This is a genomic window from Nevskia sp. (assembly GCF_021732705.1).
Classification (GTDB): Bacteria; Pseudomonadota; Gammaproteobacteria; order Nevskiales; family Nevskiaceae; genus Nevskia.
The window spans coordinates 111888-225008 of the sequence record NZ_JAKFUM010000010.1; the positions used below are offsets into that span (position 1 = coordinate 111888).

General features: G+C 66.5%; 100 protein-coding genes (2 of these 100 running past the window's edge). 52 read left to right on the plus strand and 48 right to left on the minus strand.

All coding sequences use genetic code 11. From position 1 onward, the window contains the following. The 8 genes from QZ951_RS11880 to QZ951_RS11915 form a co-directional block, all read left to right on the plus strand. Positions 1–212, plus strand: the final stretch of a protein-coding gene (locus tag QZ951_RS11880) for an FAD-dependent oxidoreductase (RefSeq protein ID WP_293000860.1). Its footprint begins 1051 nt before the window's first position; only the last 212 of its 1263 coding nucleotides appear in the window; its start codon lies off the left edge, out of view; the stop codon is at positions 210–212. Between the two features lie 133 nt (positions 213–345). Next, entirely contained in the window at positions 346–1335 is a 990-nt protein-coding gene (gene tauA, locus QZ951_RS11885; RefSeq protein ID WP_366943911.1) for a taurine ABC transporter substrate-binding protein, read from the plus strand. 54 nt (positions 1336–1389) lie between these two features. Next, complete coding sequence (locus QZ951_RS11890; RefSeq protein WP_293000862.1) at positions 1390–2175, plus strand: ATP-binding cassette domain-containing protein; 786 nt, start codon at positions 1390–1392, stop codon at positions 2173–2175. Next, positions 2172–2954, plus strand: a complete 783-nt coding sequence (locus tag QZ951_RS11895; protein ID WP_293000864.1) for an ABC transporter permease subunit — start codon at positions 2172–2174, stop codon at positions 2952–2954. Before QZ951_RS11890 ends, QZ951_RS11895 begins: the two co-directional genes overlap by 4 nt. Positions 2955–3027: 73 nt before the next feature. Further along, the gene (tauD, locus tag QZ951_RS11900; protein ID WP_293000866.1) at positions 3028–3879 is read left to right on the plus strand and encodes a taurine dioxygenase; all 852 of its coding nucleotides are present in this window, start codon (positions 3028–3030) and stop codon (positions 3877–3879) included. 149 nt (positions 3880–4028) lie between these two features. Next, positions 4029–5126: an OmpA family protein gene (locus QZ951_RS11905; protein ID WP_293000868.1), complete on the plus strand. Its 1098-nt coding sequence runs from the start codon at positions 4029–4031 to the stop codon at positions 5124–5126. Between the two features lie 355 nt (positions 5127–5481). Continuing rightward, positions 5482–6549 carry an OmpA family protein gene (locus QZ951_RS11910; RefSeq protein WP_293000870.1) on the plus strand — a complete coding sequence of 356 codons (1068 nt, stop codon included), beginning with the start codon at positions 5482–5484 and terminating at the stop codon, positions 6547–6549. 58 nt (positions 6550–6607) lie between these two features. Continuing rightward, a complete protein-coding gene (locus QZ951_RS11915; protein WP_293000872.1) occupies positions 6608–7351 on the plus strand; it encodes a hypothetical protein in 744 nt (247 codons plus the stop codon). 95 nt (positions 7352–7446) lie between these two features. On the opposite strand, the gene rmuC is transcribed toward QZ951_RS11915, so the two are convergent. From rmuC to QZ951_RS11930, 3 genes are all read right to left on the minus strand, one after another. Further along, positions 7447–8889 (minus strand): DNA recombination protein RmuC, encoded by a 1443-nt coding sequence (gene rmuC / locus QZ951_RS11920; RefSeq protein ID WP_293000874.1) that lies wholly within the window; start codon positions 8887–8889, stop codon positions 7447–7449. Between the two features lie 77 nt (positions 8890–8966). Next, entirely contained in the window at positions 8967–9521 is a 555-nt protein-coding gene (locus tag QZ951_RS11925) for an HNH endonuclease (RefSeq protein WP_293000876.1), read from the minus strand. A 121-nt stretch (positions 9522–9642) separates the two neighbouring features. Beyond that, the gene (locus tag QZ951_RS11930; RefSeq protein WP_293000878.1) at positions 9643–10656 is read right to left on the minus strand and encodes an NAD(P)-dependent alcohol dehydrogenase; all 1014 of its coding nucleotides are present in this window, start codon (positions 10654–10656) and stop codon (positions 9643–9645) included. Between the two features lie 203 nt (positions 10657–10859). Between QZ951_RS11930 and gloA the strand changes: the two genes are divergently transcribed. The 4 genes from gloA to QZ951_RS11950 all read left to right on the plus strand — a co-directional run bounded on the left by gloA (position 10860) and on the right by QZ951_RS11950 (position 13414). Further along, positions 10860–11288: a lactoylglutathione lyase gene (gloA, locus tag QZ951_RS11935; RefSeq protein WP_293000880.1), complete on the plus strand. Its 429-nt coding sequence runs from the start codon at positions 10860–10862 to the stop codon at positions 11286–11288. 184 nt (positions 11289–11472) lie between these two features. Beyond that, positions 11473–12102 carry a peptide-methionine (S)-S-oxide reductase MsrA gene (gene msrA / locus QZ951_RS11940; protein ID WP_293000882.1) on the plus strand — a complete coding sequence of 210 codons (630 nt, stop codon included), beginning with the start codon at positions 11473–11475 and terminating at the stop codon, positions 12100–12102. A gap of 23 nt (positions 12103–12125) precedes the next feature. Next, positions 12126–12632 carry a peptide-methionine (R)-S-oxide reductase MsrB gene (gene msrB, locus QZ951_RS11945; protein WP_293000884.1) on the plus strand — a complete coding sequence of 169 codons (507 nt, stop codon included), beginning with the start codon at positions 12126–12128 and terminating at the stop codon, positions 12630–12632. Positions 12633–12814: 182 nt separating this feature from the next. Further along, positions 12815–13414, plus strand: a complete 600-nt coding sequence (locus QZ951_RS11950; RefSeq protein ID WP_293000886.1) for a cysteine hydrolase family protein — start codon at positions 12815–12817, stop codon at positions 13412–13414. Positions 13415–13580: 166 nt separating this feature from the next. Here QZ951_RS11950 and QZ951_RS11955 read toward each other — a convergent pair whose 3' ends face one another. The 6 genes from QZ951_RS11955 to QZ951_RS11980 form a co-directional block, all read right to left on the minus strand. Then, a complete protein-coding gene (locus QZ951_RS11955) occupies positions 13581–14237 on the minus strand; it encodes a 2OG-Fe dioxygenase family protein (RefSeq protein ID WP_366943912.1) in 657 nt (218 codons plus the stop codon). Between the two features lie 176 nt (positions 14238–14413). Continuing rightward, positions 14414–16825: an MMPL family transporter gene (locus QZ951_RS11960; RefSeq protein ID WP_293000890.1), complete on the minus strand. Its 2412-nt coding sequence runs from the start codon at positions 16823–16825 to the stop codon at positions 14414–14416. After that, positions 16822–17859, minus strand: a complete 1038-nt coding sequence (locus tag QZ951_RS11965; protein ID WP_293000892.1) for a YCF48-related protein — start codon at positions 17857–17859, stop codon at positions 16822–16824. Before QZ951_RS11965 ends, QZ951_RS11960 begins: the two co-directional genes overlap by 4 nt. Positions 17860–17983: 124 nt before the next feature. After that, on the minus strand, positions 17984–19333 hold the full coding sequence (locus QZ951_RS11970) for a DUF1329 domain-containing protein (protein WP_293000893.1): 1350 nt from the start codon (positions 19331–19333) through the stop codon (positions 17984–17986). A gap of 26 nt (positions 19334–19359) precedes the next feature. Beyond that, complete coding sequence (locus QZ951_RS11975) at positions 19360–21339, minus strand: DUF1302 domain-containing protein (RefSeq protein WP_293000894.1); 1980 nt, start codon at positions 21337–21339, stop codon at positions 19360–19362. Between the two features lie 413 nt (positions 21340–21752). Continuing rightward, positions 21753–22925, minus strand: coding sequence for an SMP-30/gluconolactonase/LRE family protein (locus QZ951_RS11980; RefSeq protein WP_293000895.1), 1173 nt, complete (start codon positions 22923–22925; stop codon positions 21753–21755). Positions 22926–23188: 263 nt separating this feature from the next. Between QZ951_RS11980 and QZ951_RS11985 the strand changes: the two genes are divergently transcribed. Both QZ951_RS11985 and QZ951_RS11990 read left to right on the plus strand, forming a co-directional pair. Beyond that, entirely contained in the window at positions 23189–24847 is a 1659-nt protein-coding gene (locus QZ951_RS11985; protein WP_293000896.1) for an AMP-binding protein, read from the plus strand. A 196-nt stretch (positions 24848–25043) separates the two neighbouring features. Then, positions 25044–27383, plus strand: a complete 2340-nt coding sequence (locus QZ951_RS11990) for a patatin-like phospholipase family protein (protein WP_293000897.1) — start codon at positions 25044–25046, stop codon at positions 27381–27383. A gap of 4 nt (positions 27384–27387) precedes the next feature. Here the strand turns inward: QZ951_RS11990 and QZ951_RS11995 are convergent, their stop codons facing one another. From QZ951_RS11995 to QZ951_RS12025, 7 genes are all read right to left on the minus strand, one after another. Continuing rightward, entirely contained in the window at positions 27388–27921 is a 534-nt protein-coding gene (locus tag QZ951_RS11995; RefSeq protein ID WP_293000898.1) for a DUF4442 domain-containing protein, read from the minus strand. 11 nt (positions 27922–27932) lie between these two features. Then, a complete protein-coding gene (gene purU / locus QZ951_RS12000; RefSeq protein ID WP_293000899.1) occupies positions 27933–28799 on the minus strand; it encodes a formyltetrahydrofolate deformylase in 867 nt (288 codons plus the stop codon). A 145-nt stretch (positions 28800–28944) separates the two neighbouring features. Continuing rightward, positions 28945–30309 carry a thioredoxin family protein gene (locus QZ951_RS12005; protein ID WP_293000900.1) on the minus strand — a complete coding sequence of 455 codons (1365 nt, stop codon included), beginning with the start codon at positions 30307–30309 and terminating at the stop codon, positions 28945–28947. Beyond that, a complete protein-coding gene (locus QZ951_RS12010) occupies positions 30278–31018 on the minus strand; it encodes a hypothetical protein (protein WP_293000901.1) in 741 nt (246 codons plus the stop codon). Before QZ951_RS12010 ends, QZ951_RS12005 begins: the two co-directional genes overlap by 32 nt. Beyond that, positions 31015–32097 carry an MBL fold metallo-hydrolase gene (locus tag QZ951_RS12015; protein ID WP_293000902.1) on the minus strand — a complete coding sequence of 361 codons (1083 nt, stop codon included), beginning with the start codon at positions 32095–32097 and terminating at the stop codon, positions 31015–31017. The genes QZ951_RS12010 and QZ951_RS12015 overlap by 4 nt, the downstream gene beginning before the upstream one ends. Continuing rightward, positions 32094–33158, minus strand: coding sequence for a cyclopropane-fatty-acyl-phospholipid synthase family protein (locus QZ951_RS12020; protein ID WP_293000903.1), 1065 nt, complete (start codon positions 33156–33158; stop codon positions 32094–32096). Before QZ951_RS12020 ends, QZ951_RS12015 begins: the two co-directional genes overlap by 4 nt. 79 nt (positions 33159–33237) lie before the next feature. Beyond that, positions 33238–34017: a DUF1295 domain-containing protein gene (locus tag QZ951_RS12025; protein ID WP_293000904.1), complete on the minus strand. Its 780-nt coding sequence runs from the start codon at positions 34015–34017 to the stop codon at positions 33238–33240. Positions 34018–34153: 136 nt separating this feature from the next. Between QZ951_RS12025 and QZ951_RS12030 the strand changes: the two genes are divergently transcribed. Genes QZ951_RS12030 through QZ951_RS12040 form a run of 3 tightly spaced genes read left to right on the plus strand, consistent with a single transcriptional unit; the run spans position 34154 to position 35371 of the window. Beyond that, positions 34154–34564 carry a DUF4398 domain-containing protein gene (locus QZ951_RS12030; protein ID WP_293000905.1) on the plus strand — a complete coding sequence of 137 codons (411 nt, stop codon included), beginning with the start codon at positions 34154–34156 and terminating at the stop codon, positions 34562–34564. A gap of 47 nt (positions 34565–34611) precedes the next feature. Beyond that, positions 34612–35001 carry a hypothetical protein gene (locus tag QZ951_RS12035; protein WP_293000906.1) on the plus strand — a complete coding sequence of 130 codons (390 nt, stop codon included), beginning with the start codon at positions 34612–34614 and terminating at the stop codon, positions 34999–35001. Positions 35002–35041: 40 nt separating this feature from the next. After that, a complete protein-coding gene (locus QZ951_RS12040) occupies positions 35042–35371 on the plus strand; it encodes a barstar family protein (protein WP_293000907.1) in 330 nt (109 codons plus the stop codon). A gap of 43 nt (positions 35372–35414) precedes the next feature. Here the strand turns inward: QZ951_RS12040 and QZ951_RS12045 are convergent, their stop codons facing one another. After that, entirely contained in the window at positions 35415–38177 is a 2763-nt protein-coding gene (locus QZ951_RS12045) for a winged helix-turn-helix domain-containing protein (RefSeq protein ID WP_293000908.1), read from the minus strand. A 324-nt stretch (positions 38178–38501) separates the two neighbouring features. Between QZ951_RS12045 and QZ951_RS12050 the strand changes: the two genes are divergently transcribed. Next, on the plus strand, positions 38502–42323 hold the full coding sequence (locus tag QZ951_RS12050; protein WP_293000909.1) for a choice-of-anchor tandem repeat GloVer-containing protein: 3822 nt from the start codon (positions 38502–38504) through the stop codon (positions 42321–42323). A 62-nt stretch (positions 42324–42385) separates the two neighbouring features. After that, positions 42386–42673, plus strand: coding sequence for a hypothetical protein (locus QZ951_RS12055; RefSeq protein WP_293000910.1), 288 nt, complete (start codon positions 42386–42388; stop codon positions 42671–42673). Positions 42674–42783: 110 nt separating this feature from the next. Here QZ951_RS12055 and QZ951_RS12060 read toward each other — a convergent pair whose 3' ends face one another. From QZ951_RS12060 to gatC, 5 genes are all read right to left on the minus strand, one after another. Then, the gene (locus QZ951_RS12060; protein WP_293000911.1) at positions 42784–43257 is read right to left on the minus strand and encodes an SET domain-containing protein; all 474 of its coding nucleotides are present in this window, start codon (positions 43255–43257) and stop codon (positions 42784–42786) included. A 25-nt stretch (positions 43258–43282) separates the two neighbouring features. After that, entirely contained in the window at positions 43283–44161 is an 879-nt protein-coding gene (locus QZ951_RS12065) for an Hsp33 family molecular chaperone HslO (RefSeq protein ID WP_293000912.1), read from the minus strand. A 62-nt stretch (positions 44162–44223) separates the two neighbouring features. Further along, entirely contained in the window at positions 44224–45675 is a 1452-nt protein-coding gene (gene gatB / locus QZ951_RS12070; RefSeq protein WP_293000913.1) for an Asp-tRNA(Asn)/Glu-tRNA(Gln) amidotransferase subunit GatB, read from the minus strand. Further along, positions 45672–47132 (minus strand): Asp-tRNA(Asn)/Glu-tRNA(Gln) amidotransferase subunit GatA, encoded by a 1461-nt coding sequence (gene gatA / locus QZ951_RS12075; protein WP_293000914.1) that lies wholly within the window; start codon positions 47130–47132, stop codon positions 45672–45674. Before gatA ends, gatB begins: the two co-directional genes overlap by 4 nt. Before the next feature lie 105 nt (positions 47133–47237). Then, positions 47238–47525 (minus strand): Asp-tRNA(Asn)/Glu-tRNA(Gln) amidotransferase subunit GatC, encoded by a 288-nt coding sequence (gene gatC / locus QZ951_RS12080; RefSeq protein WP_293000915.1) that lies wholly within the window; start codon positions 47523–47525, stop codon positions 47238–47240. Between the two features lie 305 nt (positions 47526–47830). Here gatC and QZ951_RS12085 point away from each other — a divergent pair, with 305 nt between their 5' ends. From QZ951_RS12085 to QZ951_RS12180, 20 genes are all read left to right on the plus strand, one after another. Beyond that, positions 47831–48868: a rod shape-determining protein gene (locus QZ951_RS12085; RefSeq protein ID WP_293000916.1), complete on the plus strand. Its 1038-nt coding sequence runs from the start codon at positions 47831–47833 to the stop codon at positions 48866–48868. Positions 48869–49340: 472 nt separating this feature from the next. Beyond that, complete coding sequence (gene mreC, locus QZ951_RS12090) at positions 49341–50423, plus strand: rod shape-determining protein MreC (protein WP_293000917.1); 1083 nt, start codon at positions 49341–49343, stop codon at positions 50421–50423. Next, complete coding sequence (mreD, locus tag QZ951_RS12095) at positions 50420–50914, plus strand: rod shape-determining protein MreD (protein ID WP_293000918.1); 495 nt, start codon at positions 50420–50422, stop codon at positions 50912–50914. Before mreC ends, mreD begins: the two co-directional genes overlap by 4 nt. 58 nt (positions 50915–50972) lie before the next feature. After that, on the plus strand, positions 50973–52997 hold the full coding sequence (gene mrdA, locus QZ951_RS12100; protein ID WP_293000919.1) for a penicillin-binding protein 2: 2025 nt from the start codon (positions 50973–50975) through the stop codon (positions 52995–52997). 46 nt (positions 52998–53043) lie between these two features. Next, positions 53044–54174, plus strand: coding sequence for a rod shape-determining protein RodA (rodA, locus tag QZ951_RS12105; RefSeq protein ID WP_293000920.1), 1131 nt, complete (start codon positions 53044–53046; stop codon positions 54172–54174). A gap of 20 nt (positions 54175–54194) precedes the next feature. Beyond that, positions 54195–55298: a lytic murein transglycosylase gene (locus QZ951_RS12110; protein WP_293000922.1), complete on the plus strand. Its 1104-nt coding sequence runs from the start codon at positions 54195–54197 to the stop codon at positions 55296–55298. Then, on the plus strand, positions 55295–56272 hold the full coding sequence (locus QZ951_RS12115; RefSeq protein WP_293000924.1) for a septal ring lytic transglycosylase RlpA family protein: 978 nt from the start codon (positions 55295–55297) through the stop codon (positions 56270–56272). The genes QZ951_RS12110 and QZ951_RS12115 overlap by 4 nt, the downstream gene beginning before the upstream one ends. A 180-nt stretch (positions 56273–56452) precedes the next feature. Beyond that, on the plus strand, positions 56453–57646 hold the full coding sequence (locus tag QZ951_RS12120; protein ID WP_293000926.1) for a D-alanyl-D-alanine carboxypeptidase family protein: 1194 nt from the start codon (positions 56453–56455) through the stop codon (positions 57644–57646). Between the two features lie 68 nt (positions 57647–57714). Continuing rightward, a complete protein-coding gene (locus QZ951_RS12125) occupies positions 57715–58008 on the plus strand; it encodes a DUF493 domain-containing protein (RefSeq protein WP_293000928.1) in 294 nt (97 codons plus the stop codon). A gap of 24 nt (positions 58009–58032) precedes the next feature. Next, entirely contained in the window at positions 58033–58308 is a 276-nt protein-coding gene (locus tag QZ951_RS12130; RefSeq protein WP_293000929.1) for a hypothetical protein, read from the plus strand. A 33-nt stretch (positions 58309–58341) separates the two neighbouring features. Continuing rightward, positions 58342–58500: a hypothetical protein gene (locus QZ951_RS12135; protein ID WP_293000930.1), complete on the plus strand. Its 159-nt coding sequence runs from the start codon at positions 58342–58344 to the stop codon at positions 58498–58500. A 93-nt stretch (positions 58501–58593) separates the two neighbouring features. Then, positions 58594–59982: a hypothetical protein gene (locus tag QZ951_RS12140; protein WP_293000931.1), complete on the plus strand. Its 1389-nt coding sequence runs from the start codon at positions 58594–58596 to the stop codon at positions 59980–59982. A gap of 50 nt (positions 59983–60032) precedes the next feature. Continuing rightward, on the plus strand, positions 60033–60701 hold the full coding sequence (lipB, locus tag QZ951_RS12145; RefSeq protein ID WP_366943891.1) for a lipoyl(octanoyl) transferase LipB: 669 nt from the start codon (positions 60033–60035) through the stop codon (positions 60699–60701). A gap of 130 nt (positions 60702–60831) precedes the next feature. Further along, positions 60832–61650, plus strand: a complete 819-nt coding sequence (locus QZ951_RS12150; protein WP_293000932.1) for an ABC transporter ATP-binding protein — start codon at positions 60832–60834, stop codon at positions 61648–61650. After that, a complete protein-coding gene (mlaE, locus tag QZ951_RS12155; protein WP_293000933.1) occupies positions 61647–62411 on the plus strand; it encodes a lipid asymmetry maintenance ABC transporter permease subunit MlaE in 765 nt (254 codons plus the stop codon). Before QZ951_RS12150 ends, mlaE begins: the two co-directional genes overlap by 4 nt. A 27-nt stretch (positions 62412–62438) precedes the next feature. After that, positions 62439–62957, plus strand: a complete 519-nt coding sequence (mlaD, locus tag QZ951_RS12160; protein WP_293000934.1) for an outer membrane lipid asymmetry maintenance protein MlaD — start codon at positions 62439–62441, stop codon at positions 62955–62957. Between the two features lie 61 nt (positions 62958–63018). Beyond that, positions 63019–63645, plus strand: coding sequence for a phospholipid-binding protein MlaC (locus QZ951_RS12165; RefSeq protein ID WP_293000935.1), 627 nt, complete (start codon positions 63019–63021; stop codon positions 63643–63645). A 5-nt stretch (positions 63646–63650) separates the two neighbouring features. Beyond that, entirely contained in the window at positions 63651–63917 is a 267-nt protein-coding gene (locus QZ951_RS12170; RefSeq protein ID WP_293000936.1) for an STAS domain-containing protein, read from the plus strand. A 116-nt stretch (positions 63918–64033) separates the two neighbouring features. Further along, complete coding sequence (locus QZ951_RS12175; protein WP_293000937.1) at positions 64034–64825, plus strand: VacJ family lipoprotein; 792 nt, start codon at positions 64034–64036, stop codon at positions 64823–64825. A 260-nt stretch (positions 64826–65085) separates the two neighbouring features. Further along, positions 65086–66678, plus strand: coding sequence for a choice-of-anchor tandem repeat GloVer-containing protein (locus tag QZ951_RS12180; protein ID WP_293000938.1), 1593 nt, complete (start codon positions 65086–65088; stop codon positions 66676–66678). 84 nt (positions 66679–66762) lie between these two features. Here the strand turns inward: QZ951_RS12180 and QZ951_RS12185 are convergent, their stop codons facing one another. Further along, positions 66763–67914 carry an oxygenase MpaB family protein gene (locus tag QZ951_RS12185; protein WP_293000939.1) on the minus strand — a complete coding sequence of 384 codons (1152 nt, stop codon included), beginning with the start codon at positions 67912–67914 and terminating at the stop codon, positions 66763–66765. A gap of 460 nt (positions 67915–68374) precedes the next feature. Between QZ951_RS12185 and QZ951_RS12190 the strand changes: the two genes are divergently transcribed. After that, positions 68375–69166 carry a hypothetical protein gene (locus QZ951_RS12190; protein WP_293000940.1) on the plus strand — a complete coding sequence of 264 codons (792 nt, stop codon included), beginning with the start codon at positions 68375–68377 and terminating at the stop codon, positions 69164–69166. Between the two features lie 111 nt (positions 69167–69277). On the opposite strand, the gene QZ951_RS12195 is transcribed toward QZ951_RS12190, so the two are convergent. Both QZ951_RS12195 and lldD read right to left on the minus strand, forming a co-directional pair. Next, complete coding sequence (locus tag QZ951_RS12195; protein ID WP_293000941.1) at positions 69278–69973, minus strand: penicillin-insensitive murein endopeptidase; 696 nt, start codon at positions 69971–69973, stop codon at positions 69278–69280. Between the two features lie 33 nt (positions 69974–70006). Further along, complete coding sequence (gene lldD, locus QZ951_RS12200; protein WP_293000942.1) at positions 70007–71158, minus strand: FMN-dependent L-lactate dehydrogenase LldD; 1152 nt, start codon at positions 71156–71158, stop codon at positions 70007–70009. A 544-nt stretch (positions 71159–71702) separates the two neighbouring features. Here lldD and QZ951_RS12205 point away from each other — a divergent pair. After that, complete coding sequence (locus QZ951_RS12205) at positions 71703–71981, plus strand: hypothetical protein (protein ID WP_293000943.1); 279 nt, start codon at positions 71703–71705, stop codon at positions 71979–71981. A gap of 314 nt (positions 71982–72295) precedes the next feature. On the opposite strand, the gene QZ951_RS12210 is transcribed toward QZ951_RS12205, so the two are convergent. The 6 genes from QZ951_RS12210 to QZ951_RS12235 all read right to left on the minus strand — a co-directional run bounded on the left by QZ951_RS12210 (position 72296) and on the right by QZ951_RS12235 (position 80988). Beyond that, complete coding sequence (locus QZ951_RS12210) at positions 72296–72694, minus strand: hypothetical protein (protein WP_293000944.1); 399 nt, start codon at positions 72692–72694, stop codon at positions 72296–72298. A gap of 312 nt (positions 72695–73006) precedes the next feature. Continuing rightward, positions 73007–74281, minus strand: a complete 1275-nt coding sequence (locus QZ951_RS12215; RefSeq protein ID WP_293000945.1) for a hypothetical protein — start codon at positions 74279–74281, stop codon at positions 73007–73009. A 231-nt stretch (positions 74282–74512) separates the two neighbouring features. Continuing rightward, positions 74513–78379 carry a phosphoribosylformylglycinamidine synthase gene (gene purL, locus QZ951_RS12220; RefSeq protein ID WP_366943913.1) on the minus strand — a complete coding sequence of 1289 codons (3867 nt, stop codon included), beginning with the start codon at positions 78377–78379 and terminating at the stop codon, positions 74513–74515. A gap of 13 nt (positions 78380–78392) precedes the next feature. Continuing rightward, entirely contained in the window at positions 78393–79154 is a 762-nt protein-coding gene (locus tag QZ951_RS12225; RefSeq protein WP_293000947.1) for an MBL fold metallo-hydrolase, read from the minus strand. A 24-nt stretch (positions 79155–79178) separates the two neighbouring features. Continuing rightward, positions 79179–79511, minus strand: coding sequence for a DUF1820 family protein (locus QZ951_RS12230; RefSeq protein ID WP_293000948.1), 333 nt, complete (start codon positions 79509–79511; stop codon positions 79179–79181). A gap of 73 nt (positions 79512–79584) precedes the next feature. Beyond that, entirely contained in the window at positions 79585–80988 is a 1404-nt protein-coding gene (locus tag QZ951_RS12235) for an O-antigen ligase family protein (protein WP_293000949.1), read from the minus strand. Positions 80989–81130: 142 nt separating this feature from the next. Between QZ951_RS12235 and QZ951_RS12240 the strand changes: the two genes are divergently transcribed. From QZ951_RS12240 to QZ951_RS12250, 3 genes are all read left to right on the plus strand, one after another. After that, the gene (locus QZ951_RS12240) at positions 81131–81469 is read left to right on the plus strand and encodes a hypothetical protein (RefSeq protein ID WP_293000950.1); all 339 of its coding nucleotides are present in this window, start codon (positions 81131–81133) and stop codon (positions 81467–81469) included. Then, positions 81466–81681: a hypothetical protein gene (locus QZ951_RS12245; protein WP_293000951.1), complete on the plus strand. Its 216-nt coding sequence runs from the start codon at positions 81466–81468 to the stop codon at positions 81679–81681. Before QZ951_RS12240 ends, QZ951_RS12245 begins: the two co-directional genes overlap by 4 nt. Positions 81682–82219: 538 nt before the next feature. Continuing rightward, complete coding sequence (locus tag QZ951_RS12250) at positions 82220–83416, plus strand: RtcB family protein (protein WP_293000952.1); 1197 nt, start codon at positions 82220–82222, stop codon at positions 83414–83416. A gap of 99 nt (positions 83417–83515) precedes the next feature. Here the strand turns inward: QZ951_RS12250 and QZ951_RS12255 are convergent, their stop codons facing one another. From QZ951_RS12255 to QZ951_RS12265, 3 genes are all read right to left on the minus strand, one after another. Beyond that, positions 83516–85669, minus strand: coding sequence for a reprolysin-like metallopeptidase (locus tag QZ951_RS12255; RefSeq protein ID WP_293000953.1), 2154 nt, complete (start codon positions 85667–85669; stop codon positions 83516–83518). A gap of 77 nt (positions 85670–85746) precedes the next feature. Next, positions 85747–87351 (minus strand): amidase family protein, encoded by a 1605-nt coding sequence (locus QZ951_RS12260; protein WP_293000954.1) that lies wholly within the window; start codon positions 87349–87351, stop codon positions 85747–85749. A gap of 177 nt (positions 87352–87528) precedes the next feature. Then, positions 87529–88500, minus strand: a complete 972-nt coding sequence (locus QZ951_RS12265; protein WP_293000955.1) for an aldo/keto reductase — start codon at positions 88498–88500, stop codon at positions 87529–87531. A 56-nt stretch (positions 88501–88556) separates the two neighbouring features. On the opposite strand from QZ951_RS12265, the gene QZ951_RS12270 reads away from it, so the two are divergent. Genes QZ951_RS12270 through QZ951_RS12280 form a run of 3 tightly spaced genes read left to right on the plus strand, consistent with a single transcriptional unit; the run spans position 88557 to position 94372 of the window. After that, positions 88557–91613, plus strand: coding sequence for a type VI secretion system Vgr family protein (locus QZ951_RS12270; RefSeq protein ID WP_293000956.1), 3057 nt, complete (start codon positions 88557–88559; stop codon positions 91611–91613). 3 nt (positions 91614–91616) lie between these two features. Then, positions 91617–93206: a hypothetical protein gene (locus tag QZ951_RS12275; RefSeq protein WP_293000957.1), complete on the plus strand. Its 1590-nt coding sequence runs from the start codon at positions 91617–91619 to the stop codon at positions 93204–93206. A gap of 17 nt (positions 93207–93223) precedes the next feature. Beyond that, a complete protein-coding gene (locus QZ951_RS12280; RefSeq protein ID WP_293000958.1) occupies positions 93224–94372 on the plus strand; it encodes a hypothetical protein in 1149 nt (382 codons plus the stop codon). A gap of 142 nt (positions 94373–94514) precedes the next feature. Here QZ951_RS12280 and thiC read toward each other — a convergent pair whose 3' ends face one another. After that, complete coding sequence (gene thiC, locus QZ951_RS12285; RefSeq protein WP_293000960.1) at positions 94515–96425, minus strand: phosphomethylpyrimidine synthase ThiC; 1911 nt, start codon at positions 96423–96425, stop codon at positions 94515–94517. A 251-nt stretch (positions 96426–96676) separates the two neighbouring features. Here thiC and QZ951_RS12290 point away from each other — a divergent pair, with 251 nt between their 5' ends. Together QZ951_RS12290 and QZ951_RS12295 are read left to right on the plus strand one after the other, a co-directional pair. Next, on the plus strand, positions 96677–97249 hold the full coding sequence (locus QZ951_RS12290) for a Crp/Fnr family transcriptional regulator (protein ID WP_293000961.1): 573 nt from the start codon (positions 96677–96679) through the stop codon (positions 97247–97249). Between the two features lie 81 nt (positions 97250–97330). Continuing rightward, complete coding sequence (locus QZ951_RS12295) at positions 97331–97900, plus strand: cytochrome P460 family protein (RefSeq protein WP_293000962.1); 570 nt, start codon at positions 97331–97333, stop codon at positions 97898–97900. 94 nt (positions 97901–97994) lie between these two features. On the opposite strand, the gene QZ951_RS12300 is transcribed toward QZ951_RS12295, so the two are convergent. Beyond that, on the minus strand, positions 97995–98372 hold the full coding sequence (locus tag QZ951_RS12300; protein WP_293000963.1) for a hypothetical protein: 378 nt from the start codon (positions 98370–98372) through the stop codon (positions 97995–97997). Between the two features lie 249 nt (positions 98373–98621). On the opposite strand from QZ951_RS12300, the gene QZ951_RS12305 reads away from it, so the two are divergent. Both QZ951_RS12305 and QZ951_RS12310 read left to right on the plus strand, forming a co-directional pair. Further along, positions 98622–99932 carry an ammonium transporter gene (locus QZ951_RS12305; protein WP_293000964.1) on the plus strand — a complete coding sequence of 437 codons (1311 nt, stop codon included), beginning with the start codon at positions 98622–98624 and terminating at the stop codon, positions 99930–99932. Between the two features lie 2 nt (positions 99933–99934). Continuing rightward, entirely contained in the window at positions 99935–100615 is a 681-nt protein-coding gene (locus tag QZ951_RS12310; RefSeq protein ID WP_293000965.1) for a hypothetical protein, read from the plus strand. Between the two features lie 21 nt (positions 100616–100636). Here QZ951_RS12310 and QZ951_RS12315 read toward each other — a convergent pair whose 3' ends face one another. The 5 genes from QZ951_RS12315 to rlmJ all read right to left on the minus strand — a co-directional run bounded on the left by QZ951_RS12315 (position 100637) and on the right by rlmJ (position 105386). Continuing rightward, entirely contained in the window at positions 100637–101170 is a 534-nt protein-coding gene (locus QZ951_RS12315; protein WP_293000966.1) for an NUDIX hydrolase, read from the minus strand. A 97-nt stretch (positions 101171–101267) separates the two neighbouring features. After that, positions 101268–102065, minus strand: coding sequence for a hypothetical protein (locus tag QZ951_RS12320; RefSeq protein ID WP_293000967.1), 798 nt, complete (start codon positions 102063–102065; stop codon positions 101268–101270). 85 nt (positions 102066–102150) lie between these two features. Continuing rightward, positions 102151–103737, minus strand: coding sequence for an AMP-binding protein (locus QZ951_RS12325; protein WP_293000968.1), 1587 nt, complete (start codon positions 103735–103737; stop codon positions 102151–102153). Positions 103738–103879: 142 nt separating this feature from the next. After that, a complete protein-coding gene (locus QZ951_RS12330; RefSeq protein ID WP_293000969.1) occupies positions 103880–104329 on the minus strand; it encodes a hypothetical protein in 450 nt (149 codons plus the stop codon). 196 nt (positions 104330–104525) lie between these two features. Then, positions 104526–105386 (minus strand): 23S rRNA (adenine(2030)-N(6))-methyltransferase RlmJ, encoded by an 861-nt coding sequence (gene rlmJ, locus QZ951_RS12335; RefSeq protein ID WP_293000970.1) that lies wholly within the window; start codon positions 105384–105386, stop codon positions 104526–104528. 551 nt (positions 105387–105937) lie between these two features. Here rlmJ and QZ951_RS12340 point away from each other — a divergent pair. Next, entirely contained in the window at positions 105938–106066 is a 129-nt protein-coding gene (locus tag QZ951_RS12340) for a hypothetical protein (protein WP_293000971.1), read from the plus strand. A 46-nt stretch (positions 106067–106112) separates the two neighbouring features. Here QZ951_RS12340 and QZ951_RS12345 read toward each other — a convergent pair whose 3' ends face one another. The 7 genes from QZ951_RS12345 to QZ951_RS12375 form a co-directional block, all read right to left on the minus strand. Then, positions 106113–106652 carry a hypothetical protein gene (locus QZ951_RS12345; RefSeq protein WP_293000972.1) on the minus strand — a complete coding sequence of 180 codons (540 nt, stop codon included), beginning with the start codon at positions 106650–106652 and terminating at the stop codon, positions 106113–106115. 30 nt (positions 106653–106682) lie between these two features. After that, complete coding sequence (locus QZ951_RS12350; protein ID WP_293000973.1) at positions 106683–109328, minus strand: protein kinase; 2646 nt, start codon at positions 109326–109328, stop codon at positions 106683–106685. Positions 109329–109892: 564 nt separating this feature from the next. Beyond that, the gene (locus QZ951_RS12355; protein ID WP_293000974.1) at positions 109893–110405 is read right to left on the minus strand and encodes a hypothetical protein; all 513 of its coding nucleotides are present in this window, start codon (positions 110403–110405) and stop codon (positions 109893–109895) included. A gap of 71 nt (positions 110406–110476) precedes the next feature. Further along, positions 110477–111577 carry a hypothetical protein gene (locus QZ951_RS12360; protein ID WP_293000975.1) on the minus strand — a complete coding sequence of 367 codons (1101 nt, stop codon included), beginning with the start codon at positions 111575–111577 and terminating at the stop codon, positions 110477–110479. Positions 111578–111620: 43 nt separating this feature from the next. Further along, the gene (locus QZ951_RS12365) at positions 111621–112136 is read right to left on the minus strand and encodes a hypothetical protein (RefSeq protein WP_293000976.1); all 516 of its coding nucleotides are present in this window, start codon (positions 112134–112136) and stop codon (positions 111621–111623) included. Next, positions 112123–112638 (minus strand): hypothetical protein, encoded by a 516-nt coding sequence (locus QZ951_RS12370; RefSeq protein WP_293000977.1) that lies wholly within the window; start codon positions 112636–112638, stop codon positions 112123–112125. Before QZ951_RS12370 ends, QZ951_RS12365 begins: the two co-directional genes overlap by 14 nt. A 318-nt stretch (positions 112639–112956) precedes the next feature. Next, positions 112957–113121 carry the end of a YHS domain-containing (seleno)protein gene (locus tag QZ951_RS12375; protein WP_293000978.1) on the minus strand. Its footprint extends 300 nt past the window's final position, so 165 of the gene's 465 nt are visible here — the last part of the coding sequence; its start codon lies beyond the right edge, outside the window; its stop codon occupies positions 112957–112959.

Genomic DNA, 113121 nt, shown 5'->3' on the forward strand with positions numbered 1-113121 from the left:
TCGAAGAGGAGTGGTACGGCTGGCGGCCGATGACGCCGGATGACCTGCCGATCCTCGGTCGCTCCTCGAGCCTTGCCAACCTGACCTTGGCGACCGGCCACGGCATGCTCGGCGTCAGCCTGTCGGCGATCACCGGCCAGCTGATCGCCGAACAGATGACCGGCCGCGCGCCATCGCTGGATCTGGCGCCGTATTCGCCCGAACGCTTCTGAGGTCAGCACCAGACGGTCTTGCCGACGAACGGCGCGACCGCTTTCCGGGACTTTGCGGCATTGACGCCGAAGCGCCCGGTCGCGCCAACTACGCGCCTTGTCCGCCCCGCCCCTTCGCCTGCCGCCGATGAAGATGCCGACCCTCGCCACCCGCCTGCTGACCGCGCTGTCGCTGGCCCTTGCGCCCTGGCTGCCGGCCGCCGCGGCCGACAAGCCGCTGACGATCGCGTGGCAGACCACGGTCGAACCGTCGAAGCTGCCGCAGGCCGACGGCGCGTTTGACCGTGCGATGGGCCCGATCCAGTGGCGCAAGTTCGATTCCGGTGCCGACGTCATTGCCGCGATGGCCTCCGGCGACGTGCAGATCGGCTATGTCGGCTCCAGCCCGCTGGCCGCCGCCGCCGCCCGCAAGCTGCCGGTGCAGGCCTTCTACATCGTCGGCCTGATCGGCGAAGCCGAGGCGCTGGTGGTGAAGAAGGACGGCCCGATCGCCAAGCCGGCCGACCTCGTCGGCCGGAAGATCGCGGTGCCGTACGTCTCGACCACGCACTACAGCCTGCTGGCGGCGCTGAAGCACTGGGGCATCGACCCGAAGACCGTGCAGGTGCTGAACCTGCGGCCGCCGGAAATCGCCGCCGCCTGGGCCCGGGGTGACATCGACGGCGCCTACATCTGGGACCCGGCGCTCGGCAAGATCAAGCCGACGGCACGCGTCCTGGCGACCTCGGTCGACGTCGCCGGCTGGGGCGCGCCGACCTTCGATGCCTGGATCGTCCGCCGCGATTTCGCCGAGGCCCATCCGGAACTCGTCACCGCATTCGCGAAGGTCGCGGGCGCGGCCTATGCCGGCTACCGCCGTGCGCCGACCGTGTGGACCGCCGCCGCCGCGCCGAAGATCGCCAAGCTGACCGGCGCGCCGGCGGCCGACGTCGGCGCGCTGCTCGCCGGCTATACCCTGCCGGTGCTCGGCGAACAGGCCGGCGCGGCGCTGCTCGGCGGCGGCACGGCGAAGGCGGTGGCCGACACCGCTGCGTTCCTGAAGGCGCAAGGCAAGGTGCCGGCCGTGCCGGCCGATGTCACGCCGTTCGTCACCACGCGCTTCGTGGTCGACGCGGCCCGATGATGTCCCGTGATACCTGATGACGCCCGGCGTGATCGTTCCGGATCGCCGCACGGCATGAACCGCCGCATCCGCCTGCACAGGGTCGCGCTGCGCTACGGCGCCACGCCGATTCTCGATGGCGTCGACCTCGACGTGGCGTCGGGCGAGTTCGTCGTCGTCGTCGGTGCCAGCGGCTCGGGCAAGACCTCGCTGCTGCGCCTTGCCGCCGGCTTCGTCGCCGCCGATGCCGGCGATGTGCGGCTCGATGACGCGCCGATCACCGGCCCGGGCGCCGAGCGCGCCGTCGTGTTCCAGGACGATGCGCTGTTTCCGTGGCTCGATGTCCGCGACAACGTCGCGTTTCCGCTGCGACTGCGCGGCGATGCCCGCGACGCGCGCCGTGCCGCGGCCGATGCCCAGCTGAGCGCCGTCGGCCTCGACGGCTACGGCTCGCGCAGGCTCTGGCAACTGAGCGGCGGCCAGCGCCAGCGCGTCGGCCTCGCCCGCGCGCTGATCGTGAAGCCGGCGTTCGTGCTGATGGACGAGCCGTTCGCCGCACTGGATGCGCTGACCCGCGCGCAGATGCAGGTCGCGCTGCTGCAGGTCTGGTCGCAGCATCGGCAGGGCGTGCTGTTCATCACCCATGACATCGACGAAGCGCTGCTGCTGGCCACGAAGCTGGTCGTGCTGGCCGGCAAGCCGTCGCGCGTTTCGGAAACGATCGAACTGGATTACGCCCGCCGCGTGCTGGCCGGCACGCCGGTGCGCGACGTGCGCGCCGATCCGGCGTTCCAGCAGCTGCGCGAGCGCGTGCTCGACCGACTGTTCGACGCCGCCGCCAGCCCGGGAGCCGCCCCGTGAGCGGCAGCGCCAAGCCCCGGCTGACCTTGGCGATTTCAGCGGCGACCGTCGCGCTGGTCGTGCTCGGCTGGTGGGCCGTGACCGGCGTCGGCGGCATCGATCCCCTGTTCCTGCCAAGCCCGGCGGCCGTCGTCGCGAAGTTTTTCGAAGCCGCGACCGAGGGCTATGCCGACGCCACGCTGTGGCAGCACCTTGGTGCGAGCCTCGGTCGGGTCTTCGCGGCACTCGCCGTCGCGGTTGCGCTCGGCGTGCCGGCGGGGCTGGCGATCGGCACCTCGCCGATCGGCCGCGGCATCCTCGATCCGCTGGTCGAAACCCTGCGCCCGATTCCGCCGCTGGCCTATCTGCCGCTGGTCGTGATCTGGCTCGGCATCGGCGAAACCTCGAAGGTCGTGGTCATCGCCATCGCGATGTTCGCGCCGATCGTCATCGCCACCGCGTCCGGCGTGGCGCATGTCGCGGCCAACCGGCTCGACGCGGCGCGGGCCTTCGGCGCGCGTGGCTGGCAGGTGCTGCTGCTGGTGCGGCTGCCGAGTGCGCTGCCGGACATCCTGACCGGCGTCCGGATCGCGCTCGGCGCCGGCTGGACCACGCTGGTCGCGGCTGAACTCGTCGCGGCAACGCGCGGTCTGGGTTTCATGATCCAGTCGGCGGCGCAGTTCCTGGTCACCGACGTCGTGATCATGGGCATCGTCGTCATCGCCCTGATCGCGTTCCTGTTCGAAGCCGGCGTGCGCGCGCTGGAGCGCTGGCTGACGCCGTGGCGCGGCAAGCTGTGAAACACGCGCCTTCCGCCCAAATGAATGTGTATCTGACCCCCATTGTTTGCCGCAGCGATTCGAAGGACCCGAGATGAACGCAAAGACCGATACCCTGAGCATCAAGCCGCTGTCGCCGGCGATCGGCGCGATCGTCGGCGGGCTCGACCTGTCGCAGCCGCTGTCGGCATTCGCGGCGGAGCGCGTGACCCAGGCGCTGGTCACCCATCACGTGCTGTTCTTCGAAGGCCAGGACGTGTCGCCGGCGCAACTGCGCGATCTGGCGAAGAATTTCGGCGATCTGCACATCCACCCGATCTACCCGCATGTCAGCGATGTGCCGGAAATCATTGTGCTGGATACCGGCACGCACAACCTGCCGGACAACGACAACTGGCATACCGACGTCACCTTCATCCAGACGCCGCCGCTCGGCGCGATCCTCGCCGCGCGCGAGCTGCCGCCGTTCGGCGGCGATACCAGCTGGGCATCGACGATCGCCGCGTACGAGGCGCTGTCGGCGCCGATGCAGCAGTTCCTCGCCGGGCTCACCGCCGAGCACGATTTCGTCAAGTCGTTCCCGCTGGAACGCTGGGGTTCGGGCGATGCCGACGCCGAGGCGCGCTGGCACGAGGCGCGGGCGAAGAATCCGCCGGTGCATCACCCGGTGGTGCGCACGCATCCGGTGTCCGGCCGGCGCGGCCTGTTCGTCAACGAGGGTTTCACCACGCGCATCGACGGGCTTAAAGCCAACGAGTCCGACGCGCTGCTGCGCCTGCTGTTCGCCCACGTGTCGCGACCGGAGTTCACCGTTCGCTGGCGCTGGAAGCTCGGCGATGTCGCGTTCTGGGACAACCGCCTGACCCAGCATTACGCGCTGGCCGACTATCTGCCGGCGCGGCGCGTGATGCATCGCGCGACGATTCTCGGCGACCGGCCGCACTGATCGTTCGCCCGACTCATGCTGTTGCCGTAACGGCGTTCCGGAAACTTCGGCAGGCCGTGCTTTTGACGCGCCGCACTGCATTGCACAAAAATGCCGACAGAGCGCGAACCGGACCCGGATTCGCCCGCCATTTCGTTCAGGAAAATTACATGCTCAGGAAACTGTCGTCCGCCGCCCTGCTGGTCTCGGCGTTGGCTCCCTCGGCACCGGCGCTGGCCGCCGATGGCGCGGTCACCACCGATCGCGTCACCTACACCTCGAACGACTACGTCGGCTTCCTCGGCGGCGTGGCGCTGCCGGACACCAGCCGCGGCGTCGACAATGTCGGCTCGCAGTTCCGCTTCATCTACGGCAACCAGATCAGCCCGCACTTCGCGATCGAAGGCAACATCGGCGCGGCGATCCTCGAGACCGGCCGCGGTCGTGGCAGCGATTTCTACCAGTTCGGCGGCGGCATCGATGTCGTCGCCAGCCTGTATGACCGGCGCGAAGCCGCGTTCACGCCGTACGCGCTGATCGGCATCACCACGATCCGCGACGACGCGGTGCCGGACAGCCGCGACGACGCCAGCATCGGCGGCAACGCCGGCATCGGCTTCGTCACCAAGCCGCTGCTCGGCAACCTGCGGCTGCGCGGCGAAGGCCGCTATGTCTACAGCACCTACGAACGCGACTACCACGATTTCAGCGTCGGTCTCGGCTTCGAGATCGCGCTCGGCCGCGTGCGCCAGAAGCTGACGGTGGTGCCGGCCGCCGCCGTGACCAAGGTCGTCGAAGTGGTCAAGGAGGTGCCGCGCCCGTTCGTCGATACCGACCACGACACCGTGTCGGACGATCTCGACGCCTGCCCGGACACGCCGCGCGGCCTGAAGGTCGACAGCACCGGCTGCATCATCGCCGGCCAGCAGCTGGAACTGCGCGGCGTGACCTTCGAGTTCAACGAAGCCAGACTGCGGCCGAACGCGCAGTCCGTGCTCGATGTCGTTGCCCGCGGCATGGTCGGCCAGCGCTCGCTCAGCGTCGAGATCGCCGGCCACACCGACAGCAAGGGTTCCGACAAGTACAACAAGGATCTGTCGCAGCGTCGCGCCGAAGCAGTGCGCGAATATCTGATCGACAAGGGCGTGAAGGGCGAGTCGCTGAAGGCTGTCGGTTACGGCGAGTCCGAGCCGAAAATCAAGCCGGAAAAGACCGACGACGATCGCGCGATCAACCGTCGCGTCGAGTTCCGGGTGCTCGGCCAGTAGGCCCGGCGCAGCAGGTTCGACACCCTCCATTTCGGCGACTTCGGTCGCCGAAATGCTGTCCGGGGCGGGCTTTTCCGGCCAGCCACGCGGGGCGGGAAATCCGGACGGCCGCTCCCGGATGCCGGTGCGGGCGATGGCGCGCCCCGCGGCACGGCCTCGCGCCGACCGGCGACGCCACCGGCATGTCTCGGCAAACTATTGATTAACAAACGTTAACTGACAGCCGGACCATCTGTGCCGATGCTGTCAAATTATTGACTTTGGCCCTTCCGATCATCATCCTGCATCGCAACAAGGCTCGGCACGCACAGCGGCGCCCAAAGTCCCCGTCCGGTCACATCACTCAGGAAAAATCATGCGCAAAGCATTGATCGCCGTTGCGGTAGCCACATCCGGCGCCGCATTCGCCCACGATGGCGGCGTCGAGGGCGCCCACGAATACATCAGCATCCTGCCGACCTACGAAATCCCGGACGAAGGCCGCACCGGCAAGCGCAACGGTGAAGGCATCTCGGTGATCTACGGTCACGGCATCAGCGACCATTTCGGCATCGAAATCAATGCCAAGGCCTCGCTGTTCGAAACCGGCCCGGGTCGCGGCACCGATTTCTACAACTACGGCGGCACCGTCGATCTCGTCTACACCTTCAATGACCGCAACGGCGCGGCGCTGATCCACCCGTTCATCCTCGGCGGTGTCGGCGGCGTCTACAACGACCTCGTGCCGGATCGCCTCGACAGCGGCAGCCTCGTCTATGGCGGCGGTGTCGGCTTCGTCACCAAGGGCCTGTATCACGGCATTCGCCTGCGCCTGGAAGGGCGCTACCTGAAGGATGAACTCGGCCCGGGCTACGAAGATGTCCGCGCCTCGTTCGGCATCGAGATTCCGCTCGGCCGCGTGGTCGAGCGCACGATCGTCGCGCCGGCCGCCACCGAGACCAAGGTGGTCGAAGTGATCAAGGAAGTGCCGCGTCCGTTCGTCGATACCGATGGCGACACCGTGTCGGACGATCTCGACAAGTGCCCGGACACGCCGAAGGGCCTGAAGGTCGATGCCGAAGGCTGCGTCATTCCGGACCAGATCATCGAACTGAAGGGCGTGACCTTCGAGTTCAACAAGTCGCGCCTGACGCCGAACGCCGAAACCGTGCTCGACACGGTGGTCAAGGCCTTCATCGGCCAGCCGTCGCTGAAGGTCGAGATTGGCGGCCACACCGACACCAAGGGCAGCGATGCCTACAACCTGAAGCTGTCGAACGCGCGTGCCGCGTCGGTCCGCAGCTATCTGGTGTCGCAGGGTGCGAAGCCGGAGCAACTGACGGCGGTCGGTTACGGCGAGTCGAAGCTGCTGATCAATCCGGAAACCAGCGACGACGATCGCGAGCTGAACCGGCGCGTCGAGTTCAAGGTCATCGGCCGCTGAAGCGAATCAATCGCCCGGCGCCAGACCGGGCAAACACTCAGGGTATGGAGAAAATAAAATGATCACGATCAACAAGAAGCAGCTTGTGGCATTGACGGCGGCTGTGCTGGTCGCCGGCGGCCTCACCGGCTGTGCCGACGACGCCAGCGGTCTCGGCGGGACCACCGGCGGAACGTCCGGTGGCACCACGACCGGTACCACCGGTGGCGGCTCGACCACCGGCACGACCGGCGGCGGCTCGACGGGTGGCACCACCGGCGGCAGCACGGGTGGCATCGTCTGCAACCCGACGTCGAACCTGCTGCGTCCGATCCAGAATCCGCCGGGCGCCACGGCCACCGGATCGACCAACCCGCTGTGCATCGGCTGCTCGGTGCTGAACCCGGGCAATGCGATCGACGCCGACGCGACGAACTTCGCGACGCTGAACACGCCGATCGGCCTGCTTGGCGGCTCGTCGGCGCTGAACATCGTCGACACCACGACCACCTACCCGGCCGGTCGTCGCGCCGGCTTCGTGATCTTCGACCCGGCCGGTCCGCTGCTGACGGCGACGCTGCTGCAGACGGTGTCGGTCAGCGCGCTGAACAATGGCCAGGTTCAGGAAACGGCCGATTCGACCGTGCTGACGCTCGATCTGCTCGGCACGCCGATCATCGGCACGACGCAGCCGCAGTTCCTGAGCTTCGTCGCAACCCAGCCGTTCAACGAACTGCGGATCAGCTTCGGCTCGACCGCCAACGCGCTGGCGAACCTGAACGTGGTGCAGGCCTGCGTGTCGCCGACCGCCGCAACACCGTAAGCATCGCTCGCGTCTGACAAAGCCGGCCCGCAGAGATGCGGGCCGGCTTTTTTGTGCCCGCTATCCAGCGCCGGGCACGCCGAACGGCCGGGTCGTCAGTCCGGCGTTTCGGCGTCGTCCAGATCGAGCATCGGTGCGACCACCGTGCCCGGCAGCGATTCGACGTTCTTCAGCTTGCGGCTGATCGCGCGGCTGCGCGTCTCGACGGCGCCCATCGAGTTCTGCACTGTTTCCAGCTGCTTCTTGGCGCGGGCCAGCACGTCGCCGAACTTGTCGAACTCGGCCTTGACCGTGCCGAGCAGGCCCCAGACTTCGCTCGACCGCTGCTGGATCGCCAAGGTCCGGAAGCCCATCTGCAGGCTGTTCAGCAGCGCCATCAGCGTCGTCGGGCCCGCCACCGTCACGCGGCACTCGCGCTGCAGCCATTCGCTGAGGCCCGGCCGGCGGATCACTTCGGCGTACAGGCCTTCCGTCGGCAGGAACATCAGCGCGAAATCGGTGGTGTGCGGCGGCTCGACGTACTTGTCGCGGATGGTCTTCGCTTCCAGCCGGATCCGCGCTTCGAGCTGCTTGCCGGCCTCGTCGACGGTGGCGACATCGCCGCGCTCCTGGGCGTCGAGCAGGCGCTCGTAGTCCTCGCGCGGGAACTTGGCGTCGATCGGCAGCCACACCGGCTGGTCGTTGGCATCGCGGCCCGGCAGACGGATCGCGTATTCGACCGGATCGCGCGAGCCCGGCCGCGTGACCTTGTTCTGCTCGTACTGCTCGGCCACCAGCACCTGCTCCAGCAGGCTGCCGAGCTGCACCTCGCCCCAGGTGCCGCGGGTCTTGACGTTGGTCAGCACCCGCTTGAGCCCGCCGACATCCGCCGCCAGCGACTGCATCTCGCCGAGACCGCGCTGCACCTGCTCCAGCCGCTCGGCCACGCGCGAGAACGATTCGCCGAGGCGCTTCTGCAGGGTGTCGTTGAGCTTTTCGTCGACCGTGCGCCGCATCTCGTCGAGCTTGGCGGTGTTGTCGGCCTGGATCGCCGCCAGCCGCGCCTCGACCGTGCCGCGCAGCTCCTGCATCCGCTGCGCGCTGGTCTCGCTCAGGGCATGGAACTGCGACGACAGCAGTTCGCCGAAACGGGCCAGGCTCTGCGCCTGTCCTTGGGCCTGCGCCTCGCGTGCGGCGCGCGCCTCGGCCTGTGCCGCCTGCTGGCGCTCGTCGAACAGCCGGGTCTGCGATTCCAGCTGCCGGGCGAAGGCTTCGAGCTGGCCGGCCAGCTGACGGCCGAGCAGATCGGCCTGCAGCACCTGGGCATCGCCGAAGCGCCCGAGCGCAGCCGCCAGTTCATCGCGGCCGCGCGCTGCAAGATCGGCCGATTCGCGCCGGGAATTCGCCGCCTCCTCGCGCACGGCGGCCTCGATGCGTGCGGCATCGCGTTCGCTCCGCAGCAGTTGCGCACCGACCGCGCGGGCCGACCACCAGGCCAGCAGCGCGGCGATGGCGGCGATCAGGGACAGGACAACGGCGGCGAGTTCGAAGGAATTCATCCACCGATTGTACGAGCGAAGCCGCCAGCGCCGGCGGCCGAATCCGGCCGCGCGGCGAGGCGCCGTTCAGTCCAGCGTCAGGCGACCTTCTTGCGGGCGTAGGCCAGCAGGAATTCCATCTGGTCCGCGAGGATCTTGCGGTTCGACAGGATCAGGTACTGCGCCAGATTCGGGATGTACGGCACCGCCAGCAGCTTCATGCCGGCTTCGTCGGGCGTACGGTCATCCTTGTGCTGGTTGCAGACGCGACACGCGGTCACGCAGTTCTCCCAGACGGTCAATCCGCCGCGGGAGGCCGGGATGATGTGGTCGCGGGTCAGGTCGTTCGGCGAAAACTGCCGGCCGCAGTACAGGCACAGGTTGCGATCGCGCTGGAACAAGGTGCGGTTGGTCAACAGCGGCGCATTGCCGCCGTTGTGCCGTCGGGACCGATCCGCGACCGCGATGATCGAGCCGATCTGCAGCTCGGATGCGCGGCCGGTGCGGGCGTTGATGCCGCCCCGGATGGTGAAGCGCTCGGCCCCGGTTTCCCAGCGCACGCAGTCGCGTGCGTACAGCGTCGCGGCAGTTTGCCAACGAATCCAGCCGACCGGCATACCACCAATATCGAGCTTCAGGATCGAGGGCATCATGGTCTTGACTTTAGCCGACTTCGCTGGGCTATGCGCAAGCCGCGATCATGTTCGTGCGAGGTTGCAGCACGAAGTCAAGGCCGCGACGCCGCCCGAGCGCCGGCCGCCGGCACCTCGCGACTCAATCGCGCGTCAGGATCACCCGATAACGCGCCTTGCCGGCCCGCAGGTGATCGATCGCCGCGTTGACCTCGGACATCGGGAACAGCTCGACCTGCGGCTTGATGCCGTGCCGCGCCGCGAAGCGCAGCATGGTCGCCGTCGTCGCCGGACTGCCGAGCGGCGAGCCGGACATCGATTTCTGGTTCGCCAGCAGCAACTGCGGCCGGGCGGCGATCGGCGCCAGCACCGCGCCGACGAAATGGATGCGGCCACGCGGCGCCAGGGTGGCGAGATAGGCCGCCCAGTCCTGCTCGGCGTTGATCGTCACCAGAATGAATTCGAAGCTGTTCGCACGCGTGGCCAGCGCGGCCGGATCGCCGGTGGCGATGACGTGGTGGGCGCCGAGCCGCATCGCTTCGTCGCGCTTCGCCTCGCTGGTGGTGAACGCGGTGACTTCGCAGCCCCAGGCGCGCAGGAACTGGATCGCGAGATGGCCGAGGCCGCCGATGCCGACCACGCCGACGCGGTCCGTCGGCTGGATGCCGAACTGCACGATCGGGTTGAACACGGTGATGCCGCCGCAGAACAGCGGCCCGGCGCTGGTGGCGTCGATGCCGTCCGGCAGCGGCACGGCCCAGACCCAGTTCGCCCGAACGCGATCGGCAAAGCCGCCGTGGCGTCCGACGATCGTCGGCTGGGCCGTGGCGCAGAAGTTGTGGTCGCCCGACAGGCAGTTGTGGCAGTGCAGGCAACTGCCGGCGAGCCAGCCGAGGCCGACCCGCTGGCCGAGGCTGAGGCCCTTCACCGCATCCCCCATCGCGGCGATGGTGCCGACGACCTCGTGCCCGGGCACGATCGGAAAGCGGCTGCGGCCCCACTCGTTGTCGATCATCGACAGATCCGAGTGGCAGATGCCGCAATGCTCGACCGCGATCTCGACCTGTTCGGCGCCCAGCGGGCCGGGGTCGTACTCGAACGGGATCAGCGGGGCGCCGGCAGCGGTGGCGGCGTAGGCACGAATCGGTGCGGACATGCAGGTCTCCGGAATGCGGGAACGGGGTTGCAGGTGGCTGCGGCGCGGGCGGCAGCGCTGGTTGAACCGGCCGCCGCCAGCCCCATCTACGATGCAGCCGCCGCGACGCCACCGCGATACCCGGACGGTACCATGACGCCCTGCCCGGTCCACCGGCCGCCCGGCGCGGCCTCGGCGAACCCCCACCTTTCGGAGCTGTCCCGATGAAAATCCTGCACACGATGCTGCGCGTCACCCAGCTCGATCGTTCGATCCAGTTCTACACCGACGTGCTCGGCCTGAAGCTCGTGTCCCGCCGCGACTATCCGGAAGGCCGCTTCACGCTGGCCTTTCTCGGCGCCGAGGACCGCGTCGACGGCGAACAGCTCGGTGCCGAGCTGGAACTGACCCACAACTGGGATACCGCGAGCTACGAGCTGGGCACAGCCTATGGCCATGTCGCGCTCGAAGTCCCGGACGCCTACAAGGCCTGCGAGCTGGTCAAGGCGCGCGGCGGCAAGGTCACGCGCGAAGCCGGGCCGATGAAGCACGGCACCACGGTGATCGCGTTCGTCGAGGACCCGGATGGCTACAAGATCGAATTCATCCAGCGCAAGTCGGGCCACGACGCCGGCAGCGCGAAGGCGGCCTGAATCGCGGCGCCTCGTCGGGTGGCTCCGAGCAGGCCCATGATGGATCGGTCATAAAAAGGGAACGGGTCGATACAGACGCTTGCCGGACCGCTGCCCGATCCTTGCGGCCATGTTCAGGCCCCTCCAGTCGCTGTTCGCACGCCCCCTCCGTGCCGCTCCACCGCCCCCCGTCAGCGAGGCAAGAATGAACATCACCTGCGACCTTCCGACCGCCAGTCGCAATCACGATCACTCCGGATTCCCCGATCCGGAACTGGAACTCCCCGTCACCGACACCGGCCTGCAGGAAGCGGTGTTCGCCGCCGGCTGCTTCTGGTGCGTGGAAGCGGTGTTCGAGCGCCTGGACGGCGTGCTCGACGTGATTTCCGGCTATGCCGGCGGCACCGCCGACACCGCGAACTACGAGGCGGTCTGCACCGGCTGCACCAACCACGCGGAGGTCGTCAAGATCGTCTACGACCCGGCCGTCATCGGCTACTCGCGCTTGCTGAAGGTGCTGTTCTCGGTCGCCCACGACCCGACGACGCTCGATCGGCAGGGCAATGACCGCGGCCGCCAGTACCGGTCCGCGATCTTCTATCGCAGCGAGGAAGAACGGCAGGTGGCGGCCCACTACATCGCCCTGCTCGATGCCGCGAAGGTGTTCCGCAGCCCGATCGTGACCGCGCTGAACCCGCTCGACGTGTTCTACCCGGCCGAGAAGTACCATCAGGATTACGCCATCCGCAATCCCGGCCAGCCGTACATTGCCGGGGTCGCGTTGCCGAAAGTCGAGAAACTCGAGGTCAAGTTTGCGGAGTACGTGCGCAAATGAACCTCTTCACCCGGAGCCAACCCATGAACAAGCCCGTCAGCAAGTCCGACGTGATCGAAGTCAGCACTGCTGCCGCCGAATCCCGCAGCGGCTACGACATCCGCCCGATCAGCGACGCGCTGAAGAAGGAACTGGCGCAGAGTCTGAGCACCGAAGAACGCCGCGTGTTGCTGGATCACGGCACCGAGCGCGCGTTCTGCGGCCACTTCCTCGACAACAAGAAGACCGGCACCTATGCCTGCCGCCTGTGCGGCCTGCCGCTGTTCCGCTCGACCGCGAAGTTCGATTCCGGCACCGGCTGGCCGAGCTTCTTCGAAGCCGCCGACCCGGACCACATCCGCAATATCTCGGACTACAGCTACGGCATGATCCGGACCGAGATCCGCTGCAAGCGCTGCGACGGCCATCTCGGCCACGTGTTCAACGATGGCCCGCGTCCCAGCGGCCTGCGCTACTGCCTGAATTCGGTCTCGATGACGTTCTTCGACGAAGGCCTGGCCATCCCGCAGTTCACCGACGCGGACGCCTGACGAAAACCCTGACCGAGGGCCGCCCGTTTCCCCAGCGGGCCTGCACTCCGAAGGACTCCCGGCTGTTCGACGGCAACCCCGTCGAACAGCCGTTTTTTTATTCGGCGCGCAGCCCGGCCGCCGCCGATCATGCAGACTCATCGCACGTCGTCCGTCTGATCATCCGAGGAGAATCCAAAACCATGACCGCACCGCTCACGCTGGGCCAGATTGCTGGCGCCCCGAACACCCCGTCGCCGTGGGACAAGTCCGCACTGCTGGTGATCGATCTGCAGAACGAATATCAGACCGGCGCGCTGCCGCTGGCCGAGCTTGACCGTGCGCTGACGCACACCAAGGCCCTGCTCGCGAAGGCCCGCGCCAGCGGCGTGCCGGTCTTCCACTTCCAGCACAAGACCGGCCCCGGCGCCCCGATCTTCGATCCGACCAGCAAGGCCTTCGCACTGATCGACGACGTTGCGCCGATTCCCGGCGAAACCGTGATCGAGAAGAGCTATCCGAACTGCTTCACCGCCACCGGGCTCGAAGACGCGCTGAAGGCGACCGGCCGTACCGAAGTGATCCTCGCCGGCGCGATGACCCACATGTGCATCTCGTCGACCGCGCGCTCGGCGTTCGATCGTGGCTTCCGGCCGACCGTCGTTGCCGATGCCTGCGCCACGCGCGACCTGCCCGGCCCGAACGGCGAAACGATTCCCGCCGCGCAGGTGCACGCCAACGCGCTGGCCCAGATCGCCGACGGCTTCATGGTCGTGGTCAAGGACGAAACGGCTTGGGCATGATCCTTTCGAGCATCGCTCGAAAGGATCATGCGACCGGCCATGGAGGGCCGTGCCGGTAGTCGCCGAACGCGGAAACCATCTCGCCATGGATGGCAGGGCGCTCTTTCAGCACGAAGTCCTGCTCGACACCGTTATGCGACCGGCCATGGAGGGCCAGTCGCAGCGCTCACGTCGTCGGTAATACCTTGAACGTCACCACCAGCACATCGCGGTAGGCCGGCTGGGTCGGATCGAGCGCTTCGACCGGCGTCACGCCGTGCCGCACCCGGCTGTCATCGACCAGCGCGGCATCGAACGGCTGAGCGAGGGTGAAACTGCCGAGCAGGCGGCCGTCGTCGTCGTGAATCGTGGTGGTGCCCTGCGCGATGTTGTGACGGCGGATCATCAGCACCAGCACGTGATCGACACCATCGCGATGCGCGCCTTCCGGCGTCGGCTGGCCGACCATGTCCGGCCCGGCCTCGATCCGGAACTGGTGGACCTCGACCTTCCAGCGCACGGCCTGCGGTGACAGGCGTCCGAACAGGGCGGCGCACCAGCGCAGGATCGTGGTCAGGCTGTCGCCGGTGGCGACCGCATCCAGCACCGGTTCGAACCAGCGTGCCACGCCGCCGTTCAGCGGGTTGTACTCCAGCCCCTGAAAGTGCGGCTGATGCGGCTCGCGCGTGATCGCCCCGCCCGCCGTGACCGTGAACACGGCATGGCGGCGGCGGCGATAGCGGCCACCATCGGCCATCCACTGATCGAGCGCCAGATCGTTCCAGCTGTCGGCAAACGTCGGCCAATCGGTCAGGCAGCCACCGGTGACGAACGCGCGCTGCATGCGCTCGCCGGGGACCAGGACAAAGCCCTGATCCCGCAGGATGGCAGCAAAACCGGAGGTGTCAGGCATCGTCGGCAACCAGAGCGCGGGCCGGGATTATCCGCCAACGCGCCGGATCGTGACGGCCATCGCCATCGAATCTCCGGACCCGGCCGCAGCCGGGCCCGGAGCGATGCTCATGCCGGCTTCTTCACCTTCAGGAAGAACGCCAGCAGCGATGGCAGCAGGATCAGCGCACCGAGCATGTTGACCAGGAACATGAAGCTCAGCAGCAGGCCCATGTCGGCCTGGAACTTCAGCGCCGAGAACGCCCACGTGGCCACGCCGAGGCTCATCGTCACGGCGGTGAAGGCAGCCGCCGTGCCGCGTTCCTTCAGCGCGATGAAGAACGACTCGACCAGCGACTTGCCGTGGTGCAGGTGCACCTCGATGCGGTCGTACAGGTAGATGCCGTAGTCGACACCGACGCCGACGCCGAGCGCGATCACCGGCAGGGTCGACACCTTCAGCCCGATGCCGAGCACCGCCATCAGCGCGTTGTTCAGCAGCGACACCAGCGCCAGCGGCAGGATGATGCACAGGGTGGCGCCGAACGAGCGGAAGGTCAGCAGGCACATCAGGGTGATGGCGCCGAAGATCGCCGCCAGTTCCTGCTTGTCGGCCTCTTCCACCGCTTCGTTGGTCGCCGCCATGACACCGGCATTGCCCGACGCGAGCTTGAACTCGACGTTCGGCGCGATTTCCTTGAACTCGCTGTCCGGGGCGTGGAACTCGGTGTTCCAGTCCTTCACCGACTGGACGATGTGGGCCAGCGTCTCGCCCTGATGATCGCTGGTGAAGAACAGCATCTGCATCGCCGAGCAGTCGGAATTCAGCAGGCCGGTGCCGGTATCGATCGGCGTCACCGCCTGCGCCAGCACGTCGCGATTGCGCGCCAGCACGCGCCAGCGCAGGTTGCCTTCGTTGAAGCCGGCATTGACCACCTTGGCCAGCCCCGGCAGCGAGATCGCGCTGCCGATGCCGTCGACGTTCTTCATCCGCCATTCGAAGGCATCCATCGCGTCCATCACGCGGTGGTCGGTGCAGGCGCCGTCGATGTCCTTGGTCTGCACGACGATCGAGATGATGTCGACGCCGATCTTGAAGTTGTCGGTGATCACCGCGTTGTCGCGGTTGTAGCGCGAATCCGGCAGCAGTTCCGGCAGGCCGGAACCGAGATCACCGACCTTCTGCCCGCGCGCCAGACCGGCACCGATGATCAGCAGCACCACGGCACCGGCAATCGCCCAGATGCCGACCCGACGCTCGGCGAACTTCGAGCAGGCGCGCCAGATCGGCTCGAACCCCTGCTCCTGCTTCTGCTTCGCGGCGATGGTTTCCGGGGTGATCCGCAGGTAGGTCAGCAGGATCGGCAGCACCATCTTGTTGGTGACGATCATCAGCGTCACGCCGAGTGTGGCGGTGATGCCGAGCTCGCGGACGATGTCGATCTCGATCAGCATGATCACGAGGAAGCCGAGCGCGTTGGTCACCAGCGCCAGCGTTCCGGGAATGAACAGCTGCGCGAATGCCGAGCGCGAGGCATCGACCGGGTTCAGGCCATCGGCAATCGCGTCCTTCCAGGCATTGGTCATCTGCACTGCATGACTGCAGCCGATCGAGAAGATCAGGAACGGCACGAGGATCGACAGCGGATCAATGCCGTAACCGGCCAGCGGCAGGCTGCCGAGCAGCCACAGCACCGGCAGCAGCGCACAGACCAGCGCGACACCGGTCAGCTTCGCGGACTTCGTGTACCAGAGCAGCAGCAGGGCCGTGATCACGAACGCGATGCCGAAGAACGCGATCACGCCCTTGGCGCCGGCGGAGATGTCACCGACCGCTTTCGCGAAGCCGATGATGTGGACGGTGACGCCGTCCTTCTGGTACTTCTCGCGCAGTGCTTCGAGATCCGCCGCGACTCGTGGATAGTCGAGCTTGGCGCCGGTTTCCGGATCGATGTCGAGCAGGTCGGTGCGGATCAGCGCACCACGCAGATCGTTCGAGACCAGACGGCCGACGAGGCCGGCCTTCTGCACGTTGCGGCGCACCGTTTCCAGATCTTCCGGCGAGCCCTGGAACGTCGCCGGGATGACGTTGCCGCCGGCGAAGCCCTGCTCGGTGACTTCGATGAAGCGCACGTTCGGCGTGAACAGCGACTGCACCGTCGGGCGGTCGACGCCCTTGATGTAGAACAGATCGTCGGTCGCGGCCTTGAGCTTGGCCATGAACGCCTGATCGAAGATCGTGTTGTCGGCCCCGGCCGCGCCAGGCTCCCGCATCAGCGCCACGATCACGCGATTGGCGCCGCCGAACGTCGCCTCGTAATCGGTGAACGTCTTCATGTACGGGTGGGTCAGCGGGATCATCTTCTTGAACCCGGCATCGACCTTGAGCCCGCTCGCCGACCAGGCCAGAAACACGGTGGTCAGCGCGAACAGCACCAGCATCAGCGGCCGGTTGTTGAACAGCAGGTTCGACAGCGCTTCGATGAAGCCGCCGAGCGGCCCGGCAATGCGCGGTACCTTCGGGTTGCGGATCTCGCTCATGGCTGTGCTCCGTTCGCGGCCGGGGCCAGGGTCAGGACGCGGGGACCGGCTTCGCCGACGACCAGCGCGCGGCCGGCGTCGAGCAGCAGCGCGGTGGAGAAGGCCGACGGGTTGTCGGCGACCTTCGCCTCGAACGTGCGTCCGCCGTCATGGCTGACGCGAACGCTGCCGGCCGCACCGACCAGCAGCACCGTGCCGTCGTCCTGCGCGCTGCCGCCGAGCAAGGTCACCGGTCCGGCGCCTGCCGCAGCCGTCCACGTAGCCCCGCCGTCTTCGGATCGGAACGCCTGACCGCGCAGGCCATACAGCAGCATGGCCTGACCTTGAAGCGCGATGACGCCGAAGTACGAGCCCTGGTACGGCGCGGTGGGTGCGGTCCATGTGGCGCCGCCGTCGGTGGAGGTCAGCACGGTGCCGGCCTCGCCCGCGATCACCAGACGATCGCCGCCGACGGCGGCAATCGCGTTCAGGTGGCGATCGGCGCCGTCGTCCCCGAGCAGGTCGAGCAGGATTTCGCGCTCGTTCCAGTGCTTGCCGCCATCCGCAGTCTCCAGATACAGGCCGTAGGCGCCGACGGCGATGCCGGTCATCGCATCCTTGAACCAGATGCCGAGCAGCGGCTTCTCGTCGTCCGGGGCGAACCGCTGTTCGGCCCAGGTGCTGCCGCCGTCGCTCGTCGCGAGGATCAGGCCGTCATGGCCCACGATCCAGCCGTGCATGGCATCGACGAAACGGACGCTGGTCAGCATCGTCCGGCGCGGGTTCGCGGCGCGGATCCAGTTCTGGCCGCTGTCATCGGAATAGACGATGTAGCCCTGTTCGCCAACGGCGACGAGCCGCTGTCCAGCGCGTGCGACATCGGTCAGCAACAGGCGCGACATCGTCTTCGACGAGACCGGGCCAGCGACGGATGCCGCCGCGGCAGGGACCGATTCGGCGGCCGTGGCCGCATTGCCGTTCAGCAGCGGCACCAGCAGCAGCGCGGCGGCGAGACGCCAGCGCAAGGGATTCAGCAAGGGGGCGGCAGATCGCATCGAGGCGGTCTCCAGTTCGGTTTGGAAGGCTTCAAAAAAGAAAGACGAGGGTCGACCGATGTCGACCCCCGTCTTCCGGATCACGCAACCGCTTCGCGTCAGGCGCTTGTTTCAGGCGCTGGCGTCAGCGGACGCCGGCTTCGCGCAGGCTTGCGGGGGTGAAGTCGGCCGCCGTGAGCTTGGCCGGTTCGTGCATCTTGTCATCGCCGGAACGCACGCTCAGCGCCAGATAACGGCCCGACTGCAGGTCGTAATGCAGCTCGACGGTGCCGAAGAACATCGGCACGTCGTACAGCGTGATCGAGTGCTGTTCGGCGGTGCGGTACAGCTCGCCGCGACCGTCGTACTTGTCGATCAGCAGCGCCGCCCAGGAATCCTCGTCGAGGTAGAAGGTGCGGCGGGCGTAGAGGTGCGACGTGCCCTTCTTCAGCTTCGCATCGACCACCCAGACGCGGTGCAGTTCGTAGCGCGCGAAGTCCTGATTGATGTGGCCCGGCTTGATCAGGTCGGTCAGGTTGACGCCGCTCGACAGCTTGTAGCTGTTGTACGGCACGAAGATTTCCTTCTTGCCGACCAGCGTGAAGTCGTAGCGATCGGTCGCGCCGTTGTAGAGACCGAAGTCGTCGTTGGTGCGCAGGCCATCGGCCGCCGTGCCCGGGTTGTCATAGGCGACGTTCGGCGCCTGACGCACGCGACGCTGGCCCGGGTTGTAGGTCCAGGCCGAACGCGGCACCTTGGTCTGATCCAGCGGCTCGTGCACCAGCAGCACCTGACCGGCCAGACGCGCCGGCGCGACGATGCGCTGCACGAAATAGAACAGCAGGTTGTCGGTGCGCTCGGCCGGCTTCTTGTTCAGCGAAGCGAACTGGAAATCCACTTCGTTCTGGAAGCGCACCGGCGTGTAGTCGCCGGTCCGGGTGACGGCGACCTGCACGTTGTCGGTGCGATAGGTCTCGCCCCGGTAGCGGGTCAGCTGGTTCCAGATCGCTTCGAGGCCGTTCGCCGGAATCGGGAACGGCAGGCCACCGGTGGTGCCGATGACGCCATTGCCGCCGGGCGACAGCTTCGCCTTGCCCGGATTGGCCAGCGTTTCGTCGTAGTAGCCCTTCGGAAACACCGCCGAACGATGCGTCGGGTAGACGTTCAGCTTGTAGTCCGGAAATTTCTTGAACATCGCGACCTGACCGGGCGTCAGGTTGTCCTTGTACTTCTCGACGTCGGCCGCGGTGACCGTGAACAGCGGCTTGTCGCCGGCAAACGGGTCCGGATACAGGATGCCCGGCTTGAAACCGGCAGGCTTGGCCGGCACCGCGCCATCCCATGCCGGGATCGTGCCTGCCGAGTTGGCGGCCTTCTCGGCACCGAGCGGCGTCAGCGATTTGCCGAGCTGCGAAGCATCCTGCGCCGTGGCTGCCAGCGAGGTCAGCGCACCGAACGTGAAAGCGATGACAGACGTAGTGATTCGATGATTCATGTAGATCTCCAGACCGAGGGCGGTCTTCAGAACGCGTAGCTCAGGGACAGGGCGACGAAGTCGCGGTCCTTGTTCGGGTTGGCGGACGTGCAGTAGTCGGCACGCTGACCGGCTGCGAGGCCGTTGGTTCCGGCGAGTGCCGGGTTCGTCCGGTTGTCGGCACCGCAGTAATCGCGGCCGCCGAAGAACGAGGTGTAGCTCAGGTCGACCTGCGTGTTCTGCTGGTAATTGAAGTTGATGCCGAACGACAGCGCCTGCACCCCTTCGTTGAAGTTCGGACCGACACCCTTCACGTCATGCGAGAACGCCAGACGCGGCGAGATGTTGATCGAGTTGATCACGCTCAGGTAGTCGACGCGGGCCAGCGTGCGGTAACCCCAGGAGTGCTTCGTGGCATAGCCGCCCGGCTGGGTCGAGCCGCCCGAGGCCGATGCCGCCGCCGCGAGTGCCGGCAGCGAGGTCCCCGGCGCTTCGAACAGGATGTTCGACGGCAGTTCGAGGAAGTTGTAGCCGACCTCGCCGAGCAGCACCAGTTGGTCGCCCCCGAGGAACTGCGGCACCACCGTCGAGGCCGTGGTCTGGAACTGGTGCGCCTTGACCCGCCGGAAGCCGCGGATCTCGGACCCGGCCGCGATGCCCGCCGGGTTCGGCGAGAAGTTCGACGGCAGGTTCAGCGCGGCCAGCACCAGTTCGGTCGCGGCACGCTGCACCGGCAGGTCCGGACGGTAGGTGTACTCGCCCTGGAACGCGATGCCGGCCGGGCCCTGCGTGTTGAACGACAGGCCGATCAGGTCGATGTTCTTCGGGTATTCGATGAAGTAGCGGGCGCTGCCGTTCTGGCCGATGGCCGGGCCGATCGGCGTCGGCGTCAGGCCACTGGTCGTGCCCGAGCCATTGGTCGGGAACGTGGTCTTGAGCGCGGACACCAGCGGCAGACGGCTGTGGTAACGGATGTAGTACGCGCCGAATTCGGTCGAGCCGAGCCAGTTCGCGAGATAGCGGGTGGCAAGGCCGAACTGGCCGGCGCCGTTCGGGCTGCGGTCCGGGTTGCGCGGCACGTAGACGCTGGCGGCCGGATCGAACGGACCGAGCAGCGCCTGCGCGCCCTGGCCGGCCGCGCCCGGCGTGCCCGGCGGCGAGCCCGGAGGGGCACCGGTGGTGATCGGAATCGGGTTGGTCAGCGGCGCGCGGTCATCCGAGCGGCGACCGAACGACACGACGGCGCGGTCACCGTCATCGCTGGCGATGTCGGAAGTCGAGAAGAACGAGCCGCGCGGGTCGATCAGGATGTTGTCGAAGCGGGCCTGGACATAACCCTCGAACGACAGCGAATCGGTCAGTTCCTGCGAGATCTGGAACACCGGGCTCGGAATCAGCGCTTCGCGCAGTTCGGCGTTCGGCGAACGCAGCTTCGACACGTCCACCGGATTGATGATGTTGATGCCGTTCTGGATGAACGTCGACTCGCCCCAGTTGATGACCTGGAAACCGACGCGGACGCCGGTGCTGCGATTGCCGAAAACGTTGAACCGTCCGGAAACGAAGGCGTCGAGGAATTCGTAGTTGGTCTGCAGGCGGTCACGGCCACGCGGACCGAAGTTTTCCAGCTCGTGCGCGACCTGGAGATCGAAGAACTCGGTGCCACGAACGAACACGCCGAAGTTCTGCCAGTTCAGTTCCAGATCATGCGTGGCCTTGAACGTCGAGAACACCAAGTCGCCGGCCTTGTAGTTCAGATTGCCGTCATCGCCGTTGACCGTGCGGGCCCGGCCGCCGTTGGCGATGCCGATCAGCTTTTCATTCGGGTTCTCGGCACGGAACAGCGCACCGTACGACAGCGTCGTGTCGAAGTTGCCCTTGACCTCGCCGATCTCGAACTGTGCGGCTTGCGCCGGAGCGGCGGCCATCAGGGCAATGGCGGCGGCGAACGCGGCGACCGGCGCACGACGGGCCAGAAACGCGGGACGAACGGAAATGCCTCCCGGACCGGGATGATTCTTCTGCATGATCCCCTCCTATCGCATTCGACAGCCGATTGCAGTGCGGTTGTCGTTCGGCTTTTTTGCCGTGTGTTTATCGGTCAGCGCGTGCCGGCGGGTCGCCGGGGCATCGCGCCGATGCCGCTTGCTGCCTGTGGAACTGCGTCAAACCTCGTTGCCGGGGTCCTACGGCGCCAAATATACGGACCTGTCCGGACAATTGCAATGCTGCGCTGCGATGTGTGAGCGCAATGTGCAGCAGCGGCTCGAAACGGCGGACGCGCAGTCTGCCGAAGTGCAGCGCGCGTCCGGCCCTGCGCCTACGAACGGTGTCATCGGCCCGATGATGCAATCGATGAACAGGAAAGCCGATCGTCGCGCCGTGCGCGGGCCTGCGGCGACCGCCGGGTGCGGGCGCCGCAGGCTGCGTCCCGCCCGACTCAGTTCGCGCGTTCGACGCGCATCGGCACGCCCGGTGCCTGTTCCCAGCCCGCCGGTGGTGCATCCGCCGTCGGGATCACGCGGTTCAGCGGCAGGCGGCCGATTGCCGGTTCGCTCAGCGAGCCGAAGTAAAGCCAGGGGCCGTGCTCTTCCACGCTCATGATCGGCGCGAAGGCGTCGGCGGCACCGTACTGAAGGTTCGCGATCAGCTTGCCGTCGAGATCGAAGCCGAGCACGAAGCCGCGCTTCGGTGGCGTGTTCTGGATCTTCCCCTGCAGCCGTCCGGGCAGCCGCGCCATGATCTTGCGCAGCAACGGCTGCTGCGCGAGGCCGTCGAGCCGCGCATCGCGGACACCGGGCAGCGCGACCCAGATGCGATCGCGACCATTGAAGCTCAGGTTGTCCGGAAAGCCCGGCAGGTTGTCGGCGAACACTTCGCGGGTGCCGGCCTTGTCGCCTTTGAGCCAGATCCTCGTGATGCGATAGGCGGAGGTCTCGGCCACCAGCAGCCAGTCGCCGTTCGGGCCGACCGCGACGCCATTGGCGAAGTAAAGGTCCTTGGCGACGACGGTCGACGCGTTGGTCGCCGCATCGTGCCGGACCACGCGGCCATTGGCGCCATGCTCGAGCACGTCGAACAGATAGCCCGGATAGGGAAACTTGACCGAGGCGTCGCTGAAATACGTGGCGCCGTCGCCATCGGCCGCGTCGAGGTCGTCGGTGAAGCCGAGTGCCGTGCCATCGGCGGCCGTGCTCAGCGATTCGATCGCGCCGGCCGCGGTGATGCGCAGCAGGCCCTTGACCGGATCGGCGACCAGCACGCTGCCGTCGGCGCCGGCCTTGAGGCCGAGCGGACGGCCGCCGGTGTTCGCCAGTTCGACATAGCGCGTGCCGTCGGCGGACAGCCGGATCACGCGGCCATCCTCGTAGCCGGCGTAGACATTGCCCTCGGCATCCACCGCGACACCTTCCGGGCCGATGCCGACGCCGACCGCCAACCGCTGCACGTCCTTCAGGATTTCGTTCGGCGCATACGGGCCTTCCAGCGCCGGAGCCACCGGCGGGGTCCACGCGACCGGTTCGACGCGGGTCGGCTTCAGCAACAGGTAGGCGAGCACGGCGACCACGCCCAACACGCCGGCGAGCAGCACGGCGAGCAACAGCTTCTTCATGACTTCCCCTGAGAAATGGCCGAGGTTCGGCCGATGATCCCGGTCACTGCCGAGCGACAGCGCCGGAACCTTGATTTTGTGATTTTCACGCCTCGCAACGCGGATGCCGCCGAAATGAGGTGTTCTTTTTTTGATTGATGCCGCACTTTTCGCGTCCGGCCGGCCGGGCTTCTTCCGATCACCGGCCCGCGGCGCCGTTGGACATCCCCGTGCTGCGTCAATAGCATTCGCGCACAACTGTAGCCCAACCCCGCGAGATCTCCATGTCCGAGTTGCCGAATCCGGTCCAGCAGCTGCTGAAGCGCGCCGCCGAAACCCCGAACGCGCCGTATCTGCATCAGCCGGTGAAAGGCGTCTGGAGAACCTGGACCTGGGCCGAAGTCGCCGAACAGGCACAGCGGATGGCCGCCGCGCTGGTGGCGATGAACCTGCCGAAGGGCAGCGCCGTGGCCATGACCGGCATGAACAACGCGCACTGGTTCATGGCCGATTTCGCGTGCGGCATCGCCGGCCTGATCGGGGTCGGCCTGTATCCGAAGCAGTCGGAAGACGCCGTGCGCTTCATTTCGGAGCACGCCGGCATCAAGGTCGCGTTCATCGGCCCGATGCCGGACGTGGCCGGCTTCATCAAGGCGCTGCCGGCCGACGTGGTCAAGATTTCCCTGCCTTATCCGGGCGTTGCCGCGTACGACCACCACTGGGACGAGCTGGTCGCGAAGCATGCGCCGCTGCCGAAGCCGGTCGAGCGCGGACCGGATGACATCTGGAGCCTGATCTACACCTCCGGCACCACCGGCAATCCGAAGGGCGTGATCATCACGGCGAAGAACCTGACCTTCACCGTTGCCGGCATGCTGCGCGACCAGCCGGCGATCGCCAGCGGCGAGCACTTCATGTCGTACCTGCCGCTGGCGCATGCCTTCGAGCGCGGCGCCGTGGAAACGGCGAGCCTGTACCTGCCGGCCCAGGTGCACTTTCTCGAAGAGCTGGAGAAGCTGCCGGAAACCCTGGCCGCCGTGCGCCCGACTCGCTTTTATGGCGTGCCGCTGGTCTACACGCGGATTCAGGCCGGAATTCTCAAGAAACTGCCGCAGGCCAAGATCGACCGCCTGCTGGGCATTCCGATCGTCTCCGGGCTGGTCAAGAAGAAGATCCGCAAGGGTCTCGGGCTGGATCGCAGCTGGCTGCGCGTCTCTGGCGCGGCCCCGCTGCCGAAGCCGGTGATGGACTGGTTCGGCAAGCTCGGCATCGAGCTGTTCCAGGGCTACGGCATGACCGAGAACTCGATCTACGCGAGCTTGAACCTGCCGGGCAAGAACAAGGTCGGGTCGATCGGCAAGCCGTTCGTCGATTCCGGCATCCGCATCGCCGAGGACGGCGAGATCCAGTGCAAGCATCCGGGCAACACGCCGGGCTACTACAAGGACCCGGAAAAGACCGCCGAGTTGTTCACCGCCGATGGCTGGCTGCGCACCGGCGACAAGGGCCACATCGACGCCGACGGCTACCTGTTCATCACCGGCCGCGTGAAGGAAATCTTCAAGACGCTGAAGGGCAAGTACGTGTCGCCGGCGCCGGTCGAAGGCAAGTTCGGCATCAACACGCACGTCGAACAGATGTGCCTGGTCGGCGCCGGCCTGTTCCAGCCGATGCTGGTGCTGTCGCTGAACGCCGATGCCCGCAAGCTGCCGAAGGCCGAGCTCGAAGCCGGTCTGGTCTCGACCATGAAGGCGGTCAACGAAACCCTCGAGCCGCACGAGGAAATCGCCAAGATCGTCGTCACCAAGGACACCTGGACCATCGACAACGGCCTGATGACGCCGACGATGAAGGTGCGCCGGAACGAGATCGAAAAGCGCTACGGCGAGTTGCTGGCCAAGCTCGAAGCCGACCGCAAGCTGCAGGTCTACTGGGAAGGCTGAGCCGCGCGCGTCGCCGGGGCCGCCGTGCCGGGCGACGATCGGCGCCGCCGGCCGACGATCGATCGAGGTCGACCACTGGCGTTGCCGGCCTCGACGCGCTTAGCCTTCAGGCGTGGCTGGCGCGACCGCCGGCCGACGTTCCGGCCATCGCCGTCGACGGCACCGGACGATTCGCCTGAACCGATGCGGAGCGGCCATGATCGACGCCCAGCGCAGCGCGCCCGAAGACCGGCCGAGCTATCCGGCAGGACTGGCGAAGGCTGAATTCGAGGCGCTGAGCCAGCGTCGCCAGGCGGCAGACCTGCCGGCGCCGAACGCCGACACCCCGACCACCGGCGTCGCCGTGTCCGGGGGCGGCATCCGCAGCGCGATCTTCGCGCTCGGCGTGTTCCAGGCGCTGGCGGCGCGCGACAAGCTCCGGCACGTCGACTATCTGTCGACCGTGTCCGGCGGCAGCTACTTCGGATCGTTCCTCGGCGCGATGTTCGCGCGTGGCCACCGCCACGATGCCGTGAGCCGCTTTCTGAACCGCGGCGGCGACAGCCATGTGCCGACGTCCCCGGGAAGCCCCGCGTCCGACGGCCGACCGCCGGCGATCCATCCGCTGAACTGGCTGCGGGTCAACGGCCGCTTCCTGGCACCGCGTGGCGGTACCGACGGCTTCCGCATCTTCGCACTGCTGCTGCGCAACTGGCTGGGCCTGCTGTTCGTCGTCGGCGTGACGCTGTTGACCGCCATGCTCGGACTGCGCCTGCTGATCGAGATTGCGGCGGACGCGTTGCCGTCGCTGCATCCGTGGTTTCTCAGCGATGCGCTCTCGGGGCCGATCTGCATCGGCACCGCGAAGCTTCAGATCAGCGATGCGGCCGTCCTGCTGCCGATACCGGCGGCGGTGGCGGTGCTCGGCGGCATTGCCTACTGGTTCGTCGGGCTGGTCGGTCCGCCCTCGACCTTGCATCGGGAATGGCGGGCCCAGCAGACCAGCGTGCTCAGTGGCGGACTCGCGGCCACCGTCCTGCTGCTGGCCTGGTGCGTCATCGACACCATTGCACGAAGTCTCGGGCAGATCGGGCTGACGGCGGGAGTGGTGAATGCCGTCATCGCCAGCTCGGCCGTGGTCGGCCTGCGCAAACTGCTGACCGTGCCGCCCGTCAGCAAGGCGCTGGAGGGCGTCTGGCGCTCGTCGCGACTGCCGCTGCGGCTGACGCTGTGGCCGGTCGCGCTTCTGCTGTGGGGGCTGCTGCTGGTCGCGCTCGATCATCTGGCGATCGCGCTGGTGCCGAACCGGAACGCGTCGTGGGGCGTTCTCGCGTGGCTGCTGGCCCAGCAGGCCGTGCTGGCGTTCGCCTCGCTGTTCCTGAATCGCTCGTCGCAGCACGCGTTCTACGCCGAGCGCCTGATCCGGACCTTCGTCGGCGCGTCGAATCCGCAGCGCCATCCATCGGCGCGGTCCAGCAGCCGCGGCGACGAGGCCAATGTCGCCGAACCGATCGAGGGCGACGACATCGCCTTCGAGGACTATCACGGCCAGGTCATTGCGCACGGCGGGCCGCTGCACCTGATCAACGTCACGCTGAACGAGACGGTCAGCGAGTTCGCCGCCACGATGCTGCGCGACCGCAAGGGCCTGCCGCTGGTGATCGGACCCTGCGGCCTGTCGAGCGGCGTGCTGCACCACGCGCTCGACGCGCTGCCGGACCGTCGCCTCGCCGACTGCGGTCATTGGGCGCTGCGGCCCGCGCATCTGGAGGAAGGCCAGACGCCGCGCAGCTTCGTCATGTTCGGGCACGCGCCGTTCAAGGCCGAGGCCTTGAGCCTCGGCAGCTGGACCGCGATTTCCGGCGCCGCCGTGGCCACCGGCCTCGGCTCCTACGGCGGCACGGCATTGAGCCTGCTGACCGGGCTTGCCAACCTGCGGCTCGGCTACTGGTGGGGCGCGGGCACGGTCGGCCGGCCCGGTGCGGCCGGCGGCGAGCCGGCGCGGCCGCTGCGCGGCAAGCGGCCGATGCAGGCCTATCTGTACGCCGAGATGACCGGCCGCTTCTGGGGTCCGCACCGGCAGCGCTGGTACCTGAGCGATGGCGGCCATTCGGAAAACACCGGCGCGCTGGAACTGATCCGCCGGCGGCTCGACGAGATCATCGTCATCGATGCCGAAGGCGATCCGTCGGCACCGACCGGCAATCTCGGCGAACTGGTCCGCAAGGCCCGGCAGGACTACGGTGCGGAGATCGAATTCGAACGCGGCGCCAGCGCGCCATTCGGTGACTACGACGCCTTGAAGCCCGGTGCCGATGGTCTCGGCGAAGCCTGCGCCGTTCGCGGCGTGGTGCGGTATCCGGGCACGGATCGGGTGTCCCGGCTGCTGTACATCCGCCCGGTGCTGTCAGCCGACGACCCGCCGGACCTGATCCGCTATCGCGCGGACAACCCGTCGTTTCCGTACCAGTCGACCACCGACCAGTTCTTCGACGAAGCGCAGTGGGAAAGCTATCGCAAGCTCGGCGAAAGCATCGGCCTGCGCGTGTTCCGCTGAGCGCTCAGGCGGCTGCCGGCTTGCCCTTGCGCGCCGGCTGGCGCCGCAGGTACAGCTCCTTCTCGATCCGCGCGACCAGCTCGCCCGCGGCGTCGCGCACTTCGACCGTGAACACCGGCAGGTACTTCGATCCGTCCGCGATCGCCGCCCGCGCGGCGTCGATGTCGGCATCGGTCAGCCGGAACTTCGCGGTGACCGTGCCCTTGCCCGGGCGCAGGAATTCGATCTTCGCGGCCTTGTCCCAGACCAGATGGCCGGGTCCCAGGATGGCGACGAACATCAGCACGTAGAACGGGTCGACCATCGCGTACAGGCTGCCGCCGAAGTGCGTCCCGAAGGCGTTGCCGTTGCCGCGGGTCCGGCGCAGTTCGACGTCGATCTCGCGGAAATCCTTCGAGACGCGGGCGATGCGGATGCCGGCACCGAGGAACGGCGGATACAGGTTCATCGTCCGCCGGAACACGGTGGCATTGCCGTAGATCAGCTTGGTCAGCAGGTCCTTCGCCTGCCCCACCGCCTTTGCCGCGACGCTGGCCATCGCCGGGGCCTTCAGTTGAAGACGACGGTCTTGTTGCCGTCGACGATGATCCGGTCCTCGACATGCCAGCGCACCGCACGCGCCAGCACCTGACGCTCGAGATCGCGGCCGAGGCGGCGCAGTTCGTCCACCCCTTCGCTGTGCGACACGCGGGCCACGTCCTGCTCGATGATCGGGCCCTGATCGAGATCGGCGGTGACGTAGTGCGCCGTGGCGCCGATGATCTTGACGCCGCGCTCGTAGGCCTGGCGGTACGGATCGGCCCCGACGAACGCCGGCAGGAACGAGTGGTGGATGTTGATGATCCGCGACGGCCACAACGCCGCGAAATCGCCGGACAGGATGCGCATGTAGCGCGCCAGCACGATGAAATCGGCCTTGGCCTCGACCAGGATCTTCTGCATCTGGTCTTCCGCATCGGCGCGCGTGGCGGTCTCGAACGGCACGTGATGGAACGGCACGCCGAAGCCTTCGACCGCCTTGCGCAGCGCCTCGTGGTTCGAGATCACGCACGGAATGTCGACGCGCAGCTCACCGCGCTGCCAGCGCCACAGCAGTTCCATCGCCGCATGGTCGTGCGCCGAGACGAGGATTGCCATGCGCGGCTTGTCGGCGGCATAGCTCATCCGCCAGTTCATCCGGTGCTGCGCGGCGACGGTATCGGCGAACGCGCGTTCCAGACCGGCTCGCGGCAGATCGAGCGCCGGCGTCTGGAATTCCAGCCGCATGAACAGCTGGCCATCGGCCGGGCTGGTCGAATGCTGATCGAGCTCGGTGATGTTCGCGCCGTGGTGGTACAGGAAGGTCGTCGCGGCCGCGACGATGCCCGGCTTGTCGTCGCAACGGATCAGCAGGCGGGCGATGGTTTCAGGATTCATGGTGGGTGCAGGTCAGGCGTGAGCGGTGCGCGGCCGGGTGGCGGACTCGTCGGCCCGTCCAGCCCCGCTCGCGACGTGGCGCGATTTTACGGCGAACTGACGGTGGCCGGCTTCGATGCCGGCCTCGTGCCGCGCGTGGCGCCGCCTATGCGACCAGCGCCTTCAGCTTCGCGACCTGCTCCGGGAAGAACGGGCCGTTGGCCTTCAGCGCCTCGGCTACCACCTGCCTGGCATCGCCGGCGCGGTTCAGCTTCAGCAGCACCATCGCACGGTATTCGGCGACGGTCAGGCGATTGACGCCGTAGGCCTTGGGTGCCGACTGCTCCAGCCACGGCAACGCGGCTTCGTACTGGCCGCGCTCGTACAGGCTGCGGCCGAAGCGGTAGGCGTAGACGTAGTCGTCCGGCCACGCGGCGATCAGCTTCGGGAACAGCGCGTCGAGCTGGTCATAGCGCTTGGCCAGCGCCAGATAGACGCGCAGGTTGTCGGCGAGGTTGCGGTCGCGCTTCAGGTCCAGCTTGCCCGGACCGCCGAGACGCTTTTCGGCGTCGGCGATAACGCGGTCGAGGGCCGACGTCGCGGCCTTCGTGTCGCCGAGCGCGGTGGCCAGATCGAACGTGGTCGAGACGACGCTGCGGGCATCGGCGCAGCTCGGCGTCTTGATCAGCACGCGCTTGGCGATCAGCGCTTCCATCGGCGCCTGCTGGCTGGCGAACACGGTCTTGCGGCGTTCGGCCGGCAGGCTGGCGGTGCAGCTCAGCGCGCGGTCGAGTTCATAGGCGCGGTCGCAGCCCAGGGTGTCACTGCCGGGGCCGGACAGCACTTTCGGCGCGACCGCCGCACAGGCTTCGGCATCCTTGGCGTTGTTCGCGCGGATCAGTTCGAGTCGCGACAGCCACAGCGACGCCGTCGGGTCCTTGGCGATGGCGTCGGACACTGCGGGCGACTGCGCCTTGGCCCAGGCCAGCCCGCCATCGGCATCACGCCGGGCACCGAAGGCCTGCAGCACGCCACGGGCGGCGCCGATCGACTTGGCGCTGCCATCGGTGACCACGGCCTTCAGGGCATCGAAGCCGCTGGCGCGGGCGAGGATCGCGTCGATCTCCGGATAGAACTGCGCCCGGGTGCGTTCCAGCGAGATGCGGCCGATCTCCTTGCCATCGGCACCCAGCACGACGTAGCTCGGCAGGCCCTTCACAGTCCACTGCTGCATCCAGTAGGCGCCGGCCGGCGAGTCGGCATCGAGCTCGACGACGACCGCCTTCTTTTCGAGCGTGTCCCACTCCGGCCCGTTCTTGACGTTCTTCGCCATGAAGTAGCAGGAGTAGCACCACGGGGCGTAGAAATCGATCAGCACCGGCGCCTTGCGCTCGGCCGCCGCCTTCAGCGCCTCGTCGATCGGCGCGGTCAGGTCATCGGCGTGGAGGGCGGCGGGCAGGCCGAGCAGGCCAGCGGCGAGGACGGCGCTCAGCAGCCGGTCACGACAGCGGAGGAAGGTTGGCAGGCGCATCTTTCGGGGGCGTGTCCGTGTAGACGATGCGGACATTGTAGGCCTTGCCCGTCGCCGGATCGTGCATGTTCGAGACCCCTCGATATTCCAAAAGGTAACGAGTCTTCACGTCGTAGACGAGATTCAGCGGCCCGGCGAGAAAGCGCAGCAGCGAATCCGGCTCGACCAGCAGCTTGATCGCCGGCTTGCCGTCGAACGTCGTGTCGCCGACCTTCTTGCAGCGGAAGTTGTAGGTATCGAGCTGCCCGGCCACGCCGAATCGGAACTTGAGTTCCTTGCCGGCCTGCAGTTGGTCGAAGTTCTGGACGATGGCGCTGTGAAAGCCGGAATCCGCCGCCATGCCCGGCGTGCGCTTGATGACCTCGGTCCGGGTCTTGCCTTCGAAGGTCTTCGACATCGTGTAGCGATCCGGCTTCACCTCGGTGATCGCTTCGACATAGCCCTCGCTCGGGATGTCGAGCTTGAACACCGGAATCAGCGGATCGGCGCGGTAGTCCAGCGTTTTCGACGCGATCTTCGCGCCTTTCGGATCGAAGTAGTCGATGGTGCCGTCGATCCAGTTCAGGCCATCCAGCGTCTGGCGATGGACCTCGGTGTAGAGGTAGGCGTTGGTCTTCAGATCGTAGGCATAGCCCCGGAAATGATGATCGGCCGGCGCGGCGAGCGCGGCGATCGGCGTCAGCAGCAGGGCGGCGGCAAGCGTCTTCATGGCAGGCAGGGTTTCGAGGGGGTCATCGGATGGACCGCATCGGCGACGCCGAATTCCGCTGCGGTGAAACTCGTCGGCGGCAACGCCTTCGCGGCGACGGCCGCGGCGAGGTCGGTCACCGGCTGGGTCTGGCCGTCATCGGCGAGATCGAAGGTGCCGTAATGGATGCCGAGACTGCGCGCGGCTTCGAGATCGGCATGCGCCTGCACCGCCTGCGCCGGGTCGACGTGCTGGTACTCGGTGAGCCAGCGCGGCAAATAGGCGCCGATCGGCAGCAGCGCCAGCCGCATCGGCCCGTAGTGTTCGAACGCGTGGCGGAAATGCGGGCCGTAGCCGGTATCGCCGGCGAAGTAGACCGGGCCGCCGACGGTTTCGACGACATACGCCAGCCAGAAGCTGCGATTGCGATCGCCCGGCCACGCGCGGCTGGACCAGTGCTGGGCCGGCGCGGCGTGGATCGCGCAGCCGTTCGGCAGCCGGTACGACTGCCACCAGTCGAGTTCGACGACGGTGGCGAAGCCTTCCTCGCGCAGCCGCTGGCCATCGCCCGGCGGCACGAGGAAGGCCGGATGGTGCGCGGCTTCGAGCCGGCGCAGGGTCGGCAGGTCGAAATGGTCGTAATGGTTGTGACTGACCAGGACGGCGTCGATCCGCGGCAGGTCGTCGAAATCGATCGCCGGCGGACGGTAGCGCTCAGGGCCGGCAAACGACAACGGACTGGCGCGATCCGACCAGATCGGGTCGGTCAGCAGGTTCACGCCATCGGCCTGGATCAGCACCGTGGCGTGGTTGACGAAGGTCACGCGCAGTTCGCCGGCGGCCGTGCTCGCCTGCGGCTTCGGGCCCGGCGGAATGCTGAGGTCGCGCGTCCACGCGCCGGGGGTCGATTCGCGCCAGTAGCGCAGCAGGTCCAGCGGGCCGATGTCGAACGGGGCCGGTGTCAGGAAATGCGCGCCGTCGAAGTGATCGCTCGGCGCGCCCCGCCAGGCGGTGCTCGTCACGCAGGCGGTGATGCCGGCGCAGGCTGCAAGCACCAGCGCCGGCACTGCCACGCGTCGCACGCGGCGCGGTGCCGTCATCCGCGTTTCGTGAACAGGTAGTGCGCCACACCCCATTCGTTGCCGTTGGCGTAGCCGAACAGCTCGGCCACGGCCATGTAGAACATGCGCCAGCGCTGCACCCAGATCGGCGCGTCCTGCTTGCCGTATCCGGCTTCGAAGATCTTCAGGATCTCGTCCTTGTTCGCGTCCATGTTCGCGAGCCAGTGGTTCGAGGTCTTCTCGTAGTGCTTGCCGTCGACCCACCACTGCCGTTCCAGCTTCACGTGATCCTGGAAATTCAGCAGCAGGTTCTCGCTCGGCATGGTGCCGCCGGTGAAGAAGTACTTCGACATCCAGTCGTCTTCGCCCTTCACCTCGAAGTGATAGGCGAGGACCTTGTGCACGAAGATGTGGATGAAGAGCTTCGCGTCCGGCTTCATCCAGCGGCTGATCTTTTCCAGCAGCAGTCCGTAGTTCTTCATGTGCTCGAACATCTCGATCGACATCACGCGATCGAAGCCCGGCTCGATGGTGGCACCGGAGGTCTGCGCCACGGCCGGAAACTCGTGGGTGACGATGTTGCCGGTGACGATCGTGAGGTTGCCGAAGCCGCGCTCCTTCGCCCGGCCTTCGATGTACTCGCGCTGCCCGTGCGAGTTCGACAGGCCCACGATCCGCGAATTCGGGTACTTTTCCGCCAGCCACAGGCTCAACGAGCCCCAGCCGCAGCCGAGATCAAGGATGCGCATGCCGTCGACCAGACCGGCACGCTCGGCGTACAGGTTCAGCATCGCGTCGCTGGCTTCGCCGAGCGTCTCGTTGCCGGTCGGATACAGGCAGCACGAATACTTGAGCCGCGGGCCGAGGTGGGCGTGGAAGAACGCCGCCGGCACCTCGTAGTGCTGCTCGTTCGCGGCACCGGTCTCGACCGCGATCGGGCTGGCGCGCAGCTCGTCGAGGAAGGCATTGAAGCGCCGGCTGCGCACTTCGCCGTCGAGGTTCGCCTCGTCGATCAGGCGGCGCTCCATCAGCTTGCGCATGCCGTAGCGCGACAGCACGTCCGGAATCAGGCCGCGCTCGCAAAGGTCAATCACATTCATCGTGCAGGGGGTCGTTGGGGTTGTCGAAAGCGCGCGGCCGAGCCGCGTCGAGTTGTTTCAGGGAGGCGTCGGGGAAGCTTCAGGACTGCTTCGGCCACCACGGAATGAAGACGCTGGTGGTGCGCATGTACTCGGCATAGCCCGGGCGCGATTTCACCAGATGGGCTTCGAGGATCGGCACGCCGGACATCTTCAGCAGCAGCCAGGCCATGATCGCCGCCGGCAGCACGGTGACCGGCCACCAGACGCTGCCGATCGCCAGCGGCACGTAGGCGATCCAGTGCAGCGACTCGAAGAAATAGTTCGGGTGCCGGGAATAGCGCCACAGCCCCGTGTTGCAGACCTTGCCCTTCATCGCCGGATTGCCGCGGAAGCGTTCCATCTGGGCATCGGCGATGCCTTCGCCGATGACGGCGACGAGCCAGATCGCAACGGCCAGCACCACGGCTGGCACACCGGCGTTCCCCGGGCGATACGCCACCGTCAGGAAGCCGACCGACAGCAGCCACGCGATCACGGCCTGGAACTGGAAGAACCAGAACATGTTGAAGTTGGCTTTCGCGCCCCATTCGGCCCGGAATTTCGCGTAGCGCGCGTCTTCCGGCTTGCCGGCGTTGCGGATGTACAGATGCGTGCCGAGCCGGAAGCCCCACAGCCCGCCAAGCACGCCGAGCGCGATCCGCGTCTCGACCGGGGCTGACCCGAAAATTGCGTACCAGACGGCCAGGAAGCCGAGACTCCACGACCACACCGGGTCGACCATCCCGGCGTTGCGGGTTTTCAGCTGGATCGCCCAGACTAGGGTCAATACGAGCGCCACGATGGCAAGGCCGGAAACGGCGGCAAGGGCTGGTGACATGGACGAAGGAGACGGGAGCGCGAGAGCGCGTGGATGCCCAGTCTACGGCCCGGACCCGGAAACGGATGAATCCCGCCGCCGCCCGACCGCTGCGTTTGCCCGTGCAAGACCTCCCGAATCACGAAGATAACGACCGATGACGACTGATCGCATGGATTTGCCGGCGCGACGAGCGCTGACCGCGGCTGTGCTGGCCGTGGCGCTGCTGTCCGCCTGCGGCGGCAAGACGGTGAAGCCCGGCAACTCGCTGGACGAAGCCGAAGCCGCCGTCGCCCGCGCCGAACGCGCCCGCATTGCCGACTACGACGCCGCGTCGTGGCGCGCCGCGAAGGAAAATCTGGCCCTGGCCCGCAGCAACAACGGCAGCAAGGACACCGAGGCGGCAGCCCGCTGGTATGCCGCCCGGGCCAAGGCCGACGCCGACGTCGGCATCGCGCGTTCCGAGCGCGCCCGGCTGTACGCGCTGAACCAGGCGCTGAAACGCGAGATCAGCCAGCTGCAGGGCACGCCGCCCGCTGCCACGCCTGCCGCCGGAGCCACGCCGTGACCGGCGCCGAGTTCGTTCAATGCGGGGTCCGGTCGGCACGGATCACGATGCTCGCCACGCTGCTGATGCTCGGCGGCTGCGGCAGCATCGGCGGCCTTGGCCTCAAGCTGCCGAGCCTGACGCCACCGGCGGAGCCGCCGCTGCCCGGCGTCGAACCGTCCACCGCCGCCGTCGCCCGCGTCCGCGCCGCGCTGCTGACGCTGCGCAGCGATCCCGCCCTCGCCGCCCGCGTGCCGGCCGAGATCAGCGACGCCGAAGCGGCCGTCGACAAGGCCGACATCAGCCAGCACGACAAGGCCGCCGGCTCGCATCTGATCTATCTCGCCGAACGCAAGGTCGACTACGCCCGCACCTTGGCCGAGGTCCGTGCGCTGGAAGCGGAATATCAGGCCCTGCGCCTGCAGCGGGATGGCTTGAAGGGCGGCGCGGCGCCGTAGGCCGCGCGGTTGCCTGCACCGGCGCCAGCGCCTTGCCGCCATGACCCTCGTTCGGATTGATGGCGCGTCGATTCAGGACAGAGCGTCGTTTCATCGTGCCTTCGCAGCGGCGTTCAGCTTTCCTGATTATTACGGCGGCAATTTCGACGCCTGGATCGATTGCATGACCGATGTTGTCGAGGCCCGGCACGAGCAGTCCGCAACCGTTGCGGACGCCGCATCGTCGGTCGTCGTCGTCATCGAAGACGCGGACGGATTCAAGCGCCGCTGCCCGGATGTCTGGCTCGCATTTCTCGAATGCGCCGCCGTCGTCAACGGCCGCAGCGTGGTGAGCGGCCGCGCGGCGCGGCTGGTGATCGCCAGCCTTTGATGGCGGTTCGGCGCAGTGCCGAACCAATCGGAATGCCGTCGGCCTACAAGCCCGCCATCGCGTCCCGCGCCTTGCGGGTGTTGTCGTCGTCCGGGCCGAGCGCGGCGGTGAAGTTGTCGAGGCTTTCGCTCAGCAGTTGACGGGCTTCGGCCTTGTGGCCGCGGGCGGCGAGCACGCCGCCGGTCTTGAGCAGGAACCAGCCGAGATCCCATTCGCCATGGCGGTATTGCGCGCGGGCACCGGCCAGCGCATCGCGGGCCAGCGCCTCGGCCTCGGCGCCGACGCCGGCCCCGTCGGCGACCAGCGCCAGGTTCATCGTGTGCATCAGCGTGTCCGGATGGGCGGCGCCGATCGTGCGCAGGTCGATGTCGCGCGCCTCGCGCGCCAGTGGCAGGCCTTCGGTGGCACGGTTCAGGCGCAGCAGGGTGATCGCGACATTGTTCAGCGCCCGCGTCAGCTTCGGGGTGTCGGATTCGGCGCCGTTGTGGCGCTGGTAGTCGAGATAGATGCGGAACAGCGGCAGCGCCTCGGCGTTCCGCCCGCTCTGGAAGTAGGCATTCGCGAGGCCGTTGGCGGCGGTGGCGCTGTACTGCGTTTCGCGGCCGCCGCCGATGGCGAGTGCGGCGTCGCGCGCGGCGCGATGCTCGGCGATGGCCTCGTCGCTGCGGCCGGCGAGATTGAGCACGGTGCCGAGGCTGCGATGGCGCGAGACCGTCATCAGATTGTGCTCGCCATGCAGCTTCACCGACTTCGCGAGCACCGCGCGGGCCAGCGGCAGCGCTTCGTCGAAGCGCTGGGCATCGGCCAGATAGAACGCGAGGCTGTCCTCGGTCTCGACCGTCAGCGCGTGATCGTCGCCGAGCCGCGTCCGCATTTCCGGCACGATCGCCAGCTCCGGCAACAGGCAGGCGTCGTGACCGCCGCGGATGCCGCAGTCGACGGCGATCAGCGCCTGCCGCGCCGCCAGTTCGGTGGCGGCATCGAGCGTGCCGGCGGCACGGCCGGCATCGAGCACCGCCTGCGCCAGCGTGCGTTCGCGCGCCAGCTCGTTGGCGTTCTCGTAGGCGTTCAGCAGCCGCAGGCGTGTCGCCTGGGTCTCGGCGGCGGCGGGGCCGAGCAGGCGTTCGCGCTGGGCGACGGCCGATTCCAGCAGCGGAATCGCGCGCGTGGCGTCGTCGAAGCCGTTGTAGGCCTGACCGATGGCGTCAGCGATCGCAGCCCCGGCCAGCGAATCGCCGGGGAAGGCGCGCGCCAGTTCCGCCGCCGCCGGGCCGATCAGGTCCCGTAGCCGGATGTTCGGATCGGCGCTGATCACCGGATTGGCCGCCGACAGCAGGTTCTGCGTCAGGAACGCCGTGACCGCCTGCGCGGCCTGCGCCTGCGCCTCGGCCCGACGGCTTTCCGCCTGCGCCCGGAAGAACAGGCCGGTGCTGACCGCAAAGCCGATCAGCAGCGTCGCCGCGAGCGCGCGCAGCAAGCCGCGCCGCGCCCGGGCGCGGGCCAGCGACTGTTCGAGCTGCTGGGCATGGGCCTGCGCCTGCCGCTCGCGGGCGCGTTCGAGCCGGCGCAGGTCGAGGCTGCGCAGGCGCAGTGTAAGCTGGGCGGCATCGCCGAGCCGCTTCGCCGGGTCCCCGGACGCCGCCGCGGCGATGTCCTCGCGCAGCAGTTCGTCGGCCACGTCCGCTTCCCAGCCCGGCGCCAGCGGCCGGCGGAAATCGCCGACGACGATCTGGTACAGCATCACGCCGAGGGCGTAGACATCGGCCTTGACCGTCGGCGGCTGGCCGGCCAGCAGTTCCGGCGCCAGGTACAGCGGCGTGCCGCTGGTGGCGCCATCGATGACGACGGTGCGGGTGAAGCCCATCCGGGTGATGCCGAGGGCGTCGAGCTTGCCGGCATCGAGCACGCGGCCGCTGCCGAAATCGGTCAGGCGAATCCGCGGCCGGCCGTCGGAATCCTGATGGATCAGCACGTTGCCGGGCTTCAGGTCCTTGTGCAGCACGCCAACGGCATGGATCGCGGCCAGCGCGTCGGCAAGGTCCTCGACGATCCGCAGCCGGGTGCCGGGGGCGATCGTCGACAGGCCGCCGGCTGCGTCGGCCCACTGCTGCAGGCTGCCGTCCGGGCTGTATTCGAGCTCGATGAAATTCGGCGTGTCGTCCAGCCGCCAGTCGAGGATGCGGGCGATGTCGTCGCGCGGGCCGAGCGTGTCGTTCAGCAGGCGGAACAGGGTGATCTCGCGCTTCAGCGCCGTGGCCTGGGCACCGTCGGCGGCGAACTTGAACACCCGGCGCTCGTGGGTCTTGGTGTGCTCGCCGAGCCAGACCTCGCCGTGCCCGCCGCCGGCCAGCGGCGCGCGGAACTGCCAGTGCGGCCGCGCCGGAATGGCATCGCCGGCGGTGAAGTCGAAGCGGGTGGCGGCAGGCTCCGTCCGGCCGGTGGCCAGCGTGCTGACGTCCGCCGCCAGCCGGTAGCCGTAGCCGTGCACGGTGCGGATCAGCGTCTGCTCGCTGTCGCCGATCGCCTGCCGCAGCCGCGCCACGCACTTGGTCAGGCTGGCTTCGGTGACGATCCGGCCGGGCCAGACCGCGCTCAGGATCTCATCCTTGGTCACCACTTCGCCGGCATGGGCCAGCAGCAGCCGCAGCAGTTCCAGCGGCCGGCTTTCGAGCGCGACGAGCTGACCGGCGACGGTCAGGGTCAGGCTCGCGTCATCGAACTGGACGTCGCCGAAACGCCACAGGATCGGACTGCCGGCGGCGGCCGGGCTGCCGCCGGGGGTCGGGGTATCGGGCGTCCGATTCATCGCCAAGCCGCCTCCGTGCTGATCCGGGACCGGGCGCAAGCCCTTGTCGTCATTGCGTTTCCGGAGAATTCGGAAATTTTCGGATTTCCGTCAGGACTGCTCAAGCCGCCAATTTCCATCATCCGCCCCGATCGCTGCAAGCCGGCGATGCACCACTTCACGGCACCAATCGGGAGCAGGCACATGACACGAACGGGATGGGGACAGGCGGCACGGGGTCCGGAGGCAGGCGCCGCCACGGCGCGGTCGCGGATCGACTCTGAATCAGGCAGCCGCTTCGGCCGATGGCCGAGATGGGCGGCGCGCCTGCTGGGCGGATCGCTGGTGGCCGCCGCACTGGCCGCGCAGCCGGCGATCGCGGCCGAACGTGTTCTGTATTCGCTGGGCCTGCATTCGAACGATGCCCGCAACAGCGGCGGCTTCGTCGGCACCGGCGCGTCGGCCAACGGCAACGGCGCGGTGCGCGGACCGGACGGCAGCGTCTACGTCGCCACCAGCGGTGCGCTGAACGATGGTGCGGTGCTGGCGCGCTACGGCGGCAACGGCGAGTTCACCGCGCTGCACTGGTTCAACGGCAACAGCGCGTTCGACATCGCCGGCAACCGCGTCACCGATCTGTCGGTGCCGCGCGGCACGCCGTTCATCGCCAGCGACGGCATGCTCTACGGCGTCGCCGCCAGTGGTGGCGCCAACGGCGGCGGCGGCATCTACCGCGTGGCGCTGACCGGCGCCAATGCCGGCCAGTACCGGATTTTCCACAGCTTCAACTGCAATACCGGCTGCGGCCCGAACAGCAGCCCGGTCGAAAATGCCGATGGCAATTTCTACGGGACCTTGCAGACCGGCCGCGGCAGCAGCGACGGCGGCGGCGTCTACCGCCTGAGCCGCACTGGCAACGGCAGCTACACGCTGCTGCGCGGCTTTTCCAGCGCCAACGCGGCGGAAGGCGTCAACGTGCAGGCGCCACTGACGCTTGGCGCGGACGGGGCCTATTACGGCACCACGACCTTCGGCGGTACCGGCACCGGCGATGGCTGCAACAACTGCGGCACCGTGTTCCGGATCACCACCGCCGGCGTCTTCAGCAGCCTGCACAGCATGACCGCCGGCGAAGGCAACCGGCCGATCGGCCCGCTGGCGCTCGGCAGCGACGGCAATCTCTACGGCACCAACACTGCAGGCGGTGGCATCTCGCCGGCCGGAGGGGCTTACGGCGGCACCGCGTTCCGGATCACTCCGGCTGGCGCTTTCACCGTGCTGTTCCGGTTCACCAGTGATTCCAGCGTCGATCCCGCCAACACCGGCGTCACCCCGGCTTCCGGGCTCGTCGCCGGCAGCGACGGCAATTTCTACGGCGCAACCGAATCCGCCGGTTCGAACAACGTCACGCCGGGTTGTGCGACCGCCAACATCAACCAGACGCTCCTTGGCCCGGGCGGCACCCTGTACCGGCTGACGCCGGCCGGCGTGCTGACCACGCTGTTCTGCTTCTCGTTCGACGGCAACGGCATCCGGACCGATGGCAGCGGCCCGGACGCGGCGCTGACCCTCGGCGCCGACGGCCGCCTGTACGGCACCACGATCAGCGCCGGCATCGTGCCGCCCGGCACCACGCCCTCCAACCCCGTTCGCCCGGCGTCCGGCAGCGGCACCGTGTTCAGCATCGGTCAGAACGGCAGCGGCTTCGCGCGGATCGCGACGTTCTCGTCGCTGCCGTCGGAAGGCCGCGCGCCGAGCGGGCCTCTGCTGCAGACGGCCGACGGCAATTTCTACGGCGTCACCGCCGGCGGCACGCCGAAAGGCTTTTCGGGCTCGGTGTTCCAGCTCTCGCCGACCGGCGTGCTGAGCACGCTGAACAGCATCCACTACACCGCCAATGCCGGCGGTTCGCCGGAAGGCGGCCTCGCGGTCGGGCCGGATGGCGCGTTCTACGGCACCACGGTGGCCGGCGGCTCGAACGGACTCGGCGCCGTGTTCAGGGTCAGCGCGGCCGGCGATTTCACCAATCTCCACAGTTTCACCGGCAATCCGGACGGCCAGCAGCCGGTCACCGGCCTGACGCTGGGCAGCGACGGCAATTTCTACGGCGTGACCAGTGCCGGCAATGCCCTCGGCAACAACGGCGGCATCGCGTTCCGGATCACGCCCGGCGGCAATTTCACCAAGCTGTTCGACTTCAACGGCACCAGCGGCCGCAATCCGGCCGGCCGCTTGCTGCTGGCCAGCGACGGCAATTTCTACGGCACGACGCAGTTCGGCGGCGCCAGCGATGCCGGCACCGTGTTCCGGATGACCCCCGGCGGCACCGTGACCGTGCTGCGCAGCTTCGACGGCACCCTGGCCGGTGGTATCAACCCGATCGCGGGTCTGGTGCAAGGGCTGGATGGCGCCTTGTACGGCACCACCACCGGCACGTTCGGCGGTGGATCGTTCTTCCGCGGCCTGCTGTTTCGGCTGACGCTGGGCGGCGCATTCTCGGTGGTCTACAACTTCGGACCCGGCAACGACGTTCGGGCCAACGGCGGCGTGATCCAGGCGCGTGACGGCAATTTCTACGGCGCGCTGATCGCCGACAACGGCGGTTCCAGCCAGGACACCGTCTACCGGGTGACGCCGCAGGGTCAGTATTCGGTGGTCTACCAGACCACCGGCGTGCCCGATGGCATCGGCATTCAGGACAGCCTGATCCAGGCGCCGGATGGCAGCCTCGTGGCGCCGACGCGTTACGGCGGCACGTTCGGCTACGGCGCCGTGATCGCCATCAACGGCCCGGCCGACCGGGTCACGGCGCTCGCCAGCAGCGCCGGCATCGGCAGCGTGACGCTGACCTGGCCAGTCGCGCCGGGTGCGGTCACCTACAACGTCTATCAGTCGACAACCCCCGGCGGCCAGGGCGGCACGCCGATTGCCACCGGGCTGCCCGCCGCCGGCCAGACCGGCAGCTACACCGTCACCGGCCTGACCGGCGGCACGGCTTATTACTTCACGATCACGGCGGTCAACGCGCTCGGCGAAACCCAGTTCTCGAACGAGACCAGCGCCACGCCGACGGCCGCCGCGCCGACGGTGACGCTGGCCGCGAACCCGGCCAGCGTCGTGCTCGGTGCGGCGTCGACCCTCACGTGGTCGTCGACCAGCGCCACCGCCTGCACCGCCAGCGGCGGCTGGAGCGGCTCGCGCGCCACCAGCGGCACGGCCAGCGTCACGCCGACCGCGACCGGCGCCACCAGCTACACGCTGACCTGCACCGGCCCGGGCGGCACCGCCAATGCCAGCACCACGGTCACCGCGACGGCAGCGGCGCCGACCGTGACGATCAGCGCCAGCCCGACGACGATCACGCTCGGCGGCACGTCGACGATCAGCTGGAACACGACCAACGCCGGCAGCTGCACCGCCAGCGGCGCCTGGACCGGCGCCCGCGCCACCACCGGCAACGAAGTGGTGACGCCGTCCGCCAGCGGCAGCCTGAGCTACACCCTGAGCTGCACTGGCGCCGGCGGCAATGCCAGCGGCACGGCGACGGTCACGGTCAACGCCCCGCCCCAGCTGCCGGTGCCGACGGTGACGATCAGCGCGAACCCCGCCAGCGTCACCCTCGGCAGCGCCTCGACCCTGACCTGGTCCAGCACCGATGCCACGAGCTGCACCGCCAGCGGCGGCTGGACCGGCAGCCGCGCCACCAGCGGCACGGCCAGCGTCACGCCGGCCGCGGTCGGCAGCACGAGCTACACGCTGAGCTGCACCGGCGGCGGCGGCACCGCCAGCGCCACGGCGACGGTCGCGGTCAATCCGGTGCCGGCACCGGCGCCCACGGTCACGCTGGCAGCGAATCCGGGCAGCGTCACGCTCGGCGCCAGCGCCACGCTGACCTGGTCCACGACCAACGCCACCGCCTGCACCGCCAGCGGCAACTGGAGCGGCAGCCGCGCCACCAGCGGCAGCGAATCGGTGACGCCGGCCGCGAACGGCACGCAGACCTACACGCTGACCTGCACCGGCACCGGCGGCAGCGCCAACCGCAGCGTGACGGTGACGGCGACGCCACCACCGCCGGCCGGTGGCGGCGGCGCCGTCGGCTGGCTGATGCTGGTGCTGGGCGGCGCAGCGGCCGGCTGGCGCCGGCAGCGCGAAACGCGGCACTGACCGATCGGCGGCGTCCGGGCACTCCGGACGCCGCATTGTTCCCGAACCACCGGAACCGCCCGATGAATGTCCTGTCCTCGCCTGTCTCGTCCGCGTCCGCCAGTCGCGATCGTGTCAGCCCGTCGTCGGCACCGCCGGCGCGTTCGCAGCAGCGCCGCTGGCTGCAGGATCTCGACCTGCGCGGCCTGCAGCTGCCGCCGGTCGATGCCCCGGATGCCGTCGACAAGCCCCTGTTTCGACTCGGCTACGGCGCCTGCGCGAAGTCCGGCTGCGGCTGCCGCCATTTCGAAGGCAGCGACAGCCGCTGCAGCAATGGCCGCTGCGGCCATGCGCTCGGGGATCACTGGTAGCGCAAGTCGTGCGGCCCGGCGACCGGGCCGCGCGATCCTGTGGCGCAATCAGCCGCCATCACGGTCCGGATGCCAATGATCCGGCGACGGTCCGGCGCGATGTGCGGACGTCAGGGCTGGCCGCGGGTCAGCAGCGCCAGCAGTTCGGTCGTGCTGCGCCGCAGGGTGTCGTCCCAGTGCAGGCCGACGATGTCGCGGCCGGTGACGGAATCCTTGAACGGCATCACTTCGCCGCTGCCGATCACGAGCTGGTAGTCCATCGTCACTTCGGTGCCGGCAGCGAGATCGCGGGCCGCGAAGATGAAGCCGAGGTGCCACAGCGCGGTTGGCGTGAAGCTGTGGTTGACGTAGCACTCGTCCGACCATTCCGGCGTCAGCGAGAACTGGTCCTCGAACCAGCGCACGCTCGATTCGACCTCGATCGAATCCGGCGCGAACTGGCGCAGCTTCGCTTCCGGCCAGACGGTGTGGATGTTGTCCGGCGCGACGATGACGCGGCCCCGGGCCACGGCTTCGGCGACGAACAGGCCCTTGCCGGCCCTCGGAATGCGGGACGGCTCGACGACGTACTTCGGCAGGATCACGCGGCCGCGCCCGGCGATCGGTCGATCAGTGCTTCAGCATCGACTGCTCGCTGCCTTCGGCCGCGAACAGCGTGACGGCATCGGAGCGCGAATAGACGTAGTCCTTGCCGCAGAACTCGCAGGTGACGGCGACCTTGCCCTGCTCGGCGACGATGGCATCGACTTCTTCGCGGCCCAGCGACAGCAGCAGCAGCGAGATGCCCTCGCGCGAGCAGCGGCACGCGACGTGGATCGCCCGCGGCGCCTGCAGATGCCAGGCCTCGTTCGCGAACAGCCGGCGCAGCATCGTCTCGGCATCGACCTCGAGCAGTTCGTCGGCCAGCAGCGTGCCGGCGAGGATGCTCAGGTGCTCCCAGTAGTCTTCGGTCGCCTTCGTGTGCTCCAGCGGCAGGCGCTGCAGCATGAAGCCGACCAGCTTGTCGCGCGTCGCCGCCAGCCGCACCAGCGTCGGCAGCTGCTCGCTCTGCGCGAAATAGCCTTCGAGCGATTCGCTCAGCGAGTGGCCATCGATCGGCACCATCGCCTGCCGCGTCGGCTGCGTGTCGACGGCCGGCTCCAGCATCAGCGCGAGGATGCCGTCGTGCAGCAGTTCGGCGTAGCTGGCCTCGATCTTCGGCGCGGCCTTCGCCATCGCCCGGACCACCAGCGGCGCATCGCCGTTCTGCGTGACCTGCGCCACCAGCAGCTTGATCGCGCGCTCGCCCTGGAACTGCAGGTTGATGCGGCCTTCGAAGCGCGCATGCGTGGCCAGCAGCGGCATCGCGACCATGGTCTGGCCGACCAGCTGGCGCACCACCGGGTCGTAGGCGCGCTGATCCAGCATCTCGGCGACGCCGACATCGAGCACGACGAAGGCGCCGTGCGCGATGTGGTTGTCGAACTGGAACGGGATCAGCTGATTCATGGACTTGCGCGCGAATTAATGTGTATCTGACCCCAATTGTCTGACCGCCATTCTCAGGGCAGTCAGCCGGCGAGGCGTTCCTTCAGCAGGCGGTTCAGCGCATCCGGGTTGGCCTTGCCCTGCGTCGCCTTCATCGCCTGACCGACGAAGAAGCCGAACAGCTTGTCCTTGCCTCCGCGGTAGTCGGCGACCTGCTGCGGGTTCTTGGCGATGACGTCGTCGATCGCAGCACAGATCGCGGACTCGTCGGTGACCTGGACCAGACCCTTGGCCTTGATGATCTCGTCGGCCGAGCCTTCACCGGCAACCATCGCTTCGAACACGTCCTTCGCGATCTTGCCATTGATGGTCTTGTCGGCAATGCGCTTGAGCAGTGCCGCGAAGGCTTCCGCCGAGATCGGCGATTCCTCGATGCCCTTGCTCATCTTGTTCAGCGCGCCGAGCAGGTCGGTGGCAACCCAGTTCGCGCACAGCTTCGGCTCGGCACCCGAGGCCGCGACGACCGCTTCGTAGTACGCGGCAAGTTCGCGCGAACTGGTCAGGGTCTTGGCGTCGTAGTCCGACAGGCCGAAATCCTTGACGAAGCGGGCGCGCTTGGCTTCCGGCAGTTCCGGCAGGCTGGCGCGGATCGCGTCGATGTAGTCCTCGGTGCAGACGATCGGCAGCAGGTCCGGGTCCGGGAAGTAGCGGTAGTCGTTGGCGTCTTCCTTGGTGCGCATCGCGCGCGTCTCGCCGGTGTCCGGGTTGAACAGGCGCGTTTCCTGGATGATCTTGCCGCCGGCTTCGAGCACGTCGATCTGGCGCTCGATCTCGTATTCGATCGCCTTCTCGACGTAGCGGAACGAGTTGACGTTCTTGGTTTCGGTGCGGGTGCCGAACTTCGGCGCGCCGATCTTGCGCACCGACACGTTGGCATCGCAGCGGAAAGACCCTTCCTGCATGTTGCCGTCGCAGATGCCGAGGTAGACGACGATCTGGTGCAGCTTCTTCAGGTAGGCGACCGCTTCCTGCGCGGTGCGGATGTCCGGCTCGGACACGATCTCGATCAGCGGCGTGCCGGCGCGGTTCAGGTCGATGCCGGACGACTTCTGGAAGCCTTCATGCACGGACTTGCCGGCATCCTCTTCCATGTGCGCACGGGTGATGCCGATGCGCTTGGTCGAACCGTCTTCCAGTTCGATGTCGAGATGGCCGTTGGCGACGATCGGCAATTCGTACTGCGAGATCTGGTAGCCCTTCGGCAGGTCCGGATAGAAGTAGTGCTTGCGCGCGAACACGCAGCGCCGCGCGATTTCGGCGTTGACCGACAGGCCGAAGGTCACGGCCTTCCTGACTGCGTCGACATTCAGCACCGGCAGCATGCCCGGCATGCCGAGGTCGATCGGGCAGGCCTGGGTGTTCGGCTCGGCGCCGTAGGCGATCGCCGCACCCGAGAAGATCTTCGACTGCGTCGACAGCTGGCAATGCACTTCGAGGCCGATGACGGCTTCCCAACCCTCGGGGATGCGGCTCATGACGCGAACTCCGTCGGCCACTGCTTGTGAAAGTCCGTGGCCTGCTGAAACTGGTGCGCGACGTTCAGCATGCGCGCTTCGCTGAAGAAATTGCCCATCAACTGGAAGCCGGTCGGCAGGCCGTCGACGAAGCCGCACGGCAGGCTCATCGCCGGGATGCCGGCCAGGTTGGCGGCGATCGTGTAGATGTCGTTCAGATACATCGCGACCGGGTCGTCGGACTTGTCGCCGAACTTGAACGCGACGTCGGTCGCGGTCGGGCTCAGCACCAGATCGATGCCGTCGGCGAACGCGCGCTTGAAGTCGTCGTAGATCAGCCGGCGAACCTTCTGAGCCTGCAGGTAGTAGGCGTCGTAATAGCCGTGGCTCAGCACATAGGTGCCGATCATGATGCGGCGCTGCACTTCGGCACCGAAGCCCTCGCCACGGCTGCGCTCGTACAACTCGCCGAGCGACTTCGCGCCTTCCGCGCGATGTCCGTAGCGCACGCCGTCGAAGCGCGCGAGATTGCTGGAGGCTTCCGCCGGCGCGACGACGTAGTAGGTCGGCACGCTGAGCGGCGAATTCGGCAGCGAGATGTCCTTGAACCGGACGCCGAGGCCCTTCAGGGTCTCGATCGCCTGCTCGACCAGCGCCCGGACGCCGGGCGCCATGCCGTCGGCGAAGTATTCCTTCGGCAGGCCGATGGTCAGGCCCTTGATCGAATGTCCGAGGCCGGAGACGAGATCGTCCACCGGCCGGTCGACGCTGGTCGAATCCTTCGGATCGAAGCCGGACATCGCCTGCATGACGTAGGCGGCATCCTCGGCCGAGCGGGCAACGACGCCGGCCTGATCGAGCGACGAGGCAAACGCGATCATGCCGTAGCGCGACACGCGGCCGTAGGTCGGCTTGATGCCGGTGAGATTGGTCAGCGCGGCCGGCTGGCGAATCGAGCCGCCGGTGTCGGTCGCGGTGGCGATCGGCGCGAGACCGGCGGCGACGCAGGCGACCGAGCCGCCGGACGAGCCGCCCGGCACGCGGGTCTTGTCCCACGGATTCTTGACCGGGCCGTAGTACGAGGTCTCGTTCGACGAACCCATCGCGAATTCGTCCATGTTCAGCTTGCCGAGCATGACCATGCCTTCGGCATCGAGCTTCTCGACGATGGTCGCGTCATACGGCGACACGAAGCTGTCGAGCATCTTCGAACCGCAGGCCGTGCGGACGCCCTTGGTGCAGAAAATATCCTTCTGGCCCAGCGGGATACCGGTCAGCGGGCCGGCCTTGCCCGCGGCGATCAGGGCATCGGCGGCGGCGGCCTGCGCCAGCGCCCGTTCCGGCGTCACCGTGACGTAGGCGTTGATGTCGCCATCGAGCGCGGCGATCCGGTTCAGGTAGTGCTGCGTCAGCTCGCGCGACGAGAATTTCTTCTCGCGCAATCCCGCCGCAAGTTCTGGAAGGGAATGGGTGTGCATGGGCTCTCGGGAATTGGGGTGTTTCCGGCGGGTCGAGCGACGCGACAGCGTTCGCCCGGACCCGACGACTCGTTGCGTCACGGCGGCACCGTGACGCAACCAGGCTTATTCGATGACTTTCGGCACCAGATACAGGCCGTCCTGCGTTTCCGGCGCGATCGCCTGATAGTCGTCGCGGCGGTCCGGCTCGCTGATCACGTCCGGCCGCAGGCGTTGCACCATGTCGAGCGGATGCGCCATCGGGCTGACGTTGGCGGTATCGGCCGACGACAGGCGATCGACCATCTGCAGGATGTTCGACAACTGCGTGGCATACGGCGCCACCTGTTCGGGATTGAGCTGCAGGCGCGCCAGTCGGGCGACCTGTCGGACTTGTTCGGGACTCAGGCTCATGGCGGCGGAACGAAAGCTGGAAAAGAGTGGCAAACCCGGTGCGAGACCAGGGCTGATGACGCCTGCCGACCACGCGCTGCAAACGTGGAAACTGCGTGTTGTGCGGTTTTAGGCAGAAGAAAATGCGTTATGCTTGAATGATAGACGATTTTATCGACTGCCTCGGTTCCCGGACACGTCCGGAAACAGTCGTCGGGGCTCATCGCCACGACGCACGTCTGCGCAGTCCGTAGCAGCCCCCAGCCGCTGAAAAATCCCGCCGCACCCCGCCCTTCCCCCTCTTCGACCGTACTTTCCAGACCGCGATGTTCGACGCCGTTCGCCGCCTTTTTGTCAACGACCTTTCCATCGATCTCGGTACGGCCAACACGCTCGTGTATGTGCGTGACGAGGGCATCGTGCTCAACGAACCGTCGGTGGTGGCGATCCGCCTCGACTCGCGCGGCTCGAAGAAGATCGAAGCCGTCGGCATCGACGCCAAGCGCATGCTCGGCCGCACGCCGACCAACATCTCGACCATCCGCCCGTTGCGCGATGGCGTGATCGCCGACTACACCGTCACCGAAAAGATGCTGCAGCACTTCATTCGCAAGGTGCAGAAGGGCCGCGTGATGCGCCCGATGACCCGCGTGGTGGTCTGCGTGCCGTTCGGGTCGACGCAGGTCGAGCGCCGCGCGATCCGGGAATCGGTCGAGAACGCCGGTGCCCGCAAGGTCTACGTGATCGAAGAGCCGATCGCCGCCGCACTCGGCGCCGGCATCCCGATTTCCGAAGCCCGCGGCTCGATGGTCGTCGACATCGGCGGCGGCACCTCGGAAGTCGCGGTGATTTCGCTGAACGGCATCGTTTACGCCGAGTCGGTCCGCATCGGCGGCGACAAGTTCGACGAAGCGATCGTGTCGTACGTCCGCCGCCAGTACAACATGCTGATCGGCGAAGCCACGGCCGAACGCATCAAGCAGGAAATCGGCACCGCGTTCCCGGGGCCGGAAGTTCAGGAAATCGACATTGTCGGTCGCCATCTCGCGGCCGGCGTGCCGCGCAACTTCACGATGAATTCCAACGAGATCCTCGATGCGCTGCAGGAGCCGCTGGCCGGCATCGTCAAGGCGGTGAAGCAGGCGCTGGAACGCACGCCGCCGGAACTCGGCAGCGACGTCGCCGAACGCGGCATCGTGCTGACCGGCGGCGGTGCGCTGCTGCGCGATCTGGACAAGCTGATCTCGGAAGAAACCGGCCTGCCGGTGATCATCGCCGACGACCCGCTGACCTGCGTCGCCCGCGGCGGCGGCATGCTGCTCGACACGCTCGATCAGAAGGGCGACATCTATCTGATGGACTGATCGCGTTCGCGATCAGCGGGATGGACTGACCGCGTTGGCGATCAGCGGGATGGACTGATCGCGTTGGCGATCTGCGGGATGGGCTGACCGCCATCGCGATCATCGGCAGGAGCTGATCACGCCTGCGATCCGTTGCGCGGGTCGGCAGCAGTTCCGCACTCGAACCGGATCGAAACCGGCGCCTTTTTTGATTCGCGCGAGGGCGGTCCAAAGCGAAAAACCGGGCGCGTGTCGCGACAGGCCGTCATCAACCACGCCGACGCAGCCGCCCGACACGTTCGTCGCGCATGCCGCAGCATGCCGGTGCCCGGGAAATCACGCGGAATCGAGCGATATCCGGCGATTTTCGGCGCGAAGCCGGCGAATCTTCACTTTTCGCGATGTGAACGGTTGTCGCCACCGCTTCCGCGTCCTATTCTTTCGCGATGCCCGCTCCGCTGCGGGTGACACAAGCTGAACCTGCGCCCGGCCCTTGAACACCACGCTTAGCGACCCTTCGCGAAAACCGCTGTTTCCACGGGGCCCTGGACTGGGGCTGAAGCTGACCCTCTTCGCTTCTCTGTCGATCGGGCTGATGGTGGCCGAAACCCGCGGCTCCCGGATCGAACCGCTGCGCCAATGGCTGTCGTGGGCGATGACGCCGGTGCTGTGGCTGGCCGCGTCGCCGACCAGCGTGTCCGGCAGCGTCGAGCATTTCCGCTCCCGCGAATCCCTGCTGACCGAAAACCGGGAACTGCGCGACAAGCTGCTGAAACAGGACGCACGGCTGCTGCGGCTGTCGTCGCTGGAGGCCGAGAACGCCCGCATCCGCGAGCTGCTGGCCTCGTCGAGCGCGCTGGAAGATCGCGTGCTGATCGCCGAAATCCTGGCCACCAGCCAGGACCCGTATCGCCATCAGATCGTGCTGAACAAGGGCAGTCGCGATGGCGTCTATCGCGGTCAGGCGCTGGTCGATGCCTCCGGCGTCATGGGACAGGTGGTGCAGGTCAACGCCGGCAGCGCCGTGGCGCTGCTGATCACCGATCCCGACCACGGCATTCCGGTCGAGATCAACCGGACCGGCCTGCAGACCATCGCGCTCGGCCACGGCGACGGCCACAGCCTGTCGCTGCCGTATCTGCCGGGCAATGCCGACGTGAAGGTCGGCGATCTGCTGGTGACGTCCGGCATCGGCGGCCGCTTCCCGGCCGGCTATCCGGTCGGCGAAGTCCACGAACTGAAGCACGCCGGCGGCGAGAGCTTCATGGAAGCGATCGCCTACCCGAAAGCGCAGCTGAACCAAGGCCGGCAGGCGCTGCTGGTCTGGAGCGAACGCGCGCTGCCGGTCAACGGCGTGATCGATGCCGTGCCGCCGGTGCCGATCGACCTGCCGATCAAGGGCGACACGGCGGTGCCCGCCGCGGCAGCCAATGGCGCGACGGCGGCATCGGCCCCGTCCCCCGCTGCAGCACCGGTTGCCGACACCCGCGCGCCGCCGGCCGCTGCGGCCCCGAATGCTGCGCCCCAGCCGCCGGCTGACAAGCCCGCGGCCGCCGCCGGCAAGCCCGTGCCATGAGCGGCACGTTCTGGTTCCTGCTGAGCCTGCTGCTGGCGCTGATGCTGCAGATCGTGCAGATGCCCGAGACGCTGGCACTGGTGCGGCCGATCTGGCCGCTGCTGGTCATCGGCTACTGGGCGCTGTACGCGCCGCAGACGCCGGCGATCTTCGCCGCCTGGGTGCTCGGGCTGTGCTGCGACGTGCTGCTGAACGCGCCGCTCGGCCAGTACGCGCTGGGTCTGGTCGTGGTCGCATTCCTGATCCGGCGTCTGGCCGGCATCTACGTGCTGTTTCCGATCTGGCAGGCGGCGCTGGCGCTGCTGCCGATCTGGGCGCTGTTCGTGTTCCTGATGTTCTGGATCGATGGCCTGACCCGCCACGCGGCCGACCCGACCCTGCGCTGGTTGCCGATCGTCAGCACGACGCTGGTCTGGCCGCTGCTCGCCGGCCTGCTGGACACCTTGCGCGCGCGCCGCAAGCGCGATCTGAACCGGATTCGGCTGCCGTGATCACCGGACGCGCCATCGCGACCCCAGCCGGAAGCCGGAAGCCGGACGGGAACCGGTCATGAGCGCGCTCGGCGGCTCGCGCAGCGGTTATGACGCGATCAAGAACCTGTACGAGGAAAAGCGCACGTTCACCGGCCGCGTGGTGTTCGCGGCCGGGCTCTGCCTGCTGCTGATCGCCACGCTCGCCGCGCGCCTGATCGACCTGCAGCTGATCCGGCACGACTACTACTCGACCCGGGCCGACGACAACCGCATGCGGCTGACGCCGATCGCGCCGATTCGCGGCCTGATCTACGACCGCAACGGCGCGCTGATCGCGCAGAACCTGCCGAGCTTCGTGCTCGACATCACCCCCGAGCGGGTCAAGAACCTCGACGACACGCTGAACCGGCTCAAGGCCTACATCCGCTTGAGCGATCAGGACATCAGCCGGTTCAAGGACCGCATGCGCAAGGGGCCGCGCTACCGCAGCGTCACCCTGCGCTCGAACCTGAGCCCGGAAGAAGTCGCCCGCTACGAGCTGAACCGCTGGGAATTCGAAGGCGTGGAAGTCAACGCCGGCCTCGTCCGCGACTATCCGCTCGGCGAAAGCGCGGCACATGTCATCGGCTATGTCGGCGGCATCAGCGAAGCCGACTACGCCAAGCTCGACGAGGCCGACTATCAGGGCCTGTCGCAGATCGGCAAGGCCGGGGTCGAGCGCAGCCACGAGGACCAGCTGCGCGGCGTGCCGGGCGCGAAGATCGTCGAGGCCAACGCCGCCGGCCGGCCGCTGCGCGAACTCGACTCCCGCCCCGGCAGCTCCGGCCAGAACCTGTACCTGGCGCTCGACGCGCAGCTGCAGCTGGTTGCCGAAAAGGCGCTCGGCGAGCTCGATGGCGCCGTCGTCGCGATCGACCCGCGCACCGGCGAGGTGCTGGCGCTGGTGTCGAAACCCGGCTATGACCCGAAGCTGTTCGTCGAAGGCATCGATGCCGCGAGCTACCGCGGCCTGCTCGAGGATCAGGGCCGGCCGCTGTACAACCGCGCGCTGCTGGGCACCTATCCGCCGGGGTCGACGATCAAGCCGTTCATCGCCACCGCCGCGCTGAACTTCAATCAGGTGACGCCGGACACGCATGTCTACTGCTCCGGCGCGATGACCCTGCCCGGCAGCTCGCGCAAGTACCGCTGCCACAAGCGTCAGGGCCACGGCACGGTCGATCTCGATGCCGCCATCGCCAAGTCCTGCGACATCTACTTCTATCAGGCGGCGATGAACCTCGGCATCGACCGCATCGACGAGATCCTCGGCCAGTTCGGCTACGGCAAGCCGACCGGCATCGACATCCCGAACGAGAAGAGCGGCCTGCTGCCGTCGCGCGACTGGAAGCGCCGCGTCTACAAGCAGGCCTGGTTTCCGGGCGAGACGCTGAACCTCGGCATCGGTCAGGGCGCGCTGACGGCGACGCCGCTGCAGCTGGCGCAGGCCACCGCCCGGCTGGCGATGCGCGGCGCCGGTTTCAAGCCGCACATGGTCCATGCCGTTGCCGATCCGGCGACCGGGGCGATCACCGGGGTCGCGCCCGAACCGCTGCCGCCGCTGACCGGCCAGAGCGCGGAGCTGCAGGAGCGCGTGATCCACGCCATGCAACTGGTGACGATGTTCCCCGGCGGCACCGCCTACCGCGTGTTCCAGGACGCGCCGTACTCGTCCGCCGGCAAGACCGGCACGGCGCAGGTGGCGGGCCTCAAGCAGGACGAGAACGTGGCGCCGACCTTCGACTCGACGCCGAAGCACCTGCGCGACCACGCGCTGTTCGTCGCGTTCGCGCCGGTCGATGCGCCGCGCATCGCGATCGCCGTGATCGCGGAACACGCGGGCCACGGCGGTTCGGTCGCCGCCCCGGTCGCCCGGCAGGTGATGGACCAGTACCTGCTCGGCAAGGTGCTGTTCGGTGCCGACGCCGCGGCCGCCGCGGCAGCAGCGGCCGCGCCGCCGGACGACGGCAGCGATCCGGCGCTCGATGGCGGCGAGGAAGGCGAAGCGCCACCGCCGGAAGACGCGCCAACGGAAACACCGACGCCACCGAGCACGCGATGACCCTCGCCCTGAATCACGGCGGCCCGATGCCGCGTCCGGAATCCGCATGAATACCTCGGTGATCAGCCGTGCCCCGGCGCAGTCCGTCGGCTGGACCGAACTGCTGTCGCGCTGGCATTTCGACCTCTGGCTGGGCCTGCTGCTGCTGATGCTGGGCATCGTCGGCCTGCTGGTGCAGTACTCGGCCAGCGGTCACCAGATGTCGGTGGTGATCAATCAGGCGGAGCGTCTGGCGCTCGGTTTCACCGTGATGATCATCGCCGCGCAGGCGCCGCCGGAGTTCTACCGGATGGCCGCGCCGTGGCTGTACGCGTTCGGCGTGCTCATGCTGGTCGCCACGCTGGTGCTCGGCGATCACGCCAAGGGCGCGCAGCGCTGGCTGGACCTCGGCGTGTTCCGCTTCCAGCCATCGGAAATCATGAAGCTGGCGATGCCGATGGCCGTCGCCGCGTGGCTGCACACGCGCACGCTGCCCCCGAAGCTGCCGACGATCATCGTCACGCTCGCGATCATCGGCGTGCCGACGATGCTGATCGCGATCCAGCCGGACCTCGGCACCGCAATGCTGGTGCTCGCCGCCGGCGTGCTGGCGCTGTACTTCGGCGGCCTCGGCATCCGCTGGATTCTTGCCGTCATCGCCGCCGCCACCGCTGCCGCGCCACTGCTGTGGTTCAAGCTGCACGACTACCAGCGCAACCGCGTGCTGACCTTCCTCGATCCGGAACGCGATCCGCTCGGCACCGGTTATCACATCACCCAGAGCAAGATCGCGATCGGCTCCGGCGGCCTGTTCGGCAAGGGCTGGCTGGCCGGCACCCAGGCCAAGCTCGACTTCCTGCCGGAATCGCATACCGACTTCATCTTCGCCGTGTTCTCCGAGGAACTCGGCCTCCTCGGCGTCGCGGCACTGATGGCGCTGTATGCCGCCATCGTCGGTCGCGGCCTGTACATCGCGCTCAGAGGCCAGGACAGCTTCCAGCGGCTGCTCGCCGGCAGCCTCGCGATGACCTTCTTCGTCTATGTCTTCATCAACATGGGCATGGTCATCGGCCTGCTGCCGGTGGTGGGCGTGCCGCTGCCGCTGGTCAGCTTCGGCGGCACCTCGGCCGTGACCCTGCTGGCCGGTTTCGGCATGCTGATGTCGGTCTATACCCACCGCAAGCTGCTGTCGAGCTGACGCGGAACAGAAAGGAATCCATGAACAGACCACTGCTTGCCGGCCTTGCCGTGCTGTCGACGCTGGCCATCGGCCCGGCCTCGGCCGACTACTCGAAGCACCCGAAGGCGCAGTTGCTGCTCGACACCCTGCGCGAGGACTACGGCTTTTCACCGCCGGAGTTGGACTCGGTCAAGACCGCGCTGCGCGAAGCGCAGAAGCTGCCGAAGCTGATCGAGAAGGAACTCAAGAACAAGGAATCCGGCGGCAAGGCGGCGGAGCCCGATGCCAAGCCGGCGCTGCCGGACTGGGACGACTACCGGCCGATCCACGTCAACCCGCGCAACATCGACAACGGCCTCAAGTACCTGAACGACAACGCGGCCTGGTTCGCGCGGGCGGAAGCCGAATTCGGCGTGCCACCGACCGTGATCGCCGCGATCCTCGGTGTGGAGACCAAGTACGGCACCTATACCGGCAAGTTCCGCGTGCTCGATGCGCTGGCGACGCAGGGCTTCGATCATCCGCGCCGCGCGCCGTTCTTCTTTTCCGAGCTGACCGAGTTCTTCGCTTTCACCCGTGATGCCGCGCGCAATCCGGTCGACCTGCTCGGCTCGTATGCCGGCGCGATGGGCAACGCCCAGTTCATGCCGAGCAACTACCGCTGGCTGGCGCTGGACTACGACGGCAACGGCACGCGCGATCTGTGGAGCGCGCCGGATGCCATCGGCAGCATCGCGCAGTACCTTGTGCGCTATGACCCGAAGCGGGCGTTCCGTCGGGGCGAGCCGCTGGTGGTGCCGGCCACGGTCGCCGCCGCGCCGGCGGATTCGGTGCCACGCAACGGCAAGGTCGCCGACCAGAATGTCGGCGTGCTGCGCGGCGTCGGCGTCACCCCGACCGTCGCGCTGCCCGATGCGACCCCGGCTGGGCTGATCGAACTGCGCCGCGGCAGCAGCCGCGAGTACTGGGTGGCCTTGCCCAACTTCTACGCGATCCAGACCTACAACCCGCGCGTGTTCTACGCCATGGCCGTGACCCAGCTGGCGAACGCGCTGGCCGACGCCCAGACGCAGCAGGCCCGGCAGGCCGCGGCGGAAGCGGCGGGCGACGCCGCGCAGCTGGCCGCGAGCGGCACGAAATGACGCGCCTGCGCATCGCGGGCCTGCTCGCCGTTGCCGCGATCGCGACTGGCTGCGCGCCGATCGAGACCGTGCCCGAGCGTCCGTACGAACGGCCGACCGTACACCCGATCGAGCGGCGCCCGCCGGTCGCCAAGGCGCAGCCCGCGCCGGCGGACGAGAAGGACTACGCGCCGAAGGCCGACGAGATTCCGCCGGATCTCGCGTCGATTCCCGATGCCGTGCCGCAGCCGCTCGAACGCAGCCCGTACGGCAATCCGGATTCGTACGAGGTGTTCGGCGTGCGCTACGAAATCCTGCAGAACGCGGCGGGCTTCAAGGAGCGCGGCCACGCCTCGTGGTACGGCAAGAAGTTCCACGGCCGGCGCACGTCCAGCGGTGACAAGTACGACATGTTCGCGATGACTGCCGCGCACAAGCTGCTGCCGATTCCGTCGTTCGCGCGGATCACCAACACCAGCAACGGCAAGAGCGTGATCGTGAAGATCAATGATCGCGGACCGTTCCACCCCGGCCGCATCGTCGACCTGTCGTATGCCGCCGCGCTGAAGCTCGACATCATCAATCACGGCTCGGCCGAGGTGGAACTGGAAGTGGTCGACCCGAGCGGCAACACGCTGGTGGCCGACACTGCGCCAGCGCCCGCCAGAGTTCCGGCCAAGCCGGCGACCGCGCCAGCGCGCGCCGTGCCGGCGGTCGAGTCGCCGAACGGCCCCCCGGGCGGTCCGGTATCGGTCGCCAACCGTCCCGCGCACTTCCTGCAGGCCGGCGTCTTCAGCGATTCCCGCAATGCCTCGAATTTCCGCGAGAAACTGGCGCTGGCCGGGGTCAAGCCGCTGGTGATGAAGAGCGAATCGCGCAACGGCCGCTGGGTCTACCGCGTGCTGATCGGGCCGTTCCCGAATACCGGCACGCTGGAAAAGACCCGCGCCCGGATGACGGCCGATGGCACGCCGACGCTGCCGGTATTCGAGTGACCGGCGTCGCGTTCCGCACCATTGCTGCAGTGCGTCAGACAACACCCTGCGTTACCATCCCGGCAGGTCGTCGCGAAGGCCGAGCCTTCGTGCCGCACGCATCGGATGCCTTGAAGCATTGCGCACGGAATTGCGCAAACCCCTGAACAAAATACGATTCCAGAACCGAAAAGCCCCCGGATGAACGTCTCCCCCGTGTCTGCCCGCCGCCCGTTCCGCCACCTGCTGCTCGTTGCCGCCACGGTGGCTGCGGTCCTCGCCCCCGTTGCCACGCCGGTCTCGGCCGCCACCATTCCCGCCGCGCCGACGATCGACGCCAAGGCCTTCGCACTGCTCGATTACGACAGCGGCGAACTGCTGGCCGGCAACAACCCGGACGGCCGCGTCGAGCCGGCGAGCATCACCAAGGTGATGACGACCTATGTCGCATTCGACGAGATCCGGAAAGGCCGCCTGAAGCTCGACGACACCGCGCTGGTCAGCGAAAAGGCCTGGCGCCAGGGCAAGGATTCGAGCGAATCGCGCATGTTCCTGACCTTGGGCAGCCGCGTGAAGATCGAGGACCTGCTGCGCGGCATCATCATCGTCTCCGGCAACGACGCCTCGATCGTGCTGGCCGAACATCTGGCCGGCAGCGAGGACGCCTTCGCCGACCTGATGAACGAAACCGCGAAGAAGCTCGGCATGGTCAACAGCCATTTCGTCGATGCCAGCGGCCTGCCGAATGCGGAGCACTACACCACCGCGCACGATCTGGCGATTCTCGGCCGCGCGCTGATCCGCGACTTCCCGGAGTTCTACAAGATCTACGCCGAGCGCTCGTTCAAGTACGGCATCGAGCACGCGCAGGAAAACCGCAACGGCCTGCTGATCAAGGACCCGACGGTCGACGGCATCAAGACCGGCCACACCAGTGCCGCCGGCTACTGCCTGCTGTCGTCGTCGGTGCGGGATGGCCGCCGCCTGATCTCGGCCGTGATGGGCGCGCCGAGCTGGGCCTATCGCGAACAGGCGAGCCTGGAATTGCTGAACTACGGCTTTCGCTTCTTCGAGACTGCCAGCCTGTTCGGCGCCACCGCGCCGGTCGGCAGTCTGAAGGTCTACAAGGGCACGGCCGACACGGTGCAGATCGGCACGCTGGAACCGCTGAAGCTGACCTTGCCGCGTGGTGCGAAGGAATCGCTGCAGATCCAGCAGCAGATCGACCCGCGCGCGATCGCCCCGCTGACCGCCGGCCAGAAGCTCGGCACGGCCACGATCTCGATCGACGGCAAGCCGCTGAAGACGATCGATCTGGTCGCGCTGACCGATGTTCCGAGCGGCGGCTTCTGGCGTCGCCTGATCGACCAGATCAAGCTCTGGCTCGGCTTCTGAGCCCGGCTCGCTGCTCGATCACGGCTTCGCCAGTCCCTGCTTTCGATACTGCTGATCGAGATTCGTCGATGAACGACGCCGCGCCGCAACCCGAAACCCCGGCCGCGCCAGCGGGACTCGTCTACCCCTGCGAGTTCCCGCTGAAGGTCTTCATCCGCCCGGACGAGGAAGCGGCCGCGCGCATCGCCAAGCTGGCACACGAGCAGCTCGCCGTCGGTGCGGTGATCACCACGTCGCGCCGGCTGTCGAGCACCGGCAAGTATCTGGCGCTGACCCTGAACTTCGTCGCCGAAGACGCCGATCACGCCAACCGCGTGATCAAGGCGGTGATGGCCGATCCCGGCGTGCTGCTGGCCTTGTAGCTTCTCCGCAGCACGGAGGCCGTCATGGACGACGTCATCGATCTCCTCGATTCCCTGATTCGGCCGCTGTTGCGGCTGATCGTGCTGCTCGTGCGGGGCCTGTGGTGGGCCGCCCACGATTTGATCTTCGAAACGATCTGCTGGGGCACCGGCTGGCTGGTGCTTCGGATCGTCACGCTCGGCCGCTGGCCCACTGTCGGGATTGCGGAACCGCACAAGATGGGCGACGCAGACGCCATGCTGATCGCCTTGCTCGGTCTCGCGGTGCTCGTCGCAGCCGGCTACTGGTTCTGGCCGTGACCCGTCCCGGCGGCGCGCCGACGCCACGGATTCATGGCCGGGCAGACCGCCGTTCCGGATGACTTCGCCTGCATGGGTGAGGCGGAGATCGAACCGCTGTTCGGGGTCTGCGCGAGCGCACGGGCGGTGAACCTGCTGCTGACTCAAGATGCCGTCGTGGCCCGCTATCAGAGACCGATCCGGCTGGTGTGATGCGGGTCTCCAGCGCGCCGATGCTGAATCGACCGATATTCCGTTGCGGTAGATTAAATCCGTCGTTCGCATTTCCACGGACAGGAGGCTCGAATGTCGTTGATCCGCAAGACCCTGAAAGTCACTGGCTGGATCACCGGCGCCGCTGCCGTCGGCGCGGCCGCGGTGGTATTGGCAAACGCGTTTGACGAGCCGCTGGCGCCTGAAGTCAAGGCGCTGCTGGCACGGCCAGCGCCGCAGGTTGCGGAAGCCGACAATCTGCTGAACGCGCTGATCGGCTTCCCGATCGTCAGCGCTGATGTGGCTGAAAACGAGGCGTTCTGGCGCATCGGCGTGCGCAAGCGAGCGATCCGTCGTGTCGCTGCGGACAACGACGCGCGCCAGCACGCGTACGACGTGACGGGCGACGAACGGACGCTGCGCCTGATCGGCGACCGCACACTGCTGTGCCCCCGCGATGCCCTCAGCGACCCAACCTGCCTGTCGACGGTGGCGGCCCACCGCGATGCCGTCGAGCAACTGCTGACCGACAACGCCGAATGGCTGCGCCGCTTCCATGCCTTGCAGCGCTATTCGACCTTTGCCGCCGATGCGCCGATCTCGTGGGCCGATCCTTGGCTTCCATCGTCGGAAGTCAGCACCGGCCATGCGCTGGCCCGAACCGAGATCGCGCTGCAATGGGTCCGCGGCGATCGGGCGGCGGCCGTCGCCAATCTCGCGGCTGATCTGCAGTTCTGGCGGCACTTTCTGGCGTCGACCGACGCCTATCTGATCGACAAGTTCGTCGCCGCTGCCGGCTATCGCGACAGTCTGCTGCTGGCAGCAACAGTGCTGCGCACGCAGGCGCTGTCGCCGGATGAAGTGGCGATGCTGGAACCAGCACTGGCGCCGCTGCCGCAAGCAGCGGTATCGCTGGTATCGGCCATCGACCGCGAGTTCGACTACTTCAACGCCGCGTTGATCGCGACCCTTGCCGCACCCGCCGCGTCACTCGCGATCGACGAGGACGGCGAACCGTCGAAGCTGGCCGGCATCCGCAATGTCATTGCGCGCTACTTCACGCTGCCGAACGCCACGCTGAACCGTCGCTTTCGCCGTGTACAAACGGACATCGCCGCCACGCGCAACTGCGCGCAGAGTGCGGCCGATTCAGCCCCAGAAGCCGAGTTCAGCTTCGCAGAACGCCTTTACAACCCGGTCGGCAACACGATTGCCGACGTCGGCGCGCCCGGCTATGGCGACTATGCGAAGCGTCTGTGTGACCTCGACGGCCTGAACCGCATCGTCGGCCTGCAACTGGCGATGGCGCGGCTGCCGCAGCCACCGGCCGATGCCGCGGCCGTCGCCGCCTTCGTGCAGACTGCCGATGCCCGCTTTGCCGATCCGTACACCGGCGCGCCGATGCAGGTCGATGGTCAGCGTCGCGTCCGCTTCGAGGCGCGCGACCCGCGAATGAAGGCCTTTCTGCCCTGGCCGATCTGAGAAGATCACGCCCGGCGCCGCTGCGGCGCGATGCCCTGCCCGCGTCATCCATGCTGATTCGCTCCCTCGGCACCCGCGACTACACCGAAACCTACGACGCGATGCGCGCCTTCACCGCCGCGCGCGCGTCGGACGCCGAAGATGAGCTGTGGCTGGTCGAACATCCGCCGGTGTTCACGCAGGGTCAGGCCGGCAAGGCGGAGCATGTGCTGGCACCCGGTGATATCCCGATCGTGCAGAGCAATCGCGGCGGTCAGGTGACATACCACGGTCCCGGGCAGGTCGTGATCTACGTGCTGGTCGACATCGCGCGGCGCGGCTACGGCATCCGCGCGCTGGTCACGCGGCTGGAAAACGCGATGATCGCGACCCTGGCCGAATTCGGAATTGCCGCCGCGGCCCGCGCCGACGCGCCGGGCGTGTACGTCAGCGGACCATTCGCGGACGATCCGCGGCCGGACGCGCCACCGCGCAAGATCGGCTCGCTCGGCCTGCGCGTCAGCCGCGGCTGCAGCTATCACGGCCTGTCGCTGAACGTGGCGATGGATCTGGAACCGTTCTCGCGGATCAATCCCTGTGGCCTGATCAACATGCGGATGACGCAGGTCTGCGAGCTGATCGATGGAGCCGCCGCGGCTCCGCTGGCGGCGCTGCGCGGGCCGGATGGCGTCGCAATCGTGCAGCAGTCGCTCATCCGGCAGCTGACCGCACATCTCTGAACAGCGGCTTCGGCGCGCCGGCCGATCCCCCGAACGACAGAGGAACGATTCCGGATTCGGAGCCTCCAAGCGACAGGGCATCGCGTATAGTTCGCGGCTGTCCTCGTCCCATCCGCCCCCGATCGATCCGATGACAACCGCCGCCACCGACCCGCTGGTCCGCATCCGGTCGATGCACTTCGCGTTCGGTCCGAAAGTGATCTACGACGGCATCGATCTCGACATCGTCCGCGGCAAGATCACCGCCATCCTCGGCCCGAGCGGCACCGGCAAGACCACCCTGCTGCGCCTGATCGGCGGCCAGTGGAAACCGGACGCCGGCACGATCGAGTTCGACGGCATCAACGTCCACAGCCTGTCGCGCAAGCCCCTGTTCGACCTGCGCAAACGCATGGGCCTGCTGTTCCAGAGCGGCGCCTTGCTGACCGATCTCACGGTTTTCGAGAACGTGGCGTTTCCGCTGCGCGAGCACACGGCGTTTCCGGAGTCGATGATCCGCGATCTGGTGCTGATGAAGCTCGAAGCGGTTGGCCTGCGCGGCGCGGCCAAGCTCTACCCAAGCGAGATTTCCGGCGGCATGGCGCGGCGCGTGGCACTGGCCCGCGCGATCGCGCTGGAGCCGGACATGATCATGTACGACGAGCCGTTCACCGGTCAGGACCCGATCTCGATGGGTGTCTTGATCCGCCTGATCCAGGGCCTGAACCGCTCGCTGAACCTGACCTCGGTGATCGTCACGCATGACGTCGAGGACGTGATGCGGATCGCCGATTACGTCTACGTGCTGTCCGGCGGCAAGGTGCTCGATCACGGCACGCCGGCCGAGGTGCAGCAGTCGAAATCCGATCTCGTGCGGCAGTTCCTCAGCGGCGAGGCCGATGGCCCGGTGTCGTTCCACTACAAGGCGGCACGCCGCTATGCCGACGATCTGATGGCGGGCCGCGAATGAACGTTCTGTCGCCGCTGTTCGACAGCCTGCGCGGTCTCGGTCGCGCCACGCTGTTCCTGCTGACGATTCTGGCCGGCATTCCGGCGGCGCTGCTGCGACCGCGGCTGGTGTTCCAGCAGGTCTACTCGGTCGGCGTGCTGTCGTTGATCATCATCGTGGTGTCCGGCAGCTTCATCGGCATGGTGCTGGCGCTGCAGGGCTATCGCACCCTGGTGAACTTCGGCGCGGCATCGAGCCTCGGCGTGCTGGTGGCGCTGTCGATCGTCCGCGAGCTGGGCCCGGTGGTTACGGCGCTGCTGTTCGCCGGCCGCGCCGGCTCCGCGCTCGCCGCGGAAATCGGCCTGATGAAGGCGACCGACCAGTTGTCCGGCATGGAAATGATGGCGGTCGATCCGATCAAGCGGGTGATCGCGCCGCGCTTCATCGCCGGCATCATCGCCATGCCGCTGCTGGCGTCGATCTTCGCGATGATGTCGATCGGCGTCGCCGGCGGCCATGCCGTCGGTGTCGAACTGCTCGGTGTGGATGCCGGCTCGTACTGGTCGCAGATCCACCAGGCCATGCATGGCGCCGACATCCGCGACATGCTGATCAAGGCCACCGTGTTCGGGCTGGCGATCAGCTGGATCGCGGTCTACCAGGGCTATCACGCCGCGCCGACGTCCGAAGGCGTGTCGCGCGCCACGACCTCGACCGTGGTGGTGTCGTCGCTGGCGATCCTGGCGCTCGATTTCGTGCTGACCGCCTTCATGTTCCATTAAGCCGTCTGTGCCCAGACTGGAAATATCATGCAAACGAGAAGTCTAGAACTGCTGGTCGGATTGTTCGTCAGCCTCGGCATCGCCGCGGTGTTCATCCTGACGTTCCGCGTCGCCAGCCTCGACAAGGTCGGCGACAGCGGCACCAGCTACCGGGTGACGGCGAAGTTCGAGAACACCGGCTCGCTCGGCACCGGTTCGTCGGTGAAACTGTCGGGTGTCCGCATCGGCCGCGTGCGCAGCGTGACCATCGACCCGCAGACGTTCCAGGCGGTGGTGACGATGGAAATCGACGGCGCGCGGAACAACATTCCGGCCGACTCCAACGTCAAGATCCTGACCGCCGGCCTGCTCGGCGAACAGTATCTGGGCATCGAGCCGGGCGGCGATCCGGAGCCGCTGAAGGATGGCAGCGAAATTCAGTTCACCCAGTCCGCGCTGGTGCTCGAAAACCTGATCGGCCAGTTCCTGACCTCGTTCACGCAGAAGGAACCGGCTGCCGCGAAGGCGGCCGAACCCGCGGCGGCGCCAGCCGCGGCGACGCCCTGACGCCAACGCAATCCCGAACTAAAGGACCCGCCCCCGCGCGTCCGAACAAGGAGAGACGCTCATGCTGAAACGATTGTTTGCCCTGCTGGTCCTCGCCGTCGGCGTCAACGCCACGGCCACGGCTGCCACCACGCCGGATCAGGCGCTGCGCGGCACGACCGAGCAGATCCAGAAGCAGATCCAGGCCAACTACAAGGACTATCGCGCCGATCTGAACAAGTTCTACGGCGTGGTCGATCAGGTCGTCGTGCCGCGCTTCGACGTGCCGTACATCGCGCAGCTGGTGCTGGCGACGAACTATGCGGCGGCGACGCCGGATCAGCGCACGCGCTTCGCCAACTCGTTCAAGAACATGCTGGTGCGCGCCTACGCCAACGCCATGCTCGACAACTACGACTCGATCCAGATCGAGTGGCTGCCGGTGCGCCCGTCGGATGACGGCAAGACCGCGCTGGTCAACACCAGCATGAAGTCCGGCAGCGGCAAGGCTTACGCCATCGGCTTCCGCGTTCGCAAGGTGGCGGATGACTGGAAGGTGTTCGACATCGTCGTCGAGAACCTGTCGCTGATCACCAACTTCCGCACGCAGCTCAATGCCGAGATCAAGAAGAACGGCCTCGAGAACGTCATCGTGCGGATGGAAAAGGGCGATTTCGTCGACACCGCGACCAACACCGGCGGCAAGTGACGGCCATGGCAGGCGCCGCCGTGCTCGAAGGCGAGCTGAGCTTTGCCCGCGTGCCGCAGTGGCTGGCGCAGGCGGCGGCGCTGTCGGCGAACGACACGCTCGACTTGAGCCGCGTCACGCGGGCAGACTCCGCGGGGCTGGCGCTGCTGCTGGAACTGACGCGCCGCGCCAAGGCGCGCGGGGCCGTGCTGAAGCTGCAGGGCGCACCGGATCAGGTCATCGATCTGGCGCGCTTCTTCGGTCTGCAGGCGATACTGGGGTTTGATCGCTGACCACGCCGGCCGGCCGGCCCGGACGGGCCCGCGCTTTTCACGAGCCGGGTGCGAACGCGTCGGCACTGCGTTTGGGGGTGGCCATGCCATGGCAACGAGCATTCAGGGAGCGTGACATGAGACTTGTGGGAATTTCGCTGCTGATCGCCACGCTGGCCGTGGCCGGCTGCGCCCATCGCCCCGCCGACGATCCGGCCGACCCGCTGGAGCCGGTCAACCGCGCTGTCTTCAAGTTCAACGAAACCGCCGACAAGTACGCCTTGCGTCCGGTGGCGAAGGTCTACGCCGACATCACGCCCGCACCGGCACGGCAAGGCATCACCAATTTCTTCGACAACCTTCAGGAACCGCGCAACATCGTCAACGCGATCCTGCAGGCCAAGTTCGTGCAGGCCGGCAAGAATCTCGGTCGTCTGCTGCTGAATTCGACGGCCGGTCTCGCCGGCTTCGTCGACGTGGCGACCGAAGTCGGCCTGGAAAAGCATGAGGAAGGCCTCGGCCAGACGCTCGGCTACTGGGGCGTCGGCGAAGGCTGGTATCTGATGCTGCCGCTGCTCGGCCCGAGCACGAACCGCGATCTGGTCGGCTTCGCCGGCGACAGCTTCGTCAATCCGTCGTTCTACCTGCCCGGGCGCTACGACGTGTATTCGATCAGCGCCAACGCGGTGAATCTGGTCAATACCCGCGCCAACTTTCTCGCGGCGGACGGCATCCTGCAGCAGCAGTTCGACCGCTACCTGTTCGTGCGCACGGCCTATCTGCAGCAGCGCTGGAACCTGATCCACGACGGCAATCCGCCGCTCGAGGGCTTCGAACTGCCGCCGGACGAGCCGATCGACGCGCCGACCAGCAACCCGCAGGTGACGCCGCTGGCTCCGGCGAGCGAGCCCGCCGAAGCCCCGAAGTAGGGCATCGCCGTAAGCTAAAAACACCACGGCAATCCGGTTCCGGATCAACACCCGGAACCGCGTCGACCCGGCACAGTGCCGCCGGGTTGCAGGCAGGCGGCGCCATGGTCCGCGCTTCCGGCAGCCTCCCACGCAGCATCCCAGAACAGAAACGCGATGCCGGCGTCCACGCCATTGCGCCTGGACTGGCTGCGGCCATGCGCGCCGCGAACCGCGTGTCCAGCGGCAGGGATCGTCGCCACAATCAACAGGGAGTCGTCATGAACTCGGAACCGGCAAGCGCGCTGCAGAACATCGCCCGCTGCATCCTGACCAGCGCCAGCCTTGCGCTGGCCTGCAGTGCGGCTCAGGCCAGCGATCCGCTCGCCGGCCAGTTGATCCATGCCTTCAATCGCGCCGATCTCGGCACCGATCCGTCCGGCGGCGTGCTGCGCGACAGCGATGGCGCGTACTACGGCGTCACCGAACTCGGCGGCAGCAGCAACCCGCTCTTCGCCGGCACCGGTACCGCGTACCGCATCTCGGCGGCCGGCGCGTTTTCGCTGCTGCACGTCTTCGCGCCGGGCGCGGGCGGCATCTTCCCGTCGTCCAGCCTGATCCGCGGGCCGGATGGCGCGTTCTACGGCGTCACCAGCGGCAGCAATCGCGATGACGACCGCGGCACCGTCTATCGCATCACGGTGAGCGGCCAGACCTCGGTCCTGCAACAGTTTTCCGGCTCCGGCACCGACGGCCGCTTCCCGTCGGAAGCGCTCGTGCTCGGCAGCGACGGCAACTTCTACGGCACCACGCGCTTCGGCGGCGCCGACGATGCCGGCACCGTGTTCCGGCTGACGCCGGCCGGCGGGTTCACCGTGCTGCACGCGTTCGCGGCCGGCAGCGGCATTCCCACCAGCGCGCTGGTGCAGGGTCCGAATGGCAGCTACTACGGCACCACCTTGCTCTTTGGCGGCCAGGCCGGCGGCTCGGTCTTCCGGATCACGCCGGGCGGCAGCCTGAGCACCGTGCATGCGTTCGATCTGCTGACCGGCATCAGCCCGGAATCCGGCCTGACGCTCGGCCGCGATGGCCATTTCTACGGCACCACCAGCAGCGGCGGTCCGCGCGGTGGCGGGGTCGTCTATCAACTGAGCACGGCCGGCGGCTTCCAGATGCTGCACGCGTTCATCGACGACAACCTGCCGAACGTGCAGGACCCGAACGGCACCGCACCGCGCGCGCGCCTGCTCGAAGGCGCGGACAACGCCCTGTACGGCACCACGGTCATCGGCGGCCGCAACCAGCGCGGCGTCGTCTACAAGGTGACGCGCAGCGGCGAGTTCACTGTGCTGCACCATTTCGACAGCCCCATCGGCGCCAATGCCAGCACCGAGCTGACCGCTGCACCGGACGGCACGTACTACGGCACGACGCTGCGTGGCGGCATGTGGAACCGCGGCTCGGTCTATCGCCTGCTGACGAAGTACGGCTTCGATCTCGACAGCACCGCGCCGCCGGCGCCGGCGCCGTCACCCGGCGTGCCGACGATCGGCGCGTTCGTCGATGTCGAAGTGACGCTGACGGAACCGTCGTCGGCCATCGTCTCGGTGCCGTACACCGCCACGACCAGCCGTCGCAGCCTGATTCCGCAGTTCAGCACCACGCCGCTCGATCGCGTGGTGTTCCAGTCGGGCCAGACCCATCAGACGATCCGCGTGCAGACGCGCCTGCCAGCCAATGTCCCGCAATGCGACCGCGACGTCGTGCTGACGCTCGGCACTGCCGCGAACGCCGCGCCGGGCGACGTGATCACGCGCACCGTGGCACTGCGCAGCGAGCGGCCGCTGCCGCCGAACCTGTGCGCCCTGCTGTAACGCCGAGGGCGGCTGCCCCGGCATCGCGATGCCGGGATCGAGGTCGCGCCGACGGTCGCGGACAGCACGCGCGGGCGCTGCCGCTCACGGTGTCCAGTTCACACCCCAAGTCTGGCGCAACTCGGTCGGGATCGAGAACGGCGCCCGCTGCCCCCCGCGGCTGGCGAACAGCAGGCCTTCGATCAGGCGGCGGCTGAACATCGCGCCGAGGTGCTGCAGCACGAACGAGGCATCCTCCGCCTCGTCGAGCAATGGATTGATCAGCTTCAGCGGCCGCAGCACGGCGGTGCCGAGCAGCGTGCGCTTCACGCCGAGCAGATCGGCGTACTCGGCGCCGATGTAGAACCGGACCAGGATTTCCGGCACGCGGTCGAACAGCGTGCCGGGGATGTGGTGCTGCATCATCTCGATCAGCGCGCGGGTCATCAGCCTGCCTTCCGGACAGGCCGCGTACTGTCGCTGCTGGATCGCCCGCGCCATCGCTTCGGCATCGGCGTAGTTCGTCGGCATCATCGTGGCGTCGACACCGAGAATGTGGCCGATCACCTTCCAGCAATGCAGATAGGCCTCGGCATCGGCATCGGAAACGTCGTGTCCCATGCGGCGCAGGCCATCGATGATCGCCCACGAGAACGACAGCATCGTCGCCCCGAGGTCTTCCTGATTGATCGGCGTGCCGAACGTCGGGTCCCACGGGCCGTGCACGGCGATCTGGTGCCGCACGCCGGCATGCATCAGGCGCACCTTCTGGCAACTGCGGATGCCGGCGCCGTTCCTGCCGAGCCCGCCGGGCTGCATCACGTCGACGATCATCTGCGCGGTCTCGATGATCCGCCGCGTCGGATTCGTGTACAGCCGGCTGGTCAGCGCCAGCACCTGCACGCCCTTCCGCGCCGCGTAGCAGAACGGCAGCGAATGGCAGAACAGGTTGACGATCATCTGCGGGCCATGTCGCCAGAACAGCTGCTCGCCGCGCTTGATCTTGCGGCGATCGGCCCAGGCCGGCAGCACCGCGCTCTGATCGAGAAACTGCCGGACCGACGCCGGCAGTCCGTCCGGCGGAATGCCGTCGTTCTCGACCAGCCGCTTCATCAGCTGATTGACCGCCTTGATGCTGCCGCTTGCCGCGAGATCGGCGATCACGGCGTCCGCCTCCGGATCACCGATCAGCCGCTGCGGCTCGAGGGTGGCATCGTCCCAGACATTCGTGACCACCGGCTTCTTCTTCGTCGCCACCGCCATCCCTCCATCATCGTCATGGGCATGAATGCGATGGAAAAATTCTGATGACGCGCGCCGCGCGCGGCAAGGGCGGCAGCGGATGGGATTGATGCTGGTCAGCCGCGCCGTTCCAGTGTGATCGCGTGCCCAGGACGTGTTTCCGTCGTGCTGGGCGAGGAATCAGCGCCTTGCTAATGTCGTGAAAGCGAGCACCGATGCCTGGAATCAGCCCACCGTCAGACAGGATGTCGACCCGATGAAACTCAACGCAACGTTCGCACTGCTCACCGGCGGCCTCGCCGTGATCGCCATCGTTGGCGGCAACGGGCCGCGCAGCGCCGGAACAACGACGACCGTGCAGGACCTTGCTGCGGCAACGTCCGACAGCCGCACGACGACGAAGCTCGCTGCGCCGGGCGGGCCAGCTTCGACCGGTCCCACGGCGGCAGCCGAGACCTCGAGCCCGCAGGTCGACATGAATGCGCTGGTGTTCGAGATTCACGGCGCCGAAAGCCCGGTGTCGTTGCTGATGACCTATCTGCCCGCGGCCCGCAGCGGCGATGCGGTTGCGCAGTATCGGGTAGCGACGATTCTGCAGATGTGTATCTCCAGCAACGACAGCCGGGCAGAAACCGAAAAGCAGCTGCGCGCCCACCTCGACGCGTCGACTGACCCGGATCAGCGTGCCGCCTATCAGAAGGACATCGACCGCTGCTCGCCGATCTGGCGGTCACCGCCCAGCGAAACGGGCGCGCGCGCCGACTGGCTGCGGAAGTCAGCCGAAGCCGGCTTTGCGCCGGCCCTGCTGGAAGCGGCGTCCGACACGGCCATCGAGCAGACGCTCGAACAGCGCAACGCAAAAGTCCGGCAGGCTCTCGAATCCCGCAGTGCGCATGTCGCAGCGGTTGCGGCCACGTCGCTGTACTACGACGAAGTCTCTCCCGACGGCAATTTCTTCGATCGTCTGCCGTATGCGAATGGTGCCGTCATGCGCGGCCTGCTTGCGGGCTGCGCGCTGGGCGACGACTGCTCGATGGCCTCAGTCACGGTGAAGGCCTACTGCCAGCGAACCGCCTGCCCGCCGGCGAAAGACCTGATCGACCTGTTCAGCCGGGAACTGAGCCCTGCCGAATACGACGAAGCGCGAAGGTTTACCGATGTCGTGCTGGCGGACTTTCAAGCGGGCCGCATCAAGGCCGCAGTACAACCACCTGGGGACCTCTATAGGTCGTATCACGTCGAATTCGGACGGGATGCACGCCCGTAACAGCGTCCGCGGAATGCTCGAAAGGCGCAGCGAATTGCGGTCATTTCAGTACCGCTTGAATCCCGAACGGCGTGATGCGTCCATGGCCTTGCCGCCCTGCGCGAGCGGACCCTAGCCCGACAATGGTCGGCACGAAGCAGCGAAGTCGACGTGGTAATGCTCGTCATGGCGAATCCACGGCTCGCCGTTCAGGAACGGGATGTTCGCCTGGATCCAAGCTCCCCGCGTGGTCGCGTACAGGCGTGGCAGGTAAGCCTTTTCGAAGATCACGCGCGAGATGCCGATGCCTTGCGCACTGGCTGCCGCATGCAGCGCATGAAGGTGTGCGGCGATGGCCTCGAAGTCGATGCGCAGGTCCTCGAAACGCGCCGCGGCATCGAACTCGATGCCGTAGCCGAAGGTGTTCGTGACACTGGTCGGGAGCCGTACGGACCGACCCGACTTGTCCATGACCGGCACCATGAAGTCGACGGCCAGCCCGTTCTGATGGGTTCGGTGCGGCTTGATCCGTCCGCCGTGCGCCCACCCGGATTCGCCATAGACGTACTGCTTGTCCGGCGCGGCCTTTTCAAGCGCGCGGTAGGCCGCCCCGATGGTTGCCGCCACCTTGGCATGCACGTACGTGCGGCCCAGCGATACACCGAGCGAACTGTACGGCGTGAAGTTCGGCCCGGCTGCCGGAATCGGTTCCCCGCCCTCCAGCCGACCATGACTCGGCGTGCCGTAGCAGACGCTTTCCGCACGCGCCGCACCACTGCAGATCAGCAACCCGGCGACGCACAGGCACCGCAACCTCGGCAACGTCATCGATGATCCTCCGGATGCGTGATGGGCGGCGGCTCAGGCCAGTGCCTCGACCAGCGCGCTGCGGTCGATGTCGGCGATCCGGGTGACGCCGGTCAGCGCCATCGCCACCCGCATCTCGGCCTCGATCAGCCGCAGCAGATGCTCGACGCCGGCCGCACCGCCGCCACCGAGCGCATAGACCCAGGCCCGGCCCAGCAGCACGCCTTTCGCGCCGAGCGCCAGCATCCGCACCACATCGAGCCCGGAGCGGATGCCGCTGTCGGCCAGCACGGTGAGCGCGTCGCCAACCGCGTCGGCAATCGGCGGCAGCGCCCGCGCCGTCGACGGCACGCCATCGAGCTGCCGGCCGCCGTGGTTCGACACCACGATGCCATCGGCCCCGCAGCGCAGCGCCTCGCGGGCGTCATCGGCATCGAGAATGCCCTTGACGATCAGCGGGCCGCTCCAGTCGGCGCGCAGCAGGTCCAGATCGCGCCAGGTCAGCGAGGGATCGAAGTTGTCGCGGATCCAGCCGAGGAAATCCTCCAGCCCGGTGTTCGGCCCCAGGACAGGCGCGACATTGCCGAGGATGTGCGGCCGCCCCATCAGCCCGACATCCCAGGCCCAGCGCGGCCGCAGGGCCGATTGCCCGAAACGGCGCAGCGCGCCGCGCCAGCCCGGCGCACCGCTCAAGCCCGAGCGCACGTCGCGATAGCGCGAGCCGGGCATCGGCAGATCGACCGTGAACATCAGCGCCGTGCAGCCGGCCTCGCGTGCCTGCGCCAGCAACTCGCGGGTGTAGCCGCGATCGCGGATCGCATAGAGCTGGAACCAGAACGGCGCGCCCGAATCGCGGCGCACTTCGGCAATCGAGCACACCGACAGTGTCGACAAGCAAAACGGAATGCCACGCGCCGCCGCCACCTTCGCGCCGATCACCTCACCACGCCGTGCATACAGCCCGGTCAGCCCGACTGGCGCCAGCGCCACCGGCAAGCTCAGCTTCTGTCCGAACAAGGTGGTCGTCAGATCGAGCGACGACACATCACGCAGCACCCGCTGGCGCAGGCTGATCGCCGCCAGATCGGCGACGTTGCGGGCGAGGGTCGCTTCCGCATACGAGCCGCCGTCGATGTACTCGAACAGGAAATGCGGCAGGTGGCGACGCGCCAGTTCGCGGTAATCGAGGGCGGAAGCGGCTTTCATTGGCGGGGCGTTCGAAAGGATGCCCGTGCAGCTTGCCGCAGCGGGAGCGGGAGCGGGACATGCGCACTCAACGCCACTGCTTCGGTCTCCCCGACTCACTGCTACCGGTCGATCAGCGGGCCGACCGGAGCCACGGCCATCAACAGAATGTAGCGTGCGCTTCCGCCGTACGCGGGCGGACTGAGCGGCGCCTGGCCCACTGCACTCCGTACGGCAACTTGTAGGGCGGGAAAGCGAAGCGCGTCCCGCCGGGTTCGGCATCACCAAACACGATCAGCGGTGTCGTATAACGGTGTGGCAACGGTTGCTGCGGCAGTGCTCATTGCCCAGAAGGCGGGATGCGCCTTCGGCTTTCCCGCCCTACGCGGGCTGGATAGGCTGGTCGGCCCGCATGCGGGGAATCGACAGGGCGCGACCGTTGGGAAAAACATCGAGCCGCAAACCTCGGCGATGCGGGGAACAGACGCTGGCGCAGCATCGGTGCTCATACTGGCCCGCGCCCGTTCGTCAATCGGGCTGCCACCATCCGCCAGAGGGACTGCCAATGACCGCTAGCACCACCATCACCCTTCATCTGCGCGCCTACCGCGAGCGCGCCCTGATGCTGCAACCGGAGCGCCGCGAAGCTGAAGCGGCCTACGACGCGAACATCCACGACTATCTGCGTTTTCTGGCGGACGAGGCGGCCAAGGTCGGCTACACGCTGACCACCGATCACGGCGACAGCATCGAGTACTCGATTCACGCCCCGTCACACGACGAGAAGCAAGCCGCGCACGACTGGCTGGCGACCTTGCCGGATATCTGGAACTGGATTCCTTGAGGGGTTGGGGCTGCCGTTATCAGCTTCCTTGGCCGCTGATTGCCATCAGCGCACGCCTACCCAGTGGGTGTTTGCGCGCCGGGCGCCGAACACACCGGAGTTAGTTGAGCCTGGCCCCTTTAACTCGCAAGCAGCGCGCTCGAATGCGAAGTGCAAAACCTGACTGAAGGTCAGGCACTGCATGACTGCAGAGAAGAAATGCGCAGCGTTTAATAGAGCCTAGCCCCTTTGATTGGTACGCTGGGAATTTGTTGAGCCTAGCCCTTTTGGCTTCCAACCCGCGACATCAAAGCCGCTTGCTCACTTCGTCGGTGCTACGGCACGTACACCAGGTCAATGGAAATCGAATAGCCGTCACCCTGCTCCACAACGTCAACTCGAAGCACCAAGTCGCTTCGGCCCTCCCGTCTGGTCCACAGATCGATGAGTGCGCTCCACTTCGGGCTGTACCAGATGCAAACAGAGGATTCCCAAGTCGCTTCGGGAAGATCGACAAGCTCTGCCCCGTAGGCACGAATGGATCTTCGAATGTGTTCCGCAGTTTGCGCCGTTGGGCGCACGACTCCGGGAATGCCTGCTTCGAGGCCATAGTCTCCGTCTTTCAACGCCGATACGATCTTGACCAGCGTGGCGCGCCAAGCCGTCGGAATGGGCCGCTCGCCTGTATCGTCCTTGACGGCCGGAACTTCGGCAGGATTGATCGATGCGAACATGCAGAACCCCTTGCTTGCGTCGCGTGTAGCTGATTCGGCCCAAGCGGACTAGGTCGTGAACGTAACCCGGAGCGCCAGACAATTCAGGTGACGCAGGGTGGGCAAACCGTTTGCGCCCATGCGGATCGTGCGAATCGAGCTTAGGCGAATCGGTGAGCAGATGACGCCTGCCTACCCTACTTCACTTGAACTTTAACCATAGGATTCCGGATTTCACTGCGCACTATCCGGGCTACGTTTGCTGGAGCGCACAAACCAAGAGCGTGCGCGGGGCGCACGCTCCGGCAATTCGAAGGGCCGCCGCCCTTGCGATCAGGGCAGTGGCAGCAGGCTCGCCAATACGGCGGGCGGCGAAACAGTGCGAATGCTCCAGACCACGACAGCCGAGCCATCATCGTCAATCGCCGCTGCCGCGAAATCCGCATAGTCCGTCGATACCCGCTGGTTGCCGCCAACGCGCGCGCCACGGGCATCCAGGCGCTGCATCGCCACGACAGGCGGAAGGCAGCAGAAGTCGGCTTCGGTCGCGGGCCATGCGATCACCGCCTGTCCGGCAAGATTCATGTCGACGCTGACGCGGCCACCGATGAGCACCAAGTCGCCAGCAGCGACGACGGGCCCCGCTCGATCACGGCTGTCATAGCGGCGCGCCAGCACGTCGTAGCCGCTGAATCCTCCGCCACCGACCGAATGGGATTGTTGCCAGACGACCACCATGCTGCTGCCGTCCTCGGTCATGTCGACATCGGGGTCGTAGGCGCCGGCGTCCGAGCGCGTGTCGACGCGAAAGGCGAGCCCCTGGGGAATGCCGCGGGGGCTCAGCCGACGGGCAAACACCGCATTCGGGCCGATGCCATCGCGCGTGCCCCAGACGACCACTGCATTTCCGGCGCCGTCGCTGGCCACCGCCGGTGCGGACTGCTCGAATACGCCAATCACCGGCACCGGATCCGTGATGCTTGCGGCGATCGTCGCCACACGACCGATCGGCGTGCCTGTCGACGTGAAACGTTGGGCCTTGACGCTGCTGCTCCCTAACTCGATCGCGCCGTACGGAATCAGAATCGGTATCGCGATCTGACGCACGCCACGCCATGCGATCACGAAATCGCCGTCGTCGTCGATCGCAACATCGCTTCCGGTTGACGATTCGTTTCGGAACTCGGCTGCCCGCACGGAGGCCACCAGCTGGCCATCCGGCCGAAAGCTGCGTGCATTGACGCCCTCCGAGCCGTTCTCATCCGACCCTTCCCAGGTGACCACAAAATCACCGCGGCGATTTACCGCGATTCGAAGCGACGTTGCAGATCGTCCGTCGGATGGCTTGAGCAGGAGCGGCGCACCCGCCGGGGTGCCATCGGCCAGAAATCGCCGCGCCGTGATCGCGCCGGCGAAACCGCGCCACGCGCTGACGAAGCCGCCATCGGCGCGTCGCCCGACCACCGCCTCCAGCGCCGTCTCGGACGGATCACTGAGCCTGAACGAAGACGACGTGGCGTCCGCGGTACCGGCAGCAGCGGTCACCAGAGTCGCGACTGCCAGGCGGCAGATGGCAGCGATTTTCTTGACGCGAGGCGCTGCAGACATGGCATGGGTCCGAGAGGGTGGAGGCCCGAACGTTAGCGAACCGCCTTATTCGTCGGTATCCGCCGTTCGAATGATCATTGCTGCCCGATCAGGGCCGTTCGATCGCAAACCCGCACGACGCGCGAGGATGCAATCGCAACGCGCAACCGCCTCGATCCCTTCGAAACTTCGAAATTTGACGACGCGGCGGCGTCCGGAAAACGCAGCATCAAATCACGTGTGGTACTGGCCTTACTTCGCAAACGCCCGCGCGTTCTGGAACATCCGGAACCACGGCGTCTTGCCGTCCCAGGCCTTGGGCCAGAACGACCCAGAAACTCCGGCAATCGTCCGCTCCGGATGCGGCATCAGGATGGTCACGCGGCCATCGGCGTTGGTGACCGATGCGATGCCCGCCGGCGAGCCGTTCGGGTTCGCCGGATAGCGGGTCGCGACCCGGCCGCGGTTGTCGATGTAGCGCATCGCCACCCCACCCGCCGCTTCCAGTACGACCTGATCAGCCGCGTTGCCGAACTCGGCTCGACCTTCGCCATGGGCGACGGCGATCGGCATCCGCGTGCCGGCCATGCCCTGGAAGAACATCGACTTGCTGTCCGTCAGCTCGACCATGCTCCAGCGCGCTTCGAACTGCTCGCTGCGGTTGCGGCGGAACGCCGGCCAGGCTTCGGCACCGGGGACGATGCCCTTCAGCGCGGCCATCATCTGGCAGCCGTTGCAGACGCCGAGCGCGAAGCGGTCGTCCTTGGCGAGGAAACCTTCGAAGGTGTCGCGGGCACGCGCGTTGAACAGGATCGAGCGCGCCCAGCCCAAGCCGGCACCGAGTACGTCGCCGTAGCTGAAGCCACCTGCAGCGGCGAAGCCGGCGAAGTCCGCCAGCTGCACGCGGCCTTCGAGGATGTCGCTCATGTGGACGTCGACGGCGTCGAAGCCAGCGGCGTGGAAGCCGTAGGCCATCTCGACCTGGCCGTTGACCCCCTGCTCGCGCAGCACGGCGACCTTGGGACGCTTGCCGATGTGCGCGGCAGCGACCGGGGCCGACGGATCGAAGGTCAGCTTCACGGTGATGCCCGGATCGGCCATGTCGCCGGCGCTGTCGAACTCTTCGCGCGTGCAGTCCGGGTTGTCGCGCAAGCTCGCGATGCGGTGGCTGGTTTCGGCCCAGTTGCGGTACAGCGTCTGGACTTCGTCGCTGAACACGGTCTTGGCACCAAAGGTGATCGTGATCTTTTCATCCGCACTCGATTCGCCAATCAGCCCGGCGTGCAGGCCGGCGGCGCGAGCGCTGGCGACAGCGGCATCGACATCAGCCGCACGCAGTTGGACAACGAAGCCGAGTTCCTCGTTGAACAGGGCGGCGACCGGATCGGGGCCGAGCGCGTCGAGCGCGACATCGATACCGCTTCGGCCGGCGAAGGCCATCTCGCAGAGGGTGACGAACAGGCCGCCGTCGGAGCGGTCGTGATACGCCAGCAGCTTGCCCGCCGCGTTCATCGCTTGCAGCCAGCCGAAGGCCGCCTTGAGGCGCGCCGGATCGTCGAGATCCGGTGCGGTGTCACCAACCGCACCGAACACCTGCGCCAGCGCCGAGCCGCCAAGGCGGTTCTTGCCGGCGCCGAGGTCGACCAGCATCAGGCGGCTGGCGGCTTCGGCCTTGAGCTGCGGCGTCAGGGTCTTGCGCACGTCGGCGACCGGTGCGAACGCGGTGATCACCAGGCTCAGCGGCGAGGTCTGCACCTTGGTCTCGCCGTCCTGCTGCCAGACCGACTTCATCGACAGCGAATCCTTGCCGACCGGAATCGCGATCCCGAGTGCCGGGCACAGCTCGCGGCCGATCGCTTCCACCGCATCGAACAGGCGCGCGTCCTCGTCACCCTGCCCGCAGGCGGCCATCCAGTTCGCCGACAGGCGGATGTCCGACAGCTTCGTGATGTTCGCGGCGGCGATGTTCAGCACCGACTCGGCGACCGCCATGCGGCCGCTGGCGGCAGCGTTCAGCAGCGCGATCGTCGGGCGCTCGCCCATCGCCATCGCTTCGCCGGTCGTCGCTTCGAAGCCGGTCGCGGTGACCGCGACATCGGCGACCGGCGTCTGCCAGGGGCCGACCATCTGGTCGCGCACGGTGAGGCCGCCGACGGTGCGATCGCCGATGGTGATCAGGAACTGCTTGGAGGCGACCGTCGGCAGCTTCAGCACGCGCTCGGCGGCCGACTTGATGAAGGCTTTCTGTGCCGCATCGCCGGCTGGCGGATAGGTCAACGGCGCAACGACTGGGCCGCGACGCGTGGTGCTGCGCTGCATCTTCGGTGGCTTGCCGAGCAGCACCGGCATCGGCATGTCGACCGGCCGATTGCCGTCGAGCGTGTCTTCGACGATCAGCTGCTGCTCGACGGTCGCGGTGCCGACCACGGCAAACGGGCAGCGCTCGCGTTCGCACATCGCCGCGAGTACGGCGACCGATTCCGGGGCGATCGCGAGCACGTAGCGCTCCTGCGATTCGTTGCACCAGATTTCCATCGGACTCAAGGCGGCATCGGCACTGAGCACGTCACGCAGCTTGAAATGGCCGCCACGGTCGTCGGCATGCACCAGTTCCGGCAGCGCATTGGAAATGCCGCCGGCGCCGACATCGTGGATCGACAGGATCGGGTTGGCTTCGCCCAGCGCCCAGCACTGGTCGACCACTTCCTGGCAGCGGCGCTCCAGTTCCGGGTTGGCGCGCTGCACCGACGCGAAGTCCAGTTCTGCACTCGACGCGCCGGTGGCCATCGACGACGCGGCACCGCCGCCGAGGCCGATCAGCATAGCCGGGCCGCCGAGGACGATGAGCTTGGCACCTTCGACCACGGCGAGCTTCTCGACATGCTGGCCGCGGATGTTGCCGTAGCCGCCCGCGATCATGATCGGCTTGTGATAGCCGCGCATGCTGCCGTCCGGCAGCAACTGCTCGTAGGTGCGGAAGTAGCCGTTGAGCACCGGGCGGCCGAATTCGTTGCTGTAGCTCGCGGCACCGATCGGGCCGTCGAGCATGATCTGCAGCGCGCTGGCGATGCGGGCCGGCTTGCCCAAATCCTGCTCCCAGGGCTGCACGAAGCCGGGAATCCGCAGGTTCGACACCGTGAAGCCGGACAGGCCAGCCTTGGGTCGGCCGCCGCGGCCGGTGGCCGCTTCGTCGCGGATTTCGCCGCCGGAGCCGGTGGCGGCACCGGGCGCTGGCGAGATGCCGGTCGGATGGTTGTGCGTCTCGACCTTCATCAGGATGTGCACCGGCTCGCGGTGCTCGCGCCACTGGCGGTCGGCTTCCGGGAAGAAGCGCATCGCCTCATGGCCTTCGATCACCGAGGCGTTGTCCTTGTAGGCGGACAGCACACCTTCGGGCGAGGCCTTGTAGGTCAGCTTGATCATGCCGAACAGCGAGTCCGGCTGGACCGCGCCATCGACGGTGAACTCGGCGTTGAAGATCTTGTGCCGGCAGTGCTCGCTGTTGACCTGCGCGAACATCATCAGCTCGGCGTCGGTGGGGTTCTTGGCCGCTCCCGTGTAGTGCGCGACGAGGTAGTCGATCTCGTCGGCGGACAGCGCCAGACCCCAGTCGCGGTTGGCATTGACCAGCGCCTCGCGGCCACCGGCCAGTACGTCGACGGTGCGCAAGCTGCGCCGAGTACCCGTTGCGAACACGTGCTGCAAGTCGGCGGACGCCGTCAGCACCGATTCGGTCATCGGATCGTGCAGGTCGGCGAGTGCTGCGGCCGGAAGCGCCTTCACGCCATCGAGCCCAGAAAGCAAATAGAGGCGGCCGCGTTCGACCCGCTTGACGCCATTCAGCCCGCAGACCTTGGCGATGTCGGTCGCCTTGCTCGACCAAGGGCTCAAGGTGCCGATGCGCGGCACGACGTAGAGCATCGCGTCGGCAGTCGGGAGCTCGGCCGTCGTGGCATCCAGCAGCTTGCACAAGGCGGCCGAGTCGACTTCATCCGCATCGACCATGAAGAACTCGACAGCCCGCAAGCCGGTGACGCCCGGCGCATGGGCCGCAAGGCTTGCGCGCAGGCGCTCGATGCGAAAAGGCGACAGGGCGGTGCCGCCGGACAGGATGTGCAGGCTCATCGTTTTCTCAGTTGACGTGACGCCAGTCGAGACCGGCATCCTGGTGGGCGCAGACCAGCCAGTCGGGCTGCGCGCCGAGCACTTCGGACGCCGCGGCGAGCGCGTGTTCCGGGGTGTTGTTGGTTTCGGACAGATGGGTCAGCACCAGGTGCTGAAGCCGCGAAATGTCGAGGCTGCCGAGCAGCTCGGCGGCCTGGGCATTGCTCAGATGACCCTTGTTGCCAGCCACGCGCTGCTTCAGGAACGACGGATACGGCCCGTTCATCAGCATCGCGCGGTCGTGGTTGAACTCCAGCAGCAGCGCGTCGATGCCGCTCAGCACTTCGCGCATGTACGGCGTGACGCTGCCGGCATCGGTCAGCACGCCGACCCGCTTGCAGGCGAAGCCGAACACGTACTGGCAGGGCTCGCGAGCGTCATGCGGCACCGGGTACGGCATCACGTCGAGATCGCCGATGGTCAAGTGCCGGTGCGGCGTCAAAGTGCGTACCCACTCGTCCGGGGCGGCCTTCCAGGCGGCGCGGGTACCGGCGGTCAGCCAGACCGGCAACTGGTTGCGACGCGCCAGCTTGGCCACGCCGCCGATGTGGTCGCCATGCTCGTGGGTGACGACGATCGCGGTCAGGTCCGACGCCTTGAGGCCCAGCCGGGCCAGACGGGCATCGACCTCGACCAGCGGCAGGCCGCAGTCGAGCAGCACGCGGGTGCTGCCGGCCTCGACGACCAGCGCGTTGCCGCGGCTGCCGGACCCGAGATACGCGAAGCGCATCAGCGGGCGCCGGGGATGAGCGGATCAGGGCTTATGGTCGCCACCCGGCGTGAACACGGGGAACGGCATGACCTTGCCGGACTCGCCGCCGGCCATGATCCGCGCGGCGCCGGCCTTGTCGACCTGATCGATGCGGACGATGGCGTGCACCGGCACGAAGGTCCGGACGACGTTGGCGAACTCGGCCTTCAGCTTTTCCTCGCCCGGATCGACGAGAATCGACGTGCGTTCGCCGAAGACCAGTTTTTCGATCTCGACGAAACCCATCATCGAGCCGTGGCTGACCGAGCGGGCGTAGATCTCGTAAACGCTGCCCTGATTCAGGAAGGTGACGCGATACAGGCGCGGGGTACTCATGCTTCGGACGGGGCGGGAGCCAGTGCGGTCGGGCTGCGACCGCGCGGATTTTCCCACACATCCGGCCGTTCGATCAGCCTCGCGGGCGCCAGTGCAGCGGCGACGGCGAGACGATCGGCGATCCGGCCGCCGAAAAACGCCCGCTGCCGTCGTTCGGCGTGTCGCTGTAGACCGCCCGCAGCTTGTGGTCGAGCAGCGCGCGGCCCAGCGCCACGGTTGCGAACATCATGATCACGAACTCGAAGCTGGCGTACTGGAACCAGATGCTCTGCGACAGGTTGGTCATCGTCTGCATGAAGAACAGCGCCAGATAGAGCGCGCCTTGCGGACGGTCCATCTTCAGCAAGGTCAGCGACTGCTTGACCAGCACGAACAGATAGCCTGCCAGGATCGCCCCTCCGATGTAGCCCAGATCGTTGATCACTTCCAGGTAGCCGTTGTGCGACTGGCCAGGATAGAAGTACATCAGCGCGTAGAACTCGAACGACGGCGACCACGGGTAGTTCACGCCCAGCCAATACGCGCCGTAGCCGGTACCGAGCATCGGCGCGAACTTCACGTGCTCGCGGATGATGTCCCAGATCACGCTGCGGTTGGAAAAGGTCAGGTCCTTGCCGGTGACCATGACGATCGGCTGCAGCAGCACTTCCAAGCCGGGCACGATGCGCAGCACCGCGGTTGAAAAGACCAGCACCAGCAGGGCGAAGATGGTCACGATCAACGGCATGTAGCGCTTCAGATTCGGCGGCGAGCGCAGCAGCAGCGTCAGGAACACCACGCCGAACACGCTGGACAGCAGCGACGTCGAGCTCTTCGACAGGATCAGGCACAGCCCGGAAATGAAGAAGCCGATCAGCACGCTGCGGCCGGAGCGCTCCTTCGTCAGGTGCGAGTGATACCAGAGGATCACGCCGAACGCCGCCACCTGACCGAACGAGTTTTTCTGCAACGTCAGCCCTTTCCAGGCGCCACTGAGCGAGATCGTGTCGCCCACTTCGGTCACCAGACTGCGATTGACCATGCCGAGCAGCAGCGACCCGATCAGGATGGCCGTGATGATCGGGATCATCAGGTCCTGAAACTTCGTTCGCTCCCAGCTGACGAGGCCGAATGCCACGCAGACGGCAAACAGCGAGATCAGGCTGATCATGCGGTTGATGGTGAAGCTCGGCTCGATCGACCACGCCACGCTCATGCCGGCAAAGACCACGAAACCGGTCAGGAACGGATTGATGGTGCGCAGCAGCAGCCAGGTCAGCCCCGAGCGCCAGACGATCAGCAGGATCGATGCGCCGAGCAGGCCCATCTTGATCGGCCGGAGCAGGCCCGTCGTCTGACCCAGCAGTTCGTCGAAGGCGACGATCATGTAGAACAGCTGCAGCCACACCATCCACGTCAGCACCACCCTGAAGCGGTAATCCGACACCCAGACGGGAGAGGACGCGGGCAGATTGGTTTGGTACGGGCGATCCAGCATGTCAGGGAGAACTCGCAGTGGGACCTCGTCCGGCAGACATCGCCATTTCGGCACCGGACGGCTTCGATGATACCGCCGCCACTCTGCCGCCCGTGCGATTACACCGTGAAGCCTGCCGCCAGCGGTCACCGCTTCCCGCTCGATGGCAGTTGCCGAACCTGCCCATGCACCGCCGAATGCGGCCGGTGCTGCGCTGCCGGGTGTCGACATGGCATCACCACCGCATATCGCGTGCCGGAAGGCCGACACCGCGCTCGATCGGCAGCGCCCGCAGGCCGCGGCGGACGAACCAGCAAGTCGGCAGCCAAGCAGCCAAACAGCGTCTGTCGGGACGCCGGGACAGAGTAATGCGCACGAGATTCCACTTTTTCGAAAATATTGCTTGCAATTCGTGAAAGTGGAAGCGTACGATTCCAATATTGGAGTCATCGTGCATCTGCACTTGTCGACTCCCCCCAACGAGCCTTCGCCGCTTCCATGACCGCTGCCATGCACTTCCCGCTGCTCGCCACGACCACGCCCAACGGCGCGGTGCGTCTGCGCGCGGCCGCGGGTTTGCGGGAGCAGAACCAGGGCGCGGGACGGGATCGGGGCCTGGGGCGGCGTGCGTACTCGAAGCGCAATCGCCTCAATCCGCCGCTGAATCGGCTGCCCGTCTGGTTTTTCATCAATTTTTTCAAACACATAGACTGATTTTCCGCAGCCCGGAGATCGGTCACCCCGATCTCCCCTGGCGCCACGAACGCCCCCGGGAGTCCAGCTTCCGGGGGCGTTTTCGTTTAGGCGTTCGTCAGGCAGGAAGCAGAACCAGTCCATCAGCCGCGGGCATGTCCCGCACTCCGAACATCGACTCACCTGGCACGACGCCCGATCGGACTTCGATCGGAATGGAGTCCAGTCGAGTCCTTTGCGCTCGCGATTCATATCGTGATAGCGGACCGTCATGGCCGCCGTCGCAATGGAGTCCTGCGTCCGGAATGTACTCGCAAGTCTCCATTCCGGACCCGATGCGGGCGCTATGACCATCACATGCGACAGGCCGTGTTCCGCGGCCTTGGCAGCACCCATTTCCGCAAGGGCGGAAATCCGCAGGCCGGGCTTCCGGCCTGCGGACGGGCGGCGGCGCAGGCAGGACCCTCCCTGGCCCTGCGCGCATCTCGCCCGGAACACCGACCATACGACTTCAAATTCATCAGACGACCGCAAAGACCGCGACAACAGGCAGGAACTCATGACCATCAAGCAGACCCTTACCGCCGGCGCCGTGCCGGTGAAAATCTGGACCGACGACATCGACGACAAGTCGAAGGCGCAGCTGGCGAACATCGCTCGCCTGCCATTCATCCATCACCACGTGGCCGCGATGCCCGACGTGCATGTCGGCATCGGCGCCACCGTCGGCGCGGTGATCGCCACGCGTCAAGCGATCATTCCGGCGGCAGTCGGCGTCGACATCGGCTGCGGCATGTGCGCTGCGCGCACCAGCCTGACCGCGAACGATCTCGATGCCGGCACCCTGAAGAAAGTCTTCGACCAGATCTCGCGCGACGTCCCGGTCGGCCGCTTCCAGCATCGCGAAGGCCGCGCGCCGGTGGCGGCGGCGCTGCCGTTCGAGGCCGGCCTGACGAAGATCACCGCGAAGCACCCGAAGCTGGCGGCGAAGGGCCAGAAGGCCAGCGACTGGGTGCATCAGCTCGGCTCGCTCGGTGGCGGCAACCACTTCATCGAGGTCTGCCTCGACGAGGCCGATCGTGTCTGGGTGATGCTGCATTCCGGCTCGCGCGGCATCGGCAACAAGATTGGCAGCTACTTCATCGAGCAGGCGCGCGAGGAGGCGCTGAAGTTCGATCGCCAGCTGCCGGATCGCGATCTGGCGTGGTTCGACGAAGGCAGCGACAGCTTCGCCGACTACACCGAAGCCGTTTCGTGGGCACAGGACTACGCCCGCGAGAACCGCGCGCAGATGATGACAGCGGTGCTTGGCTCGATGCAGCGTCACCTGCGCCCGTTCGAGGTGACCGAGGAAGCAGTGAACTGCCATCACAACTACGTCGAGCGCGAAACGCACTTCGGCGAAGACGTGTGGGTGACCCGCAAGGGCGCGATCCGCGCGAAGGCAACCGATCTCGGCATCATCCCGGGCAGCATGGGTGCAAAGAGCTTCATCGTGCGCGGCACCGGCAACGCCGACAGCTTTCACTCGTGCTCGCACGGAGCCGGCCGCCGCATGAGCCGCACCGAGGCCGGCAAGCACTTCACCACGGCCGATCTCGAAGTGCAGACCGAAGGCGTGGTCTGCCGCAAGGATCGCGATGTCGTCGACGAGATTCCGGGTGCCTACAAGGACATCGACTCGGTGATGGCGAACCAGACCGATCTGGTCGAAGTGCTGCACACCTTGAAGCAGGTGGTCTGCGTCAAGGGCTGAACGCGCTGGCTGGCCAGCGCCTAGGCGATCAACGGCCTGACCAGCCGGGCGGCACAGGCGCCGCGCTTCGGGATTCCGGAGCGCGGCTTTCTGGTGTCATCAGGCGTCGCCGCGGCGACGGCGACGCAGCCCGGCCAGCAGTGACAGCCCGGCCAGCAACAGTGGCGCCGACGCGCCACCGCCACCTCCACCGACGGGCGATGCATCCTCGACGCCGCCACTGCCGCGCGGCGCGACACTCGACGCAGTCACGGTGATCGTGGCCGGCGCGACATTGAAGAAGACATTGTTGCTGCACTTCACGCGCAGCCGCAGCCCCGTGGTCACGACATTCGGCAGCGGCACCGTCTCGCGGCCATCATTGCCGGTGGCGCTGCGCAGGCGAATCCAGGTGCTGCCCTGATTGGTCGTGCCTTCGATGTCGACTGCGCCGCAGGCCACCGGTGCGACATCGGTGCCGGCAACGTTCCACGCGACATCGATCGGCGAGCCGGCAATGCCGGTGGCGTTCGTGGCCGGTGCCGTGACGACGAACGGCCCGGCGGTGTCGACGACATTGAACGAAAGCGCGGCACTGGCCACGCCGCCGGCGGATGGCGCGACGCGGTAGTCGCGCACGGTCAGCCGGAAGTTCAGCGACCGCGAGACGGCCGGCAGCAGTTCGCCCAGCGTGTGCACGCCGCCGAACAGGTCCGAAGCCTGCGGGAACAGTCGCGTCGGCGTCGCAGCGGGCACAAAGGTACGGAACAGTGGCGCGCTGGCATCCGGGGCATCCGGCGCGCCACCGGCGCCGAGATCGAACTGCTCCCACAGATAGCGCAGCGCGTCGCCGTCGGGATCGCGGGCGGAGCCGGTCAGCTCGAACGGCGTCGACCGCGGGATCGTGAAGCCGCCGGCCGGCACCGTGACCACCGGCGCGCGATTGGTCGTGGCACTCGCCGCGCCACAACTGCTGCCGGTGTCGTTCGTGGTGTAGGCCACGATCTCGTCGAAGCTGACGCCATGGAAGATGTCGTCGCTGTTCGACTGGATGTCGTCATCGGCGCAGATGCCGGCATAGGCCATGATCGTGGTGCCGCTGCCCGGCTCGTACGCGGTGTCGCCATTGCGATTGCCGCCGGCGCAGTTGCCCGCCTGACTGTTGAACGTGTGGTTGGCTCCGAACTGATGGCCCATTTCGTGGGCGACGAAATCGACATAGAAACCATCACCGACCGGCTCCGGCAGGCCGGTCACGCCCTGCCCCTTGACGCCGGCGCCGCAGACCACGCCGAGCCCGGCGATGCCGCCACCGCCCGTGGTCACGACATGGCCGATGTCATAGGCATCGGCGCCGATGCGGCGATTGATCACGCCGGTGTTGACGGCCAGGCTCAGCGTGCCCTGCCGGTCGGCGTACGGATCAAGCAGCGGGCTGGTGAAGATGATCTCGTCCTCGTTCGGCACCAGCTGCAGGCGAATGCCGAGGTCCCGCTCGTAGATGCCGCTGACGCGGTTGGTCACGTTGACCAGCTCGGCCAGCACGATGCCGCGGTCCGGCTGGTCGGTGAGCACGCTCGGCGGGTCCTGATAGCGCGAGTACTCGCCATTGGCTGCCAGCGCCAGCCGGTAGGTGCGCAGCGTGCCGGCGCGGCTGCTGCCGGCGACCTGCGTGCCGATGCGAGCGCCGGTTCCGGTTGCGGCGGCACCGCGCATGACGGTATCCGGTGCCAGCCGGCGATTCGGCAGATCGCGCCGGAAATAGCTGCGGTATTGCGTGCTGTCGGTCCGGCTCACCGGGTCGATGTAGGCGGTGCCGAGTGCCGACTGCACCATGCCGCGGAAGCCGCGCGGGCCGATGCTGAAGCGGCCGCTGATCGCGGGATCGCTGACCGCCGTGCCAACGTAGGTGCGAATGCCCGGATAGCGTGCTGCCAGTTCGGGATGCATGACGGCAGATTCGCGCACGGTGAACTCGAGGCTGCTGCCATCCGGCATCGGTACGGAAATGACCGTGGTCGACGGCGTGCTGCTGTCGGCGGCCGGTGCGCCGCGCAAGCGGCTACGGAGGGCTTCGAGGTCCAGCGTCAGCAGGCGTGCAGCACGCGGCGTGGTGACGGCCGACGCGACCGGCGGCGTGATCGCCGGCAGCGCCACGGCGGGCTGGGCGGCATCAGTCCAGTAGGCGGCGGCAGGGCCGGACCAAGAAGCCGACAGACCCGCGGCGAGGGCAAGGCTGCGCAGGGCGCGGGAACGGCGGGTCAGCTCGAACATCGGGGAAGGATCCGGTTCAGGAAAAGGACAGGGAATGGAAGCACCATCGGTGCCTCGCAGGCATTGATGGCCGTTGGTCAGCGCGCGCCAATCGCCGTGCAGTAGTCGCGCAGCGCGGGATTCAGCGTGGTCGGCGGCGTCCGCTTGTGGCTGGCCTGCTCGTAGGCATAGGCGTAGGCCAGCAGCGCCTGTTCGGTGAACGGCCGACCCGCGAACGACAGGCCCTGCGGCGCCTGCCCGACATAGCCCATCGGCACCGTCACGTTCGGATAGCCGGAAGCGGCCGTGACGCCGACGTTGCCGTAATTCGGCGACACGATGGCATCGAGCTGCTGGCGCCGGAACATCGTGTCGAGCGCGATCTCGGAACTGCGGATCGCTGCGGCCCGGCTGGCGAGATAGACCGGATCGAATGGCAGCCCGGTCTGGAGATTCGAGGCCACGAGCAGGTCCTGCCCGTACTGCACGCGATCCCGATTGCGGCTGTTGAACTGGATGATCTGGGTCAGGTTCGCGACCGGCAGGCCGGTGCCGGCCTCGGTCGCCAGATAGCGGTTCAGATACCACTTGAACTCGGTTGTGATCGCGGCGATTTCCGCCGTCGACCCGTTTTCGAGCAGCGAGGCGTTGAACGGCACGATCTCCGCCCCCTGCGCGCGCAGCACGGCCAGCGCCTCGCCGAACAGCCCGGTATCGGTCAGTTCGCTGTTGCGCACGCCGAGCCGCACGCCGCGCAGCGCGGTGGTCGACAGCGCGCCGAGATAATCCGGCACCACCCCGCCGAGTGCCGCCTGAAAGCGCGGGCTGGCGTCATCAGTCGGATCGAGCCCGGCGACGACGCCGAGCAGCGCGGCGGCATCGGTCACCGTGCGAGCCATCGGCCCGGCCGTATCGAAGCTGTGTGCCAGCGGAATGATGCCGCTGCGGCTGACCAGGCCCACCGTCGGCTTGACGCCGACGAGGCTGTGCACGGTCGCCGGGCTGATGATCGAGCCCGAGGTTTCGGTGCCGATCGCGACCGTCGCGAACGCCATCGTCGTCGCGACGCCGCTGCCGGTGGAACTGCCGAGCGGATCGGCCGCATGGTCGTATGCCGCGATCACCTGCCCGCCCAGCGACGAGTAGCCGTTCGGCATGTTCAGCGACACCCAGTTCGCGAACTCGCTGAGATTGGTCTTGCCGAGCACAATCGCGCCGCTGGCGCGCAGCCGCTGCGTGATCGTCGCTTCCTGCTTTGGAATGTTGTTCGCCAGCGCGATGGAGCCGGCCGTGGTCGGCAGGTCGGTGGTGCCGACGTTGTCCTTCAGCAGCACCGGCAGGCCATCGAGCGGGCTCAGACGCTGGCCACGGGCGCGGCGGGCATCGGCCGCACGGGCCGCTTCGAGCGCCGTCGGCGCCAGCGCCCGGATCGCGTTCAGCGCCGGGCCCCGGCGGTCGAAGGCCTCGATCCGCGCCAGCGACTGCTGCACCAGCGCCTCGCTGCTGATGACGCCGGAACTCAGCGCCGCCTGCAGCTCGGTGACGGTGGCGGTCTGCAAGTCGACCGGGCCGACGCGCCCGCCGCAGCTCACCGCCTGCGCCGTCGCCTCCGGTGATGCCGACGACACCGCAAGCGCCAGCAGCAGCGCGCGGGTCCAGCGGGAACGTCGGGGCGACGCGGACGGCGGAATCGATGTCGACATGGCGGAAGGCTCCAAAAGGTTGCGAACGCGAACGCAACGAGCCTGCCAAGTCTTGAACGGATTGTCAGTTCCGGTTGATCGACCCTGCAAAAGCCAGCCTCTGCTGACGATCAGGCATCGACCGTCACCGAATCCAAGGATCGTTCTGCCGTACTGTTCTGGCGAACGCGCGGCCGATCACGCCGCAAACGCCGCCGTCGCCGATTCGATCCGCGCCTTGATCGCCGGCGTGATCCGCGCCGCCACGTCGGCTGCTTTCAGGTTTTCGATGATCTGCGACGGCCGGCTGGCACCCGTGATCACCGTCGACACCTGCGGATTCGTCAGGCACCAGGCCAGTGCCAGCTGCGCCGGGGTGCAGCCGAGTTCGTCGGCGATCGGACCGAGCTGCGCAACGGAGGCGAGCTTGGCCGGATCGCGCACCTGCTCTTCGAGCCAGCTGTAGCCCTTGACCTTCGCGCGCGAATCGGTCGGCACGCCGTCACGGTACTTGCCGGTCAGCAACCCCGAAGCCAGCGGACTCCACGTGGTCAGGCCGAGGCCGAACGCGTCATAGAGCGGTGCGTATTCCTGCTCGACCCGCGTGCGATGGAACAGGTTGTACTGCGGCTGTTCCATCACCGGCGTGTGCAGATGGAAGCGGCGCGCGAAATCATGCGCGGCCTGAATCGACTGCGCCGGCCACTCGCTGGTGCCCCAGTACAGCGCCTGCCCGCGCTCGATCATGTCGTGCATGGCCCAGACCGTTTCCTCGATCGGCGTCTCCGGGTCCGGGCGGTGGCAGAACACCAGATCGACATACTCCAGCTGCAGACGCTTGAGCGAGCCCTCGATCGCCTGCCGCAGATACTTGCGGTTCAGCGTGTTCTTCGCATTCGGGCTCTCGGTGATGCCCCAGAAGAACTTGGTAGAGATCACGTAATCGAGCCGTGGCCATTTCAGCGCCTTGATCGCAGCACCCATGATCGTTTCGCTGTCGCCGCGGGCGTAGACCTCGGCGTTGTCGAAGAAATTGACGCCGCCATCCTTCGCCGCCGCGAGGCACTCGCGGCCCAGCTTCTCGTCGACCTGCGTGCCGAAGGTCACCCACGAGCCCAGCGACAGCTCGGACACTTTCAGGCCGGAGCGGCCCAGACGGCGGTAGTTCATCGGTCAATTCCTGAAGTGGGCCTGCATCGATCAGGCAATGATGCTCGGACTGCGGAATGGCGAGCGTGTTCCATCGAACATTGCGATCGCGCCGTCATCGAAAGATCGACAGGTTCTCGCGGGGTGAATCGCTGCACCGTCAGCCACGCAGGGCCGCTGGTCGCGCGTCGGCGCAGCCGCTTTGCCAAGAAAGGCCGACTTTTGTACTGTCGAGACTCTGGCAGGAAGCCAGTCTTGTGCACGGAGCAGGTGATGACAGGGATTGTTGTCGAGCAACGGTGGTACGCGATCAGTTGCAGAGCGGGCCGATCCGTGTGAACGCGATCATCGAGGTCTCGTTGCGCAGTCTGCTGGAAGCGCTCAGCAGCCTGTCGCCCCACGCGCGTCTGGTCACGCTCGATGGACTTCCCTCAGATGTCAGCCTCGTGGTCGAGCGCGCGTCCGGCCATGAGGCGATCAATCAACCGTATCGCTTCGACGTCGATCTGCTGAGCCCATCGGCGCAATTGTCGCTGTCGGCCTTCATCGGCCTGCCGGTGTCGCTGGGCCTGCTGACGGCCGATGGCACGCGACGTCGCTGGCATGGCCTGATCACGACAGCCTCGCGCCTCGCAGCCGATGGCGGGGTGGCGCGATACCGGGTGCAACTGGAATCGCCGCTGGCTTGGCTCGCGCTCCGCGAAGACTGCTACCTGTTTCAGGACGCCAACGCGCTGGACATCGCCGAATCGCTGTTCGGCGACTACCCGACCCTGCGCTACGACATCCGCATCGACGAGGCCACCCGCGCGCGCCTGCCGGTCTACCGCGTTCGCACGCAGTGGCGCGAAACCGATCTGGCCTTCCTGCAGCGACTGCTCGCCGATGACGGCATCAGCTATGCGTTCGAGCATCCGGACGATGCGGGTACAGGCGAGCCGCTGCTGGTCCTGTTCATCGACAGCCCGCTTCAGGATGAGGCGACCGTGCCGGCGATTCGCTACCACCGCTCCGCCGCCACCGAGTTTGACGACGCCATCCACGGCTTCACCGCCCGTCGCAGCATCGCCAGCGGCAGCGTACTGCGCAGTCGCTGGGATGCCGAGCAGGTGCGCGCGCCAGCTTCACAAGCGCTGGCCGATCCGGGTGGCCCTTTGGTGCCCGATCTGGAAGATCACGACGGCAGCCTGTCGCTTCCGCCAACGGCCAGCCCGAGCGCGGAAGCCGTCGCCCACCGTGCGGGCGTTGCCGCCAAAGCCCATGCGCAGAGCTTGCGCACCTGGCGCGGCCAGTCATCTGTCCGCCGGCTGGCCGCGGGACAAGCGTTTGTACTGACCGATCATCCCGACTACGGCCCGCTGGGCGTCCGCGGCTTCGGTCACGCCAATCCCGAGGCCCGCTTCCTCGTCACCACCCTCGAGCACCGGATGCGCAACAACCTGCGCTTCGGCAGTGATCGCCGAGATGAACGGGATCAGTCCGGCAGTGATGAGCCGATCTACGAAAACCGCTTCAGTGCCATTCCGGCGGATGTACCGATTGTTCAGGCCGCGACGGCTGGTGCCTCGTATCCCGGCCTTCAAACCGCGCTCGTCGTCGGCATCGCCGATCAGGTGCTGACCGCCGAGCGCGATCACGAGGTCAAGGCGCAGTTTCACTGGCAGCGCGGGGTGCAGCCGAACCGTGGCGGACTTTCGGAAACCGGCAGCGAGGGCGACACCGACGGCAATGCCCCCGGGAACGAGCGTAGCGGTACCTGGATCCGCGTCGCCCAAGCCATCGCCGGCCCGGATTTCGGCGAGGTCTATCTGCCGCGCATCGGCGATGAAGTGCTGATCGATTTCGAGCACGGCGACCCGGATCGTCCGATCGTCGTCGGCGCGCTGTGGAACGGTGAAGACCTGCCGCCATTCTCGGCCGGCGTCGACACCGAATCGGCCCACCCTGGCGTGATTTCCGGCATCCACACCAAGACACTTGATGGCGGCGGCTACAACGAACTGGTGTTTGACGACGCCAGCGGCCAGCCCGGCATCCGCGCGGCCTCGTCATCGTTCAGCAGCCAGCTGAATCTCGGCCACCTGCTCCACACCCGCCCCGGCCTCGCCTGGCGTGGCACGGCCCGCGGACAAGGTTTCGAATGGACCACCGACGGCTGGACCGTCGCCCGAGCCGAAAAAGGGCTGCTGCTGTCGACGACCTTGCGCCCCAACGCCACCGGCACCGTGTTCGATACGACGGAAGCGCAGGGCCAGCTGCGAGCTGCGCAAAGCCTCGCTCAGACCCTGTCCGATGCTGCCGCACATCAGGGCGCGAAGCCATTGACTGCGATGGATCAGCAGACCCGCCTGCTCGAAACCCTCGCCGTGACCGAGCAACCCGCAGCGACCGGATCCCGCCCGCAGCCGGCAGTCCTGGCACCGGATGCCCCGATCGTCTTGCTCGAAGCTCCCGCCGCCATCAGCTTCACCACCCCCGCCACGATGCTGAGCCATGCCAGCCTGCATCACAGCGCCACCATCCAGGGCGATGCGCTGGCCAGCGCCGGCAAGGTCTGGTCCGCCATCAGCGGCGGGCACACCAGCCTCTACACCCACACCGGCGGCATCGCCGCCATCGCCGCCAACCACCCGGTCTCGATTCAGGCCCAGAGCGACGCACTCGAAATCCTCGCGGACAAGAGTGTCACCGTGACCTCCACAGACGCCGGTATCACTGTCGTCGCCGAGCAGAAGATCGTACTGCTCGCTGGGGGTGCATCGATCACGCTGGATGGCGAGAACATCACCTTTGCCTGCCCCGGCACTTTCTCAGTCAAGGGGGCGAAGCAGGATTGGGGTAGCACGGCCAAGGGTCAGGCGGAGTGGCCTGAGCTTCTAACAGGCGAGCTAAAAGTGATCCATTGGATCGAACTCGACTATCGCGAAACGGTTACAGGCGAAGGCGTATCCGGTGCGGAATACGAAATTCATTTCGAAAGCGGAAACGTCCTGAGTGGAAAGTTGGATGAACGAGGCAAGTCGCGACACGAGAATGTCGATCCGAGGAATGTCACCAAGGTGGTCTACAAGCCCCGTCCTCCGCAACAGGACAAACCAGCGCAATCGCTGGAAAAGCTCATGCAAGGCGTTTGACCAATGGTCGACGTCAACACGACGCAGATGCGTGACGCTCTGGCTTGGGTCACGCAGGACCAGGCCGACGCGGATAACCCGGATAAAAACATCCGGGAGTGGCTTTGGGAAGCAATTCAAGGCGACTTCAGCGAAACCCGTTCGACCGGACAGATCGCTTTTGATGCAGCCGTGTCGATGATCCCGATCGTGGATCAGGTTTGCGATGTCCGGGATTTGATCGCCAATTGTCGGAAGATCAACGAAAAGCCCAGCGATACTTGGGCTTGGGTCGCGCTCTGCCTGACTTTGATCGGCCTGTTTCCATCGATCGGGTCGCTGGTAAAGGGTGTACTGAAAATCTTCTTCCTCTTTGTTCGCCGCTCTGGCGGAGACGGCGTGATCAAGGTCGTGGAATCCGCCATGACTTGGGTCATCACCTTTCTGCGCAAGCGTGAAGTCCAGAAGTACATTCGAAATGTCATCAAGGCTGACGAAATCTTCAAATGGCTTGCCGAGCAGATCAAGGTCGTCAAAGGCTGGGTCAATTCCCGGGCACTGCTTGCAGCCTTTGATCGCGGCATCAAATTGATGGAAGGCCTGCTGAGCAGGGTGACGTGGCTGCCTAGCGTCGGCGAGAAAGCGCAGGCCACTATTGATTTGGTCAAGACGGTCCGCAATCTCGCTGACGAGCAGATCGGTAAAGCTGTCAAGCCGGTGCAGGATATTCTCGATAACATCATCCTTGCGCTGGAACGGCGCCATCTGCTGGAGCGCGGCGGCATCTTAGATGCTCACAACATCCACTTCCACGGTGCGCTACCAGAAGCCAATGCCGTCACGCTGATGCGGAACACCGATCCATCACCCAGCTGGTTGACGAAGCCGGTGAAGATCGAGCACAAGCCTTTGCCTGAAAGAGTTATTGACCTAAAGCCAAGTATTCGTCAGGACATCGAAATGCACCTGGCCGAAGGCTGGCCATCCCACGGGGACTTGACTCGCTTTGAAGATATTATCGCCGACGAGCTAAAAGGGCCCGCCCGTCTCTATCGGGTGGTCTCACCGAGCAACATGGCGTCCGGAGACTGCTGGGTCACAGAAGCGGTATTCAAACGTATTCAGGCGTCGCCGAATCCCCGCGCAGTCTGGCGCAAGCATCTTGGCGTCTGGCCGGACTGGAACGTCAATGGCCAGTTCGTAATCTATGACGTCAAGACCGGTGAAAGCCTCAAGGTCTGGCGGGGTACCGCCTCCACACAGACCAAGTTCAAGGCAGGACTCGATGCAAGCTTGGAAGGCGGCTGGGAACAGATCGTCTTCAATGCCGCAAAGAACCCCGCCGATACGGCCTCGATGGATACGCTGGTGTATTACGCGGCAGATCGGGTCACGGGTCAGCTCAATAAAACCGATCTGACATACCCGGAATATAGGGCCTTGCACCCCGTGGAGCAGTCGAAGTACGAAGCCCTCCGTTCGCGGATCAACAACGACCACATCAGCGGCCCATTCGACACCGGCTGGGGCTATACAGATTTCAACGAACAGGTACTCTCAACCCGCATGGGCTTACCCAATCTGCCCGGCCAGATCACCCAGCTTGCCCACTGACGCCCGTATTCAATGCCATGACTCAGTTACTCAGCTATCACCAGAAACGGCAAGCGGCGCGTTTGTACTACTTTTCGCGCCTCGATTACCTGAAAGGGCTCAAGGAGCGGGTTGATGCGCTGGTCGAATCGATCGACCCTGCCATCGAGCGAGCTCAGCGGCTGGGTGTAGACCGGATATTGACGAACGAGCGCTGGGGCGTGCGGGATACGGTCGCCAACTGGACCACGGGTGCCTGGCCTTATTTGAAGTCTTTTCAGGAAGGTGTTGTGAAAGACATTGCCGGCCGAGCCTATGAGCGTTATAGCGGGTCCGGAGCGAGCGAATGTTGGATGGCTCTTAATGAATTCTCGATGATGTGGGCAACCGCGGAACAGGAAGCGGAATTCAAGCAGCGGTTTGATGCGGTTTATCAATACGCTTTGGAGATTGACGCAGTAGTGCGTCGTCCGTGTTCGCATACGCAAGAGTCGCAGTACGCAAACGCTTGGCTAAGCATCGGCCACTCAACCATACGTCTACCGAGATTCGTTGTCCGTGAAGACATAGTGGGCCGCAGCGGTGCGGTGCCTTCGAAGACCGGCGTGTATGTTGCCCAGAACGATCCCTTCAGCGTCTGCCAATTCGCGTGGACCGGTACCTGGATGAAGGAGCGGAAAGAAGGCTATCTGGACGATGCCAACCTGCTGAATGAACTCGGCCGCGATGCGGCTCGTGCTGTCGGTCACAAATACCTGTGGGCCGAAGATGTGCGTCTCGTCGAATACCTCAAGAAATCGAAATATGCATCGGATTACTCAAAGTACGTCAGTGAGAGAAAGACAAGAAGACTGGAAGCAAGCGTCGATGACCCTATCGAGGCCGTCATTTACGTCAGCGAATTCGGCACCGAATCCAAACCCGTCGACTGGTATTACGTCGAACTTGTTGAGGGGGAACACGACGATGATCCCGACGGCGATCCATCGGTAGCTGCTTTGGCAGACGAAGTGGGAAACCGCGTAGCAGACAACCAGCCCTGCCCAAGGTCCGGCTGGTGGGTGTCGCCCGCGAAAGCCACTTCCCGGCGCTACTTCGAGCAAGGCGCTCTCATGCCGTCGCTCGGCAGCGATTACGGGCTGACAATCTGGCAGTGGGATGTCGATCAATCCGCGCCGAGGCTTTGAGCAAGCACCCGCGTCGCGCAGCGATCGCAGGCCCGGATTACGGCGGGGTGTACCTGCCACTGTATTCGGCTGGCGTTGATACCGATTCGACCCATCCCGGCGTCATCTCCGGCATCCACGCTAAGACTCTGGATGTCTGCGACTATTCCCGCCGATAAACCTCCGCCCCCGCCGCCTTGAACTCGGCGGCCTTCTCTTCCATGCCGTGCTTCAGCGCGTCGGCAGCATTGAGCTTCTGCTGGGCGGCGTAGTCGCGGACGTCCTGCGTGATCTTCATCGAGCAGAAATGCGGGCCGCACATCGAGCAGAAGTGGGCCAGCTTGGCACCTTCCTGCGGCAGCGTTTCGTCGTGGAATTCCTTGGCCTTCTCGGGGTCGAGGCCGAGGTTGAACTGGTCTTCCCAGCGGAACTCGAAACGCGCCTTGCTCAACGCGTTGTCGCGGATCTGCGCAGCCGGATGGCCCTTGGCGAGGTCGGCGGCGTGGGCGGCGATCTTGTAGGTGATGATGCCTTCGCGAACGTCGTTCTTGTCCGGCAGGCCGAGGTGCTCCTTCGGCGTGACGTAGCAGAGCATCGCGGTGCCGAACCAGCCAATCATCGCCGCACCGATGCCGGAGGTGATGTGGTCGTAGCCCGGCGCGATGTCGGTGGTCAGCGGCCCGAGCGTGTAGAACGGCGCTTCGTCGCAGTCCTTCAACTGCTTCTCCATGTTCTCCTTGATCAGGTGCATCGGCACGTGGCCGGGACCTTCGATCATCACCTGCACGTCGTGCTTCCAGGCGATCTGGGTCAGCTCGCCGAGGGTTTCCAGCTCGCCGAACTGGGCGGCGTCGTTGGCGTCGGCGATCGAGCCGGGGCGCAGGCCGTCACCCAAGCTGAAGGTGACGTCGTAGGCCTTCATGATTTCGCAGATGTCTTCGAAATGCGTGTACAGGAAGTTTTCCTGGTGGTGCGCGAGGCACCACTTGGCGAGGATCGAGCCGCCGCGCGAGACGATACCGGTCACGCGATCCGCCGTCAGCGGGATGTAGGCCAGCCGCACGCCGGCGTGGATCGTGAAGTAGTCGACCCCCTGCTCGGCCTGCTCGATCAGCGTGTCGCGGAAGATTTCCCAGGTCAGGTCTTCGGCCTTGCCGTTGACCTTTTCCAGCGCCTGATAGATCGGCACGGTGCCGATCGGCACTGGCGAGTTGCGGATGATCCACTCGCGGGTTTCGTGGATGTTCTTGCCGGTCGACAGGTCCATCACGGTGTCGCCGCCCCAGCGCGTCGACCAGACCATCTTCTCGACTTCCTCGGCGATCGACGAGGTAACAGCACTGTTGCCGATGTTGGCGTTGATCTTCACCAGGAAGTTGCGGCCGATGATCATCGGCTCCAGTTCCGGGTGATTGATGTTAGCGGTGATCACGGCGCGGCCGCGGGCCACTTCGCTGCGCACGAATTCCGGCGTGATCAGCGCCGGGATGCTGGCGCCGAAGCTGTTGCCGGCGTGCTTCTTCAGGTAGCCGGCCGCCTTGTACGACTCGTGAAGCTCGGCAATGCGCTGATTCTCGCGGATCGCGACGAACTCCATCTCCGGCGTGATGATGCCGCGTCGGGCGTAGTGCATCTGGGTGACGTTCTGGCCGGCCTTCGCGCGCAGCGGCTTGCGGATGTGGCTGAAGCGCAGGTGCGCGGTCTTGTCGTCGGCGGCGCGGATGCGGCCGAAGATCGAGGTCGGACCTTTCAGTTCTTCGGTGTCGCCGCGCTCGGCGATCCACGGTGAACGCAGCGGCGCCAGACCCTTCAGCAGGTCGATCTGCACGTCAGGATCGGTGTACGGGCCGGCCGTGTCGTAGACGGTGACCGGGGGATTGGCGACTTCGCCATCCTTGCCGTGCAGCCGGGTCGGTGTCTGCGTGATCTCGCGCATCGGCACGCGGATGTCCGGACGCGAGCCGGTGACGTAGATCTTGCGGCTCTTCGCGAACGGCTCGCGAACTTCGGCGCTCAGCGCATCGGCCTTGGTCTGGGTCAGCTGATCGGCAACGGCTTTCGGTACGGCGCTCATCGGTCTTCCTCATGCGAATTCGACGGGAAGACGCGACTGCGGACGCGAGGGCTCGCGCGCGGTCGCAAGCCTTCCCTACGCCGGGCGCACTTGCGCCGCGGCCAGGTTCCAAGGGTTTGTTCTCAGCCTGCCGCGCGGAATCCCTTCCCGCGGCCGGCACCCCCGGCTTCAATACCGCGACGATAGGCCAGCCGGGCAGGTGTCGCAAGCGCGCGACGTGCGGCCCCGCGGCGCCGCTACACTGCCGCGCCATGCAATTCCGCCATCACGACATCATCTACCGTCAGGGCGACGACTGCCCCGGCGCCTGTTGCGTGCTGCAGGGCCACGTGAAGCTGACGCGGCTGAACCGTGATGGCGATGCCGGTACGGTGGCGCTGCTGAAGGCGGGCGACTGGTTCGGCGCGCTCGATGGTCATCCCGGCGCCGCAGTGGAAACGGCCGTGGCCAAAGGCGTGACCCGGCTCCGCGTGCTGCCGCGCACGCCACCGCGCGAGCCAAGCGATGCGGCGGCGATCATCGAATCCCTCGCGCGCCGCCAGCGGTTTCTGGAACTGAGGCTGGACGCGCTGCTGCGGCTGGATGTCCGCGCACGACTCGCGGCGGTGCTGCTCGATCTGGCGACGTTCTGCGGCCAGCACTGCCGGCACGGTCACGAAATCGATGTGCGGCTGACGCATCAGGAGCTGGCCGAGCTGTCCGGCGTCAGCCGGCCGGTGGTCACGGCCACGCTCAATCAGTGGCGCAAGGATGGCTGCCTGCGCTACACCCGCGAGTACATCTGCATCGAACGTCGGGACGTGTTCACGCAGCTTCTGGCCTGAATTGTCATCGGCAAGACAGACGTTCGCCGAGTCACCGCCGACACTGCCGGGGTTGCGCTTGGCAACGCCCGGAGATTCAGCATGCTGCGACTCGTCACTTCCCATTTCCGCGCCGGCATCGCGGTTGCCTTCGCATGGTCCACCACCGGCGCAATTGCGGCTGGGCCGGAACGCGCGCCGTTCTCGCCGTATGTCGACGCCAGGGGCACGATCACGCTGCCGAAGGACTTCCGCACCCGCTGGACCCATCTCGGTTCGTGGGTCGTGCAGCAGGACGGTGCGCCGGGCCAAGGCTTTCACGATGTCTATACCGAGCCGGCCAGCGCTGCGAGCTTCCGCAAGACCGGGCAATGGCCGGATGGCGCGACCCTGGTCAAGGAGATTCGCGGCATCACATCCGGGCCGCTGACCACCGGGCCGGCGCTGTGGGCCGGCGACAACAAGGTCTGGTTCGTCATGGTCAAGGACAGCAAGGGTCGCCATGCCGGCAACGGCAACTGGGGCGATGGCTGGGGCTGGGCGCTGTTCGATGCGAAGCAGCCATCGACCAACGCCTCCGTCAGCTATCAGAAGGACTGCCTCGGCTGCCACACGCCAGCCAAAGCCACGGACTGGGTGTTTCTGCAGGGCTATCCGACGCTGGCGCGTTGAGTGTCGTCCCGCCCCGCCGCGTCTGCGTACCGGCCGGTTTCGCCCGCGCGCCCCCCATGCGTGACCCGCCGAGTGACGGCTGAACGGCGTGCGCCTACTTCTTCACGGCATGCGCGTCGTCCAGCATCGCCTGCGTTTCGGCCGGCGACATCAGGAAATCCTTGTTCAGGTCGTAGCGCGCCAGATGATCGGAGCCGACGGTTTCGGCGCGGCCATTGGCGGTGGCGGGATCAGCCTTGGTCTTGTCGCGCTTGACCAGCGGCTTGTCCTTGGCCAGATCACTCAGATCGCCTGAACCGGGCGCGGGCGTTCCGTTCACGGCGTCCGGCATCGGCGTTTTCGGCGGGGTTCTGGCCGTGGCTGCGTCCTTTGGCGCAGCCGGTTCGGCCGCGCTGAGGACGCCGGCCATCGAACTGGCGGTGGCAACAGCAGCGACAACGGCCAGGCAACCGAGCGTGGACATTCGGGACATGTGATTCTCCGGCAGCAGCGCGTCGGGAGTGGCGCATCGGTGGAAGGTCCACGGTTGATGCCAGCCGATAAATCCAAGGCAATCATGGGCTTGGAGATCAAGCGAGCGCCGAGCCGCGCTGACACCGGTCGAATCTGCCGATCCGTCGCCAACCTTGCCGATCGCGGCAGTCGGCCACGGCGGCGACGTGCGTGGCGCTGTTCTTGCGTCCACCGCGCGGTCATTCTTCCGAAGCCGGACAGGTCAGTCATGGACGCAAACCCCCGGATGCGCCGCCGTACGCGTGCTGCCATCGCGCTGTGCGCCGCCGGCAGCCCGTCCGCTCACGCGGCGGGTGTGCTCGATACGCCGTCCGACATCGCCTGGGTCGCGATGTCCGCCGCGCTGGTGTTCTTCATGCAGGCCGGCTTCGCGCTGCTCGAAGGCGGCATGGCGCGGGCGAAGAACGCGACCAACGTGATCATGAAGAACTACGCCGACATGTGCTACGGCGCGCTGGCGTTCTGGCTGCTCGGCTACGGTCTGATGTTCGGCGCCAACCACAGCGGCTGGATCGGCACCAGCGACTTCGCGCCGGATCTGGCCAACGGCCGCAGCGCCGTGTTCTTCATTTTCCAGATCATGTTCGCGGCCACGGCCGCGACCATCGTCTCGGGTGCCGTGGCGGAGCGCATGCGCTTCTGGCCGTACGTCATCGGCTCGATGCTGGTCACCGGGCTGATCTACCCGGTGTTCGGCGCGTGGGTCTGGGGCAGCTTCGAGCGCGGTGACGGCTGGCTGAAGCAGCTCGGCTTCATCGACTTCGCCGGCTCGACCGTCGTGCATTCGATCGGCGGATGGTCGGCGCTCGCGGCGGTGATCGTGCTCGGCCCGCGGCTCGGCCGCTTCGCGCCGAGCGGTGCGGCGCGCGACATTCCCGGCCACAACCTGCCGCTGATGGCGCTCGGAGTTTTCATCCTGTGGCTCGGCTGGTTCGGCTTCAACGGCGGCTCGACGTTGGCCGCGACCGCCGACATCGGCCTTATTGCGGTCAACACCCATCTCGCCGGCTGTCTCGGCTTCATCGGCGCGAACGCCGCGCAGCGCGTGCTGAATCGACCGGTGCTGATGACCACGGCGATCAATGGCGCCGTCGCCGGGCTGGTGGCGATCACCGCCGGCTGTGCCACGATGTCGCCGCCGTTCGCGCTGCTGACCGGCTTCGTCGCCGGCGGGCTGATGATTCTCGCCACCGACGCCATGGCGCGGCTGAAGCTCGACGACATGGTTGGCGCGGTCCCGGTGCACGCCGTCGGCGGCGTCTGGGGCACGTTCGCCGCCGGGCTGTTCTACCGCGGCGATCTGTTCGACCCTTCGCGGATCATCGTGCAGCTGATCGGCATCGGCACCGCATTCGCGTGGGCGTTCCCGATGGCCTACGCCGTGTTCTGGACCTTGTCGCGGACCATCGGCCTGCGCGCCGACAGCCGCCACGAACAGCGCGGGCTCGACATTTCCGAGCATTATGAAATCGGCTACCCCGAGTTCCAGCGCGACCTGACTCACGCTGGCAAGGAATGACCGTGGCAGACGCTGCCTTCGAGCGCCGGAAAGCGGCGATCCTGATCGGCCTGCGCGCGGCGCTGGACGAAACCGCCGCGCAATCCGCGCTGGACCTGTGGGCACATGCGTATGGCCCGACGCGGCCGCTCGCGATCGTCGATTTCGTGGCCGATCTCGAACGGCTGCAGGCCCTGCCGCCGAAGCGCAGCGGTGCCGTGCGGCTGGCGCTGTATCAGGCGCTGATCCAGCACGATGCGCCGAAGGCTCGGGTGGCTGCGCCGTCGCCGCCCGCTATCGAACCCGCTGCTGCGGCGGTCGAGCCACCACCGGTCGCCGTACCTCCAGCAGCAAGCGATCGACCGGCAATGGCGATCTTCCGCGCGCTGACGATGAGCCTGCGCATCGGCATCGACGCGTCCGGCCCGGCGGCGCAGCGCGAGTTCGCGATCGCGCTGGCGCGTGCCGGCACGGTCGCCCGGGTGAAGCCAGCAGATTTGCTGCTGGTCTGGTTCGCGAGCCAGTCCTGGGCGGCACTGGCCGATGCCGACGACGCACGGCTGGCCGACACCCTGCACGCGATCTACGTCGCCGCCGCCGAAACCCTGGGCCCGGTGCAGGCGGACCGCCTGCTGAGCCGCGCGGTCAGCGAGGCGCAGGCATTGCCCGAGTCGCGGCTGTTTCCACCATCGCGGCTGCTTTGATCGCAGCGCGGGTCAATCGCCTCAGACGATGCGCTCGGCCCGGTGCCGCGCCGCGAACCACAGGCCGACGAACACCCGCGGATCGCAGCGCTTGCCAGCCGCCATCTGTGCCAGCAGCCATTCGGTGGCGCCGGCCAGCGGCACCAGATGCACGGTGATGTTTTCGCCTTCCACGCCGCCGCCGGCGTGCACGCGGACCAGTTCGCTGGCGTAGTAGAAATGCAGCAGCTCGGACGACATGCCGGGCGCCGTCGGCCCGGTGAGGATGTGTTCGATCTTGCCCGCGCGAAAGCCGGTTTCCTCTTCCAGCTCGCGCAGCGCGGCGGCCTCGAACGCTTCGTCCGCATGCTCGGCCTCGTCCCCGATGATGCCGGCCGGCAGTTCCAGCGATGCGGCCTGCAGCGGCACCCGGTACTGCTCGACCATCACCAGCTCGCCGGCATCGGTCACCGCGGCGATGAACGCCGCGCCCTTGGCGTTGGTGCGGGCCACGTACTCCCAGCGGCCATCGCGCAGCAGGCGCAGGAATTTTCCTTCGTGCAGGGTTTCGATCATGGAACTCGGTCGGCGTCGGTCGTACCGTCATTATCCGATGGATTGCCCTCGCCGCTGGCCGCGCCTCGCGACCACGTTGCCAGGCCGCTCAGGCCGCTCAGGCCGGAAAGATCCGATGGACGCTGCGAATCGCGAAATGATGCTTGTCGAGCTTTTGCGCGTAGATCTTCCACTGTCCGCCCACTCGCACGCCGATGACGTTGATCGAGCGGCTCGTAATGTCGTAGCTGTTGCGCCCGTAGGTCAGTTGCCCGGCGGTGGCGGCCAGACGGTTGTTGAGCTGCACGCCGTTCTCGGCCACAGTGGGCTGGATATGGGCGACATCGACGGACCCCGGTGCGCCAGCCACCGCTCGGGCGACGAAGGTGCAGCCGGTGAGCTTGGCCGTCACCATCAGATCCGGCCCGTTGGCATCAAGGCGATACCAGACGATGGGCGCCGCCGCGTTCGCAGCCGCCGTGAACAGGCCGTGGACCCACACCGGGTGGCCCTCGCCCAGTTGCCCGATGCCGCCCTGCAAGGTGAACGACTGCGTCGCGTGCAGGTTCTGGGTTCGCAGCACGGTGCCGGGCCGGTGGCCGCCGCCACCATTGAACAGGTGAACCTGGTAGACGCCGGAGGCGGCCGGGTCGTAATTGTTCTGGATCGGATAGGTTCGGAGGAACTTGCGCGGCTCGGCCCGCAGTTGTTGCAGGGCCACGCCGGGGCGCAGCAAACGCCCGGCATTCCATTCGTTGTTGAGATAAGTGCGGTACTCGGGGTTCATCGCCATGGTGGACTCCTGCCGGACTCGGCATCGATCAAGGCGCGAAACAGGAAGGACACGCGAGCCGCCTCGCGCCGCAGCGGTGGCCGGATTATCGTCACGCGGCGGCGCAGCCGGAAAGTCGGTCATGCGGCTGACGGCGTCGAGACCGGCTGCCGGTCACACTTCGGATACGGGGAACAGCGGGCCGACGGCCAGCCGGCGCTGTTCGCCGTCAGTCGCTCGCGAACAGCCCGGCGTGCTGCAGCCGCAGTTCGGCCTTGCGAATCTTGCCGGTGGCGGTCATCGGCAGCTGCTCGAGCACCAGCACACGCTTCGGTCGCTGGAAACTGCCGAGGCGCTCGTGGCAATGGGCCAGCACGTCGGCTTCGGTGACGTTGGCACCCGGCCGCGGCTGGACCACGGCGCAAACCGCCTCACCCCAGCGCGCATGCGGCAGGCCGATTGCGGCAGCGATCGCGATGCCGGGATGGCTCAGCAGCGCCTCCTCGACCAGTGCCGATGCCACGTTCTCGCCGCCGGTCTTGATCATGTCCTTCTTGCGGTCGACGAACTGCAGCTGGCCGCAGGCGTCGACGAAACCGAGATCGCCCGAGTGATGCCAGCCGTGGCGGCGGACTTCGGCCGTCGCGTCCTCGTTGCGGTAATAGCCGTTCATGACCTGCGGCCCGCGCCAGCAGATCTCGCCGATGCTGCCGGGCGGCAACTCGCGACCGTCATCGTCGAGCACGGCCTGATCGGTCAGCGGCGTCGGCTGGCCCCAGCAGTTCGCGCCCGGATTCTCGGTCGGCGTGCCGCCGAGATGGATCGTCGGACACGGCGTGAACTCGGTCTGCCCGCCCGGCAGATCGAACTGGCAACCGAACGTGGCCTCCAGCCGCGCCACCGTCTCCGGATCCATCGTCGCCATCGCATAGGTGCAGCGCTGCAGGGACGAAAAATCGCGCGTCGCAAGGTCCGGTACGGCCAGCATCGCTTTCCACATCACCGGCAGGCCGACAAAGCTCGACACCCGTTCCGCTTCCATCAGATCGGCGACGCGTGCGGCGTCGAAGCCGCGCAGGCTGACCACGCGGCCGCCCAGCATCATCGTCATGATCTGCCCGACTTCCGCCGCGATGTGGAACTGCGGCAGCACGTTGAGCGCGGTGTACGGCTTGCGATAGCCGTAGCCGATGGCGTTAGCGTAGCCGGCCAGCACCAGCGCCAAATGCGAGCTCATCACGCCTTTCGGCTTCGACGTGGTGCCGCTGGTGTACATGATTTGCGCGGTGTCGCGATCATGGATCACGACGTCGTCGATCTCGGCGTCGGATTGACCATCGATCAGGCTCGCAAGGGTCATCTGCCCTCCGTCCGCGTCACCGCCGGCAATGATCCGGTGCACGGTCGGCGCCAGCAGCGGATCGACCCCGGCGAACGTCGCCAGCAGCGGCCGTTCGACCACCACGGCCGCGACACCGGCGTGGTTCAGGGTCCAGCCGACATCGGCCGCGGACTGCGCATAATTGATCGGCACGATGACGATGCCGGACTTGAAGCCCGCGAACAGCGTCGAGATGAAATCCGCGCCGTTGCCGCAAATCAGCCCGAGCCGATCGCCCTGCTTCAGCCCGAGTGCGCGCAGCCCGCGCGCCAGCCGGTTGACCCTCGTGTTCAGCGCCGCGTAGGTCCACGCCACGCGGCTGCCGCTGCCGTAGTCGATGAAGCCTTCGACATCCGCGCTGTCCCGCGCACGGCGGCGCAGGACGTCGCCAACGGCGACGCGTTCGATCAGGTTCAGTTCCAGGACGGGGTCCATCGCACGCTCCTCGCCGGCGGCTCGTGGGCCGTCAGTCATTGGTCATCGGATTGAGCCGTCGCAGAGGCTGCGGCAGGCGACGCGGGCGCGTCGACCACCGGCCCGCGCGCGCCGGCGGGTTCAGGCGCGCATGGTCGCGGGTTCAGGGCTTGCGCGGCAAGCGCTTCAGCGATTCCGGCACCAGGCGCTCGTCGCGCATCGCCAGCAGAAGGAAGGCGAAGCCGGCGCCGTGGAACAGCAGCGCGGCCGGCCCGATGTAGGCGGACTTCCAGATCAGCGCCGTGGCGGTGGCGATGCTCCACAGGCTGAACAGATAACCAGCAGCGATCGGTGCTTCCACGGGGCTCCCGAAGCGCCACACCAGCAAGCCGGCCATCGCGGCGACAAATGCCAGCTTGACCAGCGCCATGCCGTGCAGCAGCCGCACCAGCTCGCGATCAACCGGCACGCTGGCGTCGACCGCAGGCGCAATCGCAAACGCCGCGATGGCACCGAGCACACAGCCGGCCAGCAGCACCGTGCTCAGCAGCCAGCGACTCGGCTCGAGCGCCGGGCGCGCCGGTGCGGATGCATTCTTGAACGAAGTGGCCATGACAGTCTCCGGTAGCAGGGCGTCGTTGCGCCTGACGCTAGCCCTTTTGACGGCATTCGGCCAGTGCGATGCGAGACTTTCCGCCGGCCAGCGGCCGCGCCGCTTCAGAATTCCAACCGCATGGCTCGGCTGGGATGGCGACACCACCTGATGCGGACATACCGCATACCCGCTCAAAAACGCCTTGCGGCTGCATTCAGGGCACCGTCGCCACGGTCCACGCCGCGCGCGAGCCCTGCGCGAGGATCGGCGTCAGGAACTGCAGCGCAGCCCGCGCGGCGTCGTCGAATCCGTACGGCGGGTTGACCACGACCAGCCCGCAGGCCGACATCGGATGCTTGACGATGCCGGTCACGGGCGACGGCTCGCGCGGTGGCAGATCGACATCAATCGTCAGCTCCAGGGTCGGTCGAGCGGTCTCGCGTGCCACGCGACGCACGAAGCTCGACGCGACATGGGTGTTCTTCAGCGGATACCACGCCGCATAGATGCCATTCGCGAAGCGCGCCACCGACTTCTTGATCAGCTCCGACACGGCTTCGAACTCGTCCGGCCGCTCGAACGGCGGATCGATCAGTACCAGACCGCGCTTCTCGCTCGGCGGGAGCAAGGCATGTGCCTCGTACCCGTCGCGAACATGGATTGCGCTGTTCGTCCCGCGCATCGCATGACGAAGTTCCTCAGCCACTTCGGGAATCTTCTCGCACAGGATCAGACGATCGCCCGGCCGCGCCAGCGCCTTCGCGAGAAACGGCGACCCCGGATAAAAGCGCGAGCCGCCATCGGCATTGCCATCACGAACCAGCGCCAGGTACCGCGCGAGTGGCTCCGGGACCGTCGCTGCCGACAGGCCGCTCAACCGACCGATGCCGTCGCGCCATTCACCGGTGGTATCGGCAGCGACATCGCCCAGATCGTAATCCCCGGCCCCGGCATGGGTATCGAGATAGGCCCAAGGCTTGTCCTTGCGGCCCAGCGCATCGAGCAAGCCGGTCAGCAGGACATGCTTGAACACGTCGGCGAAGTTGCCGGCGTGGTAGCGGTGGCGGTAGTGCATGGTCGGTCATGGCAAATAAGCGAAGCCGATTATGCCCGCGTCCCTCGCATCAGAAGCCATAAAAAAAAAAAAACGGCGTGACGGGGAATCGCGCCACACGACCAATTACGGCTGACGTCGCAAGAGACGACTGCTCAGATCGCATTGGTGTCGCAGGATCGATCGCCGACCGCAAAATGCGTCATTCAGCGAAATCTCAAAGCGATTCATCGGGCCCGACAAAGCGCCGTTCTCTAGCCTGTGTTGATCCGACGAAAGCCGACAGATCAAATCTAACTGCACCGAAGAAGAACTCCCCCAGAACTTCTTCGCGCTGGACTTCGGCGCAACCGGCTACTCCCGAAGTCACCCAACCTAGAACAGGTCTACATCACGCAGCAAGCAAATCTCGAAGGCGCGGCATGGCTCCCGTCCGGTATTAAAGGCACCGAACCCAGCGACGTCAGCACCGACCTCAACGAACGCGAGCTAACCCAGAAAGTCGCGTCGCTGACGCCTCAGCAGTTCAAGGTCTTGATGGCGCTGGTCGACGGCGCCGGAACAAACAGATCATGGCTGATCTCAATGTGCCCGACTCGACGGTCAAGTCGCATGTGACGGCTATCCTCCGGAAGGTGGGGCTTTACCTGAGAACGCAGGCGGCGGTGTTGGCGCAGAAATTATTGACGCAGCAGGTATAACGTCGTTGCTAGGCTCAAGTCCGTGTGGCGCGACGGTGACTAGCGCTCAACCGTGGCCAAGGTTGCCAACCGCGGGGCACTCCTGTCCCTGACAGTTGGCTCGCGGACGAGTTGCAGCGGCAACATCGAGTGAGAAGTCCAACACGAGATCATCGACGTTCACTGATGTAACGGAGTTACTCGAAACGTAAACATCGAATGCCCTGCGCAATGCCGTTAGGTAAACGCCAGGCAACACTGCAACCTTCCTGCCGACCACCACCTGATAAAACTGGTTTATCGCCTCAATTTCCGCAGGAGACGATGGCGGACCAGAGATTTGAACGATGCTTCCCGTCCTAGGACAAGCTTCGCTTTGGCAGTCGGGAACTCCGAAGCCATTTGCGTCAAGCTTCAACTTGAATCGAAGTACAAAGTTGGTCGGAATGAGATCGCCAGTATCGCCATCAGTCACAGCGCGCAGGGCTACGCCGACTGCACGATTCAGATCATCAAGATAAACCGCGGGAATCTCGAGAAGCTCAAGTGCATTCAATACACCAGCATCATTGAATAAATCGTCAATCGAAAAATTTTCTGGTGGCATAGTAATCTCGTTTTAGCTAGAACGACCGAGTTATTTTTTAAGCGCAGAGGAATCTGCGATACGCGTTTCACTATTCTGAAGCAGACTGTCAATCCTCATCATCAATGGACTATTTTTCTGCAGCTTGGCGCGGGCCGGAACCACGATCTCTTCAAGCAGCTTCGTTTGATCAACATTTCGATTAAGGCTCCCTGCCGCAATCGCGAGCAGCATTTTCGTCTTGATCAGCTTCAGGCTAGTCGTCGGCAAGGTCTTGCTCATCGAATCGAGCAAAGGCTTCAGCACCATTTCCGCAGAGTCGAAGCTTTTGTTCTTGATATAAAAATCAGCAAGGTAGGCCACGGCGAAACCTGACTGATCGAACGTTCCGCCGGTATCTGCCTCAATCTTCGCGATGATTCGACTGACTTCCGAAACGGCTCGTTCGTGGTTGCCTCTGAGAAAATCCACGCGTGCGAATCCGATGCTAATGACATTGTCCCAACCCGATCCGGAACGCAGCCATTCGTCGGCGATTTTCCGAGCCGCCGTCAGTTTCTCGGTGGCAGCATCGGCTCGGCCCATCTCGATGTCGACGCTCGCCAGATTGCAGAGAATCGACATGTACGCCTTCGAAGTTTTCCTTAACGACCCTTCGCGCTGAAGCGCCGTGGTCAGCACATCCTCGGCTGCGGAATAGTCATCCAGCTCCAGTAAGCTCAGTCCCTGCACTCGGCGGGCTGCAACATTCGTTCCAATATCGGACTTTTCCGTTGCTTCAACTATCGCTGCAGCACCCACCGCTGATTCCACATAATTCCCGAGAAACAGCTCCGCGCGTGCCAGTTCAAGGTTGAAATCGAGGAGCTCCTTGGTATCCTTGCCAAGCACACGGCTCGCTTCCTGCGAGAGCGCTGCAAATTCCGGAAGCACGTCTTGGAGTTTGCCCAGCCCGTAATTGAGTGCGATCCGCTTCGAGGCAATCGCCAGAATCTTTTTATCTGAAAGCCCATGAATGCTTCGGTACAAAGTCTGTGCTTTGATGAGCTGGTCTTCCGCTTCGGCGTTGTACTCGAGAACGTCATATGAGGAGCCTAGCGCGAAGTGTAGATCGGCCTGTACTTCCGTCTGATTCTCAAACTGCTGAGGGATTTTCTCCGCTGCACGATCAACCAGTTCCTTGACCGTCATGGAACGGACCTGCCGAACGTCACCATTGATGCTCGCGAATAGCCCACCGGCAAGAAATTCCCCCACGACACGGGCACGGTTGGCTTCGCCTTCCGCCAGTACGCGAGCGCGTTCGGCGCGCAGCGCAAAGATCGACGTGCCGAACATGCCCAGAACCAGCGACGCTGCCGCCAGCAGCAAACCAATACGTCTCGCCTTCACGAAATCTCGCTTCCGCTCCTGCAGTTCCTTCAGCCGCTGTGCGGCACGTTGCTCTTCCAGCACCGTCTGACGCTGTTCCCGGCTGCGGATTCGACGCGCAAGTTCCAGTGCGTCTGCCAGTCGACGTTCCGAGTTGCCATTCGCTGCCACACCAATGTCTTCGCGGAGGATCTCGTCCTGGACATTTGATTCCCAGCCAGCATCGAGACGTCGGCTGATATTGCCGACGACGAACTGATAGAGCATCACGCCTAACGCGTAGATATCAGCCTTGACCGTTACTGGCTGCCCCGCCAGCACTTCAGGGGCGAAGTACAGCGGCGTGCCGGTGCTGGTGTCGCTGCCGGCGTCGATCACCTGGGTGAAGCCCATCCGCGTGATTTCGAGGGCGGCGATGCGGGTGGCGTCGACCAGGCGGCTGCTTCCGAAATCGCCAAGCCGGATCGTTGGCTTGCCGTCTGCGTTGATGACGACGAATACGTTGGCTGGCTTCAGGTCCTTGTGCAGGATGCCGACGATGTGAATCTCGGCGAGCGCCTCCGCGATCTGGGCGATGAGGTCCAGACGCAATTCGAGCGGGACGTTGCGAATGCCGCCCTGCTGGTTAAACCATTCCTGGAGGCTGCCACCCGGGCAGTATTCGGCTTCAATGAACCACGGTGGCTCGTCGAAGTTCCAGTCGAGCACGTCGACGTAGCAGGCTTTTTCGCCGACGCTTTCGCGCAGCAGGCGGAAGACGGTGACTTCGCGCTTCAGCGCTGAAAGTCCCAGCGGTTCCGAGGTGAACTTGAAGACGCGTCTCGCCTTGGTCTTGACGTGTTCTGCCAGCCAGCTGTCGCCACTGAGGCCCAAACGGCTGACCAGTTGCCAGTTCGGACGACCCGGTGGCACATCGCCGACATTGAAGCTGAGCCGCGGCGGCGCGACGGCGCCGTTGTCGTCGGTGATGCGCTCGACGGGGGCGTCGAATCGATAGCCGAACCCGAACACCGTCTTGAGCCACACCGCGCCGGCGTCACCGAGCGCGTCACGCAGCTTGGCCACGGCGTTGCCGAGCACGGCCTCGACGACGATCCGCCCGGGCCAGACGGCTTCGAGCAGATCGTTCTTGGTCAGCAGCTGGCCAGGATGGCGCAGGAACACCATCAGCAGGTTCAGCGGCTTCTTCTCGACCTCGATCAGCTCGCCGTGGCGGCGAAGCTCACGGCGTGGTTCATCGAGTTCGAAATCACCGAAACGCCAACGCTCCCCTTGCGGCACAAGGCCGCTGTCCTGAGGCGTTTCCGATGCTGGCTTGCTCGGCATCCCGTGATCCGCAAATCTCTTGTCGCCTGACGTCCCTGAGCTCGCGCCCACCGTCGCCAGAGTTGGCTTTCACGTTTGTCGTCCTATCGTTCGTGACTGCAGATGTCAGCTGAAGACACTGGCCTTCGCGGACTTCCCGCAATGCGGAATGACGGCGCTCCACGTTCCCCGAAGATTGGCCAGCGACACCGGTCACAGTCGCTTGCGATATGCGCGGTCAATCACGTTCTTCGATGTTCGCCCGGAGCGGCATTCGACAAGTGGCCTGGCGACAGGTCCACTGAGACGTGCATCACATTAGTGGCGGTGACTGACCGGCCGCGAAGCGGATCGCGACGCAGCGGCTTGATCAGGATCAAATCAGTGCCATGGCAATGGTCATGGACACGGTCTTGATGAGGCGGCGCCCATCCGAGGATCGGTGCCGACAGGATGCGGGCTGACGCATACGCACAATGGCGGCGCAGCGCACGACGACTTGAATCGACCATGCCCGTTGCAGGCCCGGTCGTGTTGCAGCTCACAGTGCGCCGCGCACCCGAAGATGCGCGGCGCGCGCGTACTTCAGGCCATTGCAGGCTGGCGGCCGACGCCCAGCAGGCCGAGCACGGCGTCCTTGTTGCGGAACGCGAGGAAGACGCAGGACAGCCAGACGATGCAGGCCATCGTGAACAGCTCGCCAACACCCTGCGGCGAGAAGATGCCGTCAAAGCTGCCGTCGGCGTTACGCACCGCGACGCCGAGCGGCGTGAACAGGTGGAAGAAGATTGCGCCGCTCATCACGCCGACACCGAGCAGGGCGCCAAGCCCGAGCAGGGCACGCTTGCCGGAAAAGAGGCCGACGAGGATCAGCGTCGACGCGACGAGTTCCATGCTGCCGACAACGTACGCGCTGAAGATGCCGCCGGGAGCAAACGCGCCGGGAAAACCGAGGCTCGCTGCCCACGGATCCAGCTTCTCTTCAAAGATGTAGATCGTTTCGACGCTGCGGGTGAACTTGAAGAACAGCGACTGGATGAAGACGAAGCAGACGAACAGCGCCGGAATCTTGAGTCCGTGTTTTCTGAGCAGTTCCATGAGCATTTCTCCTGCGGTTGTGTGGCGGGCCCGCGGTGATCGCCGGCCCGGATGTGACTGACCGTACCGTGCTAGAACCAGCGCTCGCCGCGCTCGTTGTCGGCGCGCCAGAGCTTCAGCAGTTCGACAAAGCTGATCGTCGATGCACCCTTGGCGACATTGGCTTCGCCGATCTCGATTGCCAGCTTCCACTGATCGATCATCGTTTTCCAGCCTTCGAGCAAGGGTGTGCCCGGGTTGTAGATGTGTGCGGATTCCGCCGTGACGCCGTTCATTTCCATGACCTTCAGCCCGACACCGTCGCGCAGGTGCGCTTCACTCGGGCAACGCAGATCGATGCGGCCGAAGTGGTAGCCCGGAACCGCATCGAGGATGGCCGACATGGTCTGACGCAGCGCCTCGGACTTCAGATCGGCCCCGTCGAGGAACAACGAGCCGCGGCTGTGCGCCCCGATCTCCACCAGCGGGATGACCGCGCCGGCGGCTGGAATCTCGGTCAATCGATCGGCAAAGCGCTTCCACAGGCCAGGCGCGATCAGGCGGGCCCGCGCGTCGTCCCGAATCAGTTCGGCAAGGCTGCGCGTGCCGTCTCCGGTCACGCTCGGGAAGCACTTGCGAACGATCGATAGCAGTTCGACACGGCCGGTCTTCGGATCGCGGTAGACGAACACGCCGAACTCGGCGCCGTCGATGTAACGTTGCGCGATGACGTCGTCCTGAGCGGCCGCGAGGTAATCGGACGCCTGCGTTTCGCTGCGGATGACCGCGACGCCGCGACCGCGCTGGCCGATGTCGGGCTTCAGCACGATCGGATATCCGGCACCGGCGTTGACGAACTGGCGCAGGCATTCCAGACGTTCGCCCAGTGTTGCCGTTGCCGGCAGCAGCGTGAACTGTCCGACGTACTGGGGCGCGTTCGCCTGCAGCGGATCGAGCGCGTCGTGCTTGGTTTCCCCGACGATGCCGCTCGCTTTCAGGCAAGGGTTGACCGCGGTGACCGCCATGAACTTCGTGCCCAACGCCGCACGCGTGAAGATGTACGCGACGATCGGCGGATAGAACGCCCACATCGGCCAGAATTCCCAACGGGCCAGGCGCGACAGCTTGATGCCCAGCCGCTCCCGCAAGGCGGGCTGGTACGGGGCATTCATCGACGAAGACTTGGCATTCATGGCCACCGGCCCCTTCACCGGGCCGGACGCCGGCGGCATGGCATCAGCCTTGACGCTCGCGTTCATAACGGATGGTGGCCGCCGCCTTGCCAATACCTTCCGGCAGCGACAGGCCGCGTTGTTTCAGCACCAGCCGCAACAGCGCGTAGTGATGCACGGCATGGCCGGCGACGAACAGGAGTTCGCGCAACGGTGTGGAGCCACTGACGAAGCGATCGTCGCCGGCAACGCCGCCATCGAAGGCGACGGCAATGGTTTCCGGCCACGGCCGCTCGAGGCGCCGGGTCAGGCTCTGTGCCAGCGCCTCGCAGCGGGCACGCGCGATCACCGGGTCGCGTTCGACGGTACGGTCGCGGCTGCGGTTGTCGTAGTCGACGACACCGAGATCGATCCCGGCGAGCAGCGCTTCGTAGTGCTCGATAATGTGGCGAAGATGCGGGCCGATCTGGTCATCGAACTGCAGCGCAGCACGTTCGGCGACTTCGGCAATGCCGGCGCCCTGATTCAGCATGTCGATGGCGTAGACCACCGCACGGCCGAGCGGATCACGCGCGTGCATGGCGGTCTCCGGACAGCGGCGAAGTCACGAGATCGAGGTTCATGCGTGTTGCGGCAGGTTCCGGATTCGGTTGACGGCGTTCGAGGCTCAGACGCCACGCCGGGTCGGCGGTCTCGCGCAGCAGCAATGAGCTGAAGACGACGGCGAAGCCGACCGTCGGCAGCATGCCGGGCGCCAAGGTCACGAGGATGTTCGGCGTGCCGATCATCGTGTGGACGGTAATCAGCAAGGTGTAAGTCAGCAGCAGGCTGCCACCGGCTGCCAGCAGCGCGCCGTTGCGCGGACTACGCGGCAGCCAGAACAGCGTGCGCATCAGCGCGACGCAGCCCATCGTGATGGCCACGCTCATCGCCCAGTGGGCGCATCCGATCACGGCTGCATGTGGCCAGCCGGCGTGGCGATTGACGCCCAGCGCCCACAGGCCATAGACCAGCCCGCCGAGCACAGCCCCGAAAGGACTGTTCATCAGCCGGTACAGGCCTTGCAGAAAGCGATCACGCATCAGTCACAGCTCCATGTTGGGGCAGCATGCTGCACCGTCGACCCTAGGGTGGCGGCGATCGGGAAATGCCGATATGCCCTTCAGCACTCAATTCATGCCCGATGGTACGGGCGGGACTACGCCGCAGACGCGGATTTCGACACGTTTTTCACCGCGCGCGAACCCGATTTTCAGGTTACCGCGGCCGATTTTCGCCGGCCATGATGCCCGATTCTACCGTGCGACCGCGGAATCGACTGGAACGATGGCCATTTTGGCAGCGGCCTCCGGCCCATCATCTGGGGCCGGGGGCCGGCGTCTGCAGTCGCTCCGAGCGACTTATTCCTCGGTCGGCCCCTTCAGCAGTTCGGTGAACTGCGAGTCGGCCGCCGCGTTGTACCCGGCCACGTCCTTCTGCCAGGTCGTGCGCACGCGCTGGTTGTAGTTCAGGTACAGCTTGCCGTCGATCACCGCCCAGGCGTCCGGTTCCGTCGGGGCCAGATG

What these genes read in the sequence shown, in the direction of transcription:
- tauA (WP_366943911.1), top strand. Translation starts at nt 346, where the DNA reads ATGCCGACCCTCGCCACCCGCCTGCTGACCGCGCTGTCGCTGGCCCTT.
- QZ951_RS11890 (WP_293000862.1), top strand. Translation starts at nt 1,390, where the DNA reads ATGAACCGCCGCATCCGCCTGCACAGGGTCGCGCTGCGCTACGGCGCC.
- tauD (WP_293000866.1), top strand. Translation starts at nt 3,028, where the DNA reads ATGAACGCAAAGACCGATACCCTGAGCATCAAGCCGCTGTCGCCGGCG.
- QZ951_RS11905 (WP_293000868.1), top strand. Translation starts at nt 4,029, where the DNA reads ATGCTCAGGAAACTGTCGTCCGCCGCCCTGCTGGTCTCGGCGTTGGCT.
- QZ951_RS11910 (WP_293000870.1), top strand. Translation starts at nt 5,482, where the DNA reads ATGCGCAAAGCATTGATCGCCGTTGCGGTAGCCACATCCGGCGCCGCA.
- QZ951_RS11915 (WP_293000872.1), top strand. Translation starts at nt 6,608, where the DNA reads ATGATCACGATCAACAAGAAGCAGCTTGTGGCATTGACGGCGGCTGTG.
- rmuC (WP_293000874.1), bottom strand. Translation starts at nt 8,889, where the DNA reads ATGAATTCCTTCGAACTCGCCGCCGTTGTCCTGTCCCTGATCGCCGCC.
- QZ951_RS11925 (WP_293000876.1), bottom strand. Translation starts at nt 9,521, where the DNA reads ATGATGCCCTCGATCCTGAAGCTCGATATTGGTGGTATGCCGGTCGGC.
- QZ951_RS11930 (WP_293000878.1), bottom strand. Translation starts at nt 10,656, where the DNA reads ATGTCCGCACCGATTCGTGCCTACGCCGCCACCGCTGCCGGCGCCCCG.
- gloA (WP_293000880.1), top strand. Translation starts at nt 10,860, where the DNA reads ATGAAAATCCTGCACACGATGCTGCGCGTCACCCAGCTCGATCGTTCG.
- msrA (WP_293000882.1), top strand. Translation starts at nt 11,473, where the DNA reads ATGAACATCACCTGCGACCTTCCGACCGCCAGTCGCAATCACGATCAC.
- msrB (WP_293000884.1), top strand. Translation starts at nt 12,126, where the DNA reads ATGAACAAGCCCGTCAGCAAGTCCGACGTGATCGAAGTCAGCACTGCT.
- QZ951_RS11950 (WP_293000886.1), top strand. Translation starts at nt 12,815, where the DNA reads ATGACCGCACCGCTCACGCTGGGCCAGATTGCTGGCGCCCCGAACACC.
- QZ951_RS11955 (WP_366943912.1), bottom strand. Translation starts at nt 14,237, where the DNA reads ATGCAGCGCGCGTTCGTCACCGGTGGCTGCCTGACCGATTGGCCGACG.
- QZ951_RS11960 (WP_293000890.1), bottom strand. Translation starts at nt 16,825, where the DNA reads ATGAGCGAGATCCGCAACCCGAAGGTACCGCGCATTGCCGGGCCGCTC.
- QZ951_RS11965 (WP_293000892.1), bottom strand. Translation starts at nt 17,859, where the DNA reads ATGCGATCTGCCGCCCCCTTGCTGAATCCCTTGCGCTGGCGTCTCGCC.
- QZ951_RS11970 (WP_293000893.1), bottom strand. Translation starts at nt 19,333, where the DNA reads ATGAATCATCGAATCACTACGTCTGTCATCGCTTTCACGTTCGGTGCG.
- QZ951_RS11975 (WP_293000894.1), bottom strand. Translation starts at nt 21,339, where the DNA reads ATGCAGAAGAATCATCCCGGTCCGGGAGGCATTTCCGTTCGTCCCGCG.
- QZ951_RS11980 (WP_293000895.1), bottom strand. Translation starts at nt 22,925, where the DNA reads ATGAAGAAGCTGTTGCTCGCCGTGCTGCTCGCCGGCGTGTTGGGCGTG.
- QZ951_RS11985 (WP_293000896.1), top strand. Translation starts at nt 23,189, where the DNA reads ATGTCCGAGTTGCCGAATCCGGTCCAGCAGCTGCTGAAGCGCGCCGCC.
- QZ951_RS11990 (WP_293000897.1), top strand. Translation starts at nt 25,044, where the DNA reads ATGATCGACGCCCAGCGCAGCGCGCCCGAAGACCGGCCGAGCTATCCG.
- QZ951_RS11995 (WP_293000898.1), bottom strand. Translation starts at nt 27,921, where the DNA reads ATGGCCAGCGTCGCGGCAAAGGCGGTGGGGCAGGCGAAGGACCTGCTG.
- purU (WP_293000899.1), bottom strand. Translation starts at nt 28,799, where the DNA reads ATGAATCCTGAAACCATCGCCCGCCTGCTGATCCGTTGCGACGACAAG.
- QZ951_RS12005 (WP_293000900.1), bottom strand. Translation starts at nt 30,309, where the DNA reads ATGCGCCTGCCAACCTTCCTCCGCTGTCGTGACCGGCTGCTGAGCGCC.
- QZ951_RS12010 (WP_293000901.1), bottom strand. Translation starts at nt 31,018, where the DNA reads ATGAAGACGCTTGCCGCCGCCCTGCTGCTGACGCCGATCGCCGCGCTC.
- QZ951_RS12015 (WP_293000902.1), bottom strand. Translation starts at nt 32,097, where the DNA reads ATGACGGCACCGCGCCGCGTGCGACGCGTGGCAGTGCCGGCGCTGGTG.
- QZ951_RS12020 (WP_293000903.1), bottom strand. Translation starts at nt 33,158, where the DNA reads ATGAATGTGATTGACCTTTGCGAGCGCGGCCTGATTCCGGACGTGCTG.
- QZ951_RS12025 (WP_293000904.1), bottom strand. Translation starts at nt 34,017, where the DNA reads ATGTCACCAGCCCTTGCCGCCGTTTCCGGCCTTGCCATCGTGGCGCTC.
- QZ951_RS12030 (WP_293000905.1), top strand. Translation starts at nt 34,154, where the DNA reads ATGACGACTGATCGCATGGATTTGCCGGCGCGACGAGCGCTGACCGCG.
- QZ951_RS12035 (WP_293000906.1), top strand. Translation starts at nt 34,612, where the DNA reads ATGCTCGCCACGCTGCTGATGCTCGGCGGCTGCGGCAGCATCGGCGGC.
- QZ951_RS12040 (WP_293000907.1), top strand. Translation starts at nt 35,042, where the DNA reads ATGACCCTCGTTCGGATTGATGGCGCGTCGATTCAGGACAGAGCGTCG.
- QZ951_RS12045 (WP_293000908.1), bottom strand. Translation starts at nt 38,177, where the DNA reads ATGAATCGGACGCCCGATACCCCGACCCCCGGCGGCAGCCCGGCCGCC.
- QZ951_RS12055 (WP_293000910.1), top strand. Translation starts at nt 42,386, where the DNA reads ATGAATGTCCTGTCCTCGCCTGTCTCGTCCGCGTCCGCCAGTCGCGAT.
- QZ951_RS12065 (WP_293000912.1), bottom strand. Translation starts at nt 44,161, where the DNA reads ATGAATCAGCTGATCCCGTTCCAGTTCGACAACCACATCGCGCACGGC.
- gatB (WP_293000913.1), bottom strand. Translation starts at nt 45,675, where the DNA reads ATGAGCCGCATCCCCGAGGGTTGGGAAGCCGTCATCGGCCTCGAAGTG.
- gatA (WP_293000914.1), bottom strand. Translation starts at nt 47,132, where the DNA reads ATGCACACCCATTCCCTTCCAGAACTTGCGGCGGGATTGCGCGAGAAG.
- gatC (WP_293000915.1), bottom strand. Translation starts at nt 47,525, where the DNA reads ATGAGCCTGAGTCCCGAACAAGTCCGACAGGTCGCCCGACTGGCGCGC.
- QZ951_RS12085 (WP_293000916.1), top strand. Translation starts at nt 47,831, where the DNA reads ATGTTCGACGCCGTTCGCCGCCTTTTTGTCAACGACCTTTCCATCGAT.
- mreD (WP_293000918.1), top strand. Translation starts at nt 50,420, where the DNA reads ATGAGCGGCACGTTCTGGTTCCTGCTGAGCCTGCTGCTGGCGCTGATG.
- mrdA (WP_293000919.1), top strand. Translation starts at nt 50,973, where the DNA reads ATGAGCGCGCTCGGCGGCTCGCGCAGCGGTTATGACGCGATCAAGAAC.
- rodA (WP_293000920.1), top strand. Translation starts at nt 53,044, where the DNA reads ATGAATACCTCGGTGATCAGCCGTGCCCCGGCGCAGTCCGTCGGCTGG.
- QZ951_RS12110 (WP_293000922.1), top strand. Translation starts at nt 54,195, where the DNA reads ATGAACAGACCACTGCTTGCCGGCCTTGCCGTGCTGTCGACGCTGGCC.
- QZ951_RS12115 (WP_293000924.1), top strand. Translation starts at nt 55,295, where the DNA reads ATGACGCGCCTGCGCATCGCGGGCCTGCTCGCCGTTGCCGCGATCGCG.
- QZ951_RS12120 (WP_293000926.1), top strand. Translation starts at nt 56,453, where the DNA reads ATGAACGTCTCCCCCGTGTCTGCCCGCCGCCCGTTCCGCCACCTGCTG.
- QZ951_RS12125 (WP_293000928.1), top strand. Translation starts at nt 57,715, where the DNA reads ATGAACGACGCCGCGCCGCAACCCGAAACCCCGGCCGCGCCAGCGGGA.
- QZ951_RS12130 (WP_293000929.1), top strand. Translation starts at nt 58,033, where the DNA reads ATGGACGACGTCATCGATCTCCTCGATTCCCTGATTCGGCCGCTGTTG.
- QZ951_RS12135 (WP_293000930.1), top strand. Translation starts at nt 58,342, where the DNA reads ATGGCCGGGCAGACCGCCGTTCCGGATGACTTCGCCTGCATGGGTGAG.
- QZ951_RS12140 (WP_293000931.1), top strand. Translation starts at nt 58,594, where the DNA reads ATGTCGTTGATCCGCAAGACCCTGAAAGTCACTGGCTGGATCACCGGC.
- lipB (WP_366943891.1), top strand. Translation starts at nt 60,033, where the DNA reads ATGCTGATTCGCTCCCTCGGCACCCGCGACTACACCGAAACCTACGAC.
- QZ951_RS12150 (WP_293000932.1), top strand. Translation starts at nt 60,832, where the DNA reads ATGACAACCGCCGCCACCGACCCGCTGGTCCGCATCCGGTCGATGCAC.
- mlaE (WP_293000933.1), top strand. Translation starts at nt 61,647, where the DNA reads ATGAACGTTCTGTCGCCGCTGTTCGACAGCCTGCGCGGTCTCGGTCGC.
- mlaD (WP_293000934.1), top strand. Translation starts at nt 62,439, where the DNA reads ATGCAAACGAGAAGTCTAGAACTGCTGGTCGGATTGTTCGTCAGCCTC.
- QZ951_RS12165 (WP_293000935.1), top strand. Translation starts at nt 63,019, where the DNA reads ATGCTGAAACGATTGTTTGCCCTGCTGGTCCTCGCCGTCGGCGTCAAC.
- QZ951_RS12170 (WP_293000936.1), top strand. Translation starts at nt 63,651, where the DNA reads ATGGCAGGCGCCGCCGTGCTCGAAGGCGAGCTGAGCTTTGCCCGCGTG.
- QZ951_RS12175 (WP_293000937.1), top strand. Translation starts at nt 64,034, where the DNA reads ATGAGACTTGTGGGAATTTCGCTGCTGATCGCCACGCTGGCCGTGGCC.
- QZ951_RS12180 (WP_293000938.1), top strand. Translation starts at nt 65,086, where the DNA reads ATGAACTCGGAACCGGCAAGCGCGCTGCAGAACATCGCCCGCTGCATC.
- QZ951_RS12190 (WP_293000940.1), top strand. Translation starts at nt 68,375, where the DNA reads ATGAATGCGCTGGTGTTCGAGATTCACGGCGCCGAAAGCCCGGTGTCG.
- QZ951_RS12195 (WP_293000941.1), bottom strand. Translation starts at nt 69,973, where the DNA reads ATGACGTTGCCGAGGTTGCGGTGCCTGTGCGTCGCCGGGTTGCTGATC.
- lldD (WP_293000942.1), bottom strand. Translation starts at nt 71,158, where the DNA reads ATGAAAGCCGCTTCCGCCCTCGATTACCGCGAACTGGCGCGTCGCCAC.
- QZ951_RS12205 (WP_293000943.1), top strand. Translation starts at nt 71,703, where the DNA reads ATGACCGCTAGCACCACCATCACCCTTCATCTGCGCGCCTACCGCGAG.
- QZ951_RS12210 (WP_293000944.1), bottom strand. Translation starts at nt 72,694, where the DNA reads ATGTTCGCATCGATCAATCCTGCCGAAGTTCCGGCCGTCAAGGACGAT.
- QZ951_RS12215 (WP_293000945.1), bottom strand. Translation starts at nt 74,281, where the DNA reads ATGTCTGCAGCGCCTCGCGTCAAGAAAATCGCTGCCATCTGCCGCCTG.
- QZ951_RS12225 (WP_293000947.1), bottom strand. Translation starts at nt 79,154, where the DNA reads ATGCGCTTCGCGTATCTCGGGTCCGGCAGCCGCGGCAACGCGCTGGTC.
- QZ951_RS12230 (WP_293000948.1), bottom strand. Translation starts at nt 79,511, where the DNA reads ATGAGTACCCCGCGCCTGTATCGCGTCACCTTCCTGAATCAGGGCAGC.
- QZ951_RS12235 (WP_293000949.1), bottom strand. Translation starts at nt 80,988, where the DNA reads ATGCTGGATCGCCCGTACCAAACCAATCTGCCCGCGTCCTCTCCCGTC.
- QZ951_RS12240 (WP_293000950.1), top strand. Translation starts at nt 81,131, where the DNA reads ATGGCAGTTGCCGAACCTGCCCATGCACCGCCGAATGCGGCCGGTGCT.
- QZ951_RS12245 (WP_293000951.1), top strand. Translation starts at nt 81,466, where the DNA reads ATGACCGCTGCCATGCACTTCCCGCTGCTCGCCACGACCACGCCCAAC.
- QZ951_RS12250 (WP_293000952.1), top strand. Translation starts at nt 82,220, where the DNA reads ATGACCATCAAGCAGACCCTTACCGCCGGCGCCGTGCCGGTGAAAATC.
- QZ951_RS12255 (WP_293000953.1), bottom strand. Translation starts at nt 85,669, where the DNA reads ATGTTCGAGCTGACCCGCCGTTCCCGCGCCCTGCGCAGCCTTGCCCTC.
- QZ951_RS12260 (WP_293000954.1), bottom strand. Translation starts at nt 87,351, where the DNA reads ATGTCGACATCGATTCCGCCGTCCGCGTCGCCCCGACGTTCCCGCTGG.
- QZ951_RS12265 (WP_293000955.1), bottom strand. Translation starts at nt 88,500, where the DNA reads ATGAACTACCGCCGTCTGGGCCGCTCCGGCCTGAAAGTGTCCGAGCTG.
- QZ951_RS12270 (WP_293000956.1), top strand. Translation starts at nt 88,557, where the DNA reads ATGGCGAGCGTGTTCCATCGAACATTGCGATCGCGCCGTCATCGAAAG.
- QZ951_RS12275 (WP_293000957.1), top strand. Translation starts at nt 91,617, where the DNA reads ATGGTCGACGTCAACACGACGCAGATGCGTGACGCTCTGGCTTGGGTC.
- QZ951_RS12280 (WP_293000958.1), top strand. Translation starts at nt 93,224, where the DNA reads ATGACTCAGTTACTCAGCTATCACCAGAAACGGCAAGCGGCGCGTTTG.
- thiC (WP_293000960.1), bottom strand. Translation starts at nt 96,425, where the DNA reads ATGAGCGCCGTACCGAAAGCCGTTGCCGATCAGCTGACCCAGACCAAG.
- QZ951_RS12290 (WP_293000961.1), top strand. Translation starts at nt 96,677, where the DNA reads ATGCAATTCCGCCATCACGACATCATCTACCGTCAGGGCGACGACTGC.
- QZ951_RS12295 (WP_293000962.1), top strand. Translation starts at nt 97,331, where the DNA reads ATGCTGCGACTCGTCACTTCCCATTTCCGCGCCGGCATCGCGGTTGCC.
- QZ951_RS12300 (WP_293000963.1), bottom strand. Translation starts at nt 98,372, where the DNA reads ATGTCCCGAATGTCCACGCTCGGTTGCCTGGCCGTTGTCGCTGCTGTT.
- QZ951_RS12305 (WP_293000964.1), top strand. Translation starts at nt 98,622, where the DNA reads ATGGACGCAAACCCCCGGATGCGCCGCCGTACGCGTGCTGCCATCGCG.
- QZ951_RS12315 (WP_293000966.1), bottom strand. Translation starts at nt 101,170, where the DNA reads ATGATCGAAACCCTGCACGAAGGAAAATTCCTGCGCCTGCTGCGCGAT.
- QZ951_RS12320 (WP_293000967.1), bottom strand. Translation starts at nt 102,065, where the DNA reads ATGACCGACTTTCCGGCTGCGCCGCCGCGTGACGATAATCCGGCCACC.
- QZ951_RS12325 (WP_293000968.1), bottom strand. Translation starts at nt 103,737, where the DNA reads ATGGACCCCGTCCTGGAACTGAACCTGATCGAACGCGTCGCCGTTGGC.
- QZ951_RS12330 (WP_293000969.1), bottom strand. Translation starts at nt 104,329, where the DNA reads ATGGCCACTTCGTTCAAGAATGCATCCGCACCGGCGCGCCCGGCGCTC.
- rlmJ (WP_293000970.1), bottom strand. Translation starts at nt 105,386, where the DNA reads ATGCACTACCGCCACCGCTACCACGCCGGCAACTTCGCCGACGTGTTC.
- QZ951_RS12340 (WP_293000971.1), top strand. Translation starts at nt 105,938, where the DNA reads ATGGCTGATCTCAATGTGCCCGACTCGACGGTCAAGTCGCATGTGACG.
- QZ951_RS12345 (WP_293000972.1), bottom strand. Translation starts at nt 106,652, where the DNA reads ATGCCACCAGAAAATTTTTCGATTGACGATTTATTCAATGATGCTGGT.
- QZ951_RS12350 (WP_293000973.1), bottom strand. Translation starts at nt 109,328, where the DNA reads ATGCCGAGCAAGCCAGCATCGGAAACGCCTCAGGACAGCGGCCTTGTG.
- QZ951_RS12355 (WP_293000974.1), bottom strand. Translation starts at nt 110,405, where the DNA reads ATGGAACTGCTCAGAAAACACGGACTCAAGATTCCGGCGCTGTTCGTC.
- QZ951_RS12360 (WP_293000975.1), bottom strand. Translation starts at nt 111,577, where the DNA reads ATGAATGCCAAGTCTTCGTCGATGAATGCCCCGTACCAGCCCGCCTTG.
- QZ951_RS12365 (WP_293000976.1), bottom strand. Translation starts at nt 112,136, where the DNA reads ATGCACGCGCGTGATCCGCTCGGCCGTGCGGTGGTCTACGCCATCGAC.
- QZ951_RS12370 (WP_293000977.1), bottom strand. Translation starts at nt 112,638, where the DNA reads ATGCGTGATCGCTTTCTGCAAGGCCTGTACCGGCTGATGAACAGTCCT.